This window comes from Bacillus sp. EKM202B (assembly GCF_011066025.1).
Classification (GTDB): Bacteria; Bacillota; Bacilli; order Bacillales; family Bacillaceae_G; genus Bacillus_A; species Bacillus_A toyonensis.
The window spans coordinates 197,915-279,120 of record NZ_JAAMNK010000003.1; the positions used below are offsets into that span (position 1 = coordinate 197,915).

Consider the following 81,206-nt stretch of genomic DNA (forward strand, 5'->3'; position numbering starts at 1 on the left):
GTGGTAAAATCATTTCTCGTGTTAGGAAGCTCACACCCTTGACTTCCCTCTCTGTAAACCGTAAAAATGATTTCGTGTCCTTGTCATTACTTTTTCGTTCATGTCTATTTGTTAACTTATTATAGTTATCAAATTTTTAAAAAGCAAGCCTATTTTTATTAACTATTTTCAAGATCATTTTTTATTATATTTCACAATAATATTTTATACCGGCCAATCTATTTACCTATTTCGTAATTTCCCAACTTGTAAATTAATGTTTCACATAAAAGTATTCCATTCTAAAACGAGTAGATCTCTTCCTTTTAAAACTATACTAATAAAGGATTTTTAATACAATCTTTTCGTATAACTTTCTTCTAAAGAACGTGCAACATCTTCTTCTGAAGTATTCACTTTCGCATGCTCCAACAACATTTTTGCTGCTGAAGGTAACCCTTTTTTATTTAACCAAGATTCTGGATCCCACATCTTAGAACGAATAAAAGCTTTTGCACAATGAATGTAGCATTCTTCTATTTCAACAACAATTCCAAGTAACGGATTACGTCCATTCGCCTGCATCTCTTTCAAAATTTCTTCATCGTTTGTAATATATGCTTTACCGTTTATTCGGAGTGTTTCCCCAAGACCAGGAATAAGAAAGATTAACCCTACGTGCGAATTTGAAATAATATTTAAAATGGAGTCTATACGACGATTGCCCGGCCTTTCCGGAATGATAATTTTATTTTTATTCAATACATATACAAATCCAGGTGCATCCCCTCTTGGCGAAGCATCACACTCTCCTAATTTATTTGCAGTAGATAATACTAGAAAAGGAGATTTAGACAGAAAATCTACACAATGATGATCAAGTGATGAAATAACTTTTTTCAAAGCTCGCTCACTTGGTTGCCCCAATATTTGTCGTAATTCTTCCTCTGTTGAAATAATCGATTTTATTTCCTTACTTTCTATCCCCATTTACAACCACCCTTTTTTTCTTTATTTTCCCAAAATTCAATACAAATATTGTATAATAAAATTTGCAGAAAGGGGAATTAAAATGACAGAGTGGTTAACGATATTTGATTCTGAAAAAAATACACTTGGAAAGAAATTACGTGATGAAGTGCATCGTGACGGTGATTGGCACGAAACATTCCATTGCTGGTTTATAGAAAAAGATGATGAAGATATGTTCTTATATTTCCAATTACGCTCTAAAAATAAAAAAGAAGCTCCGGGTATATGGGATATTACTTCAGCTGGACATATTATGCATGATGAAGATGTACAAATTGGCGGCCTTCGTGAAATCGAAGAAGAATTGGGGCTTTCCTTTCAAACGACTGATTTAACATACAAAGGAATCTATAAAATAGATTATGAAATTTCAAATCTTACTGATCGTGAGTTTTGTCATATGTATTTTCACAACGTAATAAAGCCTCTTCCATTTGCACCAGGTGATGAAGTAGACGATGTGATGAAAGTACGTGCAACTGCTTTTCTACAACTATTAAAAAGAGAGATTTCATCTTTTTCGGCTATTTCTGTTTTAAACAATAAACCAATTACAATAACATTTGAAGATATTTATCCGTATGATCTTACATACTATGAATTTGTTATAGAGCAAGGAAAAGAATTCTTAAAAAATAATAGTTTATAAATAAAATAGGACTCCTAGCATAATATTGCGCAGAGTCCTATTTTTTTACTATTGTTCAAGTATCTTTAATCTATTCTCTACTTGTATAAATAAACGAATGATTAATAACAGCATAACCACCATAATCGCTATTATTGTATGTGGATATCTAAACAGTATACTAATAACACTTCCAATTAATATCATGATGAATCCGTTTTTCTTCATCACTTCTGCACTATACTTGTTACCTGCATCCCATAACTTCTTATTTTTCATAGACCGTTTCGTACGATAACCATATGCTGCGTTAATATCTGTCGGTGGATTTTTTTGAAGAATACGTGCGGCAAGTATAAATATAATACCGATCAACATGCTTATTCCTATGTTTACTAGTGCATACAACAATTATATCCACCCCCTAATTTATACCTTCATTATACTATATAATCATCCATGTTCCAATTATTAACATTTTCATTTTCTCTCTTTAGATGTCTGGAACATACTTGGAAGTGTTACAAAGCGTGCTCCTTTCGTTTTCAACTGTGGAATGATTTTGTCTAGCGCATCTACAGATCCTTGCAAATGTCCACCTGGAGTTGAATGCTGAAGTATGACACTACCTGGAAATGAATTCCCTAACACATTATTTGTAATTGTATCAGCACTTACCCCTTTCCAATCAACTGTATCGACACTCCACTGTACAATCATAAATTTTTGCTCTGTTGCCCACTTCAATTGATTTTCAAGTATTTCACCGTACGGCGGACGTATAAACTTCGGTGCATAACCAGCTAACCGATTTAATATTTCTTCCGTTTTTATAATTTGATTATGGTACTCAACCTCATTTACTTTCGCTAAATTTGGATGACTATACGTATGATTACCAATTACATGCCCTTCATTTGCAATACGCTTTACTACGTTCGGAAACTTTTCTGCATTTTCACCGAGCAAGAAAAAAGTAGCTTTCACATTATGTTGTTTTAACTTATCTAAAATTTTTGGCGTAAATACTAAATCTGGTCCATCATCAAATGTAAGAGCTACTTCCGCTTTATTGTATGGTCCTGAAAATGCATACGCATATTTTTCGACCCATGAAAATGGTGTCCATGATCCACGATCCGCTTCTTTCATTTGTGCTTCATAATTTTGAGGAACATGTAATGCGTATGGTAGCGCATTTACATAGTCTCCATAATAAAATGAATGATATGGCATATAAGCGTACGAAATATTACGTTCTAGCCCTAAAGGAAATGGAACGAACATTTCTGGTGAATAAAAATAATACATGATAAAAACCTCCCTAAAATTTCATATGTGTTTCATCTGTACTTTGTTAGAGAAATTCTGATTCCTGAACAAAAATAAGACTGTCCGTAATTAGGACAGTCTTACTGATTTATATACTTAATAAATTACTTTACTATCTTTCGGTAATTTTCTTACATGCTTTAAATAACTCGTCACTTTGTCATCATCATCTTGCGGATATTGATATTCATAAGTGTTAGCAATTTCGTTCGCAACTTTCCTAAATAAATCACCCATTATGAAAAATGAATCCCAAATATTTTCATACTCTGCATTTGAAAATGTCCTTTTAAACTGCTCCCAGACATTTTTTTCAACATATTGTTCGAAATACTTCCCAAACTTCCCAGCATTAGCTGTAAACTTTGTTTTCATACCAATATGCCACTCTAGCATTACAACCAACATATCTCGCATTGGGCCTTCAAGCATTCCTTTCGCATAAGAAAGCTCCTCGCGCCATAACCCTTTTCCTACATTTGTACTACACCACCAAAATTCATTACAGCAATCTAAAAACTCTTTTTCCGTAGGCTTTTTTACTAAGTAATCTTTATCGCTTGCTGGTGGGAATTCTCCCAGACAATTATCTTTATCAAGAAGCAGTTTACTTAAACTATCTTTTCCAACGAACTTTTTTATTAACTCAACTGGAACTAGTGTTAAATCAATCCGATTCCCATCCATGAACTGCATTAAATACGGAAACTTCCCGTCTTCATCTGCTGGAATTAATGACATTTCTTCCGGCATTTGTACAATCATTATTTCTCCAAATCTATGAATCCAATTATGATTAGATATAAAAGATTGTATATCATTCACAACATACATAATATCATAATCTTGAAAACAATCTTTTTTCACATTTGGATTTACACGCGATCCATTCATGATGACAGCTCGAATTCTTTCATCCTCTTTTGCTGTATTTATAATTAAGTCTAGCATTTCTTTTTCAGTTCTCATCTACTTACTAACCTCCAATTTTTTAATATAAAATATAGTGTTATGTATATAGGAGGCCCACGCGCTAACTGTATTGTACACGATACACGTTATAATTTTTCAAACCTCTTTTTCATTCTATTTATCCCCTTACATCATTTTTTTACGACTGCCATTACAAATCCATCATATCCTTTACTTCCGACAGTTTGAAGCGCTGTAGCACTTACATGCGGCTCTGCAGCTATCAATTCATAGAAACGACGTATCCCTTGTACACGAGGATCACTGCTAGTATTGTCAATAACTTCTCCTTCACGTACTACGTTATCCCCAATAATTACGGTACCAGGGCGTGATAGTTTCAGTGCCCATTCAAAAATAAGTCGGATTATTTTGTTTATCAGCATCTATGAAAATAAAGTGAAACTTTAATCAGTGGGGGGTGTTCATCCCCACTGATTATTAGTTGAACCAATCGGGCGTTTACGGGCAGTTGATCTCCCACCTAACTTCTTTGCTCTAGCCTACCTTTGAGGTGGGAGTCTTACTGCCCGTTAATGCGGGATAAAATCAAAAGGTTCATACTGCTCATTTTTTATTTGTTGTAAAGAATCTAACGCTAATCCTGTTCGTATTTCAATTTTATCATTCAAATTAGCACGTTCAATATTGCTACGTGCAATTTCTGCATGTTTTTCATTTGCTTCCAATGTAACAACTTGTCCTCCAGATGGTAAGCCCCTTGCAATCCATATCGTGCTATATCCGCCTAGAGTACCAATTTCCAAAATGTTTCGAGCTCCTTGAATTTGTACTAATAGTTGCAAAAACTTCCCTTGCGTTGGCGATACATCATGTGCCGGTAAATTAGCTGCAGCGTTTGCTTGAAGGACCCTTTCTAATGTAGAATCTTTCGGTATTAATACATCACTCATATATTGATCAACAGCCGACCATTTCTCAATCGTACTCATGTATATACCATCCCCTTAAAGTTTTTTTATGCTTTTCTACCATTCACACTTGATTATACCGAAAATTCCGTTTTATATACAAAAAATAAAGAAGGAACACCCACTCCATTACAGAATAGATGTCCCTTCTTTGTTAATACATGTAGCCCTTACGGATTAGTAGACCAAAGTCCTGCTGATTTAATAAATGTACGTTTATTTAATTTCAGCTGTGCTACGATAAACTCTGCAATATCTTCTGCTTGCATTACTTTATCAGGATTTCCATCAGTTAACCCTAAATCTACAGCCATATCAGTTGCTACTGTACTTGGAGTTAAAGCCGTTACACGAATGTTATGTTTACGAACTTCCATCGCTAACGATTCTGTTAAGCCAAGAACACCAAATTTAGAAGCACTATATGCACTTGTTACAGGCGCGCCTTTTTGTCCTGCTGTAGATGAAATATTAATAATATCACCAGATTGTTGTTCAATCATGCTTGGTAAAGCGGCACGAGTTGCATAGTATACACCCATTAAGTTTACTTGAATGATTTTTTCCCAATCAGCAACGTCTAATTCTAAAAACTTACCAAATTTAGAAATACCAGCGTTATTAATTAAAATATCGATAGACCCTAAACCGTTTTTTAACGTTTCAATTGCAGTCGTTACCTCTTCATACGAAGATACATCAGCAGTCGCAATAACAGCTTTTACGCCTTCTGCTTCCACTTCTTTCGCTACAGCTTTTAAGTTTTCTTCTGAACGAGCTAAAAGACCTACATTTACGCCTTCTTTCGCTAATGCGATCGCTACAGCACGACCAATACCTCTACCTGCTCCTGTAATTAAAGCATTTTTACCTTGTAATAATTCTGCCAAGTATAACACTCCTTAATCTTCTCTGTTGTTTATCATATTAAAAGTGTATCTATGTTTATGTAAAAAGGCAATGATGCACTTTCATGTGCGTAGGTTACTTGTAGGTAACCATAGTAGCTATATATGCCTTTTTAAAGAAAAATAGTGTTAGAAATCTTTCCACCTAACACTACTTTTCTTCATATTTAGGAATACACACAATAAATTCTGTACCATTTCCTTCCTCACTCTCGACTTTTATTTCTCCTTCATGAAGATCAAGTACTTTTTTTACAATAGCTAAACCTAAGCCACTTCCTCCATAGGCACGATTTCGTGAAGAATCCGCTTTATAAAAACGCTCAAAAATATGTTGTTTCTGTTCTTCTGATATACCAATTCCTGAATCACAGATACGCACTTCCACTACTGTCTCATGTTCCTTTAACTGAATAGTGATCGTACCACCGCTTGGAGTAAATTTAATGCTATTATGAATTAAATTAATCCACACTTGACTCATACTTTCTTGGTCTGCAGTTACATGGACTTTCTCTAAATCAAGATCTAATTCAATTTCTTTTTCAGCCCAGAGTGGTTCACTATTTAATACAATTTGCTTTAACTGTTGATCTAATCGATAGCTCACTCTTTCTGGTGTATACTCTTCGGATTCTAAAAGAGTTAGCTTCAATAAGTTTTGACTTAGTTTAGATAATCTCGTTGTTTCAGTTTCAATAATGGTAAGATAATGCTTTCTTTTTTCCTCAGAAAGATTATCATCTTGTAGTGCTCTAGCAAATCCTTTTATAGAAGTTAATGGTGACTGTATTTCATGAGAAACATTTGATACAAACTCTTGTCTCATTTTCTCCATCGTATTCAGTTCATCTGTCATATCATTTATACTTTTTACGAGCACGCCAATTTCTCCATCATACTTTTCTTCATTTCGTATTTTTACGGAGAAGTCTCCTTTTGCAATTTTTTGTATCGGTTCAATAATAGTCCAAATCATTGCCTCTCGTTTTGGCCTCATTAATATTCCAATTAATGTCCAAATAAGAATAATAAATACAAAACCGACCATATCACTAATTAGAAAGGCAACAAACGGCGATACATTTACGTCAAAAGCATTCAATAAACTAGTTGCTACATAAAATGCGATAGACCAAATGATAGTAAGAAAAGTAAAGAGAGCTAATACCGCTCCAAATACTTTCAGCATCTTCAACTTACTCATTCGTTTTCTTTTTCTCATTTACTTACCTCTAAGCGATACCCTAAACCTCTTATTGTTTTAATACTAAATTTCGACTTCTCTTCTTGAAACTTCTCACGTAACCGATTAATATGAACGTCTAGTGTACGTTCATTCCCTTCAAAATCATATCCCCATATTTCTTCAATCAATTGCTCTCTCGAACAAGTTCTTCCCGCCTTAGATCCTAATGTAAAAAGTAACTCGAATTCTTTTAGCGGTAACGTAACCGTTTGTTCCCCCAGTGTCACTTCAAACGTTTTACGGTTTAACAGTACATTTCCAACTTGAATCGATTGCGATACTGTAATTTGGTAACGTTTCAGTAACGCCTTTACTCTCACTACTAATTCTATAGGATCAAATGGTTTTACGAGATAATCATCTGTCCCAAGGTGAAATCCTTTTACTTTTTGTGATGTTTCTCCTTTGGCAGTTAGCATCAGAACCGGGATATCATAGTATTTTCTTAATTCAAAACATACATCAAATCCATCCATATTTGGCATCATGATATCAAGAATAACCATATCGACTTTTACTTCGTCCATTTTCCTAAGTGCATCTATGCCATCAATTGCCTCATATGTTTGAAAGCCTTCCCGCTCTAAAAAAACAGAAACGAGTTCTCTAATATGTGGATCGTCGTCTACTATTAAAATTTTAGGTATCAAAGGAACCATTTCCTTTCTACTAAGCATCTTTTATATTTTTTTAAAATGAATAATCAGCGGAGTACAACCTCCACTGATTATTCATTTTATAATGCACCCTCTTTAATTTTCAATTGTTGCGTTGCAAACTCACGATACATGTCATGTGTACGTAATAATTCATCGTGCGTACCGCTTCCTGTAAGGTTCCCTTTTTCAATAAAGATAATTTTATCCGCATCTACAACCGTAGAAAGCCTATGTGCAATAACTAAAGTTGTTCTGCCTTTCATTAAGTTATTTAATGCCTTTTGAACGACAGACTCGGATTTACTATCTAGACTTGAAGTTGCTTCATCTAACATAAGAATTTGCGGATTTCGAAGTAATGCTCGGGCAATCGCAATTCGCTGTCTTTGTCCTCCAGAAAGCTTCACACCGCGCTCTCCAACTTCTGTTGCATATCCATTTGGTAAATCATGAATAAATGCATCAACATATGCCATAGCTGCTACTTTTTCAATTTCTGCATCCGTCACTTCGCCCTCAACACCGTAACAAATATTATCACGAATCGTTCCATCGATTAACGGACTATCTTGTGATACATAACCAATTTGACGTCGCCATGACTGCAATGAATAGCTCGTAATTGATTCTTTTCCTAATTTAATAGCACCACCAGTTGGCTCATAAAAACGTTCTAATAATGAAAATAAAGTTGTTTTTCCGCTACCACTTGGACCTACAATCGCTGTTACTTTTCCAGATTCAATTGTGAAATCAATATTGTTCAATACTTTCTCATCTTCGTTATACTCAAAATGTACATTTTCAAGAACTATCGACTGCTTAGCATTCGAAACCTTCACACCAGTTTCATGATCTTCTACTTCATATTCTAAAATCGCATTAATTCTTTCCGTTGCACCAATTGCCTTTTGGAATTGTGTAAAGAACATAGATAACTGGCTCATTGGCATAATAATTTGAACTAAATATAAAATAAATGCTACAAGTTCACCTGTTGTTAATGCACCACTAGAAACTCGCATTCCACCATAGCCTACGATAATAACAAGCAGTGCCATTAAAACAAACGACATAACTGGTGAAATTAATGCTTGCACTTTTCCTTCTTTTAAACCAAATTGCAATAACTTTTGTATCCCTGTATTACCTGTCTCATATTCTCTTTTTTCTGTATTTGAAGATTTCACTAAACGAATTTCTGATAACACCTGTGTTAACACACTTGTAAAAGATGCTGTTTCATCTTGAAGCGCTTTTGAAATCTTATACATTTTTCGTCCAAGAGGAACTAAAATTAATACAGACAACGGAATAACCGTTAAGAGTAAAGCTGTCATTTTCCAATCTAAAACAAATAATACAATTAATGATCCAACAATTGAAATACCGCCTGTTAATAAATTTGACAAGTGCTCAGAAATTAATGTTTTCACAACACCTGTATCATTTGTCATACGGCTAATCGTATCGCCTGTTCTATTTTGATCATAATAAGATACTGGTAAAACAAGCACCTTTTTCCACAAACGTTCTCTCAGTCCAGCTACAATCTTCTGCCCAATATAATTTAGTAAATAAATAGACAATCCTGCAGCAATGGTTTGCATGACAAAGAAGGCAACTAGCCCAACAATTTGTCCTGTACTAATTGACGAAAGCGAAAAATTATCTACTAATCCTTTTGTTAACATCGGAATAAATAAACTCGCTCCTGTAGAAAGCAAACTCATTAACAATGCAAAAACAAGAATCCCTTTCGGAGGATTTGTATCTCGAATAAGGCGTAAAAACTGCCTCCAACTTCCTTTTTTCTTCATTTCATTTCTAACTTCCATTCCTGTTCATCTCCTCGTGTTAAGCCAAACTGCTCTTTCTAAAACTAGAATACAGTACAAATGTAAACTGAATGTAAACACACTTTTTCTATTTTTACAAAATATACATAAAAACTCATCTTTACAACAGATATAAACATCTGATATTATTACCTGGTACTTAATATTATTGTATGTGAATTATAGATAACTAATTTAAAATACTATATAAATCTCCAGTTATTGAAAGGAGTATCCTTTTTGCAAACAAATATACATTCTGAAAAGGAAACAATCATTTTTATTCACGGCTTAGTTGGCAATCGTCGTGCCTTCAAAAAAGAGCATAAACGATTTTCTGCCTCCTACAACATTATAACTTATGACTTATTAGGTCACGGCGACGATAAAGGAGAAGCTATTGAATTTTCATTACAGCGCCTCGTAGATCAATTATTGAAATTATATGAAAAAGAAGGTATTACAGAGGCTCATATTTGCGCTTTAAGCTATGGCTGTTATATCTCCACTATTTTTGCACAAATGCACCCGGAAAAGGTATTAAGCATTTGTCATATTGGTGGACATTATAATAATCCATCCCTTTTATATAACGTATTTCAAAAATTTTGGGAGAAGCGAGGAGACGAATACTCTAAATGGCTCTCTCAATACGCAAATACTATTTTTCCAAGCGGCATATTAAAAGCGAATCCGTTCGCAGTCATTTCAAGAAATATTTACTACCGTTTCGGATTACAATTACATTCATCCATAATTGCCCAATCATTACGACACCGGTTAGAATTCGATTTAAAATCTAAATTAAAATCACTTCCCCACCCTATATTATGGGTAATGGGTGAACAAGATCATCTCTATAAATCTTGCCTATTTGATTTAAAATCTATTCTGCCAAACGTTCTATATAAGGAAATACCTTTAGCAGGACATGCTGCAAACTTATTTCGTCCTAACTATTTTCATGACTTATATGATCGATTTTTAAATGGAAAGTTAAAATAAAAACTACTAAACTTCCAATTTATTCAACTATAAAAAGGCTTCCCAAGTTTCCTTGGAAAGCCTTTTCTCTATACGAAAAGTATAAAATACTTTTTCTTAGTATGCTTTTGTGTAACCTAAAATGTGCTTGCTCCAGTAAGAGTTGCTTACAGAACTAATACGTACACCAGTTGCATCAGTTTCTGCACTAATGAACTGACCGTTTCCTAAGTAAACACCCATGTGAGAAGGACCTGATTTATAAGTATTTTGGAAGTATACTAAATCACCTGGTTGTGGATTACTAGTTTTTGTTTTAGAGCTCCAGTATCCAGCAACTGTTTGACGAGCGCCTTTATGACCAGTTTGATTTAATACGTAGTGAATGAATCCACTGCAGTCAAAACCAGCAGGTGTTGTACCAGCAGTTCTGTATGGTGAACCATTTAAAGATCTAGCGAATCCAGCGATTGAAGACGTATCTCCACCTGTAGGTGCTGTTGGTTTTTGTACTTGGTTAGAACCTTGGTTAGAACCTTGGTTACCACCAGTCACTCCACCTTTTACAAACTTAACATAGTCTGCACTTACGTAACCTGTGCGGCCATTATGGTTAATCTTGTACCAACCATTTTCTGCGCCAGTAACGTTTAATACTTTACCGTTTGTTACCCCACCAATTACAGCATTGTATGTAGCTGGGCCTGTACGTACTTTTAAAGCACCAGTGTTAACAACATAAGAACCACCAGTTTGAACTGTAGTAGTATTGTTGTTGTTTGTAGTTGGTTTTTGTGTTTCGTTAGATACAGCAGAACCACCTTTTGTTACGAAGTCTTTGCTTACGTATCCAGTTCCACCGTTGAAGTTGATTTTAAACCAATCTTGTACTTCACCTACAACTTGTACTGTTTTCCCTTTATTTACAGAACCTAATACTGTATGAGAAGTACTTGGGCCTGTACGTACGTTAAGTGAAGAAACGTTTACTGTGTAAGTACCTGTTCCTTGTTGAACAGTTGTTCCTTTGTTACCACCAGTTGTTACGAAGTCACCACTTACATAACCTGTTTGGCCGTTTACACTTACTTTGAACCAACCGTTTTCTTGTCCAATTACTTGTAGTACTTGACCTTGTTTTACTTTAGAAATAACGTTATGTCCTGTACCAGCACCTGAACGAACATTTAATACATCAGCAGTTACTGTGTATTTTAATTCAGAAGTTGTTTCTACTTTTTTTGTTTCAGTTACAGTCGTTTGAGTTCGTGTTTGAGTTTGTCCATTAATTTCTTTTAGCGCTTCGTTCGAAACTTGTGCATGAGCAGAATCCATACCTGGAACTGCAACACCTGCTACTGAAGCTGCTGCTAAACCTGCAATTACTTTTTTCATAAGTTGTCTTTACTTCCTTTCCCTACTATCCTCTTAAAAAAACATATAAACTTAATACTTTACAATATTATCAAAGTAAAATATTCATCAAGTTCCATTTTTTAACAAGAGTTTTATTTTTCACACGTATTTCATTTTAAATGCATGAAGTGAATTCCGTGTGAACTTCATGTGAACTTTATCATTAAACATAGTAATTTTGCAACGATTTTCTTCAAATTTCTTATGTATCGCATGAAAATCCGACATTCCATTCATTATCTCAATATAGAATACTTATTTTCTATCCAATAAAAAAATTTATTAACGAATACAAAACAAACTATGTGTTTTCTTGATAAAATGAATTACATGAAGCGTACTCTTATCATGGCAAAAATTACTTAATTAATCAATAGTATAATATTTTCAGAAAACTAATTTCCTATACGATCTATGTTTTTTAAATAATTTGACGAATTGTAAGATTTAGTTCTCAAAACCTCATTCTATGTTAAAGAAAATACACACTCCATTGACTATTTATTTTTTACTAACTATGGAATTTTTGAAATATTTCCGTTATTATTTATATAATCATATAATATGAAACTCTTATCAACAAAGAGATGTGCAATAGGAATTTAAGGACTGCCGACTTCCACCATTCCAAATTGTAGTCTTACTAGTAATGAACAAGGAGGTGCATTTGTGAAAAACATAATAGACGATCACATAAACAAAAATATAGAATTATACTACGCCTCTTTTCAGTTCGTTTCATTTATAACATTACAAAAAATATCAACTATTGAAACACGTAAAAAAGAATTGAAAAATCAGATGAAAAATTGCCAACAAAAAAATCCTTACTACTTATAAAGTGAAACTTTATAAGTAGTAAGAATTTTTTGCATCTCCCACTAATTATTATCCTTCACCAATCGGGCGTTTGCGGGCCGTTAATGCGGGATAATAAAAGGTGAACAGGTCGTATCCCTGTTCACCTTTTATTATTTCTACCTTATTTATAAATTTTCACACGATTTTCTAATGGTTGGAACTTTTTTTCGCCAGCAAGTACTACTGGTTTACCAAATGGCATTTGCGCAGTGAGTTTCCAGTTTTCTGGAACATCCCATTCTTTTCTTACTTTTTCATCAATTAATGGATTATAATGTTGCAATGTAGCACCAAATCCTTCAATTTCTAAAGCTGTCCAAATTGCAAATTGTAACATCCCTGAGGATTGCTGTGACCAAGTTGGAAAGTTCTCTTTATATAGTGCAAATTTTTCTTGAAGCCCTTCCACTACTTCACTGTCTTCAAAGTATAAAACCGTTCCATAACCACTTTTAAATGCATTCATTTTTTCTTCTGTAGGTGCAAAGTTATTTTCAGGTACAATTTTCCGTAATGTTTCTTTCGTAAGATCCCATAATTTATCATGTTGTTCTCCTAACAAAACAACAACACGAGCACTTTGAGAATTAAAAGCTGAAGGTGTATGTTTTACAGCATGATAAATCACTTCTTGAATTTTCTCATCAGAAACTACTTGCTCTTTACTAATTGCATAAATAGATCTTCTGTCTTCAATTGCTGAGTAAAAATCTTTTGCCATCATAATTCCCTCCAATTTTCAATTGAGGCTATTTCATATGTATACATCATACAACGCCCCTTCAAACTTATTATTAATAAGTTTATAACTTTATACTATCAACAAACATTGATAAACTCAAATAATAACTCTCACATTTTTTACCTTTTTACTTCCCGTGTTTTAAATAAAAAAGCAGTTTATCGTTACTAAAAATAAGTAACAATAAACTGCCTTCCTCATGTAATGTTCTAACTTAGCATTTTACTTAATTAACTAATCCAAATGTATATGACATTAACTTATTCGTCTCTGTAAAACGTTTTGTTTTACTGGAAGTCCCCATGACTACTGTAATAATTCGAGTATCTCCTTGTTTTGCAGTACCTGTAAAACAGTACCCTGCACTATCTGTAAATCCTGTTTTTAATCCGTCTATTCCTTCTATATATAAACTTTTATTATTTTTGTTTAGCATGTCATTTGTACTGATAACATTAATATTATTAAATGCTAACTGACTTTGACGTAAGTGAGTCACTTCTAATATCTCCGGATAATCTTTTATAAGATGATACGCCAGTTTTGCTACATCGGCAGCTGTCATCTTAGTCTCACTTCCATCAGGCTCTTGTAGCCCTGATGCATTTGCGAATTTAGCATGTTCCGACATTTCTAACTGTTTCGCTTTTGCATTCATAAGTTGAACGAAATCTTTCTCCGTCTTTGCCATATGTTCTGCTAACGCCACCGCCGAATTATTTGCCGATTCAATCATTAATGCATGGTACAAGTCTTTCACAGTCAATGTGTCATTCACTTGGACTGGGATTCTCGCACCCTCTGTTTGCGCTGCTTTCTCACTCATTTTCACCGGATCTTCCCAGCGAACTTTCCCATTATGTACACTCTCTAATAAAAGGTACGCTGTCATCATCTTAGACATACTAGCTGGCGCAAAAGCTTCATTTTCGTTATGTTGATAAATAACATCTCCATTACTCGCATCGATAATCATAGCTGCTTTTGCATCAACTTTTGGTGGGATGTACTTTGACGGAACTACTTTTTCAGTTAACCCAGTTTTAGGTAGCTCTGCCACTTGTAAAGGTGGTCCCTCTACATTTGTTGTACTCTTTTGAGTTCCTTGGAATAAGAACCAACATATCCCTAAAATAATGACTAATAGGATTGTTACTCTTCCCCATTTCAACCGATTCATTTCAAAACTCCTTTAGCAAACCTTTTATACACTCACAGTCAACCATAACAACAATTCCTGCATATCGTCAAGGTAAAAAGTATATTTATTCATATACAACAATTATTATTTCAATCTATTTATGTTACACTATGAATACTGAAATATAAGAATATTCAATGATAAATTCATAAACAAACTATTTAATAGAAAGGATTCATACAAATGATACTTCCAAAACCATTAAAATACGGCGATACTATTGGGATTTATTCGCCCTCTTCACCAGCAACCTACACTTCCCCAAAAAGGTTTGAACGAGCAAAATCTTACTTAAAACAGAAAGGGTTTCATATATTGGAAGGTTCACTTACAAATCAATATGATTATTATCGTTCTGGCAGCATACAAGAGCGTGCTGATGAACTAAATGATTTGATAAGAAATCCAAATATTTCTTGTATCATGTCAACAATTGGTGGGATGAATTCCAATTCATTATTACCTTATATCGATTATGATACTTTTCGAAATAACCCTAAAATAATGATTGGATATTCCGACGTATCAGCTTTATTACTAGGAATTTATGCAAAAACAGGAACTCCTACATTTTACGGTCCTGCACTCGTTCCTTCTTTTGGAGAATTTGAGCCTTTTGTAGATGACACATACAAATATTTTTCAGAAACATTACTAAACGATCAACCTCTTCCTTACAATATAAAGCAACCGTTATTTTGGTCAGATGAATTTATTAATTGGGAAGAAAAAATGAAAGAAAAAGAACTTAGACCAAATAATTGGATTTCTGTAACGAATGGACAAGCTACTGGGCGTATGATTGGCGGGAACTTAAATACAATACAAGGAATTTGGGGTAGTCCTTATATGCCACCTATTCAAGAAGGTGATATTCTATTTATTGAAGATAGCTCAAAAGATGCAGCTACTATTGAAAGAAGCTTTTCCTTACTTAAACTTAACGGAGTATTTGATAAAGTCTCTGGTATCATTCTTGGAAAACATGAGCAATTTGATGATTGCGGTACGAATCGAAAACCTTACGAAATACTATTAGAAGTACTACAAAATCAAAGAATCCCTTTTCTAGCTGACTTTGATTGTTGTCATACGCATCCAATGATCACTATGCCCATAGGTATTCCAATTAAGTTGGATGCGACCAATAAAACGATACATATTTTAGAAAAATGGACGGTCTAAGCACACTTATATTATAGGAAGAAAATATAATGAACTTACCGTTAGAAAACAATGAAAAGCTCCGTTTATGAAAAACGGAGCTTTTCATTATTGACCTAAATTTTGTATCTTATCTTTCAAATCTCGCACTTGATCCATCGTCTGCATAAGCTCAGAGTTTTTAAATTGCTCTACATCAATTTTCCCTTCCTCTACCTTCTTCATAGACGTATCAATTAATGTATTTAACTTTTCATTATATCCGACGATTTGTTGGTGAAGATCCTTCGCAACATCTGGTGGTGTTAATTCATTAAAAGCTGGTATATCTTGTTTAATTTCATTTAGCTTCGCTTCCAATTCTTTTCGGGCTTCTTTATCATTAACAGCCTTTTCCGCTAACGCTGGAGCTTCATTTGCAAATGCGCTTATTTCATTCACATAGTCTGTTGCCTTTTGAGCATAATCTAATGAGTTCTTTCCTTCCTCTACTATCGAACAACCTATTAAACCAATTGAAACTATCAATACTAATAAAGTTGATTTTATTTTCATTTTAGACTCCCTTCGTCTTTATAATTGTCTGTAAGCTTCCCTTCATAACTTCTAGCTTAATTGCTTATAACCTTTTTTCAAATAGCAATTTACCCACTTACATGCCCTATTATTGTTACAACATCAATTTCTATATGTACGCTAATAATATCTTCAATTATATCCATATATCCTTGTCCTATAGCTGTTCCATAGTGTAATGACAGCCCCTTCTTTTCATAAACTGACTTTGGCACTGTAAAAATAAATCTCCTCAAGTTTCTTTCATCAGCTGGTTCCATAATTAAAACAATCCCATCCTCATCAAACATATACACTCGCCCTCCAACTTTACATTCACTATGGCTCAGTATTGCCTTGGTCAACTAAATTTAAAACCTAAAAATACGATACACGCTGCTCTATAATTAAAATAAGAAGCATTCATTCTTTTTTTAAAGAATGAACGCTTCTTCAAAACGTTATTTTAAAGGTCCTTCCCCCCTGTAGATGGGGGATATCACTTCCCCTCAATACACATCTCTTGCCTATCATTTTCGGACAATATAGAGCATATCTGTTTCAGATAACCCAAATTTCTTAGCGCTTTTCATTCCTTGTTTTTCAGCTATGTTATACAGTTCCACCTTAAATCCTGCATTCATTAATCGTTGAATAAATCCTGATTGATTATAAATTCTTACATGATCTTCATGACCAAAAGCTAATTTTCTTAATTTCGGTGTTACAATTAATTCATTCTCTATAATAGAATCTACATTCATTACGATTGGCACTTGAATAATTCCCCATCCATTTGGCTTTAATATTCTATATAACTCTCGCATCGCTTTTTCATCATCGAAAACGCGTTCTAATACATGGTTACATAAAATCACATCAAATGTGTTATTTTCATATACAATTCTTGTAACATCTATTTCTTTCATTAACGGATCCTTCGGTTCAATATCTCCACATACATATGTAATGTTTTTATACTGACTAAACCATCCTCTTACCTTTGCTTCCGGTGCAATATGAAGTACAGTATCATTTCCACTTAATAAATCAGTTTCCATTTCAATATAAACACGATATAACCTTTCACGGTCCATCGAATCACATACCGGACAAATCCCCGTATCTTTATTCCACATCTCGAATTTATATTTTGGAAAATCGTAATGTGCTGGCCAAGGGGAAAATTTTGCAAATTGTTGATTGCAATATTGACAATAACATACTTCTTTCTCAAATATACGAGTAACTACCTTATTTAGTGCCTTCTCTATCTTTCCATTATCAATTTCATTTAATTGCCCACCTCTTACTGCATCTTTCATTATGAACACCGCATTTTCCAAACAATAAGTCAAGCACTCTTTATAATCTTGCTCATCATTTAAAAATCCACTATTATATGCATCTATTATTAATTCAATCCATTCCTCAATTGTCATGAATATAAACTGCTTTTGCTTTTGCTTTCGTCCACTATACTGTCTAAAATAACTAAGAGGTTCCTGTATATAAACGACTCTACCTTTCTTCATCATATCGAGCCATGTTGCAATGTCATGAATAGCAGAATAAGCTTTCCCCTTAAAACAACCAAACTCCCCTCCAAAAAACTTCCGATTAAACAGAACTGTTGTAGGTTCACCAACTACATTTTTCAAGTTTTTTAACATATAATTCCCTAATTCTTTCCCTTCAAAAAGTGTAGTTTCTTTGGCAATTTTCATATTCAATGTTGATGGTGGTAAAACCTCTCCATTCTCATCAATTAGTTCCCGATATGATGTCACAAACGAAATGTTTTCTATTCTAAAAAAACAATTCATCATTCTTTTAATCTTTTCAGGATGAAATAAGTCATCATCTAATAAAAAGTTTATATACTCTCCAGTTGCAAGTTCTATACATTTATTAAAGTTCTCAGCTTCTAATGGGGTTTCACTTCTAACATATGTAATGCATTCATATTCACGTAAATATGGTTGGATCATCGCGTGAACTTCAACGTTCGTACTGTCTTCAGAAATTATTATTTCAATATTTTCATATGTTTGATTCAAAGCACTTTTGAGAGCTAATTCCAAATAATGAGGTTTATTGTAGGCAGGAATAAGTATGCTAACTTTCGGTAAATGAGAGTTATAATTCATATATTATTTTTTCTTTTCTATATTAATTTTCTTTAGCTTAATTTGTTGATAAAAATCTAATGTATATAATAGTGATGATGGAACTATTCTTCTTGCATAGTCTAGAAAATTAGTTATTGCTTTGTCTAACTCTGTTTCATTAGCTAAAAAACCATATTTTTCTCCAACTATAATACTATGTGAAAAATCTTCTAATCCATCCATAAGTTTATTAGATTCATTTAACTGTTGACCTGGATGTAATCGGAAGTAACTAAGTGTCTCCGCCATATATACTGCTTTTCCTTTACTTAATAAGGATAACCATGAGGCGATATCTACGTTGCATAGATACCTCCTTTTATCAAACATACCATACGGTTCTTTCAAATCATTTTTACGAAATAATACCGTTGTAGGTTCTCCTATATAATTCTTTTGATTTACAATTACCCTATTTGCTAATTCCACCCCATCTACTATTGTGTCATTTTCAAATAGACGTACTGTTGAATAAATATGTCTTAATTCGTTCTCTTCATCATCAATTACTTGGCGATGGGATGTTACGAGCTTAATTTCATGATTTAAATCATTGACATAATATTTCATCATTTTTTCAATTTTATTAACATGAAATATATCATCATCCATTAAAAAGTTAATATACTCGCCGTTCGCCTCATTACATAACATAAGTGCATTTTCAAATTGCCCTAGAGTTGAGCTATTTTTTATATAATTAATATTTGAATACTTACACAAATATTTTTGTAATACCTTTTCTGTTTCGTCATTCGTACTATCATCTCCAATAATAATTTCTATGTTAGGATATGTTTGTTCTAACACACTACATAATGCTTTTTCAAAGTAGTGAGGACGATTATAAGTAGGAATTAATACACTCACCAATGGCATTCGATCTATCGCCTCTTTACTTTTTTCAAAATGACCTCTCATCTTATTCCTCCACCTTTTCGCATATTATTTATATACGCGACACAAAATCACATGACTAAAACCGTATGGAACCTTTATACTTTTATGCAAGCGCGTAACAAAATATCCTACTTTTCACTCCTATATATACACATTCAATAATACAGACATTTGATTTACAGTTTTCCATTCATAATGACTACCATCCTAAAACAGTATTGAGCCAAATAAATCTATACGTTGAAATGAATATATATTTCTTAACAAAAAATAGCTACACCATAAGGTGCAGCTATTTTTACGATAAGTACTTAATCAAATTATATTCCTTTATCTAGCTCATAAAGCATACGATATCTCTCATTTTCTTTAAGTAATTGCTCATGACTTCCTTGCATTACAATTTGACCACGATCAAGGAATATAACTTCATCTACATGTTCAATTCCTACAAGATGATGCGTAATCCAAATGACTGTATTTTCTTCCGTTGCAGAAAACATTGTTTCTATTAAAGATAACTCTGTCTTTGGATCTAACCCGATAGTAGGTTCATCAAGTACAATAATCGGCGCTTCTTGCATAAGCGTTCTAGCAAAAGCAACCCTTTGTCTTTCTCCACCAGAAAATCTCTTCCCCATTTCATGCATTTTTGTTTGTAATCCATCTGGAAGAGAAGCGATATGCAAAGCTAATTGTGCTTTCTCTAAAGCGTTCCATATCTCTTCATCATTAGCCTCTGGTTTACCGATTCGCACATTGTTTCCAATTGTCGTATCGAACAAATGCGGTTTTTGATTTAATACGGAAATATATTTGGATAAAAGATTCGTATGCGCTTGTTCACCATTCAATAAAACTTGGCCATGTACCGGACTTAACGCCCCTGTTAACAATTTTAGTAAAGTAGATTTCCCTGTCCCACTTCTACCTAAAATGGCAATTTTCTTTCCTGCTTTTATTTGTAACGATATATCTTTTAATACAGTCTCGTTACTATCTGGATAACTATACGATATATGATTCAGTTCAATATCTACATGTTTTGGTGCACCGTAATCCTTATCTTCATGCAAATCCATTTCATCATGTAAAACACTATCACTTTCTACACGATTCAGACGATGAGCAGATTCTACATAAGATGGGATTCGATCGATGGCATCTGAAATCGGAATAAGCGCATTCGTTACAGATAAAGTCATTAATACGAAGGCCGCGATAACTGTAGGTGCAATCTGTTCACTTGCCGCTTCATTCCCAGTCCATATAATCATTGAAATAACTACAATACCTACTACTAAATGAATGAGACTGTCTCGAATATGATACCAGCGTTTCAATCTCTTCTCTGTTTTTAACAATCGATCATTTTGCTCTACATACTCATTAATAAATTCATCTTTTCGACCACTTGCCTGCCAATCCGATAATCCAAAGACTGCGTCTGTTAGTTGTTGATACAAACGGCTTCTTCCCTGCTTTAAAGTAACATGATGTCGCCTCATCAATAGTAATGATACGAATGGAAGAAGAAAAACGATAATAGCTAACATACAACCAGCAATCAGTGCAAATACGAAGTCAAATGTACCGATAACAAGTACGAAAATGCTATATACAACTAGTGCTAATATACTAGGGAATATTGTACGTAAATATAGGTTTTGTAAATGCTCTATATCTTCGGATAGTACGCCTAACACATCACCCGTTTGAAATCGCGAACGGAAAAATAACGCCTGTGGTTCTACTATTCTGTATAGTTTCGTTCTCATTCGTTCTAATATGCGTAGTACGACATCATGTCCCACTAAACGCTCTATATAATGGAAAACAGCTTGCCCTATACTAAACGCACGTGTTGCAACAATCGGAACATATACAGCCATTACATTTTCTGGTCTAAGAGCAGATTTAGAGATTAAATAACCTGAAATAAAAAGTAACATCGCACCTGAACTAACTCCAAGAAGCCCAAGGAAAATAGTTAAAGTCATTCTACCTTTATTTTGCTGTATATAAGGTTTAATCCAGTTACTCATTTCTCTCCCCTCTCTTCCCTATGAAAATGTAATGTCTCTTTCTTTAACAGTTCTTCATACGTTCCACTTTCTTTAATTTTCCCTTTATTTAAAATAAAAATATGATCCATTTGTTTCATCCAATGCAGACGATGTGTTGCAAGAAATACTAACTTGCCTTCAAACAGACGTAACATCGATTGCTTTATTTCAAATTCAGTTTCAATATCAAGATGCGCCGTAGGTTCATCTAATAAAATGATTGGTTTTTTACTTAAAAGTGCACGCGCCATAGCGACACGTTGTTCTTGTCCGCCACTAAGCATACGTCCACCTTCTCCAATTCTTTCATCCATCCCATTTGGAAGGGATGCAATGAGTGAGCTAAGCCCTACATCATGAATAACTTTCTTCATTTCTTCATCCGTTGTATTTGTCTCGTAGAAACAAATATTATCTTTTAATGAAAGTGGGAAGATATATGGTTGCTGTGGAATATAAGCAATATTTTTTTGCCAATCTTCACGAGTAGATCCGTCAATTCCCACACCATTTACTAACACTTTCCCACCGGACGGAGAGAGAAATCCTGCTAACACATCGATTAACGTTGATTTCCCTGCCCCACTTTCACCAATAATGCCTATAGCACCGTTACCTTGCCAAGCAAAGTCAATTCCCTCTATTATAGTCTTTTTAGATTCATCGTTATTTACTTTTACATCTTGTAATTTCAAGCTACTTGAAGAATTCCATACTATATCTACATTTGAATCTTTCTTTTCTATTTCTTTTTGTTGCTGTAGAATTCCCTCTATTTGTTCCATCGCAAGTTGGCCATCTAATGTAGCATGATAATTCGCTCCAACTTGCTTAATCGGTAGAAAATATTCCGGAGCTAAAATTAATATTGTAAGAGCAGGCAATAAAAGAATCGTTCCGTCTATTAAACGAATTCCTAAACCTACTGCCACAAACGCAATTGATAAACTTGTAAAGAAATCTAATGCAAAAGAAGAAAGAAAAGCAACTCGCAAAGTACGCATCGTTGCTTTTCTATATCTTTTACTAACCTTTTCAATCTTTCCTTCGTGCTGTTTACTTTTCCCTAAATACTTTAATGTTTCTAACCCTTTTAACGTATCTACAAAATGATTAGAAAGTACACGATATGTTTCATATTGACTATCAGCCATTTTCTGCGCTGCTAATCCTAAAAGAATCATAAATATGATTACAATAGGAATCGTTACAACTAAAATGATTCCAGACTTAATATCCAGCGTAAAAACATATAGTACAATTAATCCCGGAACGATACTACTTCTAATCATTTTAGGGATTGTCAATTCAATATATGTTTTAAATTTTTCAATCCCTTCAATCGATAAGGTAACCAGATGACCTGTTCCGACAGTTTGAACATATCTTGGTCCTAACGTGAAATATGCCTCTATTAATTGCTTTCTTAGCAACGATCCTGTTTTTTCAGCGAAACGTTCCACTAAAATTTGTGATATTCGAACCAACATGTGGCGCGCTGCAAACATGACCCCAAAATAAACAGTTTCATTCAACACAGATTGCACTGTTTCTCCATTAAATAAAAACGTAATAGCTCTCGCTAAAAACACTGTTTGCGCAATAATACTAAAAGCTTCTAAAATACTAATAATCGTTAACGCTACATATAACATACGGCTACCGGGGTAAGACGGAAGTCCTCTTTTTCTTTTCATTAGTACTCCAAATCGTTGTCTGACTTAACAGGTTGTCTAAATACATAATAACTCCATATTTGACTTCCGATAACGAAAGGCAAAATAGCAATCGCAAAGTAAGTCATAAGTTTTAATGCATAAGCTCCTGATGCTGCGTTGTAAATTGTCAAATCATTCATTGCTCCTAAAGAGCTAATCATAACACGTGGGAACATACCGATAAATACACTCGCACTTAGTAAAATGATTGTTAAACTCGTCATAAAGAAAGCCCAACCATCTCTTCTTCTTTTATTTAATAAAGTGGACGCTAATAGTGCTACAAAAGCTCCAATTGGTACCATAATCCATTCTGTACCATGGGCAGTGAAAATATCGGTTTTCCATAACCCTATACCAGCAAAAATAAGAAGTGTTATTAATGAAAATGGTGCAATTTTTATTGCAGCAATTCGTGCACGTTCTCTCAATTTACCCGTTGTACGTATTGTAAGGAATTGTAGTCCATGAACAATACATAGCAGAAGGAACATTACTCCTCCAAGTAACGCAAATGGATGAAGTAATTGCAAGAATCCACCTACAACATTTTTACTCTCATCGATAGGTACACCTACCATAAAGTTTGCAATCGCAACTCCCCAAAGGATCGGAGGTAGCATACTTCCAATAAACATACCCCAATCCCATGCACTCTTCCATTTATGATTATCTATTTTCGCCCGGAATTTAAAGGAAACACCTCTTAAAATTAAAGCAAGTAGCATAAATACAAAGGGAACATAAAAACCACTAAATAAAGTTGCATACCAGTGCGGAAATGCCGCAAACATAGCGCCACCAGCACAAACAAGCCATACTTCATTCGCGTGCCAGAACGGTCCTATTGTATTCAAGTAAACTCGTTTTTCAAAATCATTCTTTCCTAAAAACCTTGAAACCATTCCTACACCAAAATCGAAACCTTCCAGTACGAAGAATCCAACAAATAAGATTGCAATAACTAAAAACCACAACTCATTAAGAGATAACATACTCTTCCTCCTTATCAAATGGATCATGGCTTTGATAATCCTTTTTCGTTTTCTTATTCGTATGTCCCTTAATAGTACGAACAAATAAGTACACACAAATTCCACCCATAATTAAATACATTGATGTGAATGAAATAAGTGAGAATAATACTTCACCGAATGTTACATTTGGTGATACAGCATCTTCTGTTTTCATTACACCAAATACTACCCAAGGCTGACGACCCATTTCAGTCATAATCCACCCTACTGTATTACCGATGAACGGAAGAGAAATTGCATACACCATTACTTTTAAATACCACGTTTTTTCAGCTAAACGATCTTTTCTTGATAAGAACCATCCGTAAGCTCCTAGAAGTAACATGAATGTTCCACTCATTACCATTGCTCTAAAACTCCAAAACATCGTATGCACTGGAGGAATATAATCTCCAGGTCCATATTTTTCTTCATATTGTTTTTGAATTTGATTCATCCCTTCAACTTGACCGCTAAACTTATCATACGACAATAGACTTAGCATATAAGGGATTTGAATTTCAAATGAATTTTCTTTCTTCTCTGTATCAATTTTCGCAAATGCTGTAAATGGCGCTGGATCCTCACTCGTATTCCATAGCGCTTCAGCTGCAGCCATTTTCATTGGATGTGTCTTAATTAATTGTTGTGCTTGTGCATGACCGAAGAACAGTACAAGCGCTGTTGTAATCGTTCCAACAATGATAGAAATTCGGAAAGATTTTTTAAATACTACAGTTTCTTGTCCTTTTGTAATTTTCCATGCACTTACACCCGCAATAAAGAATGCACCTGTTGCAATTGCCGCTGTAATTGTATGCGGGAACTGTACCCATAATTGTGGATTTTGAATAATCGCTAAAAAGTCATTCATTTGCGCACGACCATCTGCTGCCATTTCATACCCTACAGGTGACTGCATAAATGCACTTGCAGTTAAAATCCAAAACGCTGATAACATTGTTCCAATTGAAAGGAGCCAAATACATAATAAGTGAATTCGCTTCGGTAATTTATCTTCACCGAATACCCATAAACCTAAAAATGTAGACTCAATGAAAAATGCTAGTAATCCTTCAATTGCAAGTGATGGACCAAATACATCACCTACGAAACGTGAATATGTGGACCAGTTCATACCAAACTGAAATTCTTGTAAAATACCTGTTACTACACCTACTGCAAAGTTAATAAGGAATAATTGCGTCCAAAACTTCGCCATCTTCTTATATACTTCTTGTCCTTTTACCACATACAACGTTTGCATTATTGCAATAATAAAAGCTAAACCAATTGACAGCGGAACAAAAAAGTAATGGAAAATCGTTGTTGATGCGAACTGTATTCGTGCCAATTCGAGCGTTTCCATACTAAAATCACTTCCTTCATAGTTTTTATAATTAAAATTAATTGAGCAATCTTAAAAAACTCAATTATTAAGAAATGCGAAAAGACAAAAACATCTTGTATGTATTGTCGAAAAATGCAAAATTTCAGTTTTTCAAACTATCGCAATGCTATTTTTATCTTTTCACTATTTCTGTAGTGTTTTGATTCGTTAATCGAATTGTATAATATACCTGCATAGTAAATTCAGGTTATTTTTGACGTATTATTGACATCATTTTGTCTGAAATATGTCTTTTGTCATTTTTTTGAATCAGATTTTTCTCATTAGCAGAATGTGTTTTTTCAATATACGGCTTACTTTTATATCTATAAAACAATCGTTTTTTCTTCATACACTTGACTTTTACCCGGAAGAATGTCCTCGAAATCACCCTGGATAAATGCTTATTTTTTGTCAAGAGAAAAATGTATTTTCAAAATTCAAACTCGAAATAATGTTATTCAAAAATAGAAAAATCGCTTCCCTCTCCCTCGACTAAAAGTTCATTTTTTTGTCATTTTTCCAGAACAAATAAAAAACTGAGAGTCAATTAGACTCTCAGTTTTTTTATTTATTTTGCTGTATGTTTTCTAACGGCTGGTAAAATTTCAGTAGCAATTAATTCAATATTTTTCTCAATTTTATCAAATGGTACACCGCCAAAATCAATTTGTGCCATAAAGCGTTGTTGGCCAAACAATTCATATTGGTAAAGCATTTTCTCAATGATTTGTTGTGGGCTACCAACCATTAAAGCATCACGGTAATCTATTGCATTTGTAAATTGCTGTTTCGGATACCCACCACCGCGCAGTGTAAGCATACCAGCATTAATATGAGGGTAATATTCACTAAGTGCATCTTGTGAATTTTTTGCCGTATAAAATAAACTCGTTGTCGCAACTGGTAAACTAGCTGGATCAAATCCACTTTGCTGAGCAGCCTCGCGGTAAGCATCTACTGACACTTTAAAGTTAATTGCTGGACCACCAAGTGTTGTTATCATCATTGGCACACCTGCACGTCCTGCTTTAATTGCACTAGCTGGCGGTCCACCAACCGCACGCCAAATTGGCAGGTTATTGTTTTTAGCTCTAGGAATAACTGAAGCATGCTCAAGTGGTGCTCTGAACTGCCCATTCCATGTGACATGTTCCTCTTTATTAATTTTTAATAAAAGATCCATCTTCTCTTCAAATAACTCTTCATAATCATTTACATCGTAACCAAGTAAACTATATCCTCCAATACGAGATCCACGACCAGCTACGATTTCAGCACGACCATTAGAAATCAAGTCAATGGTAGCGAAATCCTCATATACTCGAACTGGGTCAGATGTACTTAATATCGTTGCGGAACTTGCAATTTTTATATTTTTCGTAGCTTGCGCGGCCGCACCTAAAATAACTGTATGAGCTTGCGTTGTAAAATGTGTTTGATGACTTTCGCCGACAGCAAACACATCAAGCCCTGCCTCATCTGCTAACTTAGCTGTTTCAATTAGTTCGTGAATTCTTTTCTCTGGCGTAATTTTCTCCCCATTATGTGGATTTAAAACATGATCACCGATTGAATATAATCCAAACTCAATTCCTTTTCTTGTATCTATACGGTATTTTTCCATAGTTACTCTCCCCTTTAATAAAGTAGTATTAGTTTTTTTCTAAAAACGTTGGTAAGTCAAGTGTATCTCCGTATTACCTACGCCCTCACTTGATTAGTCAATTGATAGTATAAAAAAATTACTCTTGCGGTAATTCTTTTTTTTCACTATGCTTATGAACTTTCGTCATCAGCTCGTATAATATTTTCTGCTCTTCTTCATTTAATACATCATCAAAAAACGAAGATTGAAATGCAAGTTGCTCTGGCAATGCTCTCTCTAAAGCTGCTTCTCCTTGCTCTGTAAGACTAATTGTTTTTGTTTTCCAATCTTGTTTTCGCACAATATATCCTTCTTTTTCAAGACGAGTTAACATTCGAGAAATACCGCCTTGCGTAACAGTAACCTTTTCAGCTAACTCCATTTGTGTCAACGGCTGATATGTCCGTATTTGCAAAAGGACATCAAATTGGGCTGTCGTTAAATCAAACCGTTTTAAAAATTCATTTGACATTTGATTACTTTGATTCGTAAATCGTATTAAACGTAACCATATTAACGATCCTATCGTATTATCACGCATGTTTTATCACTTCCTAGCGTTTATCTTATTATCACTTTACTACGCAAGTGATGTTAATGCAAGTGATAATTACATTTTTTTATATAACTCAACTTACTTGAACTTAACCAAAGGTATTACTCGTGTAGTATTAGGTCTACTTACCATTCTCTACATCTCCATAAAAAAAGGATTAAGCTCCAACGCCTAATCCTTATCATGCATTTATTTTTGTTTTCCAAAACGGTATGTTTGAAATTCACACCATCTAACCTATTATTTTCTTTTATCGTACCGTAAATTCATTCAAGATTACCGTCTTCATGTAAAACTTGTATAGGTTTGCATAAGAGACCCTTGTTTACACCCATCGGGCTTTTACGGGATAAATTACTTAAGTTCCACTTTTACTTCCTCCTTAGACATAACATCAGGTCTATAAATTAATTGAAGATTTGAATCTTTTGACTATACTAATCTTCTATATGTGCCAAAAGATGAATATGGTCATCCATTTACGTATGTTGGATTTGTTACAGGATATTATTTTCAAGCTTATGGTGCAGATCGTATATACTTATTCTTCAATAAAGAATTAAGAAAAGCAGTAATTTGTTTTGAGTATACATAAGATAACCAAGAAAAATCCATTTTGAACCTTTTTACTTGAATCAAAATGGATTTTTTATAAATAATTAATCTATATTTCAATTCCACATCTACTGTGAAATGTGTAGAACTTCATATATTGTAATATCCTTCATTGCTTCAATTTCAGGCTTTTCTTCATAAAAATCAAAATGACTATATCCCCACTTATCTGGGTTATAGACTATTACATTCCCTATACAATTTTCTGTATTCTGGACATTCTGATTCGAAATATTAAATTGAGCCCCAATCAATGAATCCATTTGAGAAATACTCCCTACATATTCAACAACATATCTACTTTTTCTAAAGTCATTACTTACATTAACAACGAATGGAACACCTATATTTATTTGTTGCCACCCGAACGATTGTAAAATATTATCGTAATACCCTTCAAAGATAAATTTGTTCATCCCTTCATGACCATTCCAAATATATAAAGGTGCATAGCAATTATAGAAATTCCCGTCCTTACCTGCCTCAGTAATTAAATAGGCCTTAAAATTCAACTCCTGAAAACCATCTGTTTTATGACCATTCTTTTTTACCCTTTCTCTAATAATCCTTATATCATAATCCTTTGGAAAAATAACCTTATATTGCATTCCAATCATGTTTATCACTCACTTTCAATCTTATATACATAATGATAAACCGATGGCTAACTAACGTAAAATAGGTATAAATTATGTTTGGTATCATTTATAATGATACCGTATAAGGGGCTGAAATGAATGGAAATAAATGATCTTATCATATTTAAAACTGTAGCGAATGAAGGCTCTATTAGTAAAGCTGCTAAAGAGCTAGGTTATGTGCAACCGAATATAACGGAGCGAATAAAAAAATTAGAACAAGAGTTAGAAACACCATTACTACATAGAGATAACAAAGGTGTTTCATTGTTACCTTCTGGTGACATTTTATTAGACTACACGAATAGAATATTAACTCTGTTAGAAGAAGCAAAAAATGAAATTAAAACGAGTGGTTCTTCTTATGTAATTGCGACATCACAATCTATTTTGACAAATTATTTAAGTATGCGCATTAAAGAAAATTTTAGGAGTTACCAACTATACATTGAAAGTAGTAGCCACTTACAAACACTGTTACAGCAACAAAAAGTTGATATGGTCATAACTTATGAGGATTATCCTGACGCAGCGTTTAAAAAAGTATTCACCACTTCAATTTCTGTAGGTTTATTAAAAGCGAAAGAAAAGTGTACCATTGACTATTCAAAAGAACTTTTCTTCGTTAGTAATGACAAGAAGTGCCCTTTTAGAAATAAGACAATACAATTTTTAAAAGAAAACAATCTATCTCAGCGCCAACTTCAACAGTTAGATTCTTATTCGCTTATGGAAGAATTTATCGTTGAGGGAAATGGGATAGCTTTTTTACCGATTAAAAATGATAAGTTAGTAACAATTGAAAATGTTCCAATAGAGAAATTAGCTGTTCATTTTTTTACGAATCGAAACTTTATTAAGCATACCCCTGATGAACTATTTGAGTAATAGAATGACTTTGTTTACAAACTTTTTTCAAAATAAAAACCCCTCTTGAACGTATATAAAAGAGGGGTTTTTTTTATATACAATTGATTTTTCACACGTTCTGCTCCACACCTGCGCTTTTCTCCTTCTTACTCCTTTTAACACTCTTCAACTGCTTAACCGTTCCAACTAATCCTTTCGGAAAAACTAGTAACACGATTATATACAATAACCCTAGAATAATCGTCCATCTTTCAAAAATCGGATACTCCGTCGCTAATTCTGATAAATAATATTTTAGTGATTCAATGATACCAGCTCCTGCAATGGCTCCGATTAACGTTCCAACCCCTCCAATCATTGTCATTAATAATGCATTTAACGTCATTTCAATTGAAAATACAGTGGTATTTACAAAGCGTAATGTGATGACGAATAGACCACCGCTAATCGCTGCAACTATTCCTGCCACTACACTTGCGATAATTTTATAATGAAGAACTTTATAACCAAGTGCTTCAACTCTTTGTTCATTTTGTGAAATTGCCTTTAATACTTTCCCAATTGAAGATTTTGTGAAAAGACGTAGCAAAATGAAAATATTGATTAAACATATAAACGTTACATAATAAAATGTAAAACGATCACGGAACATTTCTGGTACTCCAAATGTAAATCCATCTCCTCCGTGAGTTAGCCCACGCCATTTTTCAGCAAGTACGAAAAACAACTGTGAAATAGCGAGCGTTAACATTGCATAAAAATGACTTTTCAACCGTAAAGAAAGCAAGCCGATTATATAACTAACGATTGCTGAAACGATAATTGCCGCTATTATACCTATGAAAAAGTTTGTTATTGATACACCTTGCCGATCGAATAAAAGTGCTACCCCATATGCTCCTATTCCAAAGAACATACAGTGGCCGAACGATACAATTCCTGTATAACCAAGCAATATATCAAAACTCATTGCAAAAATAGCAAAGATGAAGATTTGAGTGAACAAAATTAACAAGCTCCGTGAATCATTTACGAACGGAAATACACTTAAACAAATGAGCATAAATACTCCGAAGTATACTTTAATTCGATTCGATGTGTTGTTCACCATTTCACCCCTTTTCACCAACAAGTCCAGTTGGCTTCACTATTAAGAAAAACAGTAACATTAACATATTGATTGCAAGTGATAAATCTGGCATGAAATATGCTGTAAAAGCTCCGGCTAATCCGACAATTAAAGAAGCGATAGCTGAACCTTGGACGCTACCTAACCCTCCAATTATTACTACAATGAAAGCTAAAATTGCATATTGCATACCCATTTCGGCGAAAACAACGCCTGAATATGGTGCAAATAAGAATCCACCTAACGCTGCCATTCCTGCTCCTAATAGAAAGACGAACGAAAATATAGCTTTCACGTTAATGCCGAGTGCTTGAACCATCTCCTTATCCATTACACCAGCGCGGATCATAAGACCTATCTTTGTTTTTTTGAGTAGTAATAGTAGAGCAATGTAAATTAGTATCCCAACTAAAATAACGAACAACCGGTATTTTATTAATATAACCCCTCCAAATGTATAGCTACCTTGTAACCATATCGGTAACTTTGCACTAATTGGATTCGGTCCCCAAAATATTTTTATACACTCACTAAGAACGAGCATTCCTCCGAGTGTAACGAGTAGCTGGCGAACATGGTTTCCATACACTGGCCTAATAAGAAATCGTTCTAAAATAAAACCAAGCAACATTCCCATAGCAACCGCTCCAACTAACGCTAACACATAACTACCTGTCATATTAAATAACCAAACGCCTGTAAAAGCTCCCCATGCAAATAAACCACCATGTGCAAAGTTTAAAACGCTCATTAGGCCGAAAATAAGTGAAAGACCTGATGCTAATAAAAAAATAAGCATCCCTGTTGAAACGCCGTTTACAAATAAGTTTATTAACACATCCACGTTCTATCCCCCCGTATCAATGTTAAGAAATACCTAAATATTTATGACATGTTTCTTTATCCTCTCGCAGTTCATTCATAAAACCTTTATGCACAATACGCCCATTATCCATAATGTAAAAATAATCACCGATTTGACTAGCCATCATAAAATTTTGTTCAACAAGTAAAACAGTCGTTTTCTCCTTCATTTTCAAAATTGCTACCATTAATTTTTCTATCATAATTGGTGATAGCCCCTTACTTGGCTCGTCAATAAGCAATAGTCCATCACTATTAATAAACGCTCTTGAAATAGCCAACATTTGTTTTTGTCCCCCGCTTAAAAGCCCACTTTTCTTATTCCAAAACTGCTTTAAATCAGGAAATAGCTCGAGCATCCAATCTATTTTCTCGTCAACTTCTTCTCCTTTTCCACTCGCAAGTGCGAACGTCTCTTCTACTGTTAAATCATGAAAAATCCCTTGATTTTCTGGTACATAGCCTATTCCTTTTCTTGAAATTAAATGTGTAGATAATCCATTGACTTGCGTACTATCATAATAAATCTCACCATTTGCTATCCGATGAAATCCCATAACCGATCGCAACGTTGTTGTTTTTCCCGCCCCGTTTCTTCCAAACAGTACAGTAATCGTCCCTTTCTCAACAGTGAGTGATACCCCTTGTAAAATATGAAACTGATCTAAATACGTCTCTATATTATTCACTTGTAATAGAGCCACTATATAATCCCCCTAAATAAGCACTTTGTACACGCTCATCTTTCATCATTTCTTCTGGTAACCCTTCCGCTAATAACTCGCCATGAAATAAAACGATAAGATGGTCCGACAAACCTAGTACCATATCCATTTTGTGTTCGATGAGTACGATTGTGCTCTCTGGATGTTTTTTAATATTTTCAATCACTTGTAAAATAGCCGGAACTTCCTCAACTGAAATACCCGCAGTTGGCTCATCAAGCAGTAATACATCTGTCTTTAATGCTAATAACATAGCAAGCTCTAACTTTCTTTTTTCCCCGTGAGCTAAATCTTTTGCTAATACCCCCTCTTTCTCATGAAGTAGCACTGTTTTTAAAAGACGTCTCGCCTCTCCAGTTTGCTGCTTTAACTTAGCTACATTCGGGAAAAAACTGTAATAATCTTGAACGAATGATTGAACACTTAAACGTACATTTTCAAGTACCGTTAACTCTGGGAATATATTTGTAAGCTGAAAAGAGCGCCCGATTCCTAATCTTGTTCGGTCTGAAATCGATAATTTTGTAATCTCTTTTCCTTTAAAATACACTTCACCTTTCGTCGGAGAAATTTGTCCACTTAGTAAGTTAAATAACGTTGTCTTGCCGGCACCATTCGGTCCAATAATTGAAATGAGCTTTCCCTTTTGTACCGTTAAATTAACATCTTTAATAACATGATGGTCACCAAAAGATACACAAAGATTTTTCGTCTCTAACAAATGTGTCACGAAATCCCTCCCTTTAAAGCTTTCAGTATGAAAGAAATACGTATAAAGAGGGTATCCCCTCTTTATACAAAAACAACAGAAAATTCAGTCTATTTATTTTGAACTGGTGGTTCTGTCTCTTTCATCGTTAATTCTCGCTCTAACACTGGTACCGGATAATCAACACCATCTTGCTTTTTCAACGTGATAGAATATAGCGTCTGCATCGCTTGGTGGTCTTTCTCTCTAAATTTCATCTTTCCTTTCGGTGTATCAAATTCCATTCCTTCCATTTTCTTAATCAATGTATTTACATCTGTATCACCATTTGTTTTCTTTAATGCTTCCACAATGGAAATTGCCGCTGACATTCCTCCTGCTGTAAATAAATCTGGTACTGCACCATTAAATCTTTTTTTATGTTCTTCAACTAACCAGTCATTCACCTTATTTTTTGGAAGTGCATGATAATAAACAGAAAAACCTTGCATTCCTACTAATGCATCCATCGTTTTTAATGCTGGTATATCCGGTGCACCAGTAGAGACTTTAATACCTTGCGCTTCCACATTCATATCTTTCAACTGTTTCCAAGGTGAATTTGCCCCTGCCCAAACGATAAATAAGTAATCTGGTTTTGAGCTAATGATATTTTGAATATTTGCCGTAAAATCTGTTGAATTCGTGTCAGCGTATTGCTCGTTTACAATGTTTGCTCCTAATTTTTTCGCACCCGCTTTAAATGCCGCAATCCCTTCACGACCAAAAGCGTTATCTGGAGCAAACGTCGCAATCTTTACATCTTTTTTCGCAATTGCTGCTGCTCCTGCAATCGCATCTTGTGAGGAACTTCTTCCAGTTCTAAAAATATATTTATTCCAGTTCTTCCCGGTAATACTATCAGCAACTGCCGGTTCTACAACCATAATTTTTTCATATTCTTCAGCAAGTGGTAAAACCGCTAACGTATCACTTGAACTAGACGATCCGACTAAGAAATCAACTTTCTCTTCTTCTAATAATTTCGTAGCTTTCTTTACCGCTACATCGGCTTTCGTTTCCGTATCTTCTACTACAAACTTAATTTTTTTCCCTTCCACTTTTCCTGTTCCACCAGTTGCATAGTCTAACCCTAATTCAAATCCGTTCACTGTTTGCTTTCCATACGATTCTAATGGACCTGTTAATGATGCAAGAACCCCTACCTTAATCGTTTTTTCATCCTCTGTACTTGTTTTCTTTCCTGAACAAGCTGCCGTTATTAATAACGAACCTAAAACACAACCAGTAAACATCGTTTTTAGCCACTTACGTTTTTTCATCGACATTGTGATCCTCCCCATACTTTACTTTCTGATAGAATCAAACACGCCAAATTCCCCTGCCCGTAATCATGACTTTTAAACTATAAGATAGATAATGGAAAACTCTTGTAGTATCCTCTACATTCGGCACAAATCTATAATCACCTTCCTATTAAATGGAAATGGACATACAATCAATATATATTCCGTTATCCAATTGAAAATACTGTTTCATTACAGTATTCATCACGAAAAAAGCTGCAATAATTAACTTAAGTTAATTATTGCAGCCTACATAAAAAGCACTTAATTATTTTCTACCTTTTCTAACCCTTCAACCAATTGTTTCTTATCTAGCCCTTCCCCGATTACTACCAAGTTTGTCGGGAAACCAAAATCTTGCTCTAGTAAAGTTGGTACGCCAAACGAATATTGGAATAGATGAGGGTATTTATCTCCATGGAATTTCACAAAACCTTTCACTCGATAAATACTATCTGGTAAATTCGAAAGCCATTCATATAATTTGTCTTGATCAATCGATTTCGTAAATTGATACGTCATCGTTTGTATATGTAAATGCTGTTTAACATGAAGTGTCTCGTGTTCCCCAGCACTCACAAATTCAGCTTCTTCTATATCATCTAAAGATATATTACAATATTTTGTTTCAAACAATTTCGCATGATTATTTATTGCTTTCACTTCTTCAAGTACTTTGTTCTTATCTTCTTCTGTTAGTAAATCTGATTTATTAATAAGAAGGTGACTACTAAATTTCATTTGCTCATGCAGTAACTGTTGCACATTTGCACTTAATATACTTCGATTTAACCATCTTACTGCATCTAAAACGACTACAATTGATTTCACTTCTAAGAAAGGTGCTAAAATTGGTGATACACATGCATCTAACACTTCAATTGGATGTGCGACGCCTGTTGTTTCTATGTAAATTACATCTGGTCTTTCTTGCTGATATAATGAATGCAATTGTATTTCAAGTTCTTCCTTTAACGTACAACAAATACATCCTTTTAGTAATTCTCTTAACACATTCTCTTTACCAATAATATCTGTATCTACTGAGTATTCACCAATTTCATTCATTAAAACAGCAACTTTTCTATTCTTCTTCTTCTCCGCTACTAATAAATTTTGTAATAATGTTGATTTTCCACTACCTAAAAAACCACCTAATATATGAATTTCCACTTTATTCATTTGATCAACCATCCATTTCTTTATTTCAAACGTATTCAAAGCGTAATAATTACGATTTATATTTATCATTTTATTAAAAGAATAACAATTTGTAAATATATCTTCTATCTTCACTTTTCATTTACTTCATGAGCAACTCTAATTCCAGACTCAATCGCTCCCTGCATCCACCCATGTGTCAACGTTGTATGTTCTCCTGCAAAGTGTACGTTTCCAGCCGGCGACGCAATATAAGGAAATAATTCTAGCTCTTGGCCTGGTTCAAAAGCTGTAAATGCTCCGCAAGAATACGTATTCTTACTCCAGCTAAAAGATTCCCCTGTTATAAACTCACTATAGACTACATTCCCATATATTTGCGCTAAATTTTTCAATGCGTAACGAATACGCTCTCTATGCGGGAGACTATCCCATGTTAAAGCCTCATCCGCCCACGTATAACTTGCTATAACGATAGCTGCCCCTGGTGACTGAATGCCATAGCTCGGATAATATGTAAAACGTATCGGTAAATCCGTAATAGATTTCCCACCATACTGCCCGACTCTTTCCCAAAATCTACTTTTGAACTCTATCGCAATTTTAGTTGCAGCAATATAATTTAATTCACGAATTGCTCGTCTTTTAAAATAAGTGAATAAATGAAATGGCTGAACTTCTACAAATCGTAACGCCGAAAACGGAATTGTGATAATAGCAATATCACTTGTTATTGTAAATGGATCTAACGTTTGTTCATGTTTTACTTGCAGCATCACTTTATTATCTTCTTGTATTATTTTTTCTACTTTATAGGACATAAAAATATTATCCTTTAGCTGTGGTAAAAATGCATTTGGTAATGCATCCATCCCGCCCGTTATCTCGTAATATTTCGCCGTTGAAGTAAAAAAAATCATTTCCCGTAATACTTCAATTAAAGACATTCCCATATATGCTTCCATATCAAGAAGTACACCAATCATATCTATTGCTCCATCCGAATAATACTCCATTAAAAATAAACCAAGCGAATACGTTTTATACTTTTTTTCAACGATAAACCAGTTTTTATTAGGATCCTTCTTAATATAATTTAGTATTGGTTCTAATACTTCAAGCATTAGCTCTTCTGCCGTTTTTCCTCTTTCTTTATCCAAAACCGGATATTCAAGTATACTTGGATCATTTTCAAACACATTCAATCTCGTTTGAATATGATTCGTATAAATGATATCTGCAAAAGTTTTATTTATAAAAAGGTTTAACGGTAGTTTAAATTTACGAATATACGCTAAAGTTAACTCATGCGTATCAGGAATTCTCATCGGTCCTGCATTAAAGTATAAACCCGCACTAAACGGTTCACGAATCGTATACACCCTGCCACCTATTCTGTTATTTGCTTCTATAATCGTTACTTCATGTCCAGCCTCTTTCAATAAAGAACCTGCAACTAATCCAGAAATCCCTGCACCGGCAACTGTAATTTGTTTGGGGTTATTCGTTTTGGCAAGCCCTTCATGAACAATTTGAAGCATTTGTTCCATCGATAATGGATTCCCCATACCATTTCCCCTTTTAAAAAGGATTTTACTGAATTATATTCAGTTAACTGAATTCCTATGTTTTGTTCGCAAATTTGAACGGATACATTTTCAAATACTTGAATATCTTTTATAAAATGTAATAAACTAGATATGAATTTATAGAAGTAGGACGTATTATCTTACATAATAAAATCAATGAAATTGCGAGGAATTGTGAAATGAAAAAAGGTATTAACCGTGTTGTATTAGTAGGAACAGGTGCAGTTGGATGTAGCTATGCTTACTGCATGATTAACCAAGCTGTAGCTGAAGAATTTGTTTTAGTTGATGTAAATGAAGCAAAAGCCGAAGGAGAAGCAATGGATTTAAGTCACGCTGTTCCATTTGCACCAGCTCCAACTAGAGTATGGAAAGGTAGCTACGAAGATTGTAAAGATGCTGATCTTGTAGTCATTACAGCTGGATTACCACAAAAGCCAGGTGAAACACGTTTAGATTTAGTTGAGAAAAACGCTAAAATCTTTAAACAAATCGTTCGCAGTATTATGGATAGCGGATTTGATGGCATCTTCTTAATCGCAACAAACCCTGTAGATATTTTAACGTACGTTACTTGGAAAGAATCTGGTTTACCAAAAGAACGAGTAATCGGTTCTGGTACAACGCTTGACTCTGCTCGTTTCCGCTATATGTTAGGTGAGTACTTCGACATTGGTCCACACAACATTCATGCTTATATTATCGGAGAACATGGCGATACAGAACTTCCAGTATGGAGTCACGTATCAGTTGGTATTCAAAAACTACAAACGCTTCTTGATAAAGACAACACATACACACAAGAAGATTTAGACAAAATTTTCATAAATGTTCGTGATGCAGCCTACCATATTATTGAGCGCAAAGGTGCAACTTATTATGGTATTGGTATGTCACTTCTACGTGTTACAAAAGCTATTTTAAACGACGAAAATAGCGTATTAACAGTTTCAGCATACTTAGAAGGTCAATACGGTCAAAAAGATGTTTATATCGGCGTACCTGCTGTTTTAAATCGTGGCGGTGTTCGTGAAATTTTAGAAGTAGAATTAAGTGAAGACGAAGAATTAAAATTCGATCACTCTGTTCAAGTGTTGAAAGAAACAATGGCTCCCGTTCTTTAATCGTATATTTCATTCAAAAAAGCAATCCAATTCATATTGGATTGCTTTTTTATATTTTTATTGTTCACCCTCAATCTAAACCGTAATATTATCCATAATAGAAAGGAGTGATTTTATGGATGATTCTTGGACAATTGTCATCCTCTTACTAGCTGTAGCGTCATTAATACTTTTTCTCTTTTTAATCATCAGAACGCTATTTCCAACTAAAAAATATGATAAGAATCTCGGGTTGATCCTTATTATTTTAAGCTTATTAGCAATACCGATAAGTATGTTCCTTATAGGAGGATGGGCAGGTATGGGGATTGGCATAATCGCGGTCCTTATTTTTGCTGCTGTTATTATAGCTTTAATTGCAAATAAATTTATAAAACTACCTCCTCCAAAAAAAATAAGAAATAACCGATGTTTTCAAAAAAGACAACATCGGTTATTTCTATCACTTATTGCTTTTAATCAATTTATCATTATTTACGTCAAGTACATCTAATAAAAAGATAAAGATCGGTATCCCGATAATAAGCCCCCATATTCCGAGGAAGTGCTCTGAAAAGATGAGAATCATAAATGTATAAAAGACAGGCAAATTCGTTTTTGCAGACATAAATTTTGGATTTAAAAAATAACTTTCAAGAGCGTGAATCACTGTAATGAACACTAGTATGTACAAAACGTACATAACCCCACCTACGTTATAGGCAATGATACAAAGTGGAAACAGTGAAATGATTACGCCGGCAACAGGAATCAACCCTAATAAGAAAATCATAACAGCTAATACGAGAAGCTGTGGAAATCCTAAAACGATTAATGCAATGACAGTCAGGATACAATTTACAACTGCAATTAAAAATTGTGCTTCAATTACTTTACCGAACGACCTTGCAAACCTTTCACCAAAATATGCAATCTCCTCATAAAAAATCTTTAGTCTACTCTCTTTAAACTTAGAAGTAAATGTAATAATACGCTCTTTTTCTAATAAGAAAAATAAGCTTAATATTAGAGACAATAATATTTGTAAACTCACCTTTCCTATATTCGCTATCGATTGATAGATGACATCTACACCTTGTTCTATATATTTTGATACTTCCATTCCATTAATTGTCGAAAGTGCATATTTAATGATCTCATTATCCGGTGGATTTTGAAAAAACAGTTTAAATTGATAAATCAATTGTGAAATTTGTATCGTTAGCACAGGCAAATATTTATACAATGTCGTGCCGATAAAGGAAACTAATATTATATACAAACATGCGATAACAATTTTTCGATTCACTTTCAATTTCTTTGAAATAAAACGTTGAAACCGATCCATTAAAAATGTCAGTATAAACGTAATTAATATTAAATTGATCATACTTTTTAATCCGTATAATACAAACGCTAATATTATTAAAACGATAAACCGTTGAAACCCTCTACTTCGAAAAAAATTTTTCACTTCATTCATTAAGATTTAACCTCCCCCTTCTATGGATGTAAATTTGATATATTACAAAACGAACGTATTCATTGTAATACTATTACATTTTATGAACTTCTATAGACAATCTTTCTTACTAATTTGGAAGAATCCTTTTTTTCTTTTTTAATGTCTGATTTTTTATCTAATCCTTTCCTAAAAACTATTTTTAAATTCTATATTTTAGGAGAACGTCTATTTTTAGACTGTTGTTCATACGCATATCCAATATTGAAAAGTTCTTTTTCACCAAACTGCCTCCCGACAAATACAACACCTACTGGCTCTCCATTTTTATCATAGCCTGCTGGTACCGCTAATTCAGGATAACCAGCTACAGCTGATAAAAGAACTTCATCGCTATTAATCATGACTAAAGCGTCCAATCCTTTTTCTACTAAATATCTATCTAGCTCTTTCCTTGCATTTTCTTGACTCGTTTGAACTACTTTTTCAAATTCATCTTTCGTTATAGCAGATTTTTCAGAGCCCTCAATTAATGTTTGTCCATATTTCATTCTTCTTTTACTATCTTTTTTATTAAACGCTATAATCTCTTCTAACGATTTTACAGGCACATTTTTTTGCTTCGAAAGATAGTCGTTAACATTATGTTTGAACTCATATTCTAATGTTTGCAGATTATCTACACCCTCGCTACTTAACTGAATATCATCAGTCAATATCGCACCGGCATCTTGAATGTCTTTTCTAATCTTTTCTGCTACTGCTTTTCTATTTTCATCTTGTTGATCTACAGAAAAAAGAATCCCTATCTTTTTTCCTTTTAATCCATCTATTGATAAATCATTCGTATAATCTATTCTATCTCTATCTTTCATTTTTTCTGTCATAGCATCTTTTTCATCATAACCTACCATTGTATTAAATAACGTTGCCGCGTCTTTTACCGTTCTTGCCATTGGCCCTGCAGTATCAAGTGCTTCAGCTAATGGGATAATGCCAGCTCTGCTAACCATACCTAACGATGGACGTAACCCAACTACAGATTGCTGCGTCGCTGGTGCGACAATAGATCCCGTCGTTTCTGTCCCAATTGCAAGCGGTGCAAAATCTGCCGCAACCACTGTAGCAGACCCCGAACTGGATCCTGATGTATCAAATGTAATTGGACCGTACGGATTTAAATTTTGCCCTTTCTTCCCGCTATATCCACTTGGCATTGTAAAAGATAAATAATTCGCCCATTCAGACATATTTGCTTTACCTAAAACAAATGCCCCCTCTTCTTTCAACTTCTTCACAATCGTGGCATCTTCATCTGCAACCCAATCTTTTAATACAAAAGTGCCTGCGCTTGTCGGCATCACTTTTGCAGTTTGTACATTATCTTTTACGATGCCAGGAATGCCGTATAAGTTCGATTTTTTATTTAACGACCTCTCTTTATCTAACTTTCGTGCTTGCTCTATTGCATTTGGATTAATCTCTGTAACAGCATTTAATGATATTCCATTTTGGTCATGTTCTTGTATTCTAAAGAGATAAATACTCGTTAATTCTTCATATGATAATTTTCCATCATCGACCATATTTTGAAGTTCATCCACAGTTGCATTTACAACTGCTTTTTCTTTTATCTTTACATTATCTATGTTGATCCCTTTAAGCTGGTTATGTATCGGCTTTAACACTCTGTCTTTATCATATACAATACGCTCTGGTTCCTTTGGAAAATAATTTTTATACACGTAATATCCACCGGCACATACCAATAGGACAATACCTCCCGCGATAGACAACGTTATCTTTACCCACTTTTTCATGTTGCTTCCTCCACTCTTACAGTTGCTCAGTTATATAAAAAAGAGAGTTACCTTTTACTTAACTCTCTCCAATCAAAATGTTAAATGAAAAAATGAATGATTTCAATCTAATCACTTCTTTTTTTGCATTTGCTTCGCTAACATTTCTTTCACTTGATTATACGTTAATCCTGAATTTTTATTTAAACGTTTTACTTCCTCGACATCAGTACCTACCACTGTATATTTTTTCTCGTCATTCATTTTCCTACTTCCTTTCTCACCTGACTATTTGTTATATTCCTTCCCTAAATGCTTATAAATTAACACTAATACAAAAAAGGAAGCTGTTTCTAAGCACAGCTTCCTTATCGTTACATATTGTATTTCTTAATAAAATTTCACTACATCTTCAGTAGGTAAGAATGTTCTTTCTGCTGGCTGTTCATTTGGTTCACCAAATGGCATTTGACCTACTAAGCTCCACTCTGCTGGAATGTTCCAAGTTTCTTTTACTTCAGCATCTACGATTGGGTTGTAATGTTGCAGTGATGCGCCAATTCCTTCAGCAGATAATAGCATCCACACAGTATGTTGTAACATTGCATTACCTTGATGAGACCAGAATGGGAATTGATCTTTATATAACGGTGCATTTTCTTGCATTTTTTCTACAGTTGCTTGGTCTTCAAAGAATAAAACTGTACCTACACCTGTATGGAAACCTTTTAGTCTTTCTACAGTCGCTTCAAAGTTTTCTGCTGGTACGCGTGATCTAAGCGTTTCTTTTACGATATCCCAAAACTTTTCATGCTCTCCATCCATTAATACAACCATACGGCCACTTTGCATATTAAAAGATGTTGGTGCGTGTAAAGCTGTTTTTAACACTTCTTCAATTCTTTCTTTCGTAATCGCATCGTTTTTTGTTACTTTACGAATTGAACGACGGTTCACGATTGCTTCTTTTAAATTTGTTGTAGTTGCTGACATTTTAATTCCTCCAAATATTTGTTTTATTATTTATTTTGTTATTTCATAACAATCGAATTAGCAATATCCATCGGTATTACATTGCACACCTTCAAATGAATTTGTTTTATCCTTTTCAATTTCTTTATCAATGACCCTTTCTAGTGTTTCTTTACTAGCAAGCCCTTGAATGACTTCATCTCCAATCATGACAGTTGGAACAGCCATAATATTCGCTTCATCATATGCGTGCTGAATTGCTTCTTGATGCTTTTCTTTATATTTACGAGTTACTAAAGCATCTTTAAATTCCGCCTCAGGAAGTCCTACTTCTACCGCTAATTTTGTTAACACATCAATATCTTCAATGTTTTGCTCTTCTTGGAAAAATGCTGTGAATACGCGGTGATGATACTCATTACCTAGTCCACGTTCTTTCGCAAATTGACATCCTTCGAAAGCTAAATGCGTATATGGATGTGGGGAAACACGTGGCAAACGCATATCAATTCCTAACTTCTTCGCTGTCGGAAGAATGAAAGCATCCCATGAACCTAATTTTTCTGGCTCATTCCATGGGTCTATTTTTGAATATGGACTTGGACGTAATTCAAATGGCATCCATTCAATCTCTACATCTTTCTCTTTCACTACCTCATCTAATGGACCTTTTGCTAAAAAACAAAACGGACATATAAAGTCTGAGTATACTTTCATTTTTACAGTCATAATTTTTACACCTTACCTTTATAGTTGTAATCAATATAGTTACATCGATAATAAAAAAATATAGATATTATTTTAAGCATTCATTTTCTCTTGTAAAGATTCAAACAACTGCTCCATCGAAATATTTTTCAAAACTTCTTCCATCGCGGATTGTGCTTGAATTAATATAACTTCTAACACCACTTGAATATTCGCTCCAATTGGACAATCTGGATTTGGTTGCTCGTGAATATGAAATAGCTTGTCTTCTTCGACTACGTTCACTGCATGATACACATCTAACAATGTGATTTCATGTAAATCCTTTAATAATCCCGCACCACCTGGCCCACGATTTACGTAAACAAATCCAGCTTGTTTCAAGTACGACATAATTTTACGGATTACTACCGGATTTGTATTTACACTTTCAGCCATATAGTCTGAAGTACAAAGTGAAGATGGATTGTTTTTCAAAATAGATAAAATATGAACAGCTATAGAAAAGCGGCTACTAATTTTCATCGTCATCACCACCTCGATGTAATCATTATAGTTACAACTAAAAAATAAGTCAATCCTTTTCACAGATTTTTTATAAGTAAATTAAAAAGTGTCCCATTATGATATATGAGACACCTCTTTTTATTCTGCAAATAGCGCTTGAAATTCTTCAATAAATAGCTGCACAGCGATTGAAGAATCCTTTAATGAAGGAGCAGCTAAAGCAATTTCTCTCCATACTTGTGGTTCCAATTCTCTCGTTTGCACATTTTTTGGTAAATTCGTTAAAGATAATTCAGCCAATATTGCAATGCCTAATCCTTCTTGAATCATATTTAAAGCTGTAGTAACTGTCGAAATTACATACTCAGCCCGAAGTGGTACGTTTGCTTGTTTAAACATATCAATAATGGGTGGTTCGTATCCACCCTTACATAATATGATCGGTTCATTCTCTAAATCACTAATTGTAATAGCGTCCTTCTTACAGAGAGGATGATCCTCTCTTAAGATAACAACCATTTTCCCCTTCGCTAATGGAACAATCTCCATATCTTTATTAGGCAAAATAACAATTCCTATATCAATAACCCTCGATACTAACCAATCTTCAACTTCTTTAATCGTTCCTTCACAAAGAACGACTTCTAAGTTCGGATACTTCTCCTTAAAAAGGTTTATCATTTTGGGTAAGAAATGTGCAGAAGCGCTCGGAAAACTCCCAATTCGAATCGTCCCAACTTCGTGTCCTTTCTCCATCGCAACTTCTTGCTCAATTTTCTCAATTCCATTCAATATTTCTCTAATATGAACAAGAATTCTCTCTCCTACGTCAGTAACAATTAAACCTTCTCTCTTATCACGTATAAGAATCGTAATATCTAATTCTGACTCAATACTTGAAATGGCATGACTGACAGCAGGCTGTGTCATATTAAGTGCTTTTGCTGCTTTCGTAAAACTACCTAATTCAACCGTTTTAATCAAAACTTGTAGTTGTGTAATGGTCATAACTAATCACTTATACCCCTTATAAAAAAGATTCATTTTATTTATCACAGTCGATATCATATCATAGTGAAATGAAATACAACAAGGAGGTCTTACCGTGACACAGCTTTCTCGAACAAAAACGGCCATAATCCTTACTTTTCTCGTTATTATGTGGGGAATTAATTGGCCTTTATCTAAATTTGCCTTGCATTATACACCACCTGTTTTATTTGCAGGCGTTAGAACTTTAATTGGGGGATTCATTTTACTTATTTTCGCATTACCGAAATACAAAGAGCTACATTTAAAAGAAACTTGGCATTTATACGTTATTTCTTCTTTACTTAACATCATTATCTTTTACGGACTACAAACTGTCGGTCTTCAATACATGCCCGCTGGATTATTTTCCGCAATTGTATTTCTACAGCCTGTTTTACTCGGCATTTTCTCGTGGATATGGCTTGAAGAATCAATGTATGGCTTAAAAATTTTCGGTTTAATTCTAGGATTTATTGGCGTGGGGGTTATTAGCTCTAGTAGCTTAACCGGCCATATTTCTATCATTGGAATCCTTCTCGCATTAGGTTGTGCGATTGGATGGGCACTGGGTACAGTATTTATAAAAAAAACCGGGCACCGCGTTAATGCTATTTGGATGGTAACACTTCAGCTTATTATTGGAGGTCTTTGCTTAGTCGGATTTGGATCAGAGTTTGAAAGCTGGTCTAGTATCGCTTGGAGTATGCCATTTGTTAGTGTGCTACTCTTTATCTCGTTCTTTGTTATTGCAATGGGGTGGCTCGCTTACTTCACACTTGTTGGAGCTGGTGAAGCAAGTAAAGTTGGAGCTTATACATTCCTTATCCCTCTTATCGCTATTATTGTAAGTTCAATTTTCTTACATGAGGCCATTACAATGAGCTTGTTTATCGGTCTATTATTTATTGTCGTGAGTATTTGCTTTGTAAATATAAAGCCGAAAATACTTGCTGTAGGGCAGCAAGTTGAAGTGAAATAAATAAACGTGAAAAAGAGCCTACTATTTGTAGGCTCTTTCTTATACCTTACTTTTTACGACGTACTACAAAAACAAACGTACCTACCGAAGATACAATCGCTAAAACTGATAACACAATTGCTATTGCTTGCATATTACTTGTACCTTCATTTTTTACCACACTAGATCCTTCTCCATGTTCTCCAGTTAAGGACGTACCTTTTGCAATTGTAGTAACTGAATGCAGTTTTTCAGCTTTCTCATCGCCTGTCCATTCAACAATTTCTCCGTCTTTATATTGTTGATACGCATCCCAAGCTATCTTTTGTTCTTTATCTGGGTTTTTAGCAACGAAAGTAAATCGTTGGAACTGACCAGATAAAATCCCTTCTCCTGTTGCTTCCCATACTACAGTTTTCACTTTTCCAGCTGCATCTTTTTGCTCTTCCACTTTCCACCCTGGCACTGGTTCATACTGTTGAAACTCGACGCCGGACGGTATTTTCAATGTAACTTTTGTCGTTGCTACATTCTTTTCAACTGGTACTTTTATCGTGTAAGTCTCCCAAGAGTTAACATCCGAAGTTGCTGGCTTCACAGTGACGTGCGCACTTACAGGTAACGAAAAAATTCCCATTGCAATTATTGTTGCGATCATTGTTGTTCCTAATTTTTTTATACGTTTCATTTTCTATTAGCTCCTTTTTATCTATACCTTCTTTTTATCTATACCTTCTCTTTATCTGCCGCCTACAATAAATTTATAATCCGTATCAAAGCTATCAAGAGATTTTGTTAATCCGTGAACTTGTATATTCCAGTTGCCTGTCATGTTAATATACATACCTTCCGCTTCATATTCTCCCGGTGAAATTGCTGAAACTTTAAATGACCCTTTGCCCATATTCATATCTAACGATTGAGTCGTCAATACAATTTGTTCCATATTAGTAACAGGCTGTCCATTTTCATCCTTCAAAGTAATATGAAATGTATTCTGTCCTACCTTATTGGGGCTTACATGTAAAGTAAGTTCATATCCATTATCTAATTGTTTACTCTCTGTAAAAGGTCCAGTAGGAGGCATCGGCGGTGTTTGTACGTTTGTCATAAAAGCTACGATTATGAAAACGATAATTCCAATGATCAACTCTACTTTCAGCGTAGCGCCTAATCCTTGTCGGGCTCGCATTTTCCCTTTCACATAATGAATAATTCCCAATATCCCCATGAAAACGAATAAAAGTATCTTTGCTAATAATGCTAATCCATACTTCGTATCAAATAGGGAATGAATCGTGGGAATAAAAAATGTACTGTTAAAAAGACCCGTTAATACAATGACTATGACAGCACCTGTTGCCCATGGTGAAAAACGCTTAATTGCATCCCAATACTTCGTCCACTTGTCATCCTCTTTACGTAAAAGAAGAATAATCGATGATAGACCGCCAACCCATAACGAAGCTGCGAATAAATGTAGAAAGTCCATAACGACAGCAATGTCTTTAAACTTCAAACCAAATGCGTGACTATTAAAGGCTTTCATAACGAGTAGCCCAATAAAAAGTAATATTGGAATGCTCCATACTTTAAACGATGAAAGTTTCTCACGCTTCACCGCAAAATAAGTAACAATGATAAGCACACTAATAAGAGCCATTTGAGTGATCCATACATAACCAAAAACAGATAGTTGCAATGTTTCTTTTAATAATAGTGGATCAAATGCTTCTAACCACGAAACATCAGCATTTATTTTCGCTTGCAATGGTAGATTGCATAGTAAGCTAATGAATATACCTATTAATGATATCCATATTATTCTCTTACTCCTTGAGTGAACTTCTATTGCATCCCCTTTATATATAATAAGATTAAAGAATAGAACTCCTAAAAATAGTGAGAAACTTGTATATAGAACCCCGCGTTCCATAATCATATCGATTTGCGGGACATACCCCATCTCTTCTACTTGTACATCATCTGCTCCCGCTTCGGCTAACCCAATCTGGAACGGAATAACTCCTTGAATTGGATGTCCATCAGCTGAAATAGCTTTCCATTGAATAGAATAGAGACCGTCTTTAAGATTCTCTTTTACCCCTGCCTCTAATAGTTTTTTGTTTCTTTTATCAATATGAGCATCCTTTAAATCTACTCTTTTACCTGAGGTATCTCTTACAAACAATGTATTAAAATGTGAAACTTGTATATCCTCATCAAATTCGATTTTCACGACAGTTGGTGCTTTCTTCAACGTTTCATTTTCAACAGGATTTGATTTCACAACATATGCATGAGCAGACGCGCTTTTTGGTATCAATATAATAAGCACACATGCTATTACTAGCCATGCCCCTAACCTTCTCATTACTTTCACACTCATTTCACTTCTTTCTTCTTCATCGCTACACTTTCATTACTTTATACTTCCTAGTTTGATTTTCTGACGAAATATTAACCTGATTAAGTATAAATTTCCATGCTATATAATACTTACTTTCTCCCCGCTTTTAAACTACCAATATAATAGTAACTACCCTAATTAAAACAGCTTATATTTTTAAAGTCGATTGTAATTATATCATAAAATATATTTATGTAAGTTCCTTAAGAAGAAAAGTTCTCGTGAATCATTTGTGAAGAAAATGTGAAATACATAAAGTGAAACTTTAATTAGCCCTCACTAATAGAGCTTTTACGGGCAGTAAGACTCCTACAAATAGCGAGATAAATTAAAAGGTGTTACGTAATAACGTAACACCTTTTAAAAAATATCCTTCTTCTATTTCTCTTCCGGATAATCACAATACTCAATAATCGTTCCTTCTGTATCCGCTGGGTTCAGGTAAATTAATCGTCTACCATGTTTATTCATTCGAAGTGTATGCTCTAATGTTCGAATACCTTGTTCTTTTAATTCTTCTAAAGCCACATCTAAATCATCGACACGATACGCAACGTGGTGAACACCTTTCCCTTTTTGTTTTATAAAGCGTGCTATTGGCGACGTCGTATTATTCGTCGGTGCAAGTAGTTCAATTCTATCTCCATCCACTTCTATAATAGCAACTTCACTTTCCACACCTGGTGCTTCACTTACGTAACGATCTATTAATTTCCCTGATAGAACCTGTTCATAAAAACGTATCGTACTATCTATATCACGAACTGCGATTCCGATATGATCAATTGTTTTTTTCATTTTATTTCCCCTACTACTTTATTTTTTACTCCTTATTAATAGTAACAAAAAAAGTTATAGAAACAAGTTCTATAACTTTTTCAATTAACTTATTTTCTTGTCCGCTCTAGTTGCAGGTTGAACTTGTTTTTTCACTTTTAAAACGCTAATGCCATATCCGATAAATCCACCGATAATCGCTGGGAAGATCCAGCCTAATCCTACTTCCTGCATCGGAAGGAATTTAGTGAACACTTGGCTTACTACTTCAATGTTAACTCCAGCTGCACTTAATCCATCGAATAAGCTGATGATAAATGTTATGATTAAACTCACTTGATAAACTTCAGCTCTTCCTTTAAATAGTGAATGGAAGAATGTTAAGAAAATCAATACAATTGCTAGTGGATAAATTGCTGTTAATACTGGAACAGAAACTGCGATTAATTGTGTTAATCCTACGTTTGCAACAATTGCACTAAATACACATAGCGTAATTGCAATTGCTTTGTAAGGAACATTTGGGAATAACTTATGGAAGAATGAAGAACATGCTGATACAAGTCCCACACTAGTTGTTAAACAAGCTACTGTAATCATTAATCCTAATAATACTCCGCCATATGATCCGAAATAGTAGTTAGAAACTTTCGCTAATACTTCTCCGCCGTTCTCTAAATGTCCAAGCTTTGCAACACTTGAAGCACCCATATAAGAAAGTGCTGTATAAATAATTGCTAAAATAGATGCTGCAATGATTGTCGCTTTTGCACAAACGACCATAATCTGTGTTTTCGTTTTCGCACCTTTTTCTTTAATTGCATTAATGATGATGATTCCGAATACGAATGATGCAAGCGTGTCCATTGTTAAGTATCCTTCTTGGAATCCTTTAAAGAATGCATGTGATGTATACCCTTCCACTGGTGCTTGCATATCTCCAATTGGATGAATAAAAGCAACGATTACTAAAATACCGATGAATGTCAATTTAATTGGCGTTAATATTTTTCCAACAATATCGACAATTTTCGCAGGATTTAGCGAAAAAAAACAAGTGATGCTAAAGAATATAATTGTGAAAAGAATTAAAGGTGTAGAACCTAATCCTTCTGGCATAAAAGGCTTAAGACCAATTTCATAAGAAACATTACCCGTTCTTGGTATTGCAAATAACGGACCGATCGCTAAGTATAAAACTGTTGTAAACACAATCCCGAATACTGGGTGAGCACGACTTGCTAATGACTGTAAATCATCTTTACCCGAAAAACCAAATGCTAGTACACCTAGTAATGGTAATCCAACACCTGTTACTAAAAATCCAGCGTTAGCAATCCATACATTCTCTCCTGCCGATTGACCTAGCATAGCTGGGAAAATTAAATTTCCGGCTCCAAAAAATAGTGCAAATAACATTAATCCAATAACTACTATGAACGAAAACGGTACTTTATTCGCCATAATATAACCCCCATTCAAATTTCCTTATCTCATTTTCCAATTTTAACTAATTGAATTTTCTGAATATTTAATTTAAGTATCAACTATTCTTGAACTCATTATAATTCGCTATATAATATTTTGCAATACTATTTTCAAACTTTTCTTTTATTTTATGAATATACATTTTTTAACATAGAATATAGACTAAAAAACCAACATGGTCATCCATGTTGGTTTTTCCATTTACTATCAGTAATTAAAATTTCGCAGCTACTTTTTTAACGTTTTCTAAACCTTCTTCAACAATTTGTTGTGAGCGATCTGGATATTGATTGTGTCCTTCAATTACCACTGTTTCTGGATTTGTAATTCCCCAGAATCCAAGTACAGTTGTTACATAATTAACCGCCATTTCCATAGGAGCCATTTGCTCTGAAGAATAATCTGAACCACGAGCACCTAGTACAACTACTTTCTTATCACCAGCTAAACCTTCCGGACCATTTGCTGTATATTTAAACGTTTTTCCAGCTTGAGAAAGGTATGAAATATATGTGATTAATGGTGCGGGTACTGTGAAGTTCCATAATGGGAACGCAAATACAACTTTATCAGCTTCTAAAAACTGATTTAAATATTGCTCTACTGTTGCTACAGCCTTCTCTTCTTCAGCTGTTAACTCCATTCCTTGACTGCGTTTATATCCACCTGAAATTGCGATATTTCCGTAATAAGGAAGATCTAATGCAAATAAATCTAACTCTGTAATTTCTGTATTTGGGTTCGCTTCTTTATAAGTACTTACAAATGTTTCATACATTTTTGAACTAATTGCTTGCTCCGCTGGACGATCGTTTGCTTTTACAAATAATACTTTTGACATTGTTTTATTCTCCTCTACTTTCGTAATTTCTTCTTTTTTACCAAATAATGAGCTAAATAGTCCCATTTGCTTCACCTAATCTTTCTTTTCATATTCATTATTCATCATCATAAAAATTCTTATTCTAAGAAAAAGTTCCAATAGAGACCTTCATTTTAGGAATCTATAACTTTTTGTTATTTAATTACCTTATGTAAGTGATTGTAATATAGTCACTTACTTTAGTCAAGTAACTTTTAATAAAAAATAAAGTCTCAAATTGAAAATAATAATAAAACACCAAATACTACTTTATTACTTGTATAATTAACTTAGAGAGGGAAATTCATATTTAGAAAGGATTTATTCATGAGCACTATAGAAAGGATTCAAACTTTTATTATTCTATTTGCTGTTACATGCGGTATTGTACTCGGACAATTTAATATCATACATATGTATTCAGACAAATTTATTGTCCCCTTCTTATTTTTCATGTTATATGGATTATTCCTCAGCATCCCATTGAAAGAGATTAAAAACGGATTTCGCAATTTAAAATTTGCAGGAACAAGCCTTACCATTAATTTTTTATGGACGCCTTTCCTCGCTTGGGGATTAGGTGCATTATTTCTTTCAGATCACCCAGCACTTTGGGTTGGGTTTATAATGTTAATGGTTACTCCATGTACAGATTGGTACTTAATATTTACTGAAATAGCGAAAGGAAACGTAGCGCTTTCCACAGCGATTTTGCCTGTAAACTTAATTTTACAAGTATTATTGCTACCTGTTTATTTATTTTTTATTTGCCGGTGTAATGAAGACTGTAGCGGTTTCTATTCTAATAGAAAGTATCGTAATCGTTATCGTCTTACCATTTTTACTTGCACATGCTACAAAATTCATTATGAATAAAATGAAAAACGCTGAAACACTCGAGAATAAAATCATTCCGTTTTTCAGCTCTGCTCAAATTGTATTTTTAAGTTTAGCAATTGTAGCGATGTTTGCATCACAAGGTAAATATTTACTTCAAAATATGAATGTTGTTTTATTATTACTCATTCCTGTTCTATTGTTCTTCATCATTAATTTTTTACTAGGACAATTTATCGGGCGTATCCTGCATTTATCTTATAAAGATACAGTAAGTTTAAGCTTAACAACATTAGCAAGAAACTCGCCTGTTGCGCTCGCTATTGCTGTGACTGCTTTTCCAGACGAGCCTCTTATCGCACTTGCACTTGTTATTGGACCGTTAATTGAGTTACCAGTACTTGCTTTTGTTTCACAAGTGTTGTTACTTATTAAGAAAAAACGGCAATACGCATAATAAAAAAACGTCCCACTTTGGGACGTTTTTTTATTGTCGAGAAATTATATAAATGCAAAATTGAATTATCGGCTCTAAAAATTTTATACATTATAGAAGATTGACTTTTCGTTACATTAACAGATCCTTTTTAATTAAAAAGGATAGGAAAAGTAAATATAACGAACGCTGCCCAAAGTCCGTAGATTGGCAAATACTTCGTAACGGCATCTTGGATAGGTAAAGGTCCGGATTTATTTTGTAGAAAACGCATATAAGAGAGCATAATCCAAATTAGATTTGCCCAAATCAGTATATTTACTCCTAAAACAGCAAGTCTATTAGGCGTAATACCATAGGAAGAAAGTCTGAACACGATAGCTGACAAAGCCACACTGTCAATAATAAGCGCAAGAACAATTAAGACAAAATTTATATAATCTGAGATGTTCTTTTTCTCATCTGAGTCGCTCTCAACAATGGAAAATATAGTAACAGCCAATACAACAAGAAGTATTCCGTTGAAGACCATCAAGAAATTGCGGTCCAAAAATGGATTTTTCCCAACCCATATAACCGTTATAAGATAGATCAACAAGGTGATCAGGACAAGCGGACTAAAGATTTTAGCTATATAGGGGGTAATATTTTTAGCAAACTTAAGATTCATTGATACTAAGTATGTAGCCACAATAGCGAGAGCGGCAGCACCAAATAAAACAACATTACTAAAATAGAACTCTCCTATATCCAAGTCAACAAAACTAAATAACCGCATGGTGAATACTGCTAGTATCATTCCGCTAACTGCCATGCTGGCGTAAAGAATACAATATTCCAAATTAAATTTAATATAAGCTAACCTTGTACTGCCTTTTGAATATTCATTTCCTGTAAACGCAAGCCCTACCAATACCCATAAGAATATAGGAAGGTGTAAATAAGCAAGGATAATACTGTCTTTATCATTTAATGGCAGCGTATTAAGATAAAGCCCAGAAATTAGGAACAACGCTGCAAGAGAATAAATAATATTTTTTTTCGGAGTATTATTGTAAACAAAATAGGCAGCAATAAAAGGGATTATACCAAAAGCCAGATTAATCGGAGCAATTGCTTCCTGTTCGACAAAGTGGAAAATGATTCTGGTGCTTAATCCGGCTAGAATTGCTAACATGCCCATGAATAAGAAACCCTTTTGAATCAAGGAGGACTTTCTTGTATTTCCCTTCTCCTTGAAATGTAATCTTTCATACCAAATACCCAAAACCTGAGAATCCGGATTTTGTTCCCATGCTTGTGAGAATGACTTTTTAAAAGCTTTCGGGTCTTTTCTATACATTCTCTCCAACTCATGAGGGTTATCAATATTTTCAATAATCAAATTGTGACTGTTCATATTTTTACCTCCTCTAAAAAAAAACAACGTTGTTACCTTTTCCATAAAAAGCAACTCGATTTTTTATTCTGATTTTGATTTTAATATAAATTTTATCGTTTTACAATAAAATTTTATTATTTTAGATAATATTTTTGTTGTATATTTTATTCCAAGCAAAAACAAAAAGCATTCCTCATTCAAAGAAATGCTCTATAACTTTTTATAGACATCAGTGTAAGCTACAGTCAGTTTTGAAACTTCCTCAAGTAAAGAACTTTTTATCCCGGCTCAATTTTTCGTAAGATGTCTTTATTACTTGATTGAAGGCTATTTTTGCTTTGTTCATATCTCCTAATCAACCATTTCCCAAAATTGAGATGCTACTTTGGAAATTCTTTGGTCTTTTAATTTTACTATTACAGGTTCTAAATGAAAATCAAATTGTTTCAATTCAAAAAGCGTTGTATGTTCTAAAAATGATGATGTGTAATCCATTCTTGGAATAACGGATAATCCTAGTCCTCTACTAACAAGTGCTACAACCATCCGTATATCTTTACACTCGATAATGATATTTGGCTTGACTTGATGTTCATCAAACACCTTGAAAAGGTCTTCATTGAAAGAGAGCCCTTCCATTGCTCCTAGCATAATGAATGGGAATTGGGCAATCTGTTCAATCGTCACATGCTGTGATGAAAACGATGTTGCCCAACTTGATGGAATAATCACAGCGGTTGGTTGTTTTTTTAATATTTTCATCTCATATTGTTCACTATTGCCCAATCGTAAAAGTAAAGCAACATCAATTTCTCTTTGTTCTAGTTTTTTTAATAATTCTTCTGAATTTCCAGTTACTATTTTTATTTTGACATTAGGGTATTGTGTTCTAAACATACTAACATAGTCAATGAGCATATTCGAACATGTAGACGATACACCGATACTTACTGTTCCGCCTATACCTTGTTCAATTTCTTGAATTTGCTGCTTTACATCTTGAATTTGCATTAACATTTGATTGGCATATTGGTATAGTATTTCACCTGTTGCTGTAAGCTCCCATTTTTGACGATATCGATGAATTAAAGTTGTGCCAAGATCAGTTTCAAGCTTTTTTAATAATTGGCTAAGCGGGGGCTGCGCGATATGGAGCACTTCTGCTGCTTTAGAAATGCTTCCTTGTTTCACAATTTCTTTAAAGTAATATAATTGCCTGAAATCCATTGTATCTCTCCGTCATATGTTTTTTGATATGATTAGTTTATCATATATATATTTTTCATATGTCGAATTTGGCGTTATATTTAATTCTATAGCTATAGTCTTTATATTGATAATATTAACTAGAAAGTGAGAGATACTATGAATCATTGGAACAGAACCTTGAAGCGCATCTTCTTATACGTGCTCGGGTTATTTTTTATGTCGATTGGCATTAGCATGTCGATTCAAGCAGGATTTGGTGTATCTCCTGTGTCATCATTAGCATATGCAAGTACGCTAACGATTGGTTTATCGGTTGGTGTGACAATGGCGCTTGCAAATGTTTTATACATTATTATTCAAGTGATATTAAGTAAACGAATGGAGTTAAATGAATTTGTGAGTCAATTCATTATTTCGTTTTTATTTGGTTTTTTCATGGATGCAACGCTCTTCCTTGTCCAACTTTTCCCTGCACCTGAAACTCTCCTTGCTCGAAGTGTATATTTGATTGTTAGTTTATTTGTTATAGCGGTCGGTTTAATGGGCTATACAACAGCGAAACTGCCATTAATGCCGTATGATGCATTAACTTATGCAATTAGTGAAAAATTTAATTTAAAATTCGGTAAAGCAAAGATTTTGAGCGATTTAATAAACATTTGTGTGGCTGGTGCAATCTGTATAATTTTCATTCAATCATTAGGCTCAATAGGAATCGGCACACTAATTGCCGCCTATTTTATCGGCAAAATTTTAGGGTGGATGATACCGTATTATCAACCACCTCTCCAACAATGGATATTTAAAACAGAAAAGGCTGCCTAAGGAATCATAATAAAGTACAGGAAAAATAGATGAATCAAATTCCTCAGCCGAAATCAAATAATGAATTTTGCACTTTACCAAGTGCCAGTCCACATTAGGAATGGCACTTCTTTATTACTGCCTTTTTTTTTGACCTTCTATCACTTTGGTTAAATGATAAAACAAACATTGTATTAAAACTAACCTGCCGTTTAGTTAAAGAAGGATCTTTAAACTTTTTATATTTTAAAAGACTTTATTGCTACTTAACACTATTTCATACCACCTTTTCAAACAATTATTTCAAATAAATTTTAGTGCTAGTATACAAAACCCTGTAAATATAAAATAAAAAAGCATGACATAAAATTGTCATGCTTTTTTTTCTATCTATATTTTCAAATCGAATACAGAACATTTTACTCGGGAAAGAGCTTTGTCACTTGTTGAAACTACTTAATTCTCAAACACAAAATTAATCTTATTATCTTTCCACTCTAACTTCGCATCAAACGTTTTCTCGCCCTTTTTAAAGCCTTTAATTAAATCGGTCTTCTCACCTTTTAAGAGCTTTGTCATATTCTTTTGCGAAATTGTTTTACTTAATATTTTCTTCGAGATGGTAAAGTCACATTGTGTTGTATTGTAATTGGAACAACCGTAAAACGTAGATTTATCAATTACATCACCATCGCATTTTTTACAACTTCCAACCTTTTTACCTGTCGTAAATTTCGATCCTTTTCGCTCAATCGATTCAACATGTAATCCAGTGAAATCCCATTTCTCCGACATTTCTACCGCATCTTCAATAATTTTAGCTGATAGCTTTTTCGTTTGTTCCATAAATGTAGCTGGTGAAGCGGTACCTTCTCCGATTTCTGCAAGACGTTGTTCCCATTTTGCAGTCATTTCCGGTGAAGCTAGTATTTTGTCGCCGATTGCTGTAATTAATACTTTTCCCTTATCAGTCGCATACACTTGGTTTTTCTGCACATCTATATATTTACGGTCTTTCAGCATCGTAATGATGCCGGCACGAGTCGCTTCCGTACCTAAACCTTCTGTTTTCTTTAATACTTTCTCCAGCTCTTCATTCTCTAAATACTTACCTGCCGTTTTCATTAACGTAATAAGTTGTCCTTCTGTATAACGCTTCGGTGGCTGTGTTTTTCCTTCTTTCACTTTCACCTTTACAACTTTTCCTTGGTCACCTTCAGCTACAATTGGAAGAATCGTTTCGTCATCTTTATCGTCTTGGAAAATAACTTTACGCCAACCTTCTTGTATTTGCTGTTTTCCTTTCGAAATGAACGCAGCACGTTCGTCTACAAGAGTTGTAATTGTTGTGTAGTCAAAGATTGCTACTTCATAATGCGCCGCAATAAGTCGTCTTACGATCATATCGTAAATTTTCTTTTCATCGCCTGATAATTTGCTTGGATTGGTAACTTGTTCTGTCGGTATAATTGCGTAGTGATCTGTAACTTTCTTTTCATTCACATAACGCTTATTGTTCATAATCGATTCAACCGGAGCCGGTAATAAACCTTTATATTCATCAAACTGACTTAATTTCTGTAAAATATCAGGGAACGTCGCTGCTTCTCCTTGTGTAACATAGTTAGAATCCGAACGTGGATAAGAAACTATCCCTTTTTGATATAGTGCTTGCGTTATATCAAGCGTCTTTTTCGGCGAAAATTTAAAAGCTTTATTTGCTGTCGCTTGCAGTGCTGATAAATTAAATAAAAGCGGCGGCTGAAACTCTTTACGCTCCGTTTTCATTTCTTTCACTTCTGCCGGTTTCCCTTGACAAAAAGCCGCAATTTTATTCGCCATATCAGGGTCTTTTAAGCGGGATTCATTATCCTTCTCCCATTTCCCATCATATTTCTTCCCTTCAATATTAAAGGTTGCGAACACTTCCCAAAACGGCTCTGACTTAAAGTCTTCAATTTCTTTCTCACGCTTTACGATTAATGCGAGTGTCGGTGTTTGTACACGTCCGGCGGAAAACACATCATTCATTCCCTTTTTCTTTAGCAAAATGCTAAAAACACGCGATGCATTCATACCAACAACCCAGTCGGCGCAAGATCTTGTATATGCTTCGTAATACGTATTAATCGTATCTGCTTCATCTAGTAAGTTTTTAAACCCTTGATAAATGGCTTGCTTCGTTAAAGATGAAATCCAAAGACGTTTCATCGGCTTTTGCACGTTACAAAGATTAATAATGTTTCGTACAATTAATTCCCCTTCGCGCCCAGCATCGCCTGCGTGAATAATTTCTGTTACCCCCGGATTATGTAACAGCTGTTTCACTACATTAAATTGCTTATACTTTGACTTTGTTACTTCAAATTGAAAACGTTCTGGAATCATCGGTAACGTATTAAGTGACCATTTTTTCCACTCTGCATGATAATGTTCTGGATTACATAACTGCGTCAAATGACCAATTGCCCATGTACAGTACGCTCCATTTGGAAATAACTCATTTGCTTCTACTTCTAAATATCCATCTTTTCGGCGATATTTAAACTGTGAAACAAGAGCCAAACCTTGATCTGGTTTCTCGGCAATAATTAATTTCATTGTATAACTCCCTATCTGTATTCCAGTGTTACTTTCATTGTATATATGTTTAGAAGCGATGATAAAACAACAATCTTATTTATCATTCGCGGGTCGCTCCCAAAAATGGGATAACTATAATATTATACGCTTTTTCTTTATTGCTTCACAATAGGAGAGTTGCATTATCCAAGTATCCTCTCTTAATTCGTCTTTCGTAACATGGTAATTGGTATTTCTAGATTTCATGATTTTATAAATAATTCTAAATCTATTCACATCTAAATTAGCTACTACATTTCAAAAGATGAGATATCTTCTCTTTTCTATATGTCCTTGAAGTAAAAAAATGTGATTTGATATTACGATTAGTTCTCATATAAGAATCCGTCTCGCTCCAAACATAATTATGTTTGGAGCGAGACGGATTCATTTACTCAAGATTTTAAAATATGGGTTGAGGACTCTCCTAATCTATCCCATGCTGTGAATGCTCAATTAAAAGTAACAAAATTACATTTTTTAAATATCATACTTTTATTTCAAAGTTATACACGTTTAGTAAACCTTATGATCCGATACACAATTATTGCAGTAATCGAAATAATAAGAGCGGTTATCAAGCCAGCTTCTCCAATCCAAATCTCTAATTGATATCCTGTAGTTGCACGTGCAAAAGGCCCTTGAATAATAGCATTCCAAGTGGTGTGGATGATAACCGACGGCCAAACACTACCTGTGATAAGTCGTAAATAAGCTGTAATATAACTGAATGGTACAATACAAAAATAGATGCCAAGTACAGAGAGAAAGACAGATGTTCCCTCTACATATAGACCAGCAATAACAATTGGGACATGCCATGTTGCCCATATTAATCCACTAATAAGGATTGGACGTGAAAATTCCGCATCGACTAGCCTTGTGAGCATATAACCCCGCCAACCCATCTCTTCTCCCATAACTGGGATTAAGTTAAGCAAGCTTCCTAAAATTCCGCTCAATACTACTATAAAAATGAAACGTAATGGTATCGGTAGATACTGAAGTCCAAGTATATTGTAGATAGGTTCTAGCATACCACCTTGTGGGAGCTGAAACCTCGCAAATCCGCTAAACCAGGCAATCGAATATGTAATTCCACATATTATCATAGGTATTATCAGGGCCAAAGTAATCCCCTTCCATATCTTTAAGTTATCTAGACTAAAAGATACATCTTTAAAGCCTTCTCGCAGTATGATACGAGTTAGAATAGAAGAAATTGCAGGAGTAAACATATATACCACAATTAGCGGCATGCTTTTCGTAATCATTATTACTACATTTAAAAGAATAGAAGTAATGAACAAAATACTTAAAAACAGTTGCAGTCCTTTTTTAGCACGTTGGACTTTATCCATATTGTGGAATGATTTTGCATGTAATATCATTGTAATCCGTCCTTCCCCTTTTATTAATTTGTTTATCTAATCAACTTCCTGTCATTTCGAGAAATACAACACAGAATGAAGATGTTTTTTCATATTGATTAATCAATCCCCCCTCTTAAATTCATAATCTAGCCTTACTTACAATTCAATCATGTAATTATTCTTCATAAGTTGTCATAACCGATAGTACGAAACTGTAATGTTTAACCTATGACCTGTGTCAAATAATCTTGTGACAATATGTAACTAGAAAATATGATATGGAATAAATAAAAATTGAATTACGGCAATTGATTCGTGCAAGTACATGAATCAATCTTGCTTTTGAAAATAATTCAATTGAGGTGAAAAAAATGAATAAAAAAAAGAGGTATTGTGGAATGGTTGCAATGGTTAGTACAGCTATATTAGTTGCAGGAGGTGGAGAAGTAGGAAAAGCACAAACAGTTGCAGTTGAAGATTCAGCTCAATCAATCCAAAAAAATATCGTTAAATCAATACAATCACAGGCGCATCCATTAAAAACGACAGAACCGTCAAAACCATTTGAGGATTTAAAACCACTTAAGAAAATGATTGGGAGCGCACAATATGTAGGATTAGGAGAGAATACTCATGGAAGCTCTGAAATTTTCACTATGAAGTTTCGACTTGTGAAATATTTGGTTACTGAGATGGGTTTTACAAATTTCACAATGGAAGAAGATTGGGGAAACGGATTAAAGTTAAATGAATATATACAAACAGGAAAAGGAAACCCTAGGGAGTTTTTGAAATTGTTATATCCTACTGATGAAATTATTGCCATGATTGAGTGGATGAAAGATTATAATGCTGATCCATCCAATAAAAAGAAAATCCAATTTATCGGACTTGACTTAAAAACAATGGACCAAAGTGTCTTTAATAAAGTAATTGATTATGTAAAGCAGCATCGACCAGATTTGCGGGCAGAAGTAGAAGAAAACTATAAAGATCTTTCTTCTTTCACTGGAAGTATACAGGAATATATGAATCTTGCTCCTGAAATGAAAGCAAAGTTCAAGGCAAACGCTGAGAAAGTAGCCCAATTACTAAAAGATGAGAAGGAACAGACAAACAAAGATGTAGGTTCATCCGAGTACATCTGGGTAAAAGCAACAGCGAATGCAATAGAGAAATTTACCACAATGCTGCTTTCTAATGACTACCCAAATGTAATAAAGCTACACGAGCAATACTTGGCCGATCATGCAATGTGGGCACAAGAGACATTTGGTGGTAAAACTATGGTATGGGCACACAATATTCATATGGCTAAAGGAATTATCGATGAGAAATTATACCCTGATGCTGCGGGGCAGTTTTTGAAGGAACGTTTAGACAATAATTATGTCACAATTGGTAGTACAACTACGGAGGGAAATTTCACTTTATACAGTGAATATAATCCTTCCACCGGAGGTAAGATTGCAACAGATACTATTCCACAAAATGTAAAAAGTTTCAATTACACCCTCGGAAAAGTACCATATAAAATGTTTTTATTGGATAACCGTCACCTTAAAGGACACGCAGAGAAATGGGTTAGAGCAAAAAGGCCATTACTAAGTATAGGGGGACAACTCCTCCCAGACGGTTCGTTATACTTTGATACTTCATTGCTTGAGCAATTCGATATTATTTTTCATATCCGAAAAACAAGTCCATCTCATATTAAATAAAAGTACAAAACAATCCCTTCTTGCTGATCCAAGAACGGGATTATTTTGTAGATGATTAATAAAATAATCTTGTTTTTAACTAAGAATAGGCTAATCCCCCCTTTTATCATCATGTAAAAATGTCATATGACATTTTTACACTAGTGAGTTTGACAAAAAAAGCAGTATGATGCGTTTATTACATAGATAGGAGCGATGCACTTTATGAGATCAAGATTCATCCAGAATGGTTATTTTTTATTACTAACTTTCATTACAGGTTTGTTTTATTTTTGTTTTTACTTAATAGCTCTGCTATTCAGTTTCACCCTTTCATTTACGGTAGTTGGGATTCCATTAATTATACGCGTACTACAAACTACCAAAACTTTTATCCAATTCGAGCGCATACAAACGAAAATTTATACTGATATTTCGACAGACTCTTACGATAGAAGTGTAACAACGGATACATCGGACTGGGCTCAAGTGAAATTAGGACTTACGGATCGCCGCACTTGGTCTGCTGTCTTTTGGTTAATGCAGAAATTTGTGATTGGCATTTTCAGTCTCATTAGTGCAATCATTTTTTATGTAATGCCACTTATGTTCCTGTTAGCACCATTATTGTATCGATACATCGATATGAATATTATTTTCATACAGATAGATACTTTTCCAAAGTCACTCCTTATAATGTTTATGGGTATAGTGTTTACCGCCATAAGTATTAAAATGGTAGATGGTTTAACGAAAAAATTTGGAGGTTATACACGCAGTATGATTCAGCAACTAAATCGATAGAAGTTTGTAGTCTACGAATAGTAGGCAGTTTAAACTTAAAAATATAACAATGCAAGAAGGATTATTCTATACTATAGGAAATGAGAAAGAAGGCTACTTAGGGGGTAAATGAATTGTTTGATATGGTTAAATATTGGTTTTGGTATGATTGGATTATGTTAGGAATTCGTCTACTTGTTAGTGTGTCTACCATCCTAGCAACATTAAATTTTCAGGATGGTTTAACATTACCACTTTGGATTATTATTCTTTGGGAAATTATTGCCTTCTCTATTCCATGGGTGGCCTTACTGTTCAATTACAAATATTACTTATTCACAGAAATATTGCTATATGGTGGACTATGTATATATTTAACCTCTTTATTTCCAGAAGCTTACAATATTTTTCTTATATCGGTGTTTCTTATCGCAGCAAATAGTAAGCATTTGTCCTATTATTGGACAGCTCCAACAACAGTTTTTGTAATAACCGGGATTTTCTATGCAGTTGCGCCAAGTAATAGCTATTGGATTATGGTCACCTACTACGGATTCGCTTATGTAATGGGATTCGCTTTCCATTTATTAATCATCAATCATAAACAAAATGAAGTAATTCGTAAACAAAACGCGGTACTTGAGCAATATATGTCTCAGATCGAACGCATTACACTGGCCGAAGAACGAAACAGGCTCTCTAGTGAGCTACATGATACAGTAGGCCACGCCTATACTTCCATTATTATGGGGATGGAAACGTTGCGAACCGATCTTGCTACCGAAATGGGTGTACAGAGGCTAGATTCCCTGCTTGAAATGGGACGTAAAAGCATCGAAGACGTGAGAGGTTACCTACATCAAATGGATCCTCAGTGTCAATCGTCTTCCTTGATTCAATCTCTACAAAATCTTGGAGCTGAATTTCAGGAGCACGCTCAGGTGGATGTAAGCTTCCGAACATTCGGAGAGGAATATCAACTGTCTCGACAAGCGAAGATAGCATTCATTCGTTGTTTACAAGAGTCCCTTACGAATGCGGTACGTCATGGTCAAGGGACTGAAATAATAGTTTCATTGCAGTTTGAACAACAATATACGAGATTAGAAGTGCAAGATAATGGAAAGGGAAATGTAGAATGGCAGGAAGGCTTCGGTATGAATACGATGAAAGAGCGGGCAATGAATTTGCAAGGTCAATTGTCTGTATATACAAAGCCAGAGGAAGGAATGCTTGTTACATGTACCATACCGCGACAAACTGAAATAAAAGATGGACTTATTCGTTTATTAATTGTCGACGACCAGCCATTTGTTCGGGAAAGTTTGAGTACACTACTCGACAGGTATGAAGATATAAATGTAGTCGGTTTGGCTGAAGATGGCGATCAAGCCATCGACTTGTGTGGGCGCCTTCAACCTCACGTTGTACTCATGGATTTAGATATGCAGCAAATGGATGGAGTCGAAGCGACAAAAAAAATTAAGCAACAATGGCCACATATCCGCGTATTGATTTTTACAACGTTTCAGGATACGAAACAGGCGTTGGACTCGCTTCGTAACGGTGCGGATGGTTTTTTACTTAAATCCATTGAAACGTTAGAGCTAGCTAATACGATCCGACTTATTCATGGCGGTGGGACGCTGATTGATCAGGGGATGTCTCACAAAATATTTGAGCAGTTTGATGAGCAAAACGAGACACCACAGTCAAAAGCAACTGCTTATGAACTAACAGCCAGAGAGATAGAAATATTGCAGCTAGTAGCAAAAGGACTTCGATACAATACGATAGCTTCAAGGCTATATTTATCGAATGGTACGGTCAGAAACTATGCTTCCTCGGCTTACACAAAGTTAGGAGTACGTAACAAGGAAGAAGCTGTCCAGAAGGCTCTAGAAATTGGAATTATCGAATGAGAAAACGGTTTGTTATTTCTTTAGAGCTAGCTAAGCTGTAGTTACAAGATGCAGTAAGGAATAAGACTATAAATCTAATTTTTTATCGTTTTTGGTAGGCAATTTTGAATAGGTTCATCCTGTTTTCAAATCTTTAAATAGCCTTACTACATTCAATATGTAGTAAGGCTATTATATTCTATATCAAAATTAAGCATCTTTATTATTACTATATCGAAACTAGTTTCACATCTTTTCACCAGAAGCCAAACAATACTTCCCATACCTATTAAAGATCTTTATCTGTTTTTATGTAAGAGATTGAAGAGACGAAATAATATCTTTGTTCATTCTTTGGCTTCTTTTTGTAAAGAATAATAGATAAGTAGAAAGTAATCTTTTATGATATAAATCACTTTATATTCGCTTCATTCTCGTTTCTTCTTTTGGAGGAGTAATTGGCGTATTTGAAACATGGCCGAGGCACAAAGAAGGGTGCTAATTTTATTTCGATCTTCCTTGCACCCAAGTAGCAATATCATTTATTACATACTCAGGGATATTGGCAGGACTATAATATTCATCCGGTTTACTTAATTCTCCATCTCCTTCTGTAAAGAAGTGATTTAACTTTGGATATAGTCGATAATCAACGTTATCTCGTTCTTTTAATTGTTCTTTCCATAGAGGAATTTCGATTTTTGATTGAACTTGATAGTCTCTTTCTCCTTGAATAATTAGAAGCGGTGTCTTTTGTTCTTTTGACATTTCTGCTGCTTTAACTTTACGAATAGAATCCCAAAATACTGCTGATCCTAAATAAAAACCTTTTGGAGGATTCTGACTAGAGAAGTTGGGATCATTTAATAATTCAAATTGCGATTTGTAAAATTTATATTCATCCGGTTTCATTGCTCCAATAGAAAAAAGATACTCAAATTGATCTAAAACAACATCTTGAATCGTACGGGCTGGTCCTCCCATCACAATCGCCCCAGCAATATTTTGATTTTGGTCTTTTTCAATCATTTTCGGAAGCATCATTCCACCTTGACTATGACCAAGAATATAAATTTGATTCTTATCTATCAGAGGTTCATTTTTAAGAAAATGAGTCACAAGAAGAGCATCATCTGTTGTCTCTTTATCCACTGTATAAAAAGGACTGGATTGTGTTTTCAATCCATGTTCATAAGTTCGTTTATTATAGCGAAGGACAGCAATTCCTTTCGAGGCAAGGCCTTCAGCTAAATCACGAAATGGTTTTAAAGCAAACGCTGTTTCATCCTGATCGGCTGCTCCAGATCCTTGAACAAGAATAACCGCTGGGAAAGGACCCTTCCCCTTCGGAACAGACAATGTTCCTGGTAATGGAAACGCACCACTTCCAACCACTACTTCTTTATCAACAAAGGATTCAGGCTTACTATATGACGGACGCTCTGCAACTGGACTAAACGACATACTAAGTTGAAAATCATCTATTTTTCCAGATGGATCTAGCTTAATTAATAAAGGTACTGTAAATTGTTCAAAAACTAATTTAATCTCTACATTTGTATGAACAGAATTTGTCTCTTTTTGTGTTACCTCTCCAATCTCCATAAAAGAACCTGCTTGTAATTGCGCAGGGAGTCCCTTCCAATAACTCTTCAGCCATTCTTCGGATATTACTTTCTGTAATGATCGAGAAGTTAAATCAATTGCAGATTTATAGTCTTCTGTATCCATATAACGGATAAATGAAAGGGTAGTAGCTATAACAGGATTTTCACTTTCAGTATTGTCTATTTTTTTTATATTGTTGTTTGTTTCCTTTAATGTCGAAATAAATTGGTGATTGAACGGATTTTTATATGTACCAGGATATAAGCTTGATTTTAATACATCCGTATTCCGTCCCTCATACAAACTTGAATCATTCACAAAATTTTCAGGTGAAATTACTTCCTCTGCATATGAAACTGAAGGAATAGCTATTGTACAAATTGCACTAACAAGTAATAACCTATTCCCTATCCTTCTTTTCGTGCTCATATTTATTGATTCTCCTTTCGAAATTAAATTTTTTATACAGCTTGCCCTGTACTATAAGAAAAATTAAAATTATCAAAGAGATTAATAGTCTACTTTACGATCCCCCCTAACAGATTAAAAAGCTACTATAAACAAACTTCAATAAAAAATGCCTTCTCCCTCTTTTTTTTGACTGGATTTTTGAGTGGCATGGAAGGACCAAGCTGAATCACATGTAGCCGACCAAAGGCATACAGGTAAACCGGCATCCAAATTAAAATTTTTATGATGTATAAAAATAAAAATAGAAATTCCTATTTTTGAGTAATAAACGTAATCATTTGTAGTACAGAAAAGGATAGATAAGGCTAAAATGCCTTTATCTATCCTTTTCTATCACATATAATGTGAAGGTTTTTTGTTTTGGGGTTGATTTGTTTTCTTAGCTTGATAGCGATGGGGTACCACCAAATGCCCATCAAATTAAGAACTTGCTTTACCCCAAAATTTTTTCAGAAAAATTGTTTTTTGAACCAAAAAAGTATATTTTCAACTATAAAAACTATGACAAAATTTATCCGGATTCCTTTTTATCTACTTGCTAAATTCAGCAAGTAAAATATTTTTAAAAGGGTCAGGACTATCAGCTTTAAGGCTGTTCAAATTGATGGCCAATGTATGCTTGCCTCCAAGTGTGCCCCCAGCAAAAGTTAAAAATCCAGGAATGCTTCCTCCATGCCCCCATATCGATACACCGTTTGAAAGCTTCATTTTGAAAATTCCAAGCCCGGAATCGCCAAGTTCATCTGTTCCTGTAGGGACTGTTGTAAGCATTTGCTTTAGTTGCTGTTCTTTCAGTAATTTGCCCCCAAGTAAATAAGTGAAGAATTTGTTTAAATCATCAGCTGTAGAAATCATATCTCCGGCCGAGCTCCCCATACTTGGGTTATAATAAGTAACATCTTTTGGCTCACTTGCTCCGTCTAATTGGATATATCCACGGGCATGCTTGGTTCCTGGAATAACGCTTGAATTTCCGGGTAAGAATGTATTCGATAATTCAAGTGGTTCAATAATTCGATTTTCAATTTCTTCCGCATAGCTGTTCCCAGTTACTTTTTCAATAATAATCCCTAGTAATACGTATCCTGTATTTGAATACGACCAGCTCTTTCCTGGAGCAAAATCTGGAGGCATGGATATTCCCATCTTTACTAATTCTTCAGCAGTATAAGATTTTTTTGTATCCATGATATTAAAATCCTTTGACGTTGTGTAATTAGCAATACCACTTGTGTGGTTCAATAATTGCCGGATAGTAATCTGTTTATCATCATATCCATTTCCTTGAATGACACCAGGCAACCATTTTTCAATGGAATCGTCTAGATTCAAGCGGTTTTCTCCCGCTAATTGAAGTATAACTGTTGCAGTGAACGTCTTTGTCACGCTACCAATTCGAAATCGAAAATCTGTTTTCATTGGTTTCTTGGTACTTAGATCCGCTACCCCAGCTGCATAACTCCATGTTTTTCCGCCCTCAGAAGTTTTAGCAAGTATCCCTGGATATCCAAGTTTCAATGTATCCCGCATTGCCTCTTTGACGGAATTTCGATCTCTTTGGTTGCTTGTTGGTAACGAACTAGATAGATTTTGAGTGAGCTCCGCTTTTACACTTGAGGTTGGAGTTGTATAAAACAGAGAACCTCCAGTTATTAAAAGGGTTAAACCTGTAAATGTAATTTGACGATGCTTTTTCATCAAAATATTCCTCTCCCCTATTCATATTGTATAAATGTTTATTTTCTGTTTGGAACTAATCACACAGCTTTCTTCTTAACCAACTGCAAAAGGACGACATTGAATTAGTAATCACTCTTATATCCGTTATTTTACAAACGGCTTTCTGACCTAAAATATGGTCTTCCTCCTCTCACTCTTCTTTACATTTTAATCATACACAATGAAAATCTCTTTTTTCTTACCTCTTCCTTACAAATTCCTTACTTTCAAAATCACTTTTATAATTGATTATTTTTTATTTTAATAACATTTAGTTGTATTAATTTGATAGGAATTTGACAGCGCACAAAAGTTTCTTTATTCCAAAAAATAAATTTAAATACATATTACTATTTAATATTCAATATTTTACCTATACATGTTCTAACATTATTCCTTATCATCTACAGCTTTCACGCTAAAAATAAGACATTTCATCATGATGACGATTAAGTATTTTTGAATTATGTTAAGTATGAGCATGAAAAATCTTTAACAAAACATCAGTTATTCTATTTCCTAAGAGATAAACATCGTGATGTAGCAATCCTTTCCTTTTTTCTTGGTAGTCGTATTCGTGTAAGTGAATTGGCCGATCTTCGTATGGAAGATATAAACTTAAAAGAAAGGCTAATTGATGTAATACGAAAAGGAAACAAAGAAGACTCTGTATGGATTACCCCAATTGCATTAAATGCCCTTGAAAAGTATATGGAAATTAGAGATAACAAATATGTTCCAGGAAAAGAATTAAAAAATGTGTTTTTATCAAAGTATAAACATACTGCACAGCCTCTTTCCGTTAGGGCTATCCAAGATATAGTAGAAAAATATACTAAGGCCTATGGCAAAAAAATGTCTCCTCATAAATTAAGACACACATTGGCAAATAAATTATATATGGAAAAAAAAGATTCGTTACAAGTGATGCAACAACTTGGGCATACCAGCCAAGATACGGTTTTATTATACACACAGCTTGGAGAAACAACTATTAAAGATAACTTAGGCGGAATAGGAAAAAATAAATAATAAAAGTTCAGCAATGCAAAATTGCTGAACTTTTATTATTTCTCCTGCTAGAGTTAATAGTGTTTTTAAATATCATGCATTATCCATTACATATTTAATTTTATTATATAAAAAATACATAGTTAAAATCCTACTTTAATTGGTATATAAAAACTCTCTCTTGTTAGATTAGATAAATGGAAAATTTTAGATTCCTACAATTATTGTTTACGTTAAATGTGAATTTAACGAACACTTGGGAAAATGGGGATTAACCCCTTCCCCCATCTGTTGTAGAATGACATGAAACTCTAAACTATTTAAACAAGAAAGTTTAAACTAAAATTTTTTAGATTTACAGAACTAAACTCATCAAAAGTCAGCTCTTTTTCATTTTTTTGGTGATCACTCTTTTAAGTTGATAGCGATGTGGTGATACCCGTTTAGAACGATATCTTTGCCCTAAAAAAAATCGAACCATAAATTTGCCGGCAAGCTTATGGTTCGATTTAAATTATTTACTTTTAGTAACTACTCAGCCCCTCTATGAAAAAAAGCCAGAAAAGCATCTTTTTAAATGGGCGAGAGGGACTGGCCATGCATAGAGGCGGTCAGTGCCTTTTCCTGCCACGCGCAAAGCTTTAAAACAAAGAAAGGCAGCGAGGTGTAGGTCCATTTTTATCTTCATCGCTGGAATTATACTCCTTACCAAACTTCTAAATAAAATGTATAGCTGAGTAGTTACCTTATTTTTCAAAAAAACATTCTGACTATTTCTTTTTCACTTCTTCTACAAATTCCCATGTCTCTCCGTTATCTTTTGATTGATAAAGTGCACTACTATCGCCATTGTAGTCTCCATCTGCCCCTTGTCCAACTAACATATTAAAAACCCCATCTTTCTCATATGGCATACTAGGAGAATCAAAAGGACTTATTGCGGACTGTGTATAATCTAATTTCACTTCATGCGGCGGATATTCTACCTTTTTGAAAGATACCCCCCCATCATCTGTGCGATATAACTCTCCCTCATTACCAGAAGGTCTAACTGCTCCTAAAAACCCAAGTTTATCATTTATAAAAGTGATTCCTGCTACACTACCAATCCCCCTATTAAATGGGTCTGGATTAATAACCTCCCATGTTTCCCCTTCATCACTAGTCCTGCTTAATGAATAAAAGGCGCTCCCTAATGCTTTATCTATCATATTTAGTTTATAACCAACTTCTTTTGATAGGAAAAACTGTTCTTTTTCATTCTTTAAATCTTGTTGTTTCTTCTCTTTAAGCCTCTCTTCATTTGGAGGCGTCTTTGATTTACTCCAACTTGCGTCACATATTAAGTTATATCTAGCAGGTACTAGCTCTTTCTCTTTTCCAGGGACAAATATAGATACAGTATATCCAATGATTTCTGAAGCTGCTTCTTTAAGACTCTGCCCCTTACCATCCTCAGTAATATTAATAATTCCCTCTGTATTGGATCCCCAATTTCTTTTTCCATAATAAATCAACCCATACTTACTTTCATTCCACTTTCTAACCGTTTGCTTAATTGGAATCGCATTAACCGTTTTAATTAAAGGTTCTACTAATTTATCATCATCATAATCAGGCTTTGCATATCCGTCTCGTATTATAGTAATATCTTCTGATTTCTTATTATTATAAGAGATTAAATAAGTTTCTTCTTTCCCATAAACATTTTTCCCATAAACAAATGTATCAAACGCTGTGATTGTTCCATCTGAATGAAATGTAAGATCAAAATCAGTTGCCATATACAATTTCTTTGGCAAAGGATATCTTTTATTTATATCTTCAAAAATACCTTCTACCCCAGATTCATATATATTATTATGTTTAAGTTTAACTGATTTTTCATGTTTTAACCTTTCTATAAACCATGCCAATTTGCCATTATAATTTATTGCACTTTTATAAATCTGCATCCCATAAAATGATGTAATTGCAACAATAATGATAATAGAAATGGATCTCCATGCTATTGAATTAGTTAATTTTTTAGTTTCATATTCTCTATTTTTTATTACCCGGATTGTAGTAAATGTAGTCATGGATATAAAAAGTACTATACATAATAACAAAATATAAATATTATAATTCATCCTTCCGTACTTACAGTATAAGGCTAACTCATAACAAAAAATCCCGTATACAATTATTAGTATTGGATTTGTTACTAATGACAGAAGTATCCTTTTTGCATTTTCCTTAAATATAGAAATCACTCCTAATTACATGAATTACTGATATTAAGTATACTTTATTGTAAAGTAACAAAAAAGCTATTTAATCTTGCCGCCAAAAATACAATAGACATCCGTCTATGTAAATCGCAGATGTCTATTAAAGCCGTTTAAAAATTTAGTTGTTTCATAGACAATGGACTTTTGAGTGAATACTAAAGTTGCTTCATTTGAGAGCTAAATATTGAAAATGAACCCTCATATATTAATTCATTCCCCTCAATGATATTTATCTTTCAGATTTTGTTGATGCTTTGTATAAAAAAGATTCTAAAAAGGTAATTATAATTGAATTAGAGAAAACACGCGAAGGTTGGGAAATTAGTAAATCATAGATAAAAACGTCCTATATTTTAATAGGACGTTTTTTCTTCTATAAATAATATAGTTGAGATGTATTGTACTCATAATTATAAATGTTTTTTAATTATGGACATTATACAAGTCGACCAATTCTCCAATATCTAAAAAGGACGGTTTAACTACTTACTTATATCTATCTATAATTCACTAAACCTACTTCTCCTCATACCATGGGTTTAAATGAATTAGTACTTCATATATTTCTGGGTTCTGATTTATAATAGTAGTTTTTATATCCCTACAAATATCATGTCCTTGCTGAATGCTTAAATGTGCCGGAACACTAATTCTAATATCAATTAATACATAGTGACCATGATCACGTGCGCGCATTCTATCAATTCTTTTTACAAAAGGATGGGCCTGAATTACTCTCTTATATTCACTACATTTCTCGGTAGGAATACCACCTTCCATTAATATATATATTGCTTCTTTCCCCATACTAATCGCTAACTTTAATACGAAAAAGGAAACGATAATACCAGCTAAAGGATCCCCATAAGCTGCATATGGAATGGAATAGGTAGTGTTTATCAAAGCAATACCAATTCCAATTACAGCTGCAATTGAGGCATAAACATCAGCAAGATGATCATAAGCAGTTGCTATAAGCCCGTTGCTTCTTGTTTTTCGACCAATTCGTATTGTGTATACATATAAAATTTGCTTCCATATTAATGAAATAATCGCTGCTATAAAAGCAATTATATGGGGTTCTGTCGCTGGTTCAAATAATGACTTTATTGATTCATAAGTCATAAATAAAGCCGCTAAAATTAAAATCACAGCTACAATTCCTGATGATATAACTTCTGCTTTACCATGTCCATAAGGATGATCTTCATCAGCTGGCTGGTTTGAAATTTTCATTGATCCCAATGAGGCTACGGATGCTACAACATCGGCAGCATTATGAATCCCATCGGCTAATAATACCTGACTTTTGAAAAGTAAACTGACTATAATTTTGATGAGAGTCAGAAATATATTGCTAATTACACTAATCCATGCTGCCAATAAGGACGTTTTTTGGTTAGCATTCATAGTTATCCCCACCTTAACTTTACTCTTGTTTCAAAATATTATTGTTTAATTCAATTGTTTAGTTATAAGTCTATATCTCATCATTTTAATTTCTTTCATACATTACCAAATAATAAGTATGTGGGTCTATACAAACATTTTCTCCTATCAGTAAAGGTTAAAAGCATAACTTACTTTGTTCTTTTATCCTTATTTGTTATGAAGTGTAAAAAAGAGTGACACAAAATGCCATATGCCTTTTATTATTCCTTTTACGTTTAGTATTGGAGTTACTTTAACATCCTTAAAATAGTAATTATGATTGAATAAAAAGACGAGAGTTGGAAATTAGGAAATCATAGAAAAAACGATTTATAAGATGTAATATTGAACCTAAAATAATTAAAGATAAATAAGATATACTACACGATGACGCATGTTGTTTAACAATGTAGTTTTAAGGTGTATTATCCCTTTGCTTGATACACCTATTGTTTATGTTTTTTATCACCCTTTTATCATTACAAACATCAAAGCGACTAATGTGTTGCTTTGATGTTTGATGAAATGTCTTCAGGTATGATTTCTAATTCACTCTGCACATTAATCTTTACTCATCTGATCACAACAATTATTTTTACAGGTTGTCCATTTCACATAGCTGTAGCAAATACTATAAGATTAAAAGCATATAATTGAATATGAGTGTAAGCTGTATACATTATTTATCCTTCTTTTAACTTCTTGGAGATTTTCCATATGATTGAGTATCTCTATACGCTTTTCTTTAATGAATGTTAAATGATAAAACTTTCAATTTTATTACACTCTTTGTATGTTAGTTTTTAAACTTTAATTAAACCTTCATTTATTTAAGAATTTATAAATCAGTTGAAATATTTGCATCAAATTCATCTGATTTTTTAGTATCTATTTTTTCCCCATCTATTGTCACCCTTATTTCTTGTTTTTGGTTTGCTGTTACTATCCAAGCATTCGGTAAATAACGATCTTCATGGGATAATGTAGAAGGTGAATTTATAACCTTTCCTCCTAAATATAGCGTAGCAGAAGAACCTCCATCCATAGCCATTGCATTTATTGCTCCTTTTTCATATAGAATATCTTGACACTCTTTTAACGTAGCTCCTATGCTATGTGTCTGCCTACCGTCAATCACTAGAAACATTATTGTGCCATCTTCTTTTTGCGCCATAATACTTCGGGGAGCAGAGCCCCAACCACCGTCTCCTTCTGTAATCATTTTTTCTCCATTAACAATTAACTGTGGCATAAATCCTGCTGCTGAAACGACTTGTTTATCCAAAAGTTGTTGGGTAGAATAATTCCCTGTTATCATTTGTCCAAACTTTGTTAAGCCCGTAATAATTGTAGGGGTATTTTTATCTATATTTGTATCAATTGCTTTCCCATTTTCTATTACTATTCCAGTTGCAATATTTCCTCCACCCCTTCCTGTTTCATCGGCAAATCCACTTGCATTCACAGCAACAAGTGCATGATTACGTTTTGCCATTACGCTAATTTTTTCTCCTCTTTTATCGCCCTGTGTTCCTTGATGGCTAACAAGTTTAACATTGAAAGGGTTACTAATAGTGACTAATTTTCCTTCGAAAAGAAAGCGACTATCTTTGTTACTTTTAATCGTTTCTACGTCAATTTTTAATGGCTGATTTTTTAATTCTTCTAATCTTTTTCCTGCTATTTTTTTATAAATATTCTCATCACTATTTAACCATTTTGGATGATTAATTCTATCTTGTAATTTATCTAGTTCCTTTTGGGATAGGAATGTATATTTCGCATATTGTGGATGCTGAGAAGTTAGTATACTCCCAGCAATTGTTACACGAAAATCTCGGCCATAGTTAGTACCAAATAATATTCCTATGCCAATAAGCATGAAAATAGAAAGAAGGAGCAAAATTCGTTTGAAGATTTTTCTTAGATGTTTCATAGTTTTATCCTCCGGCATTAATTACATTCAATGAATCCTTTAAAATATTATTTACCTAAAGACAAAAGTGTTTGTTCTCCTTATTCCCGAGTTCCCCACTATATCTTAGCAAGCAAGGCAAAATACTTATTCTACATTTCGTATTTATTTCAGTGTATATTTACAAATTTAATAACGTTTTTGCAACCAAGAAATATATTACTAATCCTGTTCCGTCAACAAATGTTGTAATAAATGGACCAGAAACGACTGCAGGATCTAATTTAAATTTTCTCAAAATTAAAGGTAAAACAGCTGCGACAAGCGAAGCCCAAATAACAATAAATAATAAAGTGATTGCTACAACTTGTGCAACTTCTGTTCCAACCCCTAACATATAAGCACGAATGAGCCCAGCTACCCCAAGTGCAAGTCCGAGAAGCATACCAATTGCAAATTCCTTTTTCATTACACGGAAAATGTCTTTAAATTTCACCTCTCCAATACCGATTGCACGAGTAATTGTTGCTACAACCTGTGTTCCTGTATTCCCTCCAGTACCTACTAATAATGGAACAAAGAAAGCAAGGGCAACTACTGTTTCAATTTCGTCTTCAAAATACTTTAGTACTGTACCTGTATATGCCTCAGCAACAAAAAGAAGCAATAACCATGGTAGGCGTTTAAAGAAAATGCTCCAAATACTAGATTCAAAGTAAGATTGATTTAATGGTTCACTTCCACCTAACTTTTGGATATCTTCTGTAGCCTCTGCTTCCATAACATTCATTACGTCATCAAATGTTATAATACCAATCATTTCATTATTTGCTGTTGTTACGGGTATTGCTGCTAAATTATAATTCAGTAGCTTTTTTACAACTTCTTGCTGATCAACCTCAGCGGGTACTGAAATCACCTCTCGAATCATGATATTAGATAATATCTCTTCATCTGCTGCTAGTAATAATTCATGTATGGAAACGATTCCCTTAAGATAACCATGACTATCAAGAACATAAATATAAGAAATTGATTCTACATTTTCAGAATGTTCCCTAATGTACTTCAATGTCATTTTTACTGACCAATTCCCTCTAACTGCAACATAATCACTTGTGACAAGACTTCCTGCCGTTTCAGGTTTGAAAGCCATTAACTTTTTTACATTATGTTTTGTAATTTTATTTAGATACGCCATTAATTGAGCTTGTTTTTCCGGATGAACCGCTAGAAGTAGATCTACTGTTTCATCAATCGGTTGTAAATTTAGTAATTTTTTAGCTTTGTTTTCAGATAAGTGAATTAAGATATTATATTTTTCTTCTATACTCAAATGTTGAAGAATTTTTGAGCTTTTTAATACAGGAATCTTATCTAGTAATATGACTTGATCTTCAATTGAAAACCGTTTTATTTCTTGCGCAACATCATACGACGGATGACGTAAAACTTTATCTGCATCCAAATCATTTTGGGTTACAAGTAATTCATTTAATAATTTCTTCATGTTAACTCCTCCTCATATTGCTAAGGGAGACTCTAGAGTTTCATGAGTGGTTTTGTATTATTTTACCTGTCTAAATTTTGATTAGAGCATTAATAGTTACATTGCAATCAATTTATTATTTAGAACTACCTCCTTTTTGAATATAGACAAGATAAAAATAAATAACATTAAACAAAAAAAACCTTACTCAAAAAGGAGTAAAGGTTTTTTTACAATACAAATAAATGATTATTAAGACAGCTCTGCAAAAATCCCAGAGGTGTCTTTCTATCAAATCGTATACCACTCCCTCGTTGAGTTTTAGCACTGTATAGCATAGGTTTTTATAACCAGCTACATTAAAAAGGGCCTTAATCCGACCGTTCCTGTTGACCCATTGGCGTCTCTCGACATTTTTGGGCAGCAGCGTTTCTCTATACAGGAGCCTCACCTAACAAAGATTATTGAATTACTTCAAAATTTAAACCAGAATTTAATATTTGTCAACTAACTTTCGATTTGATTCATAAAAAATTCTTTTTTAGAGAAATGTAATTAGATTCTATTACAAATTTGAAATTCTGCTTAAAAGATATAAAATTTAAATACAATTAGTTCGAAAAAAAGTTATAAAACATATGAAATTTCGTATAAGAAACTTATTGTTTATAATTAATTTGTAACTTTATAGCAGAAGTTGCATCATTAATCATACCGTACTTCAAAAGAACATTCTTCAAAAAATCTTATTTTATGATTAAAATCTTCTTTACTGTTTATCAAATTTATATGGTTAAACTACTTAATCAAATTATACATTCCAAATCGCAAATATGTATCTATATGAGACAATTAAATACAATTTCTCATATCATTTCTCAAAGATTTATAAAGCAATAAAGAATATAAAGTTAGCAATACGTTACTTGACAGGCAAAAAAAAAGTATTTATGCTGGCTACACGAAACTAACACATAAAATTTATATTGCTAAACCTGTTAGGTGAGGCTCCTATACAAACACAGGCTATTGCCCAAAAATGTCGAAAGACGCCAATGGGTAGAACAGGAATTGTCGGATTAAGGCTCTTCTTAAGATAGCTAAGTAATGAATTTCCATTACTTTACGTTGTATAGTGCCAAAGCTCTACTAGGGGGAGAAAAGCTTTATTTAGTCATGCCATTTTGAAATCCCCCTAGTATGTAACTAGGGGGATTTTTACGTAAGAAAACAGGGTGTAAGCGATAGGATCTCTCAAAACAAAAATACTATTTATTAATTGGTGAGAACAAGATTCTATTCATTAGCAAATGTAATATTAAGTGTTAATGTAAATCAGGAGGATATAAAAATGAAAAAAATATTAAAACTCGATTATCTATTGCTCCTCCCTCTATTCATAACATGTACTTTAGGTATTATCATGATGTATAGCGCGAGCTCCATTGTAGCTGTTCAACATTACGGTTATAACAGTAGGCACTTTGTCGATTCTCAATTAACAAAGCTATTTTTAGGAACAATTGGGCTAATAGTTTGTGCTATTCTCCCATATGAAATATGGAAAAAACGAATAGTCTCAACCTGTATTATGATTGGGGGAATTTTTTTGTTAATTATGGTTTTATGGAAAGGAAAGGTCGTAAATAATGCTCAATCTTGGATCTTTGGAATACAGCCAGCTGAATTTCTTAAATTAGGAACAATACTTGTAACAGCCCGTTTTTTTGCATTGCGACAAGGACCAGTTAAACAAACTTGGTTTGGGGGCGGAAAACTTTTATTTTTTTTAGCTACAATTTTTTTCCTAATCTATAAACAGCCAAACTTAGGATCTGCTCTTTTAATATTAGGTATAGGTTGTAGCATATTTCTTTGCTCGGGAATAAATATAAATCTATTAATTAAAAGAACTATACTCGGTTCTATTTTTTGGTTACCTATTTTTTATTTTTTGATTCAATTTAGTTTGTCAGAAGTTCAAAAGACACGTATTACTACGATTCTCAATCCCTTTGTTGATGCACAAGGGAATGGATATCAGCTTGTAAATTCTTTTATTGCCATTGGCTCAGGAGGAATTATTGGACGTGGATTCGGAAATAGCATTCAAAAAACTGGTTATCTCCCAGAACCACATACTGATTTTATAATGGCAATCGTTTCTGAAGAATTAGGATTTATTGGTGTATTCATTATAATGACCGGAGTATTAGCTATAGTTCTTCGCTCACTAAAAATTGCACAGCTATGTGAAGATCCCTTTGGAAGTTTTATAGCAATTGGTATAGGCTGTATGATTGGTATGCAATCTGTTGTTAATTTAGGCGGTATTACGGGAATACTTCCTCTTACGGGTACCCCATTTCCATTTGTAAGTTTTGGTGGAAGTTCTTTAATGGTTAATTTAATAGCAATAGGAATACTACTTAATATTTCAATTTTCAATAAAATTAAGTTTGATAATCATAATATATGATTATCAATATAAGATTCTATTTTTAATGGATGAATTCTTTCTCGTTTTGGACAGACTGATTCCGTAAATCAATCTGTTGTTTTTTCATTAGAATTATTGCTAAACAATAAAATAAACACAGTAAAAAAAATATAACATTGTAAAAATCCGTGGCAAGGGATGAAGCATTCATAATGGCTGAGAAAATATATATATAATTGGCTGGTCTCAATTCTTAAAATTCTTTTTATTATATAGATAAGCATAAAAATATTAGGAAGTTAATAGTAATATATATCAGATAGAAATTATTAAATCAAAAGAAAAAGCAATCATTGAAAATATAAAGCATTAAAGACAAGGCAAAAGATACACGAAACAAAGAATACGGATGCAAAAAATGAATCAATTTACGTATAGAGTACATTTAAAATACAGTTTTCAAGAGAAAACATTTAAGTAAAGCTTTACTACAGATTGGCGGGCAACCTGTAACAGACGAAACACCTCCTATTGTTAGAATGCCTACAAAAGCAAATAAAACCTGTTGTTTGGATTTATTTTCCTTTCATTTAGTTATTGTACTAGTAATTTATTCCATTTCAAAGATAGTGATGGCTACTATCATTCTTCTAGGAATACAGAATTATTAATGCATTCATTTTTGGATATTTATCAGTTCCAAGTTAACAATTCTAAATAAAATTACCCTTTAGGAAATTAAAGTGGAATGATATTTGCCAACAGGAAATTTTGCTAAGAAAGGACAGGGAATAAGACTATTGGTAGAGCTTTTACTGGAATTAATTGTGAGATTAACGTAAATTGCAAGAGTACGCTCGTAAAATTATGATATATATAAATCAAATCGGAGTGAATACGATATGAGAGCGGTCGCGAAAAAAGTAAAAATAATACGTTTGCAGGATGAATATTGTAAAAATTGTAAATATCAAACGGATGTAGAACAGTATTGTATTGAACAATGCGACATAGGAAAAAAACTTATTACGCTGGGTAAAAAAGAATTTAGAAAGAGATCGACAAAAGTAAAAACGATAGAAGAAAAATGGGATGAAAAGTGCAAACAAGCAATAATTTTATATAATCAAGGAGTAAATTATCCAGATATTGCAAAGGAAATGGGGTGCCACGTGAGTAATTTGTATAAAGAGCTCAAAAAACGTGGATGGTTACAAATGTAAAATCATGAAATAAATCCCCAAACAAGTTATACGATTGGAACATCCTTTGTATTTGATATGAACTGTATACTTGCTTATTTTCAGCAATTACAAAACAAACTATTTCATTTATATGTTCTAATTTTTGATTATCTAAAATTGGTATTTCACACCTTCTCATTTTTGAGGAAGAAGTCTTCTTTCGGAAAACGATAAAATTTTAACATTAAATTTCTGGGTTATAATTTCTAAAAAGAAAAACACCCGTTCTGATTAAGGACGAGTGTTTTTCTTTTTAGGTTATCTGACAGGGATAAACTTCCATGAGCTAGGTTTTTGTTTTTTTTCACCTAGTACAATCCAATTTTTCTTTGCATTTATATTCTCATAATTTAATGGATAGTCATCTGTAAAAATATTATATTCTGTAGGATTATCCAGGTTAATTTTAATTTTAAAATCAGCTAAACTATCAGATTTTTGAGCAAGGTGAATCCAACTAGAATAATTGGACCAATTTAAATATTGGAATTGGTCGTAATTTGAGTGCTTCATGCGAAGATATATACTCTCTCCGTGGTGTAGCTTTGCATCATTTTCTTTGTAGAATTCAAACTCTATAGGTGTACCAAATAAAGCATTGTTTTCTTTATTTGCAAGTGTGACATAATCGTAACGATTTGCTAAATACCATTCAAAAGTTAGACCTTGATAAGGAGATTCACTTGGTACGATATAATAGTTTTTCCCTGCTTCTATGACATTTCCTTCAATATCATAGATTAATGCAGTCTCTATACTTGGAGCTTTCACATTTTTAGTAAAAGTTTTAAACCAAAGATTTAAGAAACCTGCTGTATTACGCTGAGCTTCTCCTAAGCTCCGCTGCACAGCTGGGGTAACCATTTCTTGCCACAATTGTGCCTTACCACTATTATAATACTTAAATGTTTTATCATT

Annotated in this window: 62 protein-coding genes, 12 pseudogenes and 2 riboswitches; of the genes and pseudogenes, 18 read left to right on the forward strand and 56 right to left on the reverse strand. The window is 33.9% G+C overall.

What is annotated here, in order from left to right; genetic code table 11:
* Positions 1-330: 330 nt before the first annotated feature.
* Positions 331-969, reverse strand: coding sequence for a pyridoxamine 5'-phosphate oxidase family protein (locus G9F74_RS06575; protein ID WP_000510747.1), 639 nt, complete (start codon positions 967-969; stop codon positions 331-333).
* Positions 970-1,051: 82 nt separating this feature from the next.
* On the opposite strand from G9F74_RS06575, the gene G9F74_RS06580 reads away from it, so the two are divergent.
* Positions 1,052-1,660, forward strand: coding sequence for an NUDIX hydrolase (locus tag G9F74_RS06580; RefSeq protein ID WP_000141367.1), 609 nt, complete (start codon positions 1,052-1,054; stop codon positions 1,658-1,660).
* Positions 1,661-1,708: 48 nt separating this feature from the next.
* Here G9F74_RS06580 and G9F74_RS06585 read toward each other — a convergent pair whose 3' ends face one another.
* The 9 genes and pseudogenes from G9F74_RS06585 to G9F74_RS06625 all read right to left on the reverse strand — a co-directional run bounded on the left by G9F74_RS06585 (position 1,709) and on the right by G9F74_RS06625 (position 9,529).
* Positions 1,709-2,050, reverse strand: a complete 342-nt coding sequence (locus G9F74_RS06585) for an SdpI family protein (protein WP_000964938.1) — start codon at positions 2,048-2,050, stop codon at positions 1,709-1,711.
* A gap of 69 nt (positions 2,051-2,119) precedes the next feature.
* Positions 2,120-2,950 (reverse strand): peptidoglycan-N-acetylglucosamine deacetylase, encoded by an 831-nt coding sequence (locus tag G9F74_RS06590; RefSeq protein ID WP_016108211.1) that lies wholly within the window; start codon positions 2,948-2,950, stop codon positions 2,120-2,122.
* 117 nt (positions 2,951-3,067) lie between these two features.
* Positions 3,068-3,940: an aminoglycoside 6-adenylyltransferase gene (locus G9F74_RS06595; protein ID WP_016108210.1), complete on the reverse strand. Its 873-nt coding sequence runs from the start codon at positions 3,938-3,940 to the stop codon at positions 3,068-3,070.
* Positions 3,941-4,074: 134 nt separating this feature from the next.
* Positions 4,075-4,342, reverse strand: a pseudogene (locus G9F74_RS06600) (O-methyltransferase); the annotation flags it as partial.
* Positions 4,343-4,491: 149 nt separating this feature from the next.
* Positions 4,492-4,896 (reverse strand): annotated as a pseudogene (locus G9F74_RS06605) (O-methyltransferase); the annotation flags it as partial.
* 149 nt (positions 4,897-5,045) lie between these two features.
* Positions 5,046-5,765 carry a 3-ketoacyl-ACP reductase gene (locus G9F74_RS06610; protein WP_000818985.1) on the reverse strand — a complete coding sequence of 240 codons (720 nt, stop codon included), beginning with the start codon at positions 5,763-5,765 and terminating at the stop codon, positions 5,046-5,048.
* Positions 5,766-5,934: 169 nt separating this feature from the next.
* Positions 5,935-7,008, reverse strand: a complete 1,074-nt coding sequence (gene hitS, locus G9F74_RS06615) for an envelope stress sensor histidine kinase HitS (protein ID WP_001231633.1) — start codon at positions 7,006-7,008, stop codon at positions 5,935-5,937.
* A complete protein-coding gene (gene hitR, locus G9F74_RS06620) occupies positions 7,005-7,682 on the reverse strand; it encodes an envelope stress response regulator transcription factor HitR (protein WP_000612405.1) in 678 nt (225 codons plus the stop codon). Before hitR ends, hitS begins: the two co-directional genes overlap by 4 nt.
* 86 nt (positions 7,683-7,768) lie before the next feature.
* Complete coding sequence (locus tag G9F74_RS06625) at positions 7,769-9,529, reverse strand: ABC transporter ATP-binding protein (protein ID WP_000453895.1); 1,761 nt, start codon at positions 9,527-9,529, stop codon at positions 7,769-7,771.
* Positions 9,530-9,769: 240 nt separating this feature from the next.
* Between G9F74_RS06625 and G9F74_RS06630 the strand changes: the two genes are divergently transcribed.
* Positions 9,770-10,534, forward strand: coding sequence for an alpha/beta fold hydrolase (locus G9F74_RS06630; RefSeq protein WP_001194291.1), 765 nt, complete (start codon positions 9,770-9,772; stop codon positions 10,532-10,534).
* 96 nt (positions 10,535-10,630) lie between these two features.
* Here the strand turns inward: G9F74_RS06630 and entFM are convergent, their stop codons facing one another.
* A complete protein-coding gene (gene entFM, locus G9F74_RS06635) occupies positions 10,631-11,908 on the reverse strand; it encodes an enterotoxin EntFM (RefSeq protein ID WP_165406213.1) in 1,278 nt (425 codons plus the stop codon).
* A gap of 690 nt (positions 11,909-12,598) precedes the next feature.
* On the opposite strand from entFM, the gene G9F74_RS06640 reads away from it, so the two are divergent.
* Positions 12,599-12,769: a hypothetical protein gene (locus tag G9F74_RS06640; RefSeq protein ID WP_033668495.1), complete on the forward strand. Its 171-nt coding sequence runs from the start codon at positions 12,599-12,601 to the stop codon at positions 12,767-12,769.
* 142 nt (positions 12,770-12,911) lie between these two features.
* Here G9F74_RS06640 and G9F74_RS06645 read toward each other — a convergent pair whose 3' ends face one another.
* Positions 12,912-13,514 (reverse strand): nitroreductase family protein, encoded by a 603-nt coding sequence (locus G9F74_RS06645; RefSeq protein WP_016108209.1) that lies wholly within the window; start codon positions 13,512-13,514, stop codon positions 12,912-12,914.
* 244 nt (positions 13,515-13,758) lie between these two features.
* Positions 13,759-14,712 carry a D-alanyl-D-alanine carboxypeptidase family protein gene (locus tag G9F74_RS06650; RefSeq protein WP_001080885.1) on the reverse strand — a complete coding sequence of 318 codons (954 nt, stop codon included), beginning with the start codon at positions 14,710-14,712 and terminating at the stop codon, positions 13,759-13,761.
* Between the two features lie 204 nt (positions 14,713-14,916).
* Here G9F74_RS06650 and G9F74_RS06655 point away from each other — a divergent pair, with 204 nt between their 5' ends.
* Positions 14,917-15,918 (forward strand): S66 family peptidase, encoded by a 1,002-nt coding sequence (locus G9F74_RS06655; protein WP_000602822.1) that lies wholly within the window; start codon positions 14,917-14,919, stop codon positions 15,916-15,918.
* Positions 15,919-16,005: 87 nt separating this feature from the next.
* Here the strand turns inward: G9F74_RS06655 and G9F74_RS06660 are convergent, their stop codons facing one another.
* The 10 genes and pseudogenes from G9F74_RS06660 to G9F74_RS30390 form a co-directional block, all read right to left on the reverse strand.
* Complete coding sequence (locus G9F74_RS06660; RefSeq protein WP_000695299.1) at positions 16,006-16,452, reverse strand: DUF6376 family protein; 447 nt, start codon at positions 16,450-16,452, stop codon at positions 16,006-16,008.
* 89 nt (positions 16,453-16,541) lie between these two features.
* A complete protein-coding gene (locus G9F74_RS06665) occupies positions 16,542-16,763 on the reverse strand; it encodes a hypothetical protein (protein WP_000459109.1) in 222 nt (73 codons plus the stop codon).
* A 219-nt stretch (positions 16,764-16,982) separates the two neighbouring features.
* Positions 16,983-19,544 (reverse strand): annotated as a pseudogene (locus G9F74_RS06670) (glycosyltransferase).
* A gap of 299 nt (positions 19,545-19,843) precedes the next feature.
* Positions 19,844-21,568 (reverse strand): thiol reductant ABC exporter subunit CydC, encoded by a 1,725-nt coding sequence (cydC, locus tag G9F74_RS06675; protein ID WP_000073464.1) that lies wholly within the window; start codon positions 21,566-21,568, stop codon positions 19,844-19,846.
* On the reverse strand, positions 21,565-23,286 hold the full coding sequence (cydD, locus tag G9F74_RS06680) for a thiol reductant ABC exporter subunit CydD (protein WP_016108205.1): 1,722 nt from the start codon (positions 23,284-23,286) through the stop codon (positions 21,565-21,567). The genes cydC and cydD overlap by 4 nt, the downstream gene beginning before the upstream one ends.
* Positions 23,286-24,302, reverse strand: coding sequence for a cytochrome d ubiquinol oxidase subunit II (gene cydB, locus G9F74_RS06685; protein ID WP_000950090.1), 1,017 nt, complete (start codon positions 24,300-24,302; stop codon positions 23,286-23,288). Before cydB ends, cydD begins: the two co-directional genes overlap by 1 nt.
* Positions 24,289-25,692, reverse strand: coding sequence for a cytochrome ubiquinol oxidase subunit I (cydA, locus tag G9F74_RS06690; RefSeq protein WP_016108204.1), 1,404 nt, complete (start codon positions 25,690-25,692; stop codon positions 24,289-24,291). Before cydA ends, cydB begins: the two co-directional genes overlap by 14 nt.
* Positions 25,693-26,284: 592 nt before the next feature.
* Complete coding sequence (locus G9F74_RS06695) at positions 26,285-27,340, reverse strand: LLM class flavin-dependent oxidoreductase (RefSeq protein ID WP_000417545.1); 1,056 nt, start codon at positions 27,338-27,340, stop codon at positions 26,285-26,287.
* Between the two features lie 118 nt (positions 27,341-27,458).
* Positions 27,459-27,902 (reverse strand): MarR family winged helix-turn-helix transcriptional regulator, encoded by a 444-nt coding sequence (locus G9F74_RS06700; RefSeq protein ID WP_001205523.1) that lies wholly within the window; start codon positions 27,900-27,902, stop codon positions 27,459-27,461.
* Positions 27,903-28,271: 369 nt separating this feature from the next.
* Positions 28,272-28,343, reverse strand: a pseudogene (locus G9F74_RS30390) (DUF4352 domain-containing protein); the annotation flags it as partial.
* On the opposite strand from G9F74_RS30390, the pseudogene G9F74_RS06710 reads away from it, so the two are divergent.
* Positions 28,339-28,512: pseudogene (locus G9F74_RS06710) on the forward strand (siderophore biosynthesis protein); the annotation flags it as partial. The pseudogenes G9F74_RS30390 and G9F74_RS06710 sit on opposite strands and share 5 nt — an antisense overlap.
* Positions 28,513-28,600: 88 nt before the next feature.
* Here G9F74_RS06710 and G9F74_RS06715 read toward each other — a convergent pair.
* Positions 28,601-29,149: a DUF4865 family protein gene (locus G9F74_RS06715; protein ID WP_016108203.1), complete on the reverse strand. Its 549-nt coding sequence runs from the start codon at positions 29,147-29,149 to the stop codon at positions 28,601-28,603.
* A 120-nt stretch (positions 29,150-29,269) separates the two neighbouring features.
* Here G9F74_RS06715 and G9F74_RS06720 point away from each other — a divergent pair, with 120 nt between their 5' ends.
* Positions 29,270-30,058: a LysR family transcriptional regulator gene (locus G9F74_RS06720; RefSeq protein WP_000404971.1), complete on the forward strand. Its 789-nt coding sequence runs from the start codon at positions 29,270-29,272 to the stop codon at positions 30,056-30,058.
* A gap of 91 nt (positions 30,059-30,149) precedes the next feature.
* Here G9F74_RS06720 and G9F74_RS06725 read toward each other — a convergent pair whose 3' ends face one another.
* The 7 genes from G9F74_RS06725 to G9F74_RS06755 form a co-directional block, all read right to left on the reverse strand.
* Positions 30,150-31,103 (reverse strand): branched-chain amino acid ABC transporter permease, encoded by a 954-nt coding sequence (locus G9F74_RS06725; RefSeq protein WP_016108202.1) that lies wholly within the window; start codon positions 31,101-31,103, stop codon positions 30,150-30,152.
* Between the two features lie 49 nt (positions 31,104-31,152).
* The gene (locus tag G9F74_RS06730) at positions 31,153-32,013 is read right to left on the reverse strand and encodes a branched-chain amino acid ABC transporter permease (protein WP_000382809.1); all 861 of its coding nucleotides are present in this window, start codon (positions 32,011-32,013) and stop codon (positions 31,153-31,155) included.
* A 22-nt stretch (positions 32,014-32,035) separates the two neighbouring features.
* Positions 32,036-32,737 carry a branched-chain amino acid ABC transporter ATP-binding protein gene (locus G9F74_RS06735; protein ID WP_001196710.1) on the reverse strand — a complete coding sequence of 234 codons (702 nt, stop codon included), beginning with the start codon at positions 32,735-32,737 and terminating at the stop codon, positions 32,036-32,038.
* Positions 32,715-33,488 (reverse strand): ABC transporter ATP-binding protein, encoded by a 774-nt coding sequence (locus G9F74_RS06740; protein ID WP_000149304.1) that lies wholly within the window; start codon positions 33,486-33,488, stop codon positions 32,715-32,717. The genes G9F74_RS06735 and G9F74_RS06740 overlap by 23 nt, the downstream gene beginning before the upstream one ends.
* Positions 33,489-33,577: 89 nt before the next feature.
* A complete protein-coding gene (locus G9F74_RS06745) occupies positions 33,578-34,795 on the reverse strand; it encodes a substrate-binding domain-containing protein (RefSeq protein ID WP_000062008.1) in 1,218 nt (405 codons plus the stop codon).
* 282 nt (positions 34,796-35,077) lie between these two features.
* Positions 35,078-35,995 (reverse strand): CobW family GTP-binding protein, encoded by a 918-nt coding sequence (locus tag G9F74_RS06750; protein ID WP_001044962.1) that lies wholly within the window; start codon positions 35,993-35,995, stop codon positions 35,078-35,080.
* A gap of 110 nt (positions 35,996-36,105) precedes the next feature.
* Positions 36,106-37,542 (reverse strand): flavin monoamine oxidase family protein, encoded by a 1,437-nt coding sequence (locus tag G9F74_RS06755; RefSeq protein WP_000528019.1) that lies wholly within the window; start codon positions 37,540-37,542, stop codon positions 36,106-36,108.
* A gap of 200 nt (positions 37,543-37,742) precedes the next feature.
* Here G9F74_RS06755 and G9F74_RS06760 point away from each other — a divergent pair, with 200 nt between their 5' ends.
* Both G9F74_RS06760 and G9F74_RS06765 read left to right on the forward strand, forming a co-directional pair.
* Entirely contained in the window at positions 37,743-38,687 is a 945-nt protein-coding gene (locus G9F74_RS06760; RefSeq protein ID WP_000715319.1) for an L-lactate dehydrogenase, read from the forward strand.
* 115 nt (positions 38,688-38,802) lie between these two features.
* A pseudogene (locus G9F74_RS06765) lies at positions 38,803-39,081 on the forward strand (YesK family protein); the annotation flags it as partial.
* Positions 39,082-39,129: 48 nt separating this feature from the next.
* Here G9F74_RS06765 and G9F74_RS06770 read toward each other — a convergent pair.
* From G9F74_RS06770 to G9F74_RS06795, 7 genes are all read right to left on the reverse strand, one after another.
* Positions 39,130-40,149 (reverse strand): AI-2E family transporter, encoded by a 1,020-nt coding sequence (locus G9F74_RS06770; protein WP_016108200.1) that lies wholly within the window; start codon positions 40,147-40,149, stop codon positions 39,130-39,132.
* 188 nt (positions 40,150-40,337) lie between these two features.
* On the reverse strand, positions 40,338-41,948 hold the full coding sequence (locus G9F74_RS06775) for an amidase family protein (RefSeq protein ID WP_016108199.1): 1,611 nt from the start codon (positions 41,946-41,948) through the stop codon (positions 40,338-40,340).
* Positions 41,949-42,059: 111 nt separating this feature from the next.
* Entirely contained in the window at positions 42,060-42,191 is a 132-nt protein-coding gene (locus G9F74_RS30000) for a hypothetical protein (protein WP_000997344.1), read from the reverse strand.
* Positions 42,192-42,317: 126 nt separating this feature from the next.
* On the reverse strand, positions 42,318-42,920 hold the full coding sequence (locus tag G9F74_RS06780) for a nitroreductase family protein (RefSeq protein ID WP_001277035.1): 603 nt from the start codon (positions 42,918-42,920) through the stop codon (positions 42,318-42,320).
* A gap of 57 nt (positions 42,921-42,977) precedes the next feature.
* Positions 42,978-43,628, reverse strand: coding sequence for a DsbA family oxidoreductase (locus G9F74_RS06785; RefSeq protein ID WP_000216688.1), 651 nt, complete (start codon positions 43,626-43,628; stop codon positions 42,978-42,980).
* A 72-nt stretch (positions 43,629-43,700) separates the two neighbouring features.
* Positions 43,701-44,132 (reverse strand): Rrf2 family transcriptional regulator, encoded by a 432-nt coding sequence (locus G9F74_RS06790; protein WP_000704077.1) that lies wholly within the window; start codon positions 44,130-44,132, stop codon positions 43,701-43,703.
* A gap of 120 nt (positions 44,133-44,252) precedes the next feature.
* Positions 44,253-45,122 carry a LysR family transcriptional regulator gene (locus G9F74_RS06795; protein WP_000156755.1) on the reverse strand — a complete coding sequence of 290 codons (870 nt, stop codon included), beginning with the start codon at positions 45,120-45,122 and terminating at the stop codon, positions 44,253-44,255.
* Positions 45,123-45,219: 97 nt separating this feature from the next.
* Between G9F74_RS06795 and G9F74_RS06800 the strand changes: the two genes are divergently transcribed.
* Positions 45,220-46,125, forward strand: a complete 906-nt coding sequence (locus G9F74_RS06800; protein WP_016108198.1) for a DMT family transporter — start codon at positions 45,220-45,222, stop codon at positions 46,123-46,125.
* Between the two features lie 46 nt (positions 46,126-46,171).
* Here the strand turns inward: G9F74_RS06800 and G9F74_RS06805 are convergent, their stop codons facing one another.
* From G9F74_RS06805 to G9F74_RS06825, 5 genes are all read right to left on the reverse strand, one after another.
* Complete coding sequence (locus G9F74_RS06805; RefSeq protein ID WP_016108197.1) at positions 46,172-46,792, reverse strand: YcnI family copper-binding membrane protein; 621 nt, start codon at positions 46,790-46,792, stop codon at positions 46,172-46,174.
* 51 nt (positions 46,793-46,843) lie between these two features.
* Positions 46,844-48,493: a copper resistance CopC/CopD family protein gene (locus G9F74_RS06810; protein ID WP_033668492.1), complete on the reverse strand. Its 1,650-nt coding sequence runs from the start codon at positions 48,491-48,493 to the stop codon at positions 46,844-46,846.
* A gap of 399 nt (positions 48,494-48,892) precedes the next feature.
* Complete coding sequence (locus G9F74_RS06815) at positions 48,893-49,312, reverse strand: VOC family protein (protein ID WP_000750859.1); 420 nt, start codon at positions 49,310-49,312, stop codon at positions 48,893-48,895.
* An 84-nt stretch (positions 49,313-49,396) separates the two neighbouring features.
* On the reverse strand, positions 49,397-50,755 hold the full coding sequence (gene brnQ / locus G9F74_RS06820) for a branched-chain amino acid transport system II carrier protein (RefSeq protein ID WP_001284765.1): 1,359 nt from the start codon (positions 50,753-50,755) through the stop codon (positions 49,397-49,399).
* 238 nt (positions 50,756-50,993) lie between these two features.
* Positions 50,994-51,686 (reverse strand): FMN-dependent NADH-azoreductase, encoded by a 693-nt coding sequence (locus G9F74_RS06825; RefSeq protein WP_016108195.1) that lies wholly within the window; start codon positions 51,684-51,686, stop codon positions 50,994-50,996.
* Between the two features lie 369 nt (positions 51,687-52,055).
* Here G9F74_RS06825 and G9F74_RS06830 point away from each other — a divergent pair.
* Positions 52,056-52,935, forward strand: a pseudogene (locus G9F74_RS06830) (arsenic resistance protein).
* A gap of 130 nt (positions 52,936-53,065) precedes the next feature.
* On the opposite strand, the gene G9F74_RS06835 reads toward G9F74_RS06830, so the two are convergent.
* Positions 53,066-54,313: a DUF4153 domain-containing protein gene (locus G9F74_RS06835; protein WP_016108192.1), complete on the reverse strand. Its 1,248-nt coding sequence runs from the start codon at positions 54,311-54,313 to the stop codon at positions 53,066-53,068.
* Positions 54,314-54,646: 333 nt separating this feature from the next.
* Positions 54,647-55,522 carry a LysR family transcriptional regulator gene (locus tag G9F74_RS06840; protein ID WP_016108191.1) on the reverse strand — a complete coding sequence of 292 codons (876 nt, stop codon included), beginning with the start codon at positions 55,520-55,522 and terminating at the stop codon, positions 54,647-54,649.
* A gap of 138 nt (positions 55,523-55,660) precedes the next feature.
* Between G9F74_RS06840 and G9F74_RS06845 the strand changes: the two genes are divergently transcribed.
* Positions 55,661-56,329 (forward strand): YczE/YyaS/YitT family protein, encoded by a 669-nt coding sequence (locus G9F74_RS06845; protein ID WP_016108190.1) that lies wholly within the window; start codon positions 55,661-55,663, stop codon positions 56,327-56,329.
* A gap of 435 nt (positions 56,330-56,764) precedes the next feature.
* Here the strand turns inward: G9F74_RS06845 and topB are convergent, their stop codons facing one another.
* The gene (gene topB, locus G9F74_RS06850; protein ID WP_000766748.1) at positions 56,765-58,909 is read right to left on the reverse strand and encodes a DNA topoisomerase III; all 2,145 of its coding nucleotides are present in this window, start codon (positions 58,907-58,909) and stop codon (positions 56,765-56,767) included.
* 527 nt (positions 58,910-59,436) lie between these two features.
* The gene (locus G9F74_RS06855; protein ID WP_000600478.1) at positions 59,437-60,321 is read right to left on the reverse strand and encodes a CPBP family intramembrane glutamic endopeptidase; all 885 of its coding nucleotides are present in this window, start codon (positions 60,319-60,321) and stop codon (positions 59,437-59,439) included.
* 380 nt (positions 60,322-60,701) lie between these two features.
* On the opposite strand from G9F74_RS06855, the gene G9F74_RS06860 reads away from it, so the two are divergent.
* From G9F74_RS06860 to G9F74_RS06870, 3 genes are all read left to right on the forward strand, one after another.
* Positions 60,702-62,024, forward strand: coding sequence for an erythromycin esterase family protein (locus G9F74_RS06860; protein ID WP_000226294.1), 1,323 nt, complete (start codon positions 60,702-60,704; stop codon positions 62,022-62,024).
* Positions 62,025-62,228: 204 nt separating this feature from the next.
* Positions 62,229-62,807, forward strand: a complete 579-nt coding sequence (locus tag G9F74_RS06865) for a sensor domain-containing protein (protein WP_001257618.1) — start codon at positions 62,229-62,231, stop codon at positions 62,805-62,807.
* Between the two features lie 113 nt (positions 62,808-62,920).
* Positions 62,921-64,708 carry a helix-turn-helix transcriptional regulator gene (locus G9F74_RS06870; protein WP_016108189.1) on the forward strand — a complete coding sequence of 596 codons (1,788 nt, stop codon included), beginning with the start codon at positions 62,921-62,923 and terminating at the stop codon, positions 64,706-64,708.
* 329 nt (positions 64,709-65,037) lie between these two features.
* Here the strand turns inward: G9F74_RS06870 and G9F74_RS06875 are convergent.
* The 3 genes and pseudogenes from G9F74_RS06875 to G9F74_RS06885 form a co-directional block, all read right to left on the reverse strand.
* A pseudogene (locus tag G9F74_RS06875) lies at positions 65,038-65,190 on the reverse strand (IS4 family transposase); the annotation flags it as partial.
* 1 nt (position 65,191) lies between these two features.
* Positions 65,192-66,724, reverse strand: a complete 1,533-nt coding sequence (locus tag G9F74_RS06880) for an alpha/beta hydrolase (protein ID WP_016108188.1) — start codon at positions 66,722-66,724, stop codon at positions 65,192-65,194.
* 573 nt (positions 66,725-67,297) lie between these two features.
* Positions 67,298-68,464 carry a serine hydrolase domain-containing protein gene (locus G9F74_RS06885; protein ID WP_016108187.1) on the reverse strand — a complete coding sequence of 389 codons (1,167 nt, stop codon included), beginning with the start codon at positions 68,462-68,464 and terminating at the stop codon, positions 67,298-67,300.
* Positions 68,465-68,905: 441 nt separating this feature from the next.
* Between G9F74_RS06885 and G9F74_RS06890 the strand changes: the two are divergent.
* Positions 68,906-69,517, forward strand: a pseudogene (locus G9F74_RS06890) (tyrosine-type recombinase/integrase); the annotation flags it as partial.
* A 749-nt stretch (positions 69,518-70,266) separates the two neighbouring features.
* Here G9F74_RS06890 and G9F74_RS06895 read toward each other — a convergent pair.
* Complete coding sequence (locus G9F74_RS06895; protein WP_080119686.1) at positions 70,267-71,751, reverse strand: WD40/YVTN/BNR-like repeat-containing protein; 1,485 nt, start codon at positions 71,749-71,751, stop codon at positions 70,267-70,269.
* A 263-nt stretch (positions 71,752-72,014) separates the two neighbouring features.
* Between G9F74_RS06895 and G9F74_RS30525 the strand changes: the two are divergent.
* Positions 72,015-72,104, forward strand: a pseudogene (locus tag G9F74_RS30525) (DUF4878 domain-containing protein); the annotation flags it as partial.
* Between the two features lie 181 nt (positions 72,105-72,285).
* Here G9F74_RS30525 and G9F74_RS06900 read toward each other — a convergent pair.
* The 3 genes from G9F74_RS06900 to mgtE all read right to left on the reverse strand — a co-directional run bounded on the left by G9F74_RS06900 (position 72,286) and on the right by mgtE (position 76,625).
* A complete protein-coding gene (locus G9F74_RS06900; RefSeq protein ID WP_131202351.1) occupies positions 72,286-73,179 on the reverse strand; it encodes a cation diffusion facilitator family transporter in 894 nt (297 codons plus the stop codon).
* An 859-nt stretch (positions 73,180-74,038) separates the two neighbouring features.
* Positions 74,039-75,136 carry a phosphodiester glycosidase family protein gene (locus G9F74_RS06905; RefSeq protein WP_000681828.1) on the reverse strand — a complete coding sequence of 366 codons (1,098 nt, stop codon included), beginning with the start codon at positions 75,134-75,136 and terminating at the stop codon, positions 74,039-74,041.
* Between the two features lie 160 nt (positions 75,137-75,296).
* The gene (gene mgtE / locus G9F74_RS06910) at positions 75,297-76,625 is read right to left on the reverse strand and encodes a magnesium transporter (RefSeq protein WP_000735192.1); all 1,329 of its coding nucleotides are present in this window, start codon (positions 76,623-76,625) and stop codon (positions 75,297-75,299) included.
* Between the two features lie 277 nt (positions 76,626-76,902).
* Positions 76,903-77,070, reverse strand: a riboswitch (M-box (ykoK) riboswitch).
* 521 nt (positions 77,071-77,591) lie between these two features.
* Positions 77,592-77,768: riboswitch (M-box (ykoK) riboswitch) on the forward strand.
* A 187-nt stretch (positions 77,769-77,955) separates the two neighbouring features.
* Between mgtE and G9F74_RS06915 the strand changes: the two genes are divergently transcribed.
* Positions 77,956-79,083: an FtsW/RodA/SpoVE family cell cycle protein gene (locus G9F74_RS06915; protein WP_016108183.1), complete on the forward strand. Its 1,128-nt coding sequence runs from the start codon at positions 77,956-77,958 to the stop codon at positions 79,081-79,083.
* Positions 79,084-79,402: 319 nt separating this feature from the next.
* Here G9F74_RS06915 and G9F74_RS30005 read toward each other — a convergent pair.
* Positions 79,403-79,585 (reverse strand): annotated as a pseudogene (locus tag G9F74_RS30005) (ISNCY family transposase); the annotation flags it as partial.
* 361 nt (positions 79,586-79,946) lie between these two features.
* Between G9F74_RS30005 and G9F74_RS06920 the strand changes: the two are divergent.
* Positions 79,947-80,267, forward strand: coding sequence for a helix-turn-helix domain-containing protein (locus G9F74_RS06920; RefSeq protein ID WP_001202918.1), 321 nt, complete (start codon positions 79,947-79,949; stop codon positions 80,265-80,267).
* A gap of 279 nt (positions 80,268-80,546) precedes the next feature.
* Here G9F74_RS06920 and G9F74_RS30010 read toward each other — a convergent pair.
* Positions 80,547-81,206 (reverse strand): annotated as a pseudogene (locus tag G9F74_RS30010) (Kunitz-type protease inhibitor); the annotation flags it as partial.

Coding starts and splice junctions, on each gene's coding strand:
- G9F74_RS06575 (WP_000510747.1), bottom strand. CDS start 969: ATGGGGATAGAAAGTAAGGAAATAAAATCGATTATTTCAACAGAGGAA.
- G9F74_RS06580 (WP_000141367.1), top strand. CDS start 1,052: ATGACAGAGTGGTTAACGATATTTGATTCTGAAAAAAATACACTTGGA.
- G9F74_RS06590 (WP_016108211.1), bottom strand. CDS start 2,950: ATGTATTATTTTTATTCACCAGAAATGTTCGTTCCATTTCCTTTAGGG.
- G9F74_RS06595 (WP_016108210.1), bottom strand. CDS start 3,940: ATGAGAACTGAAAAAGAAATGCTAGACTTAATTATAAATACAGCAAAA.
- hitS (WP_001231633.1), bottom strand. CDS start 7,008: ATGAGAAAAAGAAAACGAATGAGTAAGTTGAAGATGCTGAAAGTATTT.
- G9F74_RS06625 (WP_000453895.1), bottom strand. CDS start 9,529: ATGGAAGTTAGAAATGAAATGAAGAAAAAAGGAAGTTGGAGGCAGTTT.
- entFM (WP_165406213.1), bottom strand. CDS start 11,908: ATGAAAAAAGTAATTGCAGGTTTAGCAGCAGCTTCAGTAGCAGGTGTT.
- G9F74_RS06645 (WP_016108209.1), bottom strand. CDS start 13,514: ATGATGGCAAAAGATTTTTACTCAGCAATTGAAGACAGAAGATCTATT.
- G9F74_RS06650 (WP_001080885.1), bottom strand. CDS start 14,712: ATGAATCGGTTGAAATGGGGAAGAGTAACAATCCTATTAGTCATTATT.
- G9F74_RS06655 (WP_000602822.1), top strand. CDS start 14,917: ATGATACTTCCAAAACCATTAAAATACGGCGATACTATTGGGATTTAT.
- G9F74_RS06660 (WP_000695299.1), bottom strand. CDS start 16,452: ATGAAAATAAAATCAACTTTATTAGTATTGATAGTTTCAATTGGTTTA.
- G9F74_RS06665 (WP_000459109.1), bottom strand. CDS start 16,763: ATGTTTGATGAGGATGGGATTGTTTTAATTATGGAACCAGCTGATGAA.
- cydC (WP_000073464.1), bottom strand. CDS start 21,568: ATGAGTAACTGGATTAAACCTTATATACAGCAAAATAAAGGTAGAATG.
- cydD (WP_016108205.1), bottom strand. CDS start 23,286: ATGAAAAGAAAAAGAGGACTTCCGTCTTACCCCGGTAGCCGTATGTTA.
- cydB (WP_000950090.1), bottom strand. CDS start 24,302: ATGTTATCTCTTAATGAGTTGTGGTTTTTAGTTATTGCAATCTTATTT.
- cydA (WP_016108204.1), bottom strand. CDS start 25,692: ATGGAAACGCTCGAATTGGCACGAATACAGTTCGCATCAACAACGATT.
- G9F74_RS06695 (WP_000417545.1), bottom strand. CDS start 27,340: ATGGAAAAATACCGTATAGATACAAGAAAAGGAATTGAGTTTGGATTA.
- G9F74_RS06700 (WP_001205523.1), bottom strand. CDS start 27,902: ATGCGTGATAATACGATAGGATCGTTAATATGGTTACGTTTAATACGA.
- G9F74_RS06715 (WP_016108203.1), bottom strand. CDS start 29,149: ATGATTGGAATGCAATATAAGGTTATTTTTCCAAAGGATTATGATATA.
- G9F74_RS06720 (WP_000404971.1), top strand. CDS start 29,270: ATGGAAATAAATGATCTTATCATATTTAAAACTGTAGCGAATGAAGGC.
- G9F74_RS06725 (WP_016108202.1), bottom strand. CDS start 31,103: ATGCTCATTTGTTTAAGTGTATTTCCGTTCGTAAATGATTCACGGAGC.
- G9F74_RS06745 (WP_000062008.1), bottom strand. CDS start 34,795: ATGTCGATGAAAAAACGTAAGTGGCTAAAAACGATGTTTACTGGTTGT.
- G9F74_RS06750 (WP_001044962.1), bottom strand. CDS start 35,995: ATGAATAAAGTGGAAATTCATATATTAGGTGGTTTTTTAGGTAGTGGA.
- G9F74_RS06755 (WP_000528019.1), bottom strand. CDS start 37,542: ATGGGGAATCCATTATCGATGGAACAAATGCTTCAAATTGTTCATGAA.
- G9F74_RS06760 (WP_000715319.1), top strand. CDS start 37,743: ATGAAAAAAGGTATTAACCGTGTTGTATTAGTAGGAACAGGTGCAGTT.
- G9F74_RS06770 (WP_016108200.1), bottom strand. CDS start 40,149: ATGAATGAAGTGAAAAATTTTTTTCGAAGTAGAGGGTTTCAACGGTTT.
- G9F74_RS06775 (WP_016108199.1), bottom strand. CDS start 41,948: ATGAAAAAGTGGGTAAAGATAACGTTGTCTATCGCGGGAGGTATTGTC.
- G9F74_RS30000 (WP_000997344.1), bottom strand. CDS start 42,191: ATGAATGACGAGAAAAAATATACAGTGGTAGGTACTGATGTCGAGGAA.
- G9F74_RS06780 (WP_001277035.1), bottom strand. CDS start 42,920: ATGTCAGCAACTACAACAAATTTAAAAGAAGCAATCGTGAACCGTCGT.
- G9F74_RS06785 (WP_000216688.1), bottom strand. CDS start 43,628: ATGACTGTAAAAATGAAAGTATACTCAGACTTTATATGTCCGTTTTGT.
- G9F74_RS06790 (WP_000704077.1), bottom strand. CDS start 44,132: ATGAAAATTAGTAGCCGCTTTTCTATAGCTGTTCATATTTTATCTATT.
- G9F74_RS06795 (WP_000156755.1), bottom strand. CDS start 45,122: ATGACCATTACACAACTACAAGTTTTGATTAAAACGGTTGAATTAGGT.
- G9F74_RS06805 (WP_016108197.1), bottom strand. CDS start 46,792: ATGAAACGTATAAAAAAATTAGGAACAACAATGATCGCAACAATAATT.
- G9F74_RS06810 (WP_033668492.1), bottom strand. CDS start 48,493: ATGAGTGTGAAAGTAATGAGAAGGTTAGGGGCATGGCTAGTAATAGCA.
- G9F74_RS06815 (WP_000750859.1), bottom strand. CDS start 49,312: ATGAAAAAAACAATTGATCATATCGGAATCGCAGTTCGTGATATAGAT.
- brnQ (WP_001284765.1), bottom strand. CDS start 50,755: ATGGCGAATAAAGTACCGTTTTCGTTCATAGTAGTTATTGGATTAATG.
- G9F74_RS06825 (WP_016108195.1), bottom strand. CDS start 51,686: ATGGGACTATTTAGCTCATTATTTGGTAAAAAAGAAGAAATTACGAAA.
- G9F74_RS06835 (WP_016108192.1), bottom strand. CDS start 54,313: ATGAACAGTCACAATTTGATTATTGAAAATATTGATAACCCTCATGAG.
- G9F74_RS06840 (WP_016108191.1), bottom strand. CDS start 55,522: ATGGATTTCAGGCAATTATATTACTTTAAAGAAATTGTGAAACAAGGA.
- G9F74_RS06845 (WP_016108190.1), top strand. CDS start 55,661: ATGAATCATTGGAACAGAACCTTGAAGCGCATCTTCTTATACGTGCTC.
- topB (WP_000766748.1), bottom strand. CDS start 58,909: ATGAAATTAATTATTGCCGAGAAACCAGATCAAGGTTTGGCTCTTGTT.
- G9F74_RS06855 (WP_000600478.1), bottom strand. CDS start 60,321: ATGATATTACATGCAAAATCATTCCACAATATGGATAAAGTCCAACGT.
- G9F74_RS06860 (WP_000226294.1), top strand. CDS start 60,702: ATGGTTGCAATGGTTAGTACAGCTATATTAGTTGCAGGAGGTGGAGAA.
- G9F74_RS06865 (WP_001257618.1), top strand. CDS start 62,229: ATGAGATCAAGATTCATCCAGAATGGTTATTTTTTATTACTAACTTTC.
- G9F74_RS06880 (WP_016108188.1), bottom strand. CDS start 66,724: ATGAGCACGAAAAGAAGGATAGGGAATAGGTTATTACTTGTTAGTGCA.
- G9F74_RS06885 (WP_016108187.1), bottom strand. CDS start 68,464: ATGAAAAAGCATCGTCAAATTACATTTACAGGTTTAACCCTTTTAATA.
- G9F74_RS06900 (WP_131202351.1), bottom strand. CDS start 73,179: ATGAATGCTAACCAAAAAACGTCCTTATTGGCAGCATGGATTAGTGTA.
- G9F74_RS06905 (WP_000681828.1), bottom strand. CDS start 75,136: ATGAAACATCTAAGAAAAATCTTCAAACGAATTTTGCTCCTTCTTTCT.
- mgtE (WP_000735192.1), bottom strand. CDS start 76,625: ATGAAGAAATTATTAAATGAATTACTTGTAACCCAAAATGATTTGGAT.
- G9F74_RS06915 (WP_016108183.1), top strand. CDS start 77,956: ATGAAAAAAATATTAAAACTCGATTATCTATTGCTCCTCCCTCTATTC.
- G9F74_RS06920 (WP_001202918.1), top strand. CDS start 79,947: ATGAGAGCGGTCGCGAAAAAAGTAAAAATAATACGTTTGCAGGATGAA.